The organism is Kordiimonas sp. UBA4487 (assembly GCF_002389025.1).
Taxonomy (GTDB): domain Bacteria; phylum Pseudomonadota; class Alphaproteobacteria; order Sphingomonadales; family Kordiimonadaceae; genus Kordiimonas; species Kordiimonas lacus.
Genome location: NZ_DGNR01000013.1, coordinates 396,770 through 508,936 on the forward strand (window position 1 = coordinate 396,770; position 112,167 = coordinate 508,936).

The 112,167-nt window shown below is 57.3% G+C and carries 111 protein-coding genes (2 of these 111 only partly in view); 47 read left to right on the forward strand and 64 right to left on the reverse strand.

What is annotated here, in order from left to right:
• From B3Z17_RS13505 to pabB, 4 genes are all read right to left on the reverse strand, one after another.
• Positions 1–128 carry the beginning of a MotA/TolQ/ExbB proton channel family protein gene (locus B3Z17_RS13505; RefSeq protein WP_286830283.1) on the reverse strand. Its footprint begins 1,237 nt before the window's first position, so the window shows 128 of its 1,365 coding nt (coding positions 1–128); the start codon lies at positions 126–128; the stop codon falls past the left edge of the window.
• Positions 129–142: 14 nt separating this feature from the next.
• Complete coding sequence (locus tag B3Z17_RS13510) at positions 143–901, reverse strand: DUF3450 domain-containing protein (RefSeq protein WP_286830284.1); 759 nt, start codon at positions 899–901, stop codon at positions 143–145.
• A gap of 644 nt (positions 902–1,545) precedes the next feature.
• A complete protein-coding gene (locus tag B3Z17_RS13515; RefSeq protein WP_068301858.1) occupies positions 1,546–1,752 on the reverse strand; it encodes a hypothetical protein in 207 nt (68 codons plus the stop codon).
• A 244-nt stretch (positions 1,753–1,996) separates the two neighbouring features.
• Positions 1,997–3,826, reverse strand: coding sequence for an aminodeoxychorismate synthase component I (pabB, locus tag B3Z17_RS13520; RefSeq protein WP_286830285.1), 1,830 nt, complete (start codon positions 3,824–3,826; stop codon positions 1,997–1,999).
• 186 nt (positions 3,827–4,012) lie between these two features.
• On the opposite strand from pabB, the gene B3Z17_RS13525 reads away from it, so the two are divergent.
• The gene (locus B3Z17_RS13525) at positions 4,013–6,373 is read left to right on the forward strand and encodes a hypothetical protein (protein ID WP_286830286.1); all 2,361 of its coding nucleotides are present in this window, start codon (positions 4,013–4,015) and stop codon (positions 6,371–6,373) included.
• Between the two features lie 96 nt (positions 6,374–6,469).
• The gene (locus B3Z17_RS13530; RefSeq protein ID WP_286830287.1) at positions 6,470–7,114 is read left to right on the forward strand and encodes a LysE family translocator; all 645 of its coding nucleotides are present in this window, start codon (positions 6,470–6,472) and stop codon (positions 7,112–7,114) included.
• A gap of 50 nt (positions 7,115–7,164) precedes the next feature.
• Here B3Z17_RS13530 and B3Z17_RS13535 read toward each other — a convergent pair whose 3' ends face one another.
• Positions 7,165–7,554 carry an MAPEG family protein gene (locus B3Z17_RS13535; protein ID WP_068301868.1) on the reverse strand — a complete coding sequence of 130 codons (390 nt, stop codon included), beginning with the start codon at positions 7,552–7,554 and terminating at the stop codon, positions 7,165–7,167.
• Between the two features lie 106 nt (positions 7,555–7,660).
• On the opposite strand from B3Z17_RS13535, the gene B3Z17_RS13540 reads away from it, so the two are divergent.
• The gene (locus B3Z17_RS13540; RefSeq protein WP_286830288.1) at positions 7,661–8,209 is read left to right on the forward strand and encodes a hypothetical protein; all 549 of its coding nucleotides are present in this window, start codon (positions 7,661–7,663) and stop codon (positions 8,207–8,209) included.
• 81 nt (positions 8,210–8,290) lie between these two features.
• Here the strand turns inward: B3Z17_RS13540 and B3Z17_RS13545 are convergent, their stop codons facing one another.
• From B3Z17_RS13545 to B3Z17_RS13560, 4 genes are all read right to left on the reverse strand, one after another.
• The gene (locus tag B3Z17_RS13545; RefSeq protein WP_068301875.1) at positions 8,291–8,470 is read right to left on the reverse strand and encodes a hypothetical protein; all 180 of its coding nucleotides are present in this window, start codon (positions 8,468–8,470) and stop codon (positions 8,291–8,293) included.
• A gap of 124 nt (positions 8,471–8,594) precedes the next feature.
• On the reverse strand, positions 8,595–9,731 hold the full coding sequence (locus B3Z17_RS13550; protein WP_349680331.1) for an acyl-CoA dehydrogenase family protein: 1,137 nt from the start codon (positions 9,729–9,731) through the stop codon (positions 8,595–8,597).
• A 272-nt stretch (positions 9,732–10,003) separates the two neighbouring features.
• Positions 10,004–10,420 carry a hypothetical protein gene (locus tag B3Z17_RS13555; protein WP_068301883.1) on the reverse strand — a complete coding sequence of 139 codons (417 nt, stop codon included), beginning with the start codon at positions 10,418–10,420 and terminating at the stop codon, positions 10,004–10,006.
• A 104-nt stretch (positions 10,421–10,524) separates the two neighbouring features.
• Positions 10,525–11,304, reverse strand: a complete 780-nt coding sequence (locus tag B3Z17_RS13560; protein ID WP_286830291.1) for a hypothetical protein — start codon at positions 11,302–11,304, stop codon at positions 10,525–10,527.
• Positions 11,305–11,548: 244 nt separating this feature from the next.
• Here B3Z17_RS13560 and B3Z17_RS13565 point away from each other — a divergent pair, with 244 nt between their 5' ends.
• Positions 11,549–12,034: a hypothetical protein gene (locus B3Z17_RS13565; RefSeq protein WP_139167487.1), complete on the forward strand. Its 486-nt coding sequence runs from the start codon at positions 11,549–11,551 to the stop codon at positions 12,032–12,034.
• Positions 12,035–12,066: 32 nt separating this feature from the next.
• On the opposite strand, the gene B3Z17_RS13570 is transcribed toward B3Z17_RS13565, so the two are convergent.
• The 3 genes from B3Z17_RS13570 to B3Z17_RS13580 form a co-directional block, all read right to left on the reverse strand.
• Positions 12,067–12,594: a hypothetical protein gene (locus B3Z17_RS13570; protein WP_068301891.1), complete on the reverse strand. Its 528-nt coding sequence runs from the start codon at positions 12,592–12,594 to the stop codon at positions 12,067–12,069.
• Between the two features lie 22 nt (positions 12,595–12,616).
• Complete coding sequence (locus tag B3Z17_RS13575) at positions 12,617–12,916, reverse strand: SCP2 sterol-binding domain-containing protein (RefSeq protein WP_286830293.1); 300 nt, start codon at positions 12,914–12,916, stop codon at positions 12,617–12,619.
• 73 nt (positions 12,917–12,989) lie between these two features.
• The gene (locus B3Z17_RS13580) at positions 12,990–13,715 is read right to left on the reverse strand and encodes an AsmA family protein (protein WP_286830294.1); all 726 of its coding nucleotides are present in this window, start codon (positions 13,713–13,715) and stop codon (positions 12,990–12,992) included.
• Positions 13,716–13,888: 173 nt separating this feature from the next.
• Here B3Z17_RS13580 and B3Z17_RS13585 point away from each other — a divergent pair, with 173 nt between their 5' ends.
• Complete coding sequence (locus tag B3Z17_RS13585) at positions 13,889–15,397, forward strand: EAL domain-containing protein (RefSeq protein ID WP_286830295.1); 1,509 nt, start codon at positions 13,889–13,891, stop codon at positions 15,395–15,397.
• 67 nt (positions 15,398–15,464) lie between these two features.
• Positions 15,465–16,352 carry a TIGR01459 family HAD-type hydrolase gene (locus B3Z17_RS13590; protein WP_286830296.1) on the forward strand — a complete coding sequence of 296 codons (888 nt, stop codon included), beginning with the start codon at positions 15,465–15,467 and terminating at the stop codon, positions 16,350–16,352.
• A gap of 70 nt (positions 16,353–16,422) precedes the next feature.
• Here B3Z17_RS13590 and B3Z17_RS13595 read toward each other — a convergent pair whose 3' ends face one another.
• Positions 16,423–17,379: a protein phosphatase CheZ gene (locus tag B3Z17_RS13595; RefSeq protein WP_068301910.1), complete on the reverse strand. Its 957-nt coding sequence runs from the start codon at positions 17,377–17,379 to the stop codon at positions 16,423–16,425.
• Positions 17,379–17,765 carry a response regulator gene (locus tag B3Z17_RS13600; RefSeq protein WP_068143631.1) on the reverse strand — a complete coding sequence of 129 codons (387 nt, stop codon included), beginning with the start codon at positions 17,763–17,765 and terminating at the stop codon, positions 17,379–17,381. The genes B3Z17_RS13595 and B3Z17_RS13600 overlap by 1 nt, the downstream gene beginning before the upstream one ends.
• Before the next feature lie 262 nt (positions 17,766–18,027).
• Here B3Z17_RS13600 and B3Z17_RS13605 point away from each other — a divergent pair, with 262 nt between their 5' ends.
• From B3Z17_RS13605 to B3Z17_RS13640, 8 genes are all read left to right on the forward strand, one after another.
• Positions 18,028–18,450, forward strand: coding sequence for a MaoC family dehydratase (locus B3Z17_RS13605; RefSeq protein WP_286830298.1), 423 nt, complete (start codon positions 18,028–18,030; stop codon positions 18,448–18,450).
• 54 nt (positions 18,451–18,504) lie between these two features.
• Positions 18,505–19,533: a bifunctional riboflavin kinase/FAD synthetase gene (locus B3Z17_RS13610; protein WP_286830299.1), complete on the forward strand. Its 1,029-nt coding sequence runs from the start codon at positions 18,505–18,507 to the stop codon at positions 19,531–19,533.
• A gap of 39 nt (positions 19,534–19,572) precedes the next feature.
• Positions 19,573–20,295, forward strand: coding sequence for a TerC family protein (locus B3Z17_RS13615; RefSeq protein ID WP_068301919.1), 723 nt, complete (start codon positions 19,573–19,575; stop codon positions 20,293–20,295).
• A gap of 254 nt (positions 20,296–20,549) precedes the next feature.
• Positions 20,550–21,056, forward strand: a complete 507-nt coding sequence (locus B3Z17_RS13620; protein ID WP_286830301.1) for a hypothetical protein — start codon at positions 20,550–20,552, stop codon at positions 21,054–21,056.
• Between the two features lie 111 nt (positions 21,057–21,167).
• Entirely contained in the window at positions 21,168–21,701 is a 534-nt protein-coding gene (locus B3Z17_RS13625) for a response regulator (RefSeq protein WP_068301928.1), read from the forward strand.
• 225 nt (positions 21,702–21,926) lie between these two features.
• The gene (gene ileS / locus B3Z17_RS13630; protein WP_286830303.1) at positions 21,927–24,764 is read left to right on the forward strand and encodes an isoleucine--tRNA ligase; all 2,838 of its coding nucleotides are present in this window, start codon (positions 21,927–21,929) and stop codon (positions 24,762–24,764) included.
• An 8-nt stretch (positions 24,765–24,772) separates the two neighbouring features.
• Positions 24,773–25,306, forward strand: coding sequence for a signal peptidase II (lspA, locus tag B3Z17_RS13635; protein ID WP_286830305.1), 534 nt, complete (start codon positions 24,773–24,775; stop codon positions 25,304–25,306).
• Positions 25,303–25,728, forward strand: coding sequence for a DUF3035 domain-containing protein (locus B3Z17_RS13640; RefSeq protein WP_068301934.1), 426 nt, complete (start codon positions 25,303–25,305; stop codon positions 25,726–25,728). Before lspA ends, B3Z17_RS13640 begins: the two co-directional genes overlap by 4 nt.
• Before the next feature lie 75 nt (positions 25,729–25,803).
• Here B3Z17_RS13640 and B3Z17_RS13645 read toward each other — a convergent pair whose 3' ends face one another.
• Complete coding sequence (locus B3Z17_RS13645) at positions 25,804–26,340, reverse strand: SRPBCC family protein (RefSeq protein ID WP_286830306.1); 537 nt, start codon at positions 26,338–26,340, stop codon at positions 25,804–25,806.
• Positions 26,333–26,689: an ArsR/SmtB family transcription factor gene (locus tag B3Z17_RS13650; RefSeq protein WP_286830308.1), complete on the reverse strand. Its 357-nt coding sequence runs from the start codon at positions 26,687–26,689 to the stop codon at positions 26,333–26,335. The genes B3Z17_RS13645 and B3Z17_RS13650 overlap by 8 nt, the downstream gene beginning before the upstream one ends.
• 202 nt (positions 26,690–26,891) lie before the next feature.
• Between B3Z17_RS13650 and B3Z17_RS13655 the strand changes: the two genes are divergently transcribed.
• From B3Z17_RS13655 to mutL, 3 genes are all read left to right on the forward strand, one after another.
• The gene (locus B3Z17_RS13655; RefSeq protein ID WP_139167492.1) at positions 26,892–27,254 is read left to right on the forward strand and encodes a hypothetical protein; all 363 of its coding nucleotides are present in this window, start codon (positions 26,892–26,894) and stop codon (positions 27,252–27,254) included.
• 5 nt (positions 27,255–27,259) lie between these two features.
• Positions 27,260–27,691, forward strand: coding sequence for a hypothetical protein (locus B3Z17_RS13660; RefSeq protein WP_286830310.1), 432 nt, complete (start codon positions 27,260–27,262; stop codon positions 27,689–27,691).
• Between the two features lie 81 nt (positions 27,692–27,772).
• Positions 27,773–29,692 (forward strand): DNA mismatch repair endonuclease MutL, encoded by a 1,920-nt coding sequence (mutL, locus tag B3Z17_RS13665; protein ID WP_286830311.1) that lies wholly within the window; start codon positions 27,773–27,775, stop codon positions 29,690–29,692.
• Here mutL and B3Z17_RS13670 read toward each other — a convergent pair.
• The 6 genes from B3Z17_RS13670 to B3Z17_RS13695 all read right to left on the reverse strand — a co-directional run bounded on the left by B3Z17_RS13670 (position 29,689) and on the right by B3Z17_RS13695 (position 36,278).
• Complete coding sequence (locus tag B3Z17_RS13670; RefSeq protein ID WP_286830313.1) at positions 29,689–30,123, reverse strand: hypothetical protein; 435 nt, start codon at positions 30,121–30,123, stop codon at positions 29,689–29,691. The genes mutL and B3Z17_RS13670 overlap by 4 nt on opposite strands.
• A 96-nt stretch (positions 30,124–30,219) precedes the next feature.
• On the reverse strand, positions 30,220–31,338 hold the full coding sequence (locus B3Z17_RS13675) for a DUF2891 domain-containing protein (protein WP_286830314.1): 1,119 nt from the start codon (positions 31,336–31,338) through the stop codon (positions 30,220–30,222).
• 114 nt (positions 31,339–31,452) lie between these two features.
• A complete protein-coding gene (locus B3Z17_RS13680; RefSeq protein ID WP_286830315.1) occupies positions 31,453–32,094 on the reverse strand; it encodes a phage tail protein in 642 nt (213 codons plus the stop codon).
• Between the two features lie 206 nt (positions 32,095–32,300).
• Positions 32,301–34,688, reverse strand: a complete 2,388-nt coding sequence (locus tag B3Z17_RS13685) for a patatin-like protein (protein ID WP_286830317.1) — start codon at positions 34,686–34,688, stop codon at positions 32,301–32,303.
• 139 nt (positions 34,689–34,827) lie between these two features.
• On the reverse strand, positions 34,828–35,493 hold the full coding sequence (locus B3Z17_RS13690; protein ID WP_286830318.1) for a phage tail protein: 666 nt from the start codon (positions 35,491–35,493) through the stop codon (positions 34,828–34,830).
• 71 nt (positions 35,494–35,564) lie between these two features.
• Positions 35,565–36,278, reverse strand: a complete 714-nt coding sequence (locus B3Z17_RS13695; RefSeq protein ID WP_286830319.1) for a phage tail protein — start codon at positions 36,276–36,278, stop codon at positions 35,565–35,567.
• Between the two features lie 266 nt (positions 36,279–36,544).
• Between B3Z17_RS13695 and B3Z17_RS13700 the strand changes: the two genes are divergently transcribed.
• Positions 36,545–37,555 carry a hypothetical protein gene (locus B3Z17_RS13700; RefSeq protein WP_286830320.1) on the forward strand — a complete coding sequence of 337 codons (1,011 nt, stop codon included), beginning with the start codon at positions 36,545–36,547 and terminating at the stop codon, positions 37,553–37,555.
• A gap of 73 nt (positions 37,556–37,628) precedes the next feature.
• Here B3Z17_RS13700 and B3Z17_RS13705 read toward each other — a convergent pair whose 3' ends face one another.
• The 3 genes from B3Z17_RS13705 to B3Z17_RS13715 all read right to left on the reverse strand — a co-directional run bounded on the left by B3Z17_RS13705 (position 37,629) and on the right by B3Z17_RS13715 (position 42,987).
• The gene (locus B3Z17_RS13705; RefSeq protein ID WP_286830322.1) at positions 37,629–40,649 is read right to left on the reverse strand and encodes a TonB-dependent receptor; all 3,021 of its coding nucleotides are present in this window, start codon (positions 40,647–40,649) and stop codon (positions 37,629–37,631) included.
• A gap of 656 nt (positions 40,650–41,305) precedes the next feature.
• On the reverse strand, positions 41,306–41,857 hold the full coding sequence (rsmD, locus tag B3Z17_RS13710; protein ID WP_286830324.1) for a 16S rRNA (guanine(966)-N(2))-methyltransferase RsmD: 552 nt from the start codon (positions 41,855–41,857) through the stop codon (positions 41,306–41,308).
• On the reverse strand, positions 41,854–42,987 hold the full coding sequence (locus B3Z17_RS13715; RefSeq protein WP_286830325.1) for a pseudouridine synthase: 1,134 nt from the start codon (positions 42,985–42,987) through the stop codon (positions 41,854–41,856). Before B3Z17_RS13715 ends, rsmD begins: the two co-directional genes overlap by 4 nt.
• Before the next feature lie 99 nt (positions 42,988–43,086).
• On the opposite strand from B3Z17_RS13715, the gene B3Z17_RS13720 reads away from it, so the two are divergent.
• Genes B3Z17_RS13720 through B3Z17_RS13730 form a run of 3 tightly spaced genes read left to right on the forward strand, consistent with a single transcriptional unit; the run spans position 43,087 to position 45,358 of the window.
• Positions 43,087–43,539: a nucleoside deaminase gene (locus tag B3Z17_RS13720; protein WP_286830326.1), complete on the forward strand. Its 453-nt coding sequence runs from the start codon at positions 43,087–43,089 to the stop codon at positions 43,537–43,539.
• Between the two features lie 9 nt (positions 43,540–43,548).
• Positions 43,549–44,886 carry a mechanosensitive ion channel family protein gene (locus B3Z17_RS13725; protein ID WP_068301982.1) on the forward strand — a complete coding sequence of 446 codons (1,338 nt, stop codon included), beginning with the start codon at positions 43,549–43,551 and terminating at the stop codon, positions 44,884–44,886.
• 43 nt (positions 44,887–44,929) lie between these two features.
• A complete protein-coding gene (locus B3Z17_RS13730) occupies positions 44,930–45,358 on the forward strand; it encodes a hypothetical protein (protein WP_286830327.1) in 429 nt (142 codons plus the stop codon).
• On the opposite strand, the gene B3Z17_RS13735 is transcribed toward B3Z17_RS13730, so the two are convergent.
• From B3Z17_RS13735 to B3Z17_RS13750, 4 genes are all read right to left on the reverse strand, one after another.
• Positions 45,355–46,212: a D-amino-acid transaminase gene (locus B3Z17_RS13735; RefSeq protein WP_286830328.1), complete on the reverse strand. Its 858-nt coding sequence runs from the start codon at positions 46,210–46,212 to the stop codon at positions 45,355–45,357. The genes B3Z17_RS13730 and B3Z17_RS13735 overlap by 4 nt on opposite strands.
• Positions 46,213–46,215: 3 nt before the next feature.
• Positions 46,216–47,451: an MFS transporter gene (locus tag B3Z17_RS13740; protein WP_286830330.1), complete on the reverse strand. Its 1,236-nt coding sequence runs from the start codon at positions 47,449–47,451 to the stop codon at positions 46,216–46,218.
• Between the two features lie 79 nt (positions 47,452–47,530).
• A complete protein-coding gene (locus tag B3Z17_RS13745; protein ID WP_068301993.1) occupies positions 47,531–48,457 on the reverse strand; it encodes an alpha/beta fold hydrolase in 927 nt (308 codons plus the stop codon).
• A gap of 47 nt (positions 48,458–48,504) precedes the next feature.
• A complete protein-coding gene (locus B3Z17_RS13750; RefSeq protein WP_068301996.1) occupies positions 48,505–48,795 on the reverse strand; it encodes an HNH endonuclease signature motif containing protein in 291 nt (96 codons plus the stop codon).
• 141 nt (positions 48,796–48,936) lie between these two features.
• Here B3Z17_RS13750 and B3Z17_RS13755 point away from each other — a divergent pair, with 141 nt between their 5' ends.
• Entirely contained in the window at positions 48,937–51,561 is a 2,625-nt protein-coding gene (locus B3Z17_RS13755) for a M14 family zinc carboxypeptidase (RefSeq protein ID WP_286830331.1), read from the forward strand.
• 48 nt (positions 51,562–51,609) lie between these two features.
• Here B3Z17_RS13755 and B3Z17_RS13760 read toward each other — a convergent pair whose 3' ends face one another.
• Entirely contained in the window at positions 51,610–52,446 is an 837-nt protein-coding gene (locus B3Z17_RS13760) for a LytTR family DNA-binding domain-containing protein (protein ID WP_286830332.1), read from the reverse strand.
• Positions 52,447–52,832: 386 nt separating this feature from the next.
• On the opposite strand from B3Z17_RS13760, the gene B3Z17_RS13765 reads away from it, so the two are divergent.
• Complete coding sequence (locus B3Z17_RS13765; RefSeq protein WP_286830333.1) at positions 52,833–53,567, forward strand: MipA/OmpV family protein; 735 nt, start codon at positions 52,833–52,835, stop codon at positions 53,565–53,567.
• Between the two features lie 3 nt (positions 53,568–53,570).
• On the opposite strand, the gene B3Z17_RS13770 is transcribed toward B3Z17_RS13765, so the two are convergent.
• The 9 genes from B3Z17_RS13770 to cysG form a co-directional block, all read right to left on the reverse strand.
• A complete protein-coding gene (locus B3Z17_RS13770; protein WP_286830334.1) occupies positions 53,571–54,233 on the reverse strand; it encodes a hypothetical protein in 663 nt (220 codons plus the stop codon).
• 97 nt (positions 54,234–54,330) lie between these two features.
• Complete coding sequence (locus B3Z17_RS13775; protein WP_068302010.1) at positions 54,331–55,071, reverse strand: GGDEF domain-containing protein; 741 nt, start codon at positions 55,069–55,071, stop codon at positions 54,331–54,333.
• 67 nt (positions 55,072–55,138) lie between these two features.
• On the reverse strand, positions 55,139–55,903 hold the full coding sequence (locus B3Z17_RS13780; RefSeq protein WP_286830336.1) for a hypothetical protein: 765 nt from the start codon (positions 55,901–55,903) through the stop codon (positions 55,139–55,141).
• A gap of 5 nt (positions 55,904–55,908) precedes the next feature.
• Positions 55,909–56,832: a transcriptional regulator GcvA gene (gene gcvA, locus B3Z17_RS13785; RefSeq protein WP_286830337.1), complete on the reverse strand. Its 924-nt coding sequence runs from the start codon at positions 56,830–56,832 to the stop codon at positions 55,909–55,911.
• Between the two features lie 120 nt (positions 56,833–56,952).
• The gene (locus tag B3Z17_RS13790) at positions 56,953–57,705 is read right to left on the reverse strand and encodes a phosphoadenylyl-sulfate reductase (RefSeq protein ID WP_286830338.1); all 753 of its coding nucleotides are present in this window, start codon (positions 57,703–57,705) and stop codon (positions 56,953–56,955) included.
• Positions 57,702–58,211 carry a DUF934 domain-containing protein gene (locus B3Z17_RS13795; protein WP_286830340.1) on the reverse strand — a complete coding sequence of 170 codons (510 nt, stop codon included), beginning with the start codon at positions 58,209–58,211 and terminating at the stop codon, positions 57,702–57,704. Before B3Z17_RS13795 ends, B3Z17_RS13790 begins: the two co-directional genes overlap by 4 nt.
• Positions 58,198–59,853: a nitrite/sulfite reductase gene (locus B3Z17_RS13800; RefSeq protein WP_286830342.1), complete on the reverse strand. Its 1,656-nt coding sequence runs from the start codon at positions 59,851–59,853 to the stop codon at positions 58,198–58,200. Before B3Z17_RS13800 ends, B3Z17_RS13795 begins: the two co-directional genes overlap by 14 nt.
• A gap of 12 nt (positions 59,854–59,865) precedes the next feature.
• Positions 59,866–60,198 carry a DUF2849 domain-containing protein gene (locus tag B3Z17_RS13805; protein WP_068302024.1) on the reverse strand — a complete coding sequence of 111 codons (333 nt, stop codon included), beginning with the start codon at positions 60,196–60,198 and terminating at the stop codon, positions 59,866–59,868.
• Positions 60,199–60,214: 16 nt separating this feature from the next.
• Entirely contained in the window at positions 60,215–61,630 is a 1,416-nt protein-coding gene (cysG, locus tag B3Z17_RS13810; protein ID WP_286830344.1) for a siroheme synthase CysG, read from the reverse strand.
• A 472-nt stretch (positions 61,631–62,102) separates the two neighbouring features.
• Here cysG and B3Z17_RS13815 point away from each other — a divergent pair, with 472 nt between their 5' ends.
• The 3 genes from B3Z17_RS13815 to B3Z17_RS13825 all read left to right on the forward strand — a co-directional run bounded on the left by B3Z17_RS13815 (position 62,103) and on the right by B3Z17_RS13825 (position 64,330).
• On the forward strand, positions 62,103–62,792 hold the full coding sequence (locus tag B3Z17_RS13815) for a hypothetical protein (protein WP_286830345.1): 690 nt from the start codon (positions 62,103–62,105) through the stop codon (positions 62,790–62,792).
• Between the two features lie 66 nt (positions 62,793–62,858).
• Positions 62,859–63,566, forward strand: coding sequence for a uracil-DNA glycosylase (gene ung / locus B3Z17_RS13820; protein WP_286830346.1), 708 nt, complete (start codon positions 62,859–62,861; stop codon positions 63,564–63,566).
• Positions 63,567–63,604: 38 nt separating this feature from the next.
• Entirely contained in the window at positions 63,605–64,330 is a 726-nt protein-coding gene (locus B3Z17_RS13825; RefSeq protein WP_286830347.1) for a sterol desaturase family protein, read from the forward strand.
• Here the strand turns inward: B3Z17_RS13825 and B3Z17_RS13830 are convergent.
• From B3Z17_RS13830 to B3Z17_RS13845, 4 genes are all read right to left on the reverse strand, one after another.
• Positions 64,327–65,205, reverse strand: coding sequence for a sterol desaturase family protein (locus tag B3Z17_RS13830; RefSeq protein ID WP_286830349.1), 879 nt, complete (start codon positions 65,203–65,205; stop codon positions 64,327–64,329). The genes B3Z17_RS13825 and B3Z17_RS13830 overlap by 4 nt on opposite strands.
• 62 nt (positions 65,206–65,267) lie before the next feature.
• A complete protein-coding gene (locus tag B3Z17_RS13835; protein ID WP_068302036.1) occupies positions 65,268–65,591 on the reverse strand; it encodes an ArsR/SmtB family transcription factor in 324 nt (107 codons plus the stop codon).
• A gap of 74 nt (positions 65,592–65,665) precedes the next feature.
• Complete coding sequence (locus B3Z17_RS13840) at positions 65,666–66,421, reverse strand: DUF998 domain-containing protein (RefSeq protein WP_286830351.1); 756 nt, start codon at positions 66,419–66,421, stop codon at positions 65,666–65,668.
• A gap of 101 nt (positions 66,422–66,522) precedes the next feature.
• Positions 66,523–67,920, reverse strand: coding sequence for a M20/M25/M40 family metallo-hydrolase (locus B3Z17_RS13845; protein ID WP_286830353.1), 1,398 nt, complete (start codon positions 67,918–67,920; stop codon positions 66,523–66,525).
• Positions 67,921–68,112: 192 nt separating this feature from the next.
• On the opposite strand from B3Z17_RS13845, the gene B3Z17_RS13850 reads away from it, so the two are divergent.
• Positions 68,113–68,775, forward strand: a complete 663-nt coding sequence (locus B3Z17_RS13850; RefSeq protein WP_286830354.1) for a Fe2+-dependent dioxygenase — start codon at positions 68,113–68,115, stop codon at positions 68,773–68,775.
• 3 nt (positions 68,776–68,778) lie between these two features.
• Here the strand turns inward: B3Z17_RS13850 and B3Z17_RS13855 are convergent, their stop codons facing one another.
• The 3 genes from B3Z17_RS13855 to gloB all read right to left on the reverse strand — a co-directional run bounded on the left by B3Z17_RS13855 (position 68,779) and on the right by gloB (position 72,860).
• Positions 68,779–69,828: a hypothetical protein gene (locus B3Z17_RS13855; protein ID WP_286830355.1), complete on the reverse strand. Its 1,050-nt coding sequence runs from the start codon at positions 69,826–69,828 to the stop codon at positions 68,779–68,781.
• A 143-nt stretch (positions 69,829–69,971) separates the two neighbouring features.
• Complete coding sequence (locus B3Z17_RS13860) at positions 69,972–72,062, reverse strand: prolyl oligopeptidase family serine peptidase (protein ID WP_286830356.1); 2,091 nt, start codon at positions 72,060–72,062, stop codon at positions 69,972–69,974.
• Positions 72,063–72,092: 30 nt separating this feature from the next.
• A complete protein-coding gene (gene gloB, locus B3Z17_RS13865) occupies positions 72,093–72,860 on the reverse strand; it encodes a hydroxyacylglutathione hydrolase (RefSeq protein ID WP_286830357.1) in 768 nt (255 codons plus the stop codon).
• Positions 72,861–72,994: 134 nt separating this feature from the next.
• Between gloB and B3Z17_RS13870 the strand changes: the two genes are divergently transcribed.
• A complete protein-coding gene (locus B3Z17_RS13870) occupies positions 72,995–74,716 on the forward strand; it encodes an N-acyl-D-amino-acid deacylase family protein (protein ID WP_286830358.1) in 1,722 nt (573 codons plus the stop codon).
• Between the two features lie 8 nt (positions 74,717–74,724).
• Here the strand turns inward: B3Z17_RS13870 and B3Z17_RS13875 are convergent, their stop codons facing one another.
• The 3 genes from B3Z17_RS13875 to B3Z17_RS13885 are packed head-to-tail and all read right to left on the reverse strand — an operon-like array spanning position 74,725 to position 77,819.
• The gene (locus B3Z17_RS13875; protein ID WP_286830359.1) at positions 74,725–75,489 is read right to left on the reverse strand and encodes a hypothetical protein; all 765 of its coding nucleotides are present in this window, start codon (positions 75,487–75,489) and stop codon (positions 74,725–74,727) included.
• On the reverse strand, positions 75,486–76,871 hold the full coding sequence (locus B3Z17_RS13880) for an FAD-binding oxidoreductase (RefSeq protein ID WP_068302070.1): 1,386 nt from the start codon (positions 76,869–76,871) through the stop codon (positions 75,486–75,488). Before B3Z17_RS13880 ends, B3Z17_RS13875 begins: the two co-directional genes overlap by 4 nt.
• A 60-nt stretch (positions 76,872–76,931) precedes the next feature.
• A complete protein-coding gene (locus tag B3Z17_RS13885) occupies positions 76,932–77,819 on the reverse strand; it encodes a LysR family transcriptional regulator (RefSeq protein WP_286830360.1) in 888 nt (295 codons plus the stop codon).
• A 113-nt stretch (positions 77,820–77,932) separates the two neighbouring features.
• Here B3Z17_RS13885 and B3Z17_RS13890 point away from each other — a divergent pair, with 113 nt between their 5' ends.
• The gene (locus B3Z17_RS13890) at positions 77,933–78,508 is read left to right on the forward strand and encodes a cytochrome P460 family protein (protein WP_286830361.1); all 576 of its coding nucleotides are present in this window, start codon (positions 77,933–77,935) and stop codon (positions 78,506–78,508) included.
• A gap of 54 nt (positions 78,509–78,562) precedes the next feature.
• On the opposite strand, the gene B3Z17_RS13895 is transcribed toward B3Z17_RS13890, so the two are convergent.
• From B3Z17_RS13895 to folE, 4 genes are all read right to left on the reverse strand, one after another.
• Entirely contained in the window at positions 78,563–79,399 is an 837-nt protein-coding gene (locus tag B3Z17_RS13895; RefSeq protein ID WP_286830362.1) for a trypsin-like serine peptidase, read from the reverse strand.
• Positions 79,392–79,814, reverse strand: coding sequence for a phosphoribosyl-AMP cyclohydrolase (hisI, locus tag B3Z17_RS13900; protein WP_068302085.1), 423 nt, complete (start codon positions 79,812–79,814; stop codon positions 79,392–79,394). The genes B3Z17_RS13895 and hisI overlap by 8 nt, the downstream gene beginning before the upstream one ends.
• Before the next feature lie 74 nt (positions 79,815–79,888).
• Positions 79,889–82,132: a calcium-binding protein gene (locus tag B3Z17_RS13905; RefSeq protein WP_286830363.1), complete on the reverse strand. Its 2,244-nt coding sequence runs from the start codon at positions 82,130–82,132 to the stop codon at positions 79,889–79,891.
• 162 nt (positions 82,133–82,294) lie between these two features.
• Positions 82,295–82,957: a GTP cyclohydrolase I FolE gene (gene folE, locus B3Z17_RS13910; protein WP_286830364.1), complete on the reverse strand. Its 663-nt coding sequence runs from the start codon at positions 82,955–82,957 to the stop codon at positions 82,295–82,297.
• Positions 82,958–83,173: 216 nt separating this feature from the next.
• Here folE and B3Z17_RS13915 point away from each other — a divergent pair, with 216 nt between their 5' ends.
• The 4 genes from B3Z17_RS13915 (at position 83,174) to B3Z17_RS13930 (ending at position 87,085) form a co-directional block, all read left to right on the forward strand.
• On the forward strand, positions 83,174–83,602 hold the full coding sequence (locus tag B3Z17_RS13915; RefSeq protein WP_286830365.1) for an iron-sulfur cluster assembly scaffold protein: 429 nt from the start codon (positions 83,174–83,176) through the stop codon (positions 83,600–83,602).
• 392 nt (positions 83,603–83,994) lie between these two features.
• Positions 83,995–85,050, forward strand: coding sequence for a serine hydrolase domain-containing protein (locus tag B3Z17_RS13920; RefSeq protein WP_286830367.1), 1,056 nt, complete (start codon positions 83,995–83,997; stop codon positions 85,048–85,050).
• A 79-nt stretch (positions 85,051–85,129) separates the two neighbouring features.
• Entirely contained in the window at positions 85,130–86,626 is a 1,497-nt protein-coding gene (locus B3Z17_RS13925) for an FMN-binding glutamate synthase family protein (RefSeq protein ID WP_286830369.1), read from the forward strand.
• A 9-nt stretch (positions 86,627–86,635) separates the two neighbouring features.
• Positions 86,636–87,085, forward strand: a complete 450-nt coding sequence (locus B3Z17_RS13930) for an ABA4-like family protein (protein WP_286830371.1) — start codon at positions 86,636–86,638, stop codon at positions 87,083–87,085.
• Here B3Z17_RS13930 and B3Z17_RS13935 read toward each other — a convergent pair.
• The 3 genes from B3Z17_RS13935 to B3Z17_RS13945 form a co-directional block, all read right to left on the reverse strand.
• Positions 87,072–88,472, reverse strand: a complete 1,401-nt coding sequence (locus B3Z17_RS13935) for a protein adenylyltransferase SelO family protein (protein ID WP_286830372.1) — start codon at positions 88,470–88,472, stop codon at positions 87,072–87,074. The genes B3Z17_RS13930 and B3Z17_RS13935 overlap by 14 nt on opposite strands.
• Complete coding sequence (locus tag B3Z17_RS13940; protein WP_286830373.1) at positions 88,472–89,071, reverse strand: nitroreductase family protein; 600 nt, start codon at positions 89,069–89,071, stop codon at positions 88,472–88,474. The genes B3Z17_RS13935 and B3Z17_RS13940 overlap by 1 nt, the downstream gene beginning before the upstream one ends.
• Positions 89,072–89,141: 70 nt before the next feature.
• Complete coding sequence (locus B3Z17_RS13945; protein WP_286830374.1) at positions 89,142–89,663, reverse strand: GNAT family N-acetyltransferase; 522 nt, start codon at positions 89,661–89,663, stop codon at positions 89,142–89,144.
• A 104-nt stretch (positions 89,664–89,767) separates the two neighbouring features.
• On the opposite strand from B3Z17_RS13945, the gene B3Z17_RS13950 reads away from it, so the two are divergent.
• From B3Z17_RS13950 to B3Z17_RS13970, 5 genes are all read left to right on the forward strand, one after another.
• Positions 89,768–91,045: a PQQ-dependent sugar dehydrogenase gene (locus B3Z17_RS13950; protein ID WP_286830376.1), complete on the forward strand. Its 1,278-nt coding sequence runs from the start codon at positions 89,768–89,770 to the stop codon at positions 91,043–91,045.
• Entirely contained in the window at positions 91,032–91,427 is a 396-nt protein-coding gene (locus B3Z17_RS13955) for a c-type cytochrome (protein WP_286830377.1), read from the forward strand. The genes B3Z17_RS13950 and B3Z17_RS13955 overlap by 14 nt, the downstream gene beginning before the upstream one ends.
• Complete coding sequence (locus tag B3Z17_RS13960; RefSeq protein WP_286830378.1) at positions 91,372–93,438, forward strand: TonB-dependent receptor; 2,067 nt, start codon at positions 91,372–91,374, stop codon at positions 93,436–93,438. Before B3Z17_RS13955 ends, B3Z17_RS13960 begins: the two co-directional genes overlap by 56 nt.
• A 9-nt stretch (positions 93,439–93,447) precedes the next feature.
• Positions 93,448–93,771 (forward strand): hypothetical protein, encoded by a 324-nt coding sequence (locus tag B3Z17_RS13965; RefSeq protein ID WP_286830379.1) that lies wholly within the window; start codon positions 93,448–93,450, stop codon positions 93,769–93,771.
• Positions 93,772–93,871: 100 nt separating this feature from the next.
• Positions 93,872–94,132, forward strand: coding sequence for a hypothetical protein (locus B3Z17_RS13970; RefSeq protein WP_286830381.1), 261 nt, complete (start codon positions 93,872–93,874; stop codon positions 94,130–94,132).
• A gap of 57 nt (positions 94,133–94,189) precedes the next feature.
• On the opposite strand, the gene B3Z17_RS13975 is transcribed toward B3Z17_RS13970, so the two are convergent.
• A complete protein-coding gene (locus B3Z17_RS13975) occupies positions 94,190–94,786 on the reverse strand; it encodes a methyltransferase family protein (protein WP_286830382.1) in 597 nt (198 codons plus the stop codon).
• Positions 94,787–94,938: 152 nt separating this feature from the next.
• Between B3Z17_RS13975 and B3Z17_RS13980 the strand changes: the two genes are divergently transcribed.
• On the forward strand, positions 94,939–96,102 hold the full coding sequence (locus B3Z17_RS13980; RefSeq protein ID WP_286830384.1) for an alpha/beta hydrolase-fold protein: 1,164 nt from the start codon (positions 94,939–94,941) through the stop codon (positions 96,100–96,102).
• Here the strand turns inward: B3Z17_RS13980 and B3Z17_RS13985 are convergent.
• A complete protein-coding gene (locus B3Z17_RS13985; protein ID WP_286830386.1) occupies positions 96,099–97,352 on the reverse strand; it encodes a serine hydrolase domain-containing protein in 1,254 nt (417 codons plus the stop codon). The two genes, B3Z17_RS13980 and B3Z17_RS13985, sit on opposite strands and share 4 nt — an antisense overlap.
• 113 nt (positions 97,353–97,465) lie before the next feature.
• Positions 97,466–98,389: a fatty acid desaturase family protein gene (locus B3Z17_RS13990; RefSeq protein ID WP_286830387.1), complete on the reverse strand. Its 924-nt coding sequence runs from the start codon at positions 98,387–98,389 to the stop codon at positions 97,466–97,468.
• 316 nt (positions 98,390–98,705) lie between these two features.
• On the opposite strand from B3Z17_RS13990, the gene B3Z17_RS13995 reads away from it, so the two are divergent.
• From B3Z17_RS13995 to B3Z17_RS14010, 4 genes are all read left to right on the forward strand, one after another.
• The gene (locus B3Z17_RS13995; RefSeq protein ID WP_286830388.1) at positions 98,706–100,457 is read left to right on the forward strand and encodes an alpha/beta hydrolase family protein; all 1,752 of its coding nucleotides are present in this window, start codon (positions 98,706–98,708) and stop codon (positions 100,455–100,457) included.
• Positions 100,458–100,575: 118 nt separating this feature from the next.
• Positions 100,576–101,394, forward strand: coding sequence for a hypothetical protein (locus tag B3Z17_RS14000; RefSeq protein WP_286830389.1), 819 nt, complete (start codon positions 100,576–100,578; stop codon positions 101,392–101,394).
• A 189-nt stretch (positions 101,395–101,583) separates the two neighbouring features.
• The gene (locus tag B3Z17_RS14005; RefSeq protein WP_068302155.1) at positions 101,584–103,134 is read left to right on the forward strand and encodes a peptide MFS transporter; all 1,551 of its coding nucleotides are present in this window, start codon (positions 101,584–101,586) and stop codon (positions 103,132–103,134) included.
• Between the two features lie 79 nt (positions 103,135–103,213).
• Positions 103,214–103,933: a hypothetical protein gene (locus B3Z17_RS14010; RefSeq protein WP_068302158.1), complete on the forward strand. Its 720-nt coding sequence runs from the start codon at positions 103,214–103,216 to the stop codon at positions 103,931–103,933.
• A gap of 4 nt (positions 103,934–103,937) precedes the next feature.
• On the opposite strand, the gene B3Z17_RS14015 is transcribed toward B3Z17_RS14010, so the two are convergent.
• The 3 genes from B3Z17_RS14015 to B3Z17_RS14025 all read right to left on the reverse strand — a co-directional run bounded on the left by B3Z17_RS14015 (position 103,938) and on the right by B3Z17_RS14025 (position 106,173).
• On the reverse strand, positions 103,938–104,753 hold the full coding sequence (locus tag B3Z17_RS14015; protein ID WP_068302160.1) for a substrate-binding periplasmic protein: 816 nt from the start codon (positions 104,751–104,753) through the stop codon (positions 103,938–103,940).
• 68 nt (positions 104,754–104,821) lie between these two features.
• Positions 104,822–105,640: a substrate-binding periplasmic protein gene (locus tag B3Z17_RS14020; protein ID WP_286830391.1), complete on the reverse strand. Its 819-nt coding sequence runs from the start codon at positions 105,638–105,640 to the stop codon at positions 104,822–104,824.
• Positions 105,641–105,726: 86 nt separating this feature from the next.
• Positions 105,727–106,173 (reverse strand): MarR family winged helix-turn-helix transcriptional regulator, encoded by a 447-nt coding sequence (locus B3Z17_RS14025; protein ID WP_286830393.1) that lies wholly within the window; start codon positions 106,171–106,173, stop codon positions 105,727–105,729.
• A 128-nt stretch (positions 106,174–106,301) separates the two neighbouring features.
• Between B3Z17_RS14025 and B3Z17_RS14030 the strand changes: the two genes are divergently transcribed.
• A complete protein-coding gene (locus tag B3Z17_RS14030) occupies positions 106,302–106,751 on the forward strand; it encodes a VOC family protein (RefSeq protein ID WP_286830395.1) in 450 nt (149 codons plus the stop codon).
• A gap of 16 nt (positions 106,752–106,767) precedes the next feature.
• Here B3Z17_RS14030 and B3Z17_RS14035 read toward each other — a convergent pair whose 3' ends face one another.
• Positions 106,768–107,502, reverse strand: coding sequence for a hypothetical protein (locus B3Z17_RS14035; RefSeq protein WP_286830396.1), 735 nt, complete (start codon positions 107,500–107,502; stop codon positions 106,768–106,770).
• Positions 107,503–107,592: 90 nt separating this feature from the next.
• Complete coding sequence (locus B3Z17_RS14040) at positions 107,593–108,294, reverse strand: hypothetical protein (RefSeq protein WP_286830397.1); 702 nt, start codon at positions 108,292–108,294, stop codon at positions 107,593–107,595.
• Positions 108,295–108,505: 211 nt separating this feature from the next.
• On the opposite strand from B3Z17_RS14040, the gene B3Z17_RS14045 reads away from it, so the two are divergent.
• The 3 genes from B3Z17_RS14045 to B3Z17_RS14055 all read left to right on the forward strand — a co-directional run.
• Entirely contained in the window at positions 108,506–109,939 is a 1,434-nt protein-coding gene (locus B3Z17_RS14045; protein ID WP_286830398.1) for an amidohydrolase, read from the forward strand.
• Entirely contained in the window at positions 109,936–111,201 is a 1,266-nt protein-coding gene (locus B3Z17_RS14050; RefSeq protein WP_286830400.1) for an amidohydrolase family protein, read from the forward strand. Before B3Z17_RS14045 ends, B3Z17_RS14050 begins: the two co-directional genes overlap by 4 nt.
• Positions 111,202–111,268: 67 nt before the next feature.
• On the forward strand, positions 111,269–112,167 hold the 5' portion of the coding sequence (locus tag B3Z17_RS14055; protein ID WP_286830402.1) for a serine hydrolase domain-containing protein. Its footprint extends 154 nt past the window's final position; the window shows 899 of its 1,053 coding nt (coding positions 1–899); the start codon lies at positions 111,269–111,271; the stop codon falls past the right edge of the window.

The window sequence follows — 112,167 nt, forward strand, 5'->3', positions numbered from 1 at the left end:
TGCTGAGTTTCAGTAGCACGGCCTTCTTTAACTTTGCTCAGAAGGCTGTTCAGGTCTGCGGTTTGAGCTTGTGCAGCGGCTGTGAAGCCAAGCACGAGAACTGCAGCAGAGGTCAGAAGTCTTTTCATTGTTATTACTCCCCTTACTGAGCCGGTGCTTTGACAGGCAGTGTCAGCACGTCAATTGGCATCTGGCTGCGAGCCATACGGATGAGTTGCTTAACCGGCGTGCCGAATTCGTCACCCAGCTGTACCCAGGACCGGCTGTTCTGGTCCCAAGTCGCGGTCTCTTTACCGTCTTTAGTCTGGTAGTAGAACGCAACACGACCCACGCGAACGAAGTTCACGCTGCGGCCATCTTCGAGGGTGTCCTCGTAAGCGTTGATCGAACGACCGTACTGAACCTCAGCCTTGTAGGCTTCGAGGATCACGCGGAAGCGCTCAGGATCGCTTACGTTCGGGTCGTCAATCACGTCAGTCAGGTTCGCGAGACGCTCACGGCGCTCGTCGATCTGGAACGGAATATCGAGTTCCACAAACTCAGACAGATCTTTGATCATGTCTTCCATCAGCGGAATCACTTGACGCTTGATTTCGTCAATCTGCCCGATGGAGCGTTTGATTTTCTCGATTTCTTCTTCCTGCTTGGTGATCACCCGGCGCTGTTGAGCGTTGTACGCCCGCAGACCAGCGTTGGTCTTCAGAACCGTTTTGAACTCCGTGTAAAGTTTGGAAGTAGCGTCGGCTGTTTTATCAATAGTAGCCTGGGACGCTTGTGCGATTTTAGTGGCCTGGTTTACCTCGTCTACGATCGACTTCAGGCGTGCATCTTGTGCGTTAGCAGCAGTTGCACCCAGAAGGATCGAGGCAACCGCAGCCGTCGAGACAGCTATACGTTTCACTTTAGCCTTATCCATTTTCTGCCCACATGGGTTTTAACAAAGCTACAGAACTCCCCGTGGAACAGGGCATCCTGCAGCGGATTAAACCTTGCAAAGATGAGGTGCCCGAAGGCCCCAAACCTTTACCCTTTCAAAAATTGGGAGCAAGCCGACAGCTATGCATAGTCCCGGACCCAAGAGCCCGTTCAGTCACAGAGTCGTTTCAAAAGGCTTTCCCGTACCTCTCCCAATTGTGCCGACCACCTCACGGATTTGCTCCGCTTTTTATCTCTTTGTCTCGCCGCCTATATTCCGACCTCGGGGAGGCAGGAGGACGATTTATTATGATTTTCCCCGCCCCCAGAAACTTGCGTCTCTGAAAGTGGAGATGAGACGGGCGGTCCGGCTCGGAGCCTATCATCCAAGAATCTTCTGTGATTCCAAGCAAAAATTTCACTTTTCGTATCAGAATCACGTCAAGCATATAATTTTACTGCGTCCAATCCGTTGGCTGAGTAGACAAAATTAGTATGTAATAATATAACTGATGGCATGCAAAGTCAATTGTTTAGCACGGATGTGTGCCGGTGATAGACGGTGGGATGGGAACAATCAGACTTTGGTCGGTATTGGCAAGAACACACCAAACCATGGTTTAGAATGCATCAGGAACGGGCGGTGTTTTTCTGCTGCAATTCCATCAGGGCCGCCACGACGCCGTGCCACTGATTCTCGGTAGATACCTGAATTGCATGTTCAATTCCCATATGGCTGGACAGACGATTGGCCAACATCCGACTGTCGTCGGAAATGTGACCGGTGTCGAATTCGCCTGCGCTGCCCTGGGGGGTAACACATGAAGATGAACGCATACTGCACACCCTTTACTAACTACATACCTCTCGCTGCCGACTGGCGCCGACAGGAAATATAGTAGAGGCCAGTTCTAAAAATCGGGTTAACAGGTGCTGACGATTTGACCCAAAGCGTGGGCAATTTAATTCCGAAAAAGGGCTCATTTTTCTGCCCCAGCGCGCGCAAAACAATCTCCGGACGAGGGTGATTCGGTAGCAGCCCATGCCAAATAGCCGGAAATTCGTGGTGACTCGCAGTGGCTTAGAGCACTTCAGGCACAAGAGTGACCCGCCGCAAGCCCCGCACACTGTTGCCGATATAGAGTTCGTCCGCCGCCATCAGGTCCGCGCGGCGAATCACTGCTTCCGAAATCTTTGGGCTATGGCCTGAAAGCAGAGCCTGCCGAAACGTCCCGGCCAGCAGCCCGCACGTCTGCGCGGGGGTCAGCCACTGGCCGTCCCTGACGATGAAGACAGTGCTGATGGCGCCTTCCGTCAGCTCATCGCGCTCGTTGAAGAACAGGATGTCCTCAAAGCCGGCCTTGAAGGCGCGGGCGAAAGCGCCGTCATAGAGCGTGCGGTTGGTGGTCTTGTGGAACAGGAACACATCGTCTGATCGCGCCCGGTCCTTGGCCAGGCACACACGCCCGGTCCCGGCCTGGGGCACCAGGGTTGTGCTGGTAACGGTCACGGCGCCGGATTGACCGAGCAGCAGCCGCACCCGGCGCGGCGTGTCCATGGGCAGAAAGGCCTCGCGGTGCGCGTCCAGCATGGCCATGACCGCCTCGCGGTCGAACGCAAAGTCGAAATAACCGGCGCTGGCCTCAAGCCGCGCCAGGTGCGCGTCCAAGAGGTCAAAGCTGCAGTCCGTGTCCAGCCTCATGGTCTCGATCAGCGAAAAGTCTTTGGCGTTTTTGGCTTCTGTCTTTGTGAAGCGCGCCTTCAGCAGGCATTCCTGATATTCACCGGCCGGGTCGCTGTCTGCCACCACGCCGCTGCCCACACTTAACCGGCCATGGCCGTCCGGCCCGAAAGCCAGCGTGCGAATCGGCACATTGAGGGACCAGTCCATCTGGCCGTCACTGCCCGGACTGAAGTGGCCGATGGCGCCGCAGTAGACACCCCGGGGTGCCGCTTCGAGTTCAGCGATAACTTCCATTGCCCGCACCTTGGGCGCGCCGGTGACCGACCCGCAGGGGAACAGCGCCGCCAAGAGCGCAGACGGCGTCAGCGCCGTGTCCGCTTCTGCCTCGATGGTGGAGGTCATCTGCCACAGCGTGGGGTAGCGCTCGGTCTCAAACAGGCCCGTCACCTTAACGCTGCCGGGGCGGCTGATGCGGCTGAGGTCATTCCTGATCAGGTCAACGATCATCAGGTTCTCGGCGCGGGATTTCTCGTCAGCCTTCAACTCAGTCGCCACCGTCTGATCATCCGCAGGTGTCAGCCCCCGGGGCGCGGTGCCTTTCATGGGCTTGCCGGTGAGCCTGTCGCCCTGGCGCCTGACGAACAGTTCGGGCGACAGCGACAGCACCTTATGGCCACCATGTTCCGCGCCGGTGTCGATATAGGCACCAAAAGGCACCGGCTGGCTGGCGCGCAGGCGTTCATACAGCGCCAGCGCATCGCCCTCAAGTCGGCAGGGCAGCGGGAAGGTATGGTTGATCTGATAAACGTCGCCAGCTTCGATATAGGCGTGAACCTGCGCGAGTGCCGCCAGATAGTCTGCTTCGGAGACCGGCGAATCGCCGATCTCCAATGTGGCCATATGCTGGTTGCCGCGCCGGGCATTGAAGAAAGCCTCACGTGCCTCACCGGGTGTCAGCTCTGTGCGTGTCCGGGTGGCCATCATCCAGATCAGCGGCTCATCCGCGCGCGCGGTCATCTGCGGCTTCAGCCGCGGCTCAAAGTGCGCAGCGCATTCATACGCTATCCAGCCCGCCAGATGCAGGCCGTCCGCGAGCGCCGCGTCCATGGCGGCCAGCGCTGCGCCCACCTCATCCAGGGTCTCGGCCACAATCACGCGCTCAGGATCACAGAACAACAATGACCGTCCCGCCCGGTGCGCCGGGCGGCTGTCGTCAAGGAGCACCATCGGTGCATTTCTGAAATCACTTACTGGCATAGGGGCAAAGGGCGCGCTGGCCTGCCTTCCGTTATTTAGTTACTATTGAAACTGTCGGGCTGGCGGATTAGAACCAGTTCCCAAAATCCGGGTCCTTATGAGACAGACCCACCGGCGCGTCAATATGGCGTGCTTTATAATAAAAGGGAAACCCTGATGCCCCTAACCAAACCCGAAGCCACCGACGTGCGCCCCATCGTTGACCCTGCTGAGCTTGAGACCATCACGGATCTCTATGACCGGGTGCAGTGGCTGTCGTCCTGGACCATCCATCACGCCAACAATATCCGCGAAAGCCGCGACGGCCTGAAGGTAGGCGGTCACCAGGCCTCAAGTGCGTCGCTCGCGGCCATCATGTGCGCGCTTTATTTTGGTGTGCTGCGGCCCGAGGATCGGGTGGCGGTCAAGCCGCACGCCAGCCCGGTGTTCCATGCCATCCAGTATCTGTTCGGCAAGCAGACGCGCGACCAGCTTGAGCGTTTCCGCGCGCTCGGCGGTGCCCAAAGCTACCCAAGCCGCACCAAGGATATCGACGATGTGGATTTCTCCACCGGGTCCGTCGGGCTTGGCGTTGCCATGACGGCCTTCGCCTCCATGGTGCAGGACCATCTGATCGACCGCGGCATTGTGAGTGCCGACAAGGCCGGCCGCATGATCGCCCTGATGGGCGACGCGGAGCTGGACGAAGGCAATATCTATGAAGCGCTGATCGAAGGCTACAAGCATAACCTGAGGAACTGCTGGTGGGTGATCGACTATAACCGCCAGAGCCTCGATTCGATCACGTCCGACCGCATGTTCACCCGCTTCACCGACATCTTCGAGACCACGGGCTGGAAGGTGATCAACATCAAATACGGCAAGAAGCAGCAGGCGGCGTTTAAGAAGCCGGGCGGGATTGCACTCCGCGACTGGATCGATGCCTGCCCCAACACGCTCTATAGCGCGCTGACCTACAAGGGCGGGGCTGCTTGGCGCGATCGCCTGATGGCGGATATCGGGTCGAAACGCGGGGTGAAGAAGCTCTTGGACGGCTATTCGGACGACGCGCTGCAGACGCTGATGACCAACCTGGGCGGCCACGATATTGAGCTTCTTCTGGAGACCTTCCGCTCCATCGACAGCGATCAGCCGCACTGTTTCATCTGCTATACGGTCAAAGGGTACGGCCTGCCGTTCCAGGGCCACAAGGACAACCATTCGGGCCTGATGAACCCATCCCAGATGGCTGAACTGCAGGCGCAAATGGGCGTGCCCGAGGGGCGCGAGTGGGAACCGTTTGCCGGCATGGAAGACAAGGCCGCGCATCTTGAGAACTTCCTGAAGAAGGTTCCTTTCAACCAGCCAGCCACCCGCCGTCATGACGCACCGACCCTGAAGCTTGAGGATGCGCTCGAGCCCGGTACGGGCAAACAGTCGACCCAGGTGGCTTTCGGCAAGATCATGAATGCGCTCGGGAAGGGCACCAGTCCGCTGGCGGACCGCATCATCACCACCAGCCCGGACGTGACGGTGTCCACCAATCTGGGCGGTTGGGTGAACCAGCGCGGTATCTACAGCCGTGACCTGATGGAAGATGTCTTCAAGGCTGAAAAGGTAGTCAGCCCACAAATCTGGCAAGGCCACGGCAAGGGCCAGCATATGGAGCTGGGGATCGCTGAGAACAATCTGTTCCTTGCGCTCGCGGCCATGGGCCTTTCCGGCAGCCTGTTCGGCGAACGCCTGATTCCCGTGGGTACGCTGTATGACCCCTTCATCAACCGCGGTTTGGATGCGCTCAATTACGCCTGTTACCAGGACGCCCGCTTCATGCTGGTGGCGACACCAAGCGGATTGACGCTCGCACCCGAAGGCGGTGCGCACCAGTCGATCCATACGCCGGTCATCGGTATGGCGCAGGACAAGCTTGTCTATTTCGAGCCCGCCTATACGGACGAGCTGGCGGCCATCATGGCCTGGGGCTTTGACTATATGCAGCAGCCGGACGGCAGCTCGATCTATCTGCGCCTGTCGACCCGCGCACTGGCGCAGCCCGAGCGGGACGGCGATGCCTGGCAGGCCGACCTGCTGAAGGGCGCCTATTGGGAACACACCCCGGAAGAGGGCGCTGAGCTGGCCATCATCTATACCGGCGCCGTGGCGCCTGAGGCGAACGCCGCCCTCCAGGAAATTCTGGAGGACGTGCCGGGTGCGGGGCTTATGGCTGTGCCGTCGCCCGACCTTCTGCACAAGGACTGGTCGGAAAGCGTGCGTTCGCTGGGCCGGGACGGTGTGCGGCGGGAAAGCCATATTGGCCGCCTGCTTTCTGGCCTGTCCCCCAATGCCGGGATTGTCACCGTCATCGACGGTGCGCCCACCACCCTCAGCTGGATCGGCGGCGTGAAGGGGCACCGCACCATGCCGTTGGGGGTCGATGAATTCGGCCAGTCGGGCGATATTGATGACCTGTACGACCGCTACCGCATCGGCACGGACGCCATTCTGGATGCCTGCGCATCTGTCTTCACCGCGCGGTAACGGCTTCCAAAATTGGCCCTATCAAAAATCCAGAAACCGGTCCTCCCTTCAGGGCCGGTTTTATGGTTGGCTGTGGCAAACTGACGGAGATTTGCCATGCCCGGGTTCGACAGCCTGATACCCTTTTTCATCGCCACCGCAATCTTTGCCTTCATGCCGGGACCGGCGATCCTTTATACCGCCGCGCAAACGGTGGCGCGGGGGCGCAAGGCTGGCTTTATGGCGGCGCTGGGGATTCACCTGGGCTGTTATATCCATGTGATCGCGGCGGCCCTTGGCCTGTCGGCCATCTTCACCCATGTACCGCTGGCTTACACGGCGGTGAAGCTCGCGGGCGCGGCCTATCTGGTGTGGCTCGGGGTCAAGATGGTCCGGCAGAAGCTGGCGCCTGCGGACACCGCCCATGACCAGGAGATGATCGGCCAGACCAAGTCTGCCCAAAGGGCCTTCTTTGAAAGCATGACCGTGGAAATTCTGAATCCCAAGGTGGCCATCTTCTTCATCGCGTTCCTGCCGCAGTTTGTGGATGCGCACGGAGCGTGGCCTGTATGGGCCCAATTCATGGCGCTGGGGGCATTTGTGAATATCTGTTTTTCAAGCGCGGATGTGATGGTGATCTTCGCCGCCGACCGGGTGGCCAAGGGCATGAAGGGTATTGGGCGGAAACTGGATTTGCCGAACAAGGTGGCGGGTCTTGCGCTTATCGGCCTTGGCGCGCGGCTTGCGCTGGCCGACGATTAGGACGGATAAGGGAAGCGGCATACATCCACGCCGCTTCCCTCGAATTTTGGTCAGATAACGCCGTAGCCGTTCAAAAGGCCGGCGATGCTGGCAATCAAAATCACCAGCCAGCTGAACACCGTGCCCCAGAAGCGGAACGGGTTGCGGCCTTCGAATTTGCCGAACGTCAGGCCGTGCATAAAGCGCCCAAGCACAAAGAAGGCAGCCAGCACGATCAGGAAAATCGGGTTCACGCCCCGGTATTCCAGCAACCCGATCAAGATCATGCCAAAAGGTGCATATTCTGTCAGGTTGGCGTGCGCCCGGATGGCGTTTGCCAACTGCTCGTCACCGCCATCGCCGATAGAAACCTTGGCGCGCCCTCTGTTTTTTGCAACGTTATATGATAAGTAGAAAAGAAGCAGGCCCAAAAAGCTTGCGGAAATCAATGTAATGGTCATAAGCCCTCCCCGATTGATATAGGGGAAGGTGGTGCTTGTGGGCACCAAGGTCAAGTAGGGATTAAAAGTGGCACGGCAGGTAAAAGATCGATTCAGGGACTGGAATTTGCTGCATAAATCGGTGGTGGCATTGATTGCAGCTTTCTTCGTCAGTGTTGTCTACAGGGCCGTCATTGTGATCGACGCCGGGTTCGAGATGGACCAGGAAATGGTGATGCCATATGCCGCTGAAGCCATCTGGCCGTGGATTTATCCACCCGAGCGCCGCACCGACTGGCAGGCCTGGCAGATTGATTATGCGCCTTATGTGGGCAAGCCAGACCAAGCAGAATCGACCCGCCTGGTGCGGTGGAAGCAAGGTTTCAAGCATTGGCATGCTATTGAGCGTACGACTGAAGTGGTGCAGCAGCGTCTCTATGCCACCGTGCAGGAATCAGACAAGGACGTGCGCTGGTTCCGGGTTGAGCTGATCCCCGAAGGCCCTTGCAGCACCCGCGTGCGCCTGCACGACGTGGCGCGCCCGAAAAAATATGAAGAACGCTTCTGGTTTTTCACCCGCCGCAAAGACGAACAGGATCGGCTCGACAAATCGCTTGAAGCCCTGGACCGCTGGGTTGGCGAAACAGCAGGCGCGTGCGAGGTCTCCGCAGACTGATCCGGCCTGGGGTGGCCTGCGAGGCAGGCACTCAAATTGTTCTGGATCGACCGCCGGTTTGTGCGGTCAGGTGGGGCAGGGTCAGGCGTCGCTGACTTCAAAGTCCGTGAATTCCCACTCGTCGATATTTTCCATCTCGGCCAGGAACAGGTTCTCTGCGGCTACCACTGCTTCCTCTTCGGACGCGGCCTCAACATCAGTAACCCAATAGAAGGTACCATGTGGAAGTGCTGCTTTCAGGGTAACGGTGCGACGAGCCATAGGGGTGTCCTTAATTCTGCTTGTTTGGTGCTTTCTGGAAACATCTCACAAGCGCCGGTCTAGCATGAAGCAAAAGCCCCTGCAATCACCCCGATGGCTATTTTCGCCTTTTTGAAGAATCGTCCTAGAGGGATCGCCCGATCAGTTCCTTCATGATCTCAGATGTGCCGCCATAGATGCGCTGAACGCGGCTGTCGGTATAATGGTGGGCGATCTCATATTCGGCCATGAAACCATAACCGCCATGAAGTTGCACGCAGGTGTCCACCACGCGGCCCTGCATCTCGGTGGTCCACAGTTTGGACATGGCGCCGCCCACAGCGTCCAGCTCGCCTTTCACATGGCGTGCCAGGCACTGGTCAATGAAGGCCCAGCCCACATCGATTTCGGTTTTCATTTCCGCCAGTTTGAAACGGGTGTTCTGGAATTTGGCAATCGGCCGCCCGAACGCGTGGCGCTCGTTGACATAGTCCAGCGTGATATCGAATGCCCGCTGGGCCCCTGCCATGGCAATCACGCCAATCGACAGGCGTTCCTGCGGCAGCTGCTGCATCAGATACATGAAGCCAGCACCCTCAGCCCCGATCAGGTTGGTGGCGGGCACGCGCACCTCGTCAAAGAACAGCTCAGACGTGTCGGACGAATGCTGGCCGATTTTCTCAAGGTTGCGGCCGCGGCGGAAGCCCTCGCGGTCCGCTTCCACAACCACAAGGCTTACGCCCTTGGCGCCTTCCTTGGGGTCGGTCTTGCAGGCGACGATAACGAAGTCGCAATTCTGGCCGTTTGAAATGAAGGTCTTCTGGCCATTGACCACATAATGGTTGCCGTCCAGCTTTGCCGTGGTCTTGATGCCCTGCAGGTCTGATCCCGTGCCCGGTTCGGTCATGGCAATGGCGCCGACCATTTCGCCCGTGGCCATCTTCGGCAGGATACGTTCCTTCAGGTCGTCAGACCCATAGTGGAACAGGTAGGGGGCCACGATGTCTGAATGCACCGCCAGCGCGGCACCACCGGCTCGGTTATAGACCTGTTCCTCGTTGATCACGCAGTTGAAGCGGTAATCGCCGCCCACGCCGCCGTATTCCTCGGGCATCTGCGGGCACAGGATGCCGGCTTCACCGGCCTTGTTCCAGAACTCGCGCGGGACCTGCCCGGCCTTCGACCAGTCCTCGGTATAGGGCACGGCCTCGGCTTCAAAGAATTTGCGGACGGCGTCCCGGAAAATATGGTGCTCTTCATCGTAAACTGCGCGGCGGGCCAGCATATGGCTTCCTTCCCTTTTGTTCCCTCTGGAACATGAAGATGGGGCGGTGGCAGGAGGGAGTCAAATAAAATGGACGCAGCAGTCTATTAAATGCAGTTGTTTGTGGGAAAGTACCCACTGACGGGTAATGCCCGTCAATATCGGTAGGAAATGGCGCGGCATAATCGGCGTACAAAAAAAAGGGACCGTCCGGTCCCTTCCTGCGTCTCTGGGTTTTGGGCCCTATGGGTGTGCCCCCCGAGTGCCCTTTTACCCGGTCTGTGCCCTTTTTAACCCGCTTGTGCCCGGCGGTAGGACCGGATCGCTTCGTTCATGCGGATCTGAAGTTGGCGGCGGCGCTCATGTACGGCGGCCAGGTCTTCGTCCCAGCGTGCCTGCTGGTCTTTGGTCAGATACGGCATGATTTTGGCGGCCCGCTGGTCCATGCAGGTCAGATATTCGTCTACCTTTTTGGAGTATTCCAGGATGGCGTCGCGGCTGTCGCGAATCTGGTCAGCATCGGCAACGGCCCCATTGGGCACAGGCGGTTCGTCCATCGGTGGCTCACCGCAATCTGCAGCAAAAACAGAAGTGCTTACAAGCACATAGCCGGCGAGTACTAGAGACAGGGTTTTCATCATCAGTTCGTTATCCTTACCAGTCAGAGACCGCATCATACAAAGTTTGGCGCCGAGGGCAATTGCCATAAAGGCTTATGCCAGATCAGCTTGGCCAAATTGCGGCGGTTGGCTTGGTCGTGCTCAAGGAAAGGGCCGGCACCGGGCCAGCCCTTCACTTTGCCTGGGGTGCCTTAGTCGGCCTTCTTGGCCGCGGCTTTTTTCTTCGGCGCAGCTTTCTTGGCGGCAGGCTTTTTCTTCGGTGCAGCCTTCTTGGCAGGCTTTTCTTCCGCTTGGGCTTCACCGCCAGACAGGTCGATCGGCTCGGGCGCTACATCGTTAGCCGCCGCTGATTCCGGTGCTGGGGTGCCGGTTTGCTGCGCCGCCGCTGCTGCCTGCTGGGCTTCCATTGCCTGCCTGCGAGCTTCGTCTTCCGCTTTGGCGTGCTCAGGGAACAACTGGCGGTACACCGCGTTCACGCGGCCACCAACGTCCGACAGCGCTTTTGCAACAGCCTGCAGGTTATAGCCCACACCGCGGTAGTAGAAGGTGTGCGTGTTCGGGTTATAGGCGCGGTAGATACACTCTTCCGGTGTGTTGCCGTCGCCAAGCTGGGCAGGGTCACCGACAAAATCAAAGACGACCTGGCGGCCCTTGGTGTTGGCGATCCATTCTTCAACCTTCTCGTCGGCGCGTTCCCACAGCTCTGCCAGACGGCGATCATTCAGTGGATGCTTCTCCGGCAGTTGCAGCACTTTCCTGAGGGCCTCACCACGACCGCGTGCACGGGCGCGGGTCGGCCACAGTAGCGACGAGATCTGGCTCGATGGCATCAAAACCATCTGGCCGCCATAAAGGACGCCGTTGGCTGCCTTGTTGACTACTGCCTGGTTGAAAAGGTCGAACGAGGCCTGCGCGTGCAGGCACTGGTTCCGGAGTTCGTGAATGTAAATGGCAAGCGTATTATTATCCATATCAACTATTCGCTTTATTCTTGAGTTCGTTCGCAGCTGTCTCTCCACACCTCCTCCCAGATGGTGCGCCTGAATTCCCTATTCAAGCCGGAGACTGCCCCCTATGGCCTGAGCGATAGCACAAGCGATCCCCCAAATACCAGCACGGAATCACGCCTTTCGGCGGAAGACATACGCTTGTGTCATTGCCAGAACACAGGGAAGGCGGTAAACTGCCAATGGGTGAAACTAGTTGGGTGCAAAAATGGCAGATGCTGCTTTTGCTGCAGGCTCGCAAGGCGCGAGCCCCGTTTCTCGTGCGGAACGTCCTTCCGCGCGCCCCAGCGGCTCGTCTTCAGCCCAATCTGCCGACTTCAGCCGAAGTCTGAACCAAGGTCAGGGCGAATCGGGTAGTTCGTCACTACGCTTGTTCCCGGGCCAAGGCGCAAATGCGGCTCAGCCTGGTCGTGGCCTTCTGGGGAACGGCGTGTCGTTCCTGCTGGCCCAGACCCGGACGCAGGAAGCCAGCGCACCGCTACCGCCAGTTTCCAATTTCGAGCGCGCCAAGAACCGCTATCTGGAGACCCAGTCCAAGATCAAGGACACGATCGCAGCCAACAGCATCCTGCGCGGCGAGGCGGACGTTGCTGCCGACGCAGAAGAAGCCTCAGCTCAGTCCCAGATATACGATGATGACGTCGAAGAAGCCCAGCCTGGCCGTGTGCAGTATGGTTCCGGCAGCCTGATCTAGGCTTTCCAGCGCAAGATTTGTTTCATATTGGATTAGGACGCAAGGCGCGATGTGAGGATCGTGAGCCAGCGGGTTACCCGCTTTTCATGCTCGCCCGGTTTGCTGTCGCCAATCGGCTTGCGGCTATAGATAACAAGGCTGCTTGAATAGCCATCGATATCCAGAATACGAACTGTCAGAACCGCAGGGATGCTTTCACCCGGGAGACGCTCCAGAAAATCAAACTGGTTGTTGACCGGATCGAAGCTGTAGGTCCGAATGGTGGGCATATTGTCCACATAGTCGGCCAAAGCCAGTCTAAGCGTGCCGGCATCAACTTCAAAGCGGGCAGCAGGGCCGTTGGTTGTCGCAGCTTTGCAGAGAGTGCCCGGGCACAAAAGGTACCCGGTCTCATCCCCGTCGAAAGGCAGTGTTTCAAATTCCACCGTTTCGAGCGTGCCGCTCTCATCACCGAAAAGACTATCGCCCCCGCCGATCTGGACCATGAAATAGACTGCCAGTCCGATGACAATGACGAAAAGGCAGAGACCGATAGCGAGGGAGCGAAATTTTTCCAGCATGATAACCTATTTGACCAGTTGCTTAACCCAGGATCGAGCCAAGCTGCATGGCAAGGCTCATGTCGCCTTCTACACGCAATTTACCAGTCATGAAAGCCATCTGTGGATTAAGGTTTCCTTCTGCGATCTGAACGAAGTTATCCATCGTGACTTTAACAGTGCAGTCAGCTTCGGAGTCTTCGTTGTCGACCACGCTAGGCGAAGCCTTGCCGTCGATGCGCACAACGCCGTCGTCGCCAAAATCAAACTTGATGATAGCAGCCAGTGGGGAATGCGAGCCAACGCGGCCGCGGATTTCTTCGGTGATTTTTTCCAGTGACATAATGTCCTCCCTTACAACTGATTGTGAATATTGGACTTATCAGTCCAGAAATCAATCAGTTATTTTGTTCAATTCAATTCTGGTCGTCTTTTTTCTTCTTCAGCTTGCCTACGAGGCTCGACAGGCCTTCTTCCAATTTGCCTTCAGCGCCAGAGGCAATATCCTTCAGTTTGTCAGATGCGCCAGCCTTGATCAGCGCTTGGGTGATTTGTGGCTGCAGCACCGCCATGATGTGCCGTGCGATTTCAGCCGGGGCCAGGCCTTTTTCGTCTGTTCCAAGATCGGTGATGTTGAAATCAGCCAGCTGGATGGTCTGGTCCACTTTGATGGAGCCTTCATTCTTTACGGCCACCTGCGCACCGCGGATTTGCATGCTTTTGATTGTCAGGGTGATGTTGGACGGGGCGGTTTCTTCCGAAGGACCAACATTCTGTTGCAGCCTTTCAAAGTTTGTTTTGCCGTCGATACGTCGGGCATCCAGCATCGGAGCATCAATCACAATGCTGTCGATAATAATATGATCCGACATCAGTGTGCTGGGCCGCAGTTTCATGTCAAAACTGCCAACGCTTGCAATCTTGCCCTCGCCATATCCTTGCGGTTGGCCAATCTCAAGCCCCTTGATGGCAACCTTGCCAGAGAAGGGCGACAAGGACACGCTTTCAACAGTCACCGGCACCTTCAAAGTTTCCGGTCCACCGGTCTCCACGCCTACTTTGACAATATTGTCGAGTTGGACGTATGCCACACCCATACCGATGAGTATGATGACTACCAACCCAAGAAACAGTTTTTTCATTGTCGTGCCTCCGTCCCGTTTTGATCCGACTTGCCAGTATGATGGCACTGTTTTACGGCCTTGTTAAGGCATAAGACAGCAAGATCATTTGAACAAAAGTCTTAACGAATCCCGTCAGTTATGCCAGCATGGCCGTAAGGCTTGGCAAGTTGACCAAAAAGGGTGGTGATTTCATGGCAGTGCTGACGCAGGTGCTCCTTCTGGTATCTTATATGATCCTTGGTCTGGCGGTGATGATCATTCCGCCGCGCTTGTTTGACATGCCCGAGCAGCTGGCACAGCTGCTGGGGGTGGTTGTTTTCTTCGGCGCCTGGCAAATCCAGAACCTGTTCACCGTGAAGCGGATTGAGAAAGAAACCGCAGCGCGCGTCGCAGTGCTTGAAGATGTCACGACCATCTTGCGTGGCGACCTGGAGCGTACGCGCCGCAAGACGGAACAGGGCGACGAAAAGAGCATCGAGGTTGTTGGTGAGCTGAAGGTGTTGCACACCCTGCTGACCCAGTTGACGAAGCGCGAAGGTGAGCTGGAAGCCAAGGGTATCAAGGTGGCCAAGCCCGCGAAACGTGGCGGCAAGGCTGGAATCATCGAACCTACAGACGAAGATGCCATGGCACTTAGCGCCGATCATGTGCCGGAAAAGCCTGCTGAACAGCCAGAGGCCAAGTCAACGAAGGCAGCCAAAGCAGAGCCAGGAAGCGATGCAGATGGCGATGCCAACGATGACGGTGACATGGAGCTTGATGAAATCGAGTTGACGCCGGAAGAGGCTGCCATGGCGGTGGTGGATGAAGGCGACGGCACGGAGCCCTTGCCACAGGACGAGGATGGTGATGAGGATGAGGGTGCGGAGCCTGGCTCGGCTGTGTCCCGCGCTGCTGGCGCGAGCCCGAAGGCACCTGTGCGTGGCAAGAAGGCACAAATCCGCCTGATCAAGCGCGAAGACCAGCTTCTGTCTGTGATCCGCAGTTCGCTGGCGGAAAACCGGGTGGACCTCTATCTGCAACCGATCGTCACGCTGCCATCCAGGCGGTCTGTGCACTATGAATGTTTCTCCCGCGTACGGGATGAAGAAGGCCGTATTATCCTGCCCCGCCAATATATGCGGGTAGCGGAAAACAAAGGCCTGATCGGCACTATCGATAACCTGTTGTTGTTCCGCCTGATCCAACTGGTACGCCGGCTTGGCAAGCGTCGTCCGAAGGTACGCTTCTTCATCAACATGTCGCGCCATTCCATGGAAGACGAGGAATTTTTCCCGCAGTTTATCGACTTTATGTCTGCCAACTCTGAATTCCGTGACCGATTGGTGTTTGAGATCAGCCAGGAAGACTATTACCTGCTGCCGGGCGAAGTGAAGGAGCGCCTACTGGCGCTTGGGCGCAAGGGGTTCGGATTCTCCATGGATCTTGTGAAGGATTTCAACAAGGACTTTACCTATCTGGGCGAAAACAAGTTCCAGTTTATCAAGTCCGACCTGAAGGATCTGATGATTGCGCACCCGGAAGAGGGCGACGTGGAAGCGATCAAGTCTTTCCTCCGTCGCAACGGTATGCAGCTTGTCGCCAGCCGGGTCGAGAGCGAAGATGATGTCCTGATGGCGCTTGAATCCAAGGTAGAATATGCACAGGGGTATCTCTTTGGCGAGCCAACGTCGGCTGCAAACCTGAGCAGCGAATTTTAATCTGTAGCGAGTAAGCCGCTGCGGGCGTCCGCCCCGGGCTCAAACTCCAAACTCTGGAGACTGTTTCATGCCGAATTCATCCGGCACCAGCGTACATATGGCCGTTGGACTTAGGGAAGTGATAGACGAAACCGACCTCGTGATATGCGACTTGTGGGGCGTGATGCACGACGGGTTACGCCTGCATGCGGACGCCGTTGAGGCCATTCAGCGCGCGCGTGAGGCGGGGGTGCGGACAGTGTTCCTGTCAAACGCACCGCGTCCTCGAACCCATGTGCGCGATCATTTGATGGAGATGGGACTGCCTACATCCCTGACCGATTTTGTCGTCACATCCGGTGGTCTGGCCCGAGACGAAGTGCGCGAGCGCTTTACGGACGCCCGGCTTTATCACGTGGGCCCGGAGGGAGACCGTAACACGGTGGAAGGCCTGCCGGTCACGGATGTGGACCACCCGGATGAGGCTGACATCATCCTGGCGACAGACCTCGATTTTCAGGATGTGGAGGCCCACGGTCCGTGGCTCAGGGCTGCGGCCGAGCGTGGCGTGCCATTCCTGTGCGCCAATCCGGACAGAATTGTCCATGTGGGCGAACGGCTTTACCCTTGCGCGGGGGCAGTGGCTGACCTGTATGCATCCATGGGCGGTGACGTGCACTGGTTCGGCAAGCCGACGCCCCAGGCGCTTCAGTCCTGCCTCAAGGAAGTCGGGATGGATTGTAGCACGCCGGGCTCCCGTGTCCTGATGGTGGGAGACAGCCTGCAGACGGATATGGCAGGCGCGAGCGCGGCCGGTTACCGCGGCCTGTTCATTACCGGCGGCATTCACCGCGACGAAGCGCCCCTTCTGGACCAGGCAGCGAACAAGGCTCGCGTACCGGTGCATAGTTTCCGCAAGATATTCGGCGAGGAAAAAGCGGTGCCGCACGCGGTGATGCAAGCCTTGAAATGGTAACGTAACCCAAAGAAAAACCGGGCCGCAGAATGCACCTGGGCCCGGATTCCATTTTATCTGGTAATCTAATCTAGCCGAACAAGGCGTCGATATCGTCCTGGCTGACCTCTTCGCCTTCAGGAAGGTCGATTTCTTCCTCTTTGGCTGGTTCAGCTTTCTTTTCGGCCTTTTTCTTTTCTTCCTCAGCCTTCTTCGCCTCTTCCGCCTTCTTCTTGGCCTCTTTGGCCTCCACGTCAGCTACTGGATCGAAGTCTTCCTCGAACATGTTGTCGAGTTCCTTGGGCGAAACGGCTTTTGGCGGCTCGACCTTGGGCTCGGGTTTTGGTTCAGGTTTTGGCTGTGGAGCAGGCGCAGGAGCCGCTTCCGCTTTTGGCTCAGCCGCAGCACCGCCACCCAACAGGGCGTCGACCTCAGATTGGTCAATACCTTCGCCTTGAAGGGCAGGGCCGGAAAGCAGCGATTTGTCTTCCGGTATCGGGCCAGCAGCTTCTTTGGCTTCTTCGATATCCTGATCGGTAACACCCAGAAGGTCGCGCAGCTCCATTACACGTGTCTCGATGTGGGCTAAAGTCTCCACAACTTTCGAGATGCGCTGGCCTGTGATGTCCTGGAAGGAACAGGCTTCGAAGATGCGCATCACAGCATCCTGGCTGGTGGCGACATAATTGTCTTTGTCGTCCGGGTCCAGGCCCATGATTTCCTCAGCCGCCTCCATGATGGTGTTGGTGGCTTCTTCGGTTTGTTGGACGATGGCATCTAGCTCAAGCCCAGCCCGTGGAATGCGCGCACTTTCCAGGTCACCCGGCTGCAGGGAAGCAATTTCCTTGCGGGCATTGGAGATATAGTCGCTCAGGGACCGGCATTCCCGGTAGATAGACGTGTCGATGGACTTGAAGAACACGGACATGGTGCCGATCAGCACTTCAGTGACCGAAGCTACATCGGTCAGGGACAATTGCGTCGTATCTTGCTTCCGTAAGCTGTCGACTAGCAGTTGAATCTGCTTCGGAAGCTCTGGGGTTGTCATTAAAAGTCTCCGAGAACCGCGACTAGTTTGGTCTTCAGTGTCGCCGCGTTGAATGGCTTAACAATATAGTTGTTAACGCCTGCCTTCTTGGCGGCAATCACGTTATCTGTCTTGGATTCTGCCGTCACCATAATGAACGGTGTGTTCTTGATTACATTGTCGGCGCGAACCTCTTTCAGGAATTCGTAACCGGTCATCGGTTCCATGTTCCAGTCAGAGATGATCAGGCCATACTGTTTAGCCCGTGCTTTCTCAAGCGCCATTGCCCCATCCGTGGCTTCGTCAACATTGTTGAAGCCAAGTTGCTTCAGAAGGTTGCGGACAATCCGCAGCATTGTCTTGTAGTCGTCGACGATAAGGATCGGCATACCCATATCAACGGCCATGATAATTCCTCAATATTATTGATTACGCACCTTCAGTGCCAACCTGACACCGCTAAATTCCCTATTCAGGACACTAGCCCTGATAGCATGAAGAATTGGTTAACCCATCGGTGCACAAGTTTCAAACACTAACTCATTCTTTTGAAACCATATTATTGCGCCGGGCTCCGGCAATCAGCAAGAAAGAGTGGACAAAAACTAATGAAATCCGCCATTTAGGACCATATTCTGCCACCGTTGCATACCCAGAGGACAGGAAAAAATGGTTCAACAGCTTTTTTTTGAAGATATGAGTATCGGCCAAAGTGACTCGATCACCCGAACGATAACAGCGGAAATGATTGAAGCATTTGCGGAAATTTCGGGCGATGTGAACCCGCTGCACCTGGATGCCGAATATGCAGCAACCACGCGCTTCGGTGAGCGGATCGCCCATGGGGCCCTGACCGCAAGTTTTATCTCCGCCGTTTTGGGGACCAGGCTGCCAGGCATTGGTGCCGTGTTCATGCACCAAAGCACAAAATTCCTTGCACCGGTCAGGATTGGTGACACCGTGGTGGCGACCGCCGAAGTCACGGGCATGGAAAAGAACCGGGTGTCCTATGAAACCAAATGTATGGTAGGGGACAAAATAGTGGTGGCGGGCGACGCATTGGTGTATGTCCCGAGCCGACCAAACGCATAAATTTCGAGCTCCTGTAGATGCAGGGGCTAGGTAGCAACAGGAATGGGTCAATCCATGCGCCTACTGCGGCACATCAATGAAGTCAGCGCTGAGCACCGCGGCAATGTGGTTGCGCTCGGTAACTTTGACGGGTTTCATCGTGGCCACCAGGTGGTGATTGGCGAGGCTGGCAGGCTGGCACGCCAGATGAAGCAGGGCCTGACAGTCGTGGTGACCGAGCCGCATCCCGTTAGCTTCTTCGCACCCAAGGCGCCGCCATTTCGCCTGACACCGTTTCGCGAACGGGCCCAGCTTCTGGAACAGTTCGGCATTGACCAGCTTCTGGTGCTGCCGTTCGATAAGTCTCTTGCTGGCATGCAGGCTCAGGATTTCGTAACGGAGATTCTTCTGAAGGGCCTGGATACCAAGCATGTGTTTGTGGGCTATGACTACCGTTTTGGCAAAGGCCGGGGCGGTGGGACCGATGTGCTTGCGTGGATGGGCGAAATGGAAGGCTTCGGCCTGAGCGTTATCAAGCCTGTAACCGTGGGGCTAGAGGGCTATGCTGGTGAAGTCTACAGCTCCACGCTTGTAAGACAGGCCCTGCAGGCGGGCGAGGCCCGCAAGGCCGCGGCCCTTCTGGGGCACTGGTGGTCGATCAATGGCCGGGTGACCAAAGGCGATCAGCGCGGTCGTACCATCGGGTTTCCAACGGCCAACGTGGAACTGGGTGAAAGCCTGCAGCCCAAGCTGGGTGTTTATGCAGTTCGCGTTCATATTGAAGGTGACGACCGGGTGATCCAGGGCGTTGCCAACGTCGGCAACAGGCCAACCTTCGACAAGCGCGATGTCCTCCTTGAAGTGCATCTGTTTGATTTCGATGAAGATCTTTACGACAAGCATCTGCGGGTAGAGCTTGTAGCGTTCCTGCGGGCCGAACAGAAGTTTGACGGCATTGATGCGCTCAAGAACCAGATTCACCGGGACAGTCGGGTGGCGAGAATTGTTCTGGCGGAGCCGGAAAACGCGCGCGACCGGCTTGAACCGCCGACGCTTGATCGTTATCTCAAGCTCTTTCCTGAACCACATATCCGGGCGCGCTAAAGCCGCTCGGATACACATTCAAGTCTCGCGGGGGGCACAATGGAACTTCTTATGGATTACCATGTCTGGGTCAGCTTTCTGACCCTGACAACGCTTGAGATCATCCTTGGCATCGATAACGTCGTTTTCATTGCGCTTTTGGTCGGGCACCTACCCGAAGGGCAGCGCAAGCGCGCCCGTATGATTGGCCTGACCTTGGCCCTTGTGATGCGCATTCTGCTGCTGTTGGGCGTTGCCTGGATCATCAGCCTGCAAACCCCTTGGTTGACGGTGTTCGGGCAGGCCTTTTCCGGCAAGGATATGCTGATGCTCCTTGGCGGTGGCTTCCTGCTTTATAAGGGGACCAACAGCATCCATGATGAAGTGACCGGTGACTATAAGGAAGAGATCAAGGCGGTCACTGGCGGCATGGCAGCCGTTATCCTGCAGGTTGTTTTTATCGACATTATATTTAGTTTCGACTCCGTAATGACTGCGGTGGGTATGACCAAAGTTATTCCGGTCATTGTTGCTGCCATGACCGTGGCAATGCTGGTGATGATGTTCTCAAGCGGCTATATCGCAAGCATCATTGAGCGGTTCCCGACACTCAAGATTCTCGCGCTCAGCTTCATCATGCTGATTGGTGTGTTCCTTGTGGCGGAAGGCCTCGGGTTCCATGTGCCGAAGGGGTACATTTATTTTGCCATGGCCTTCTCCCTTGGCGTGGAAACCCTTAACTTGTTGAGGCGCCGCAGAAAGGCTGCAAGGCAACAGGGCTGACGCCCCGAAAGTCACGAATAAAATGCAAGCCCGGCGCCACACAGGAGCCGGGCTTTTTTTACGCCGGTTTGGTGTAGCGCTGGCCCACCCCCGTTTCTGCCAAAGGAGTCCACGGCATAACAATTTCTTGGGTGTCTTCGAAGCGCTGGCATGATTAACGCACCTTTAATGAACGCGTCCTAGGCTAGGCTTGCAATCATTATGGAGATGATCCGATTAGTGGACCGGGTGAAATTCTGGCAAACCTTCATGTAATGTTGGCGCTTGGCAATGATCAGGCGTCATCGAGCCTCAAGGATATGATGCTCAGGCAGCGGATTGGCGTGGTGACGCCGGTGAATAACCGCGATGCCGTCGAGATGATGCTGGATCATACATACAATATGCTGGTCATTGATGAGCACTTTCCTGATCTGGGCGGTATCGATTTCTGCCGCTTCATCAGATTGACCAGCAGTCCGATGGCGGTTGCCCCAATTATCTTTGGCATTCATGAGCCCGACCAGAAAAAGGTAATGGCTGCACGGGATGCGGGCGCCACCAAGATCGCGGTGATGCCATTTTCCTTCACTACCCTGATGAAATCCATTGAAGCCGCTGCGACCGACACACGGTCTATTGTCCAGCATACAAGCTACAATGGTCCCGACCGACGTACACGGACGGCGCCTGTGCCGGGTGGTGTTGACCGGCGCAGGACAGAGCCCACCATTATAGACCGAGCGACCCAGTTGAGCATTCTCAGGGGCGAGAATAGCTGACCGGTGCCTACCACACCCTTCGTGAAAATTTGAAGCGATGCTTGAGTTAGGCGCGTGCGTCTTATATGACGAATTGCACTAACCATGTTTATTGTTTGGGGAGGGCCGCGCGTGAAGCTGGGCGAGAAATCCGATCTTCGAGTGTTGATCGCCATGGCCAACGGTCAGGCCGCCGTGGGTGCACGTGCCGTTTTCAAAGAACAGGGCGCCGCTGTTTTCCAGATTGCTGAAAACAATCGCGACGCAATGGAAAAGATGAACGTGGAACAGTTCAACCTCTTGCTGGTTGAAGACACCTTCCCCGATATTGGCGGCATCGATTTTTGCCGCTTTATTCGCATGATGAATGCGCCAATCTCGGTTGCCCCCATCATCTACGCGATGAAAGACCCAGACCGGGAAAGCGTGAATCAGGCTCGGAACGCGGGTGTGACCAAGATGGTGGTGATGCCCTTTACCACGGCCAGCCTAATTAAGAATCTGGACGATATTCTCCTCAGGCCGAAGCCCTTCATTCGCGTGACAGGCTACTATGGCCCCGACCGCCGCGTAGGTGGTGGCGACTATTCCGGGCCGGAGCGCCGCAAGAAGCAACAAGGCGTTTTCGCGGTTGCGAACCAGAAAAAGGTCTTCAAAGGGCTCTGATAGCCTGCCTTTCCGCTCGACACCCGGGGTCAAGATTGATAAAAGTGCCGCCATGCAAATCCACAGTAAATATGGCTGGCCTGTCGCTGGCATCATTATTCGAATTACTGGCCCGGCGCTAATAGACTAGCGACCGGGGTTTCAAGTTTACACATTTTCCAGAATTCCTTTGGGTGCAACGCAATTTTGAAGCGGCCCCAGTTATCAAGAGCGAGACAAACAGTCATGTCTGCCGACAATAGTGAAAAGCGCGATTACCGCGATACCGTCTTCCTGCCGAAAACCGATTTCCCCATGCGCGCAGGCCTGCCCCAGCGCGAGCCAGAGTTCCTGAAGCGCTGGGAAAAGGATGCCATCTATAAAACCTTGCGCGAGGACGCCAAGGGCCGCGACAAGTTCGTGCTGCATGATGGCCCTCCGTATGCCAATGGCAACATCCACATCGGCCATGCGATGAACAAGATCCTGAAGGATGTGATCGTCAAGTCGCAGCAGATGCAGGGCAAAGATGCGCCTTACGTGCCTGGCTGGGATTGCCATGGTCTGCCGATCGAATGGAAGATCGAGGAAAAATACCGCAAGAAGAAGAAAAACAAGGACGATGTTGACCCGGTTGAATTCCGCAAGGAATGCCGCGCCTTTGCTGATGAGTGGATCGGCGTACAGCGCGAGGAATTCAAGCGCCTTGGCATCTTCGGTGACTGGGAAAAGCCGTACCTGACGATGGATTATGCGGCCGAGGCCCAGATCGTTGAGGAACTGCTGAAGTTCTCGACAAGCGGTGCGCTTTACCGCGGTTCCAAGCCTGTGATGTGGTCCCCTGTTGAGAAGACGGCACTCGCAGAGGCTGAGGTTGAGTATCACGACCACACGAGCGTGCAGATCGATGTGTCCTTCCCGTTTGTCAAAGTCCCGCATGAAGACCTTGAGGGCGCCCGCGTGGTAATCTGGACCACCACCCCGTGGACCATTCCCGCCAACCGCGCCGTCTGCTATGGCCCTGACATCGATTATATCGTGATTGAGGTAACCGAAGCTGGCGAAGGCGCCCAGGTTGCTGAAGGCGACCGCCTGGTTGTGGCCGAAGCACTGGTGCTTGAGTTCGTAAAGCGGGCACGGATTGAGAATTATCTGGTGATCAGCCACCTGAAGGGCAAAGCCCTTGAAGGCGGTGCGCTGGCGCACCCTTGGCGCGGTCAGGGCTATGACTTTGATGTGCCGATGCTGCCGGGCGACCATGTCACCACCGAGGCTGGTACCGGATTCGTGCACACGGCCCCCGGCCATGGTGACGACGACTATCAGGTCGCTCATGTGAAGTTTGGCATTGAAGTGCCGTACACGGTTGATGAAAGCGGTTGCTACTATGAGCATGTGCCGCTGGTAGCTGGCGAGCATGTTTATAAGGTGGCTGACAAGGTCTGTGAGCTGCTGACGGATGCCAGTGCACTTGCCAGCAAAGGCCACCTGACCCACAGCTATCCGCACAGCTGGCGCTCCAAAGCGCCGCTCATTTTCCGCAACACGCCGCAGTGGTTCATCTCCATGGAGAAAACCGGCCTGCGCGGCAAGGCGCTCAAGGGCATTGACGATACCAACTGGTACCCGGCGGTATCGGAAAACCGTATCCGCGCGATGGTTGCTGACCGCCCCGATTGGGTAATCTCTCGCCAGCGCGCCTGGGGCGTGCCGATCACCGTGTTTGTACACAAGAAAACCGGTGAGTTGCTGCAGGACGCTGACGTCAATGCCCGCATCGTGGCTGCGGTCAAGGACGGTGGTGCAGATGCATGGGTGGCGATCCCGGCGCAGGACTTCCTGGGCGACAAATATGACGCTGAGGACTACGAGCAGGTTCACGACATTCTCGACGTATGGTTCGATAGTGGCTGTACCCACGCATTTGTTTGCGAAGCGCGCGACGATTTGCAGTCCCCTGCGGACCTCTACCTTGAAGGGTCTGACCAGCACCGCGGCTGGTTCCAGTCAAGCCTTCTGGAAAGCTGCGGTACGCGTGGTGTTGCACCTTACAAGAATGTGCTGACGCACGGTTTCACCATGGACGGTGAAGGCCGCAAGATGTCCAAGTCCTTGGGCAACACTGTGGCGCCGCAAAAGATCATCCAGCAGTATGGTGCCGATATCCTGCGCCTGTGGGTGACGTCTGTGAACTATATGGAAGATGTGCGCATCGGTGACCAGATCATCCAGGGCCAGGTTGATGCATATCGGAAAATCCGCAACACCATGCGGTACCTACTGGGTAACCTTGCGGGCTTCACGGACGAAGAGCGTCTGCCAGCCGCCGAAATGCCGGAACTGGAGCGCTATATCCTGCACCGCCTGGCGGACCTGGATACGCTGATCCGGGAAAAGGCGAACACGTTCGACTATAACCCGATCTTCCAGGCGCTTTACCAGTTCTGCATTGTTGAGCTGTCGAGCTTCTACTTCGATATCCGGAAAGATTCGCTCTACTGTGACGCTGAAGGCAGCAACCGCCGCCGCGCTGTCCGTACGGTGCTTGATGAAGTGTTCAACCGCCTGACCACATGGTTCGCGCCGATCCTGGCCTTCACGGCCGAGGAAGTGTGGCTGTCCCGCTTTGGCAATGACGCTGAAAGCGTTCACCGTCAGGCCTGGCCCGAGACGCCTGCGGACTGGAAAAACGACGCGCTCGCGGAAAAATGGACCATGATCCGCCGCCTGCGCCGCGTTGTGACCGGCGCGCTGGAGCTGGACCGCCGTGAAAAACGTATTGGCGCCAGCCTGCAGGCTGATGTGGCCATCTATGTGGCTGACCACGCTTATGTCGACGCGCTGGGTGGCCTTGATGTGGCAGAGCTGATGATCACCTCTTCAGCCCGCCTCATCGAAGACGCGGCACCAGAAGGCGCCTTCACCCTTGATGACGTCAAGGGCGTGGCTGTGGTGACTGCGGCGGCAAGCGGTGACAAATGTGAGCGCTGCTGGGTGGTGTCTGAGGAAGTCTCAGCCCACGGTGAACTGTGTAACCGCTGTGCGGACGCTGTCACCGGGCTTGACGTCCAGGCTGCGGGGTAATCGGCCTGATGGCGGGTCCATATTTTCGGAAAGGGCTTTTGGGGGCCGCGGGTTTGCTCGCGGCCGACCAGCTCTCGAAATGGTGGATTCTCGAAGGCCTCAAGCTGCGGGAAAAAGGCAGCGTTGAATTGCTGCCTTTCCTGAATTTTTCCATGGTCTGGAATCGTGGTATCTCGATGGGCATTCCGCTTGGCGAATCCCTCGGCAAATGGGGCATCATCGTCCTGACCGGGCTAATCAGTCTGTGGGTTGCCAAATGGTTGTTTGATACTGCCAGGAAAATGGAAGTCTGGGGGCTTGCGTTGATCCTTGGTGGGGCTGTCGGCAACATCATTGACCGCTTCCTGCACGGCGCGGTGGTGGACTTTGTGCACCTGCATGCAGGGGGCTATAGCTTCTATGTTTTCAACGTGGCTGACGCAGCAATCACCATTGGTGTGGTGCTTCTGCTCATTGATGGCTTGCGGCCAGCGGCGAAAGGCCCTAAAAATGCCCAAAAGGTCGGCGACGGTACGGCCGACCACAAAGGAGAGAGTTCATGAATCTCAAGTCTGTTTTGTTTATCGGTGCGGCTGCCCTGACGCTTGCTGCTTGCGGTGGCGGTAAGAACAGCCCCGACGAGTTTGAAGTTGTCAGCCGGGCGCCACTTGTAGTGCCACCGGAAGCAAACCTTGCGCCGCCACGTCCGGGTGAGCCAAACGCTCAAACCATTGACGCCAGCGGTCAGGCTTATGAAGCATTGTTCCCGGGCAAGAAGTTCAAGCGGTCAGAGCCCAAGAGCGACGCTGAGCGCGACCTGCTCTCGCGCGTTGGCCCAAGCGAGCCGGACGTGCGCTCCAACGTTGGCCAGAAGGATTTGGCTGTGGTGAAGAAGACGCTTCTCCTTGCCGACATCCTGGACGCTGATGAGCGCGAATTCCGCACTGACAATGTCTCCGTTCGCCGGGTGTCTTCCGGCAGCTAAACCGGAACCATCTAGAATTGGAAAAGGCCGCAGGCAGGATTGCCGCGGCCTTTCTTGTTTTCAGTGGTGCTGCGTTCAGATGCGCTTTTCATATTCCGCTTCAAGCGGCAGGAAGATGCTCCAGAACGGCTTGGGTGTTTCGCCCTTGAGGACAGCGATCATGATATCTACATGGCCGTGCCAGCCGCCACACACGCCGATTGTCGTCTCGCGGTCCGGCAGTTTGCGGTGGGTGATCACAAGCTTGGTCATATCGCCCATGGCTGTCAGCTCAAACGTCACTTCCGAATCCGGGGCTTCACCCTCTGCCCAGGTGTAGGCCAACAGGCGGGGTGGCTCGATTGCGGTGATGTGACCGATCATTTTCGTGATACCGCAGTGCTTTTTGTATTTATCCGGGATTTCGATGGTCTCTGGGTGGGGTGACAGGGTGCGGTGGTCGAACACATGCTCCACCACGCCGCCGACACGAAGGTCCATATCCCCTGTTGCCAGCCATTTGCCGCGCTTGTCGCTTTCGGTCAGGTAGGCCCAAACCTGCTCGATCGAGGCGGGTAGCATGCGTTCCAGCCTGGCAGTACCGGGTTCCAGTAGCGTTGCGAATTCAGTCATTTTCCGTCCTTTCAGGCTTGTGTTTATCTGCCACCAGTGCGGCTTCAAGCGCGTCCAGCCTGCCTGCCCAGAATTTCTGGTATCGTTCGGTCCAGGCGTGTGCCTCGCGCAGTGCCGCGGCGTCCAACCGGCAGATGTGGCTGCGGCCCCGAATTTCGCGAGTTACCAACCCGGCGGCCTCCAGCTTCTTTACGTGCTTTGAGGCCGCTGCGAGCGACATGGCGTAGGGTGCGGCAAGATCACTGACCGTGTGGTCGCCCGTGGCGAGGGTGGCGAGCATGCCGCGCCGCGTGGGGTCCGCAAGCGCAGCGAATGTGGCGTCGAGCCGATCTGATAAATATTCAACCATATGGTTTAGTATCTTGGGCGAAGATAATTGTCAACCATTTGGTTGAATATATAATCAAAATATTGCTGCCGATTGGCACACCGGTTGCTTATGAGATCTTTGCCGGTTGCGTTACGAGGACAGTGATATGGACATCGCAAAAACAGACACCAGTACGCAACATCTTGAATCTTTTGGAAGAACTGAAACCCAGGCGGGGGTCATGGACTCAGTTTCTCATTTTCGTGCGCTGTTGGAGCAGTTCGACGGGACAGGTGAGACGCGCATTATTGCCCATCAGCGGAACGGTATTGCCGAGTTGGGCGTGGTTGGATGGGCAATGCGTGCCCTGGAACTAGATAGCTATATCACCGCCAAGAAGGCGCTGATGGATGAAGAGGGTCTGACGGTTCTGGATCTTCGAGACATGAAAGCGTCCGAACGCGCCGTTTTTGAGGCCCGGGTTTTCAACAGCATGCACCAAAGGGACGATATGGCCCAGGCTGTGAAAGCCTATGAGGAAATGGAGCTGGAACGGAAAAAGCAGAATTTCTACCGCGTGGTAACCATCCCGGACCCGGAGTAGGTCGCGTGAAAATTACGCCATCTTTGCCAAACGTGTCAGCGCTTGAGGCCCCGGGCGGCACACAACCACATTCACCAGATGAAAGTGCGGAAGCGGCCTTCAGCCAGTATCTGCAGGCCTTTGACGTGGCAGGCAAAGCGCGGGTCAAAGCTGACATGACCGAAAAGTCTGAACAGTTTGATGCTATGGCATGGATGCTGCGGGTACGGCAATTGGGGCTATATACCAAAGCACGCCATGACCTGATGGCGGAAAGAAACCTGGATCATCATGACTTTGATGCCATGAGCGACGAGGAGCGTGTTAGTTTCGAATCACAGGTCTATAGCCGGGTACGCGATCAGCTGGTTCTGCGCATGAAAGACCGCCACAGATGCCCGTGCGATGAAGAAGAAATCAGGCTTTACCGAGCCGCACCCTTCCTGATTTCAGGCTAGATTTCGTCCTCCATCGCGAAGGGTGACAATTTGCACGCGGCGGCACTTCCATGGCCCAGAAAACCCTGATAGGGTCGCGCCATGACAAGCCAGAACAGACATGATCTTCCAACACAAGCGGGCATTATTCACCTGCTATCGGAACGTACCATCAACCGCATCGCGGCGGGTGAGGTGGTCGAGCGTCCGGCCAGCGCCGTCAAGGAACTGGTGGAAAACTCGGTTGACGCCGGGGCCACCCGCATTGATGTGGTGATGCGCGATGGCGGCAAGGCCTTGATTCAGGTGGTGGATGACGGCCGCGGCATGGACGCGGATGAACTGTCGCTGGCGGTGGAACGCCACGCCACCTCGAAGCTCAAGGATGATGACCTGGTCAATATCGCCTCGCTCGGTTTCCGGGGGGAGGCGCTGGCGTCCATCGGGGCTGTGGCGCGCCTGACGGTGACATCAAAAGCCAAGGGCTCAGATGAAGCCTGGGCCGTGCGCGTGGAAGGCGGCCACAAGAATGCGGTTGAGCCCGCGGCACTCACCACCGGCACACGCATTGAAGTGCGCGACCTGTTCTATTCCACGCCTGCGCGGCTCAAGTTCATGAAAACGGCGCGCACCGAATACGGCCAAGCAGGCGATGTGATCAAACGGCTGGCAATGGCGCACCCGGATGTGGCCTTCACCCTGTCAGACGGGGACCGCACCACGTTTCGTGCCCCGCAGGTAACAAGCCTTACGGGCGATGTGCGGCTTGAACGCCTTGGGGCAATCCTGGGCAAGGAATTCCGCGAAAACGCGCTGGAGATTGACGCCGAACGCGAAGAGCTTCGGCTCACTGGTTTTGCAGGCCTGCCCACCTATTCGCGTGGTAATGCCCAACACCAGTATCTGTTCGTGAATGGCCGCCCGGTGAAAGACAAGCTGCTGAACGGCGCTGTGCGCGGCGCGTACCAGGACTATCTGGCGCGGGACCGCCACCCCATTCTGGCGCTGTTTCTGGATGTGCCCTCCAGCTTTGTGGACGTGAATGTGCACCCGGCCAAGGCAGAGGTGCGTTTCAAGGATGCCGGGCTGGTGCGGGGGCTGATTGTCTCGGCGCTCAGGCATGCGCTGGCGGCGGCGGGGCACCGGGCCTCAACCACCGTGGCGGGTGCGGCGCTTGGCGCCATGCGGCCCCATTCGGGGCTATCAAGCGCGCTCCCATACGGCAGGCTCCATGAACGCCCCACACTGCCCGCTGGCTTTAACGAAGTCGCGGAACAGATGTATAGCCCCTCCGCCGGTTCCTACGGTGAGATGCAGGAAAGCCAGCTTGCGTTTGACCGGTCTGGCGATATGGCTGCGCCGTCCGCCCGCCCCATTGATGAACAGGCGCCTTACGGCACTGGCGCACCCGCGGCTGACATGCCGCAATCCGCGCCGCAGGAATTCCCGCTCGGCACCGCGCGCGGGCAGGTGCACGCCACCTATATCGTCAGCCAGACAGCCGACGGCATCGTGATTGTCGATCAGCACGCAGCCCACGAACGGCTGGTGTATGAACGCATGAAAAAACAGATCGCCGCCACCGGCGTGGCGCGGCAAAGCCTGCTGCTGCCGGAAGTAGTGGAACTGGAGGACGGCCCCGCAGAGCGGCTGCTCAAACGCGTGGATGAGCTTGAGGCTCTTGGCCTTGTGATCGAGCCCTTCGGTGAAGGCGCCGTGGTGGTGCGCGAAGTGCCCGCCATGCTGGGCAAGCTGGACGTGCCGGGCCTTGTGCGTGATCTGGCCGATGAGCTGACAGACCTTGATGAAGCGCTAAGCTTGAAGGAAAGCCTTGAAGAGGTGTGCGGCACCATGGCCTGCCACGGCAGCGTGCGCGCGGGCCGCCGATTGACGGTGGACGAGATGAACGCGCTGCTCAGGGAAATGGAAGCCACCCCGCACAGCGGCCAGTGCAACCATGGCCGCCCAACCTACGTAGAGCTGAAGCTCAGCGATATCGAGAAACTGTTCGGGCGGCGTTAGCTCATATAGCGCCCGATGTTTTGATATTCTGTATTGAACTTGAAGGTGGTGATGAGCCACTTACCGGATTGCTCATACAAGAAGAATGAGTAAGTCACCGGCAGGCCCTCGTAATAGACAATATAGACATGGTGTTCGAGCCGTTCAGCAATGCCTTCAGTGAACATCATTTCATATCCCTGATATTTCCCAAAGTTCCTGCTCCACCCTTCCAACTGACCGATGGTGCTGTGAATTTGAGCTCCCATCATTTCAAGTACCTTCGGTGCCATCAGGTCGCTAACAGCTTCTGTTGTTTTGCCTTCTTCGAGAAGGCTAAAAAATGTCGCAATAGTGCCTTGCGGTGTATCTGAAGGCTCTGCAGCCTTGGTTGGCATTGTTGTTAAACTCAAGCTCGCAACAATAGCCAATACCGAAAAAATGAGCTTCATGATTGTTTCCCCCATGGATGATAGTGTTCTGGAAGACATTACTTTCCTGACCCCTAACGTCAAGGACATAGGACCCGTTCGGCAATGCAATTAGGATTAAATCCCCCGCTTTGTCTCCAGATAGGTCGCGAAGCTGGCGAGCCAGTGGCTGCCGGCATAATGCTCGTCGCTGACGGCTTTCACACCGACATCCTTATGCACTGCGGCGGCGGCCAGGATGGCGGCCCTGCGCGGGTCGCCCTCGGGCAGGGCCGAGGCAATGCCTTCCAGCGCCCAGGCACGGGAAAGGTTCACGCCGTCCAGATGCACAAGCTTGCCGTCTGTGGCGTCCTTGACAATGGCGGGCTCAAGCCAGTCGGCCTTGCCGTTCCTTGGGATGCGCGGCAGGAAGCGGCCCAGCCATACGGCGAAGTCGGCTTCACTTATCACCCGGCGCATCAGGTCTGCTTCCATCAGGCAGGGGGAAAGGAAATCCTCGCCCGACGGTTCATAGCCGATCGGGCAGCTGGTATCGCCTTCAAAGAAATCCAGCGTGCGTTCAGCCAGCAGGGCTTCGAACGCGCCGTCGCCCACCGTGCGGGCGTAATCCAGCATCAGGCCGAAGGCGAAGGCGCTTTGGTTGTGGGTGCCAAGACGCACGGGGTAGGCCAGCTTTGGCAGCCAGTCTGTCATTTTGGTGACGATGGCTTCTTCAAGCGGGCGCAGGGTTTCGCGCCACTGTTGGTGCACAGGGTGTGTGCTTTCTTCCAGTTCCGCCACCAGTTGCAGGAACCAGGCGATGCCGTAAGGGCGTTCGAATGATTTGCGGCCTTCGGCAGTATAATATGCCACCTCGGCCTTGATGTTCTCTGGGGTGAAGCTTTCCGCCAGCGCGCCTTCAGCGATGTCGGCGAACGGGCTATCGGGGTCCAGCTTCATCAAGCGCACCAGCAGCCAGTGGCCGTGCACGCTGGAGTGCCAGTCAAAACAGCCATAGAAGGCGGGGGTCAGCTCACGCGGGGCGCCCACATCGGCGTCTGAATTCAGGACATGGCTGATCTTGTTCGGATACTCGCGGTGAATACAGCTGAGCGCCATATGGGCGAAGCGGTCTGTCACCACGCCGTCGCGTGGGGCCGGCAGCGTGCGGCCCTCTGTGGCTGTGCCCTGATTGTTCCCGCTATCGCAGGCTGCGAGTGCGAGCGCGACCGATAGCGCCAGTGCTGACTTTTTCACCGAGTTCCTCCCCGTGGATTGCTTTCCCAACCCATAATATCATAGCGGGTGCGATGCCACGGTGAAAGGGGCAGGTTGGCCCGGCCAGCATTTGACCGGGCCCGACCCTGATCATTAATGGGGTGGAAAGTTCCCTGTCGTTATCACGCAGTAATTAATCGTTAGCTGCGGATCGACCGAGAAAATATTTGTGCTTTTGCCTGTGCTTTCAACGGTTACGGGGATCTTGTCCGTAAACTGCTGTGTGCCTTGTTCGGTGTCGGCTGCAGCCGGTGCCACCTCCAGGCGTATGGCGGTGCCCTTATCCGGGTTGGTTTTTACCTCGCCATCAAGTCCGATGTAGGCCTCGTGCGTATGCCGGATAAGCGAATCATTGTTGCGGTGGACATATTCAGATCCCCTGAATTTGCCGACAGGTAATTCAGCATAACCGCCAGTGAGGGCAGCAGGCTGGTTCATCTTGCCCGCGCCAACAGGCACGCGGCCCTGCAGGTCAGGCAGGTTGAAGTTGGTTCGGCCATCGCCCCCATAGGTGGTCCCCAGAACCGCATATAGCTCTTCGTTCCCAGAGATGCTCATTTCCTGGCCATGGGCCAATGCAGTGCCTTCGGGGCAATAGTTTGCTGCAGTGATGCAGATGTCACCGATAAAGGCATAGGCAGGGTTGCAGCCCGCCTGGGCCTCGTCAGTGGTGAACAGGCTGGCGGCAGTGCCAAGGGCCGCGCAGGCCGCAAGGTGGGTGATTTTAAGTGTCATTGTTGGTCTCCGAGCTGGGGTGATGAGGGACGCGTGCGCGCCCATATATGCAACTCAGGACAAGGGGCAGCACCGCCCCCCAAAAGCGGCACTGTGCAGGGATACTATGGTCCGAAGTAACAACTGAAAAGAGTATATTTATAATCAGTACTGTTTCAGGTTGTGTGTTGGCGCATGGATGGTGGGGAAGGATTGAGCTGTGAATGTCAGGCGCTGAAGCGTTCCTTGAGGCCCTTGATCAGGGCCTTGCTTTCTTCCATGTGGGCTTCTTCGGTCTCCAAGATGGTCATGAACAACCGCTTCTTGAAGCCTTCAAGGTCATAGTCCGCCGGCAGCGGATCGTCGCCTGCGGCATCCAGCATGAAGTCCACCAGCCGGCTGGCGGCGTGCAGACGGCCCCAGATATAGTCGTTTTCCCGTGCTTTGCGGCTGAAGAAAGCACCGAAGTTATAGAGCTGGGTCCCGAGAAGCGGTTGCTGGTCGTGGGCATCCTGCATGTTTTCGCAGTCCAGCGGGCTGATACGGGCTACACGGATTTCATCCACCTCCAACAGGTCGGCGCCCTGGCTCATGGGCAGCATCAAGACGTCATAGAAGGCATAGCCCACATAGGCGCGGAACAGGGTGAGCCTGAGCGCATTTTGCGGCAGAACAGACAGGGCCAGCGCAAAGGTTTCGTCCTGCTCATAATCCAGGTCCTCGAGTTCCATGGCAGAGGCTATGGAATCCAGGAAAGCCGTGATCGCCATGTCGTCGATGGGTTGAGTAACCAGCCGCTCGAAAATGGCTTCGTCAAAATGCTCTGGCGCCCAACGGGTGCGGTAGCTTTCCAGCATGGTGTATATCTGGCGTTTGATCTTCTTGACCGGCTCGACCAGATGGCCCTGGTTGTCCTGCTGCATGAAGCGGTTCAGTTTCATGATCACGAACCTGAGCCGCCTGATGCGGTAATCCACGTCCAGTTCCCGCAGGCGCCGCACATGGTGTTGTTGGCCCTGTTCCGGGACAATATCAACCACACCGCCTTCAGGGCAAAGCATGCCCTTGCGTTCAGCCCACTGCCTGAGTGCTTCGAACATGTCGGATTCAGAGAGCTTCACACCGCGCATGGCTGCGCCTTCAACCATCAACTGGGCGATCCGTTCAACCATGCGCACGGTTTTGGACTGCATGTAACTGGAGTAGCTGAAGCCTGTGTGTTTGTGTGCTTCCTCGTGTGCCCGCTCCCGCCAGCTGGCCAGCATGGCGGTATCCACCTTGTGTTCCCGGTCAAGGTTCAACACCTTGTCCACCAGCCGGTTCACTTGTGCCTCGGCCGACTGCAGCGTGGCCTCAAACCGGCGGGCATTCTTGTTTTGCTTGTCGATGGCGCGCAGGTCTTCGTAGATCGGTTCACGGCGCGGTATTTCCGCCAGCGCCGAGAGGATGGTGCGGAAGAAGCCCGGCAATTCCTTGTGCCGCTGGCCTTCAAGCAGCGTCTCCGGGTCATCCGGCAGCGGGTCCACATAGATGATGCGGCGGTCTACCTCGCGGTGGGCCGGGCGCTCGTATACCGCGCTGATGGCAGCGCCAAACGGCTTGTTGTTGGTCACCCCGCCATCAATGAAGGACATATCGTACAGCGTAGCCTTGTCGCTTATGAGGGCAGGAAAATTCTTCGTCAGGAAGATGTCCCGCGCGGGCCAGGCTTGCCGCCTGGCCGTCAGCCTGTCTTCCAGATCCTTGAATCTGAGCGGCGGGAAAGCGCCGGGGAAGCTGGATGTCGCACGAGCCGCAAACCCGAGGCCTGGTATGTTGTCGTCTCCAAAGTCGCTCACTGTTGTGCCGGTGGCAGCCTGGCGAAACCCGAAATTCAGGGTTACGCTATGCTGGTGCTCCAACACTTCCTTGGGGTCATGCAGTTTGATGCGCCGCGGCTGGCCGAAGAAGTTGGTCAGGCTGACAAACAGGTCCAGCTTGTGCCCGGGCGGCATCAGTGTGTGCCCGCTTTCGGCGTGGCCCATGTTTTCGCAGGCGTTGAGCATCCAGGTCAGCATATGGGTGCCGGAAAAGGGCGGCTGGAACCAGCGCGAGCGCACAAAGCGGAACAGCTTACGTTTCGTTTCCTGATCTGGTGCATGATCGCCGAAAGCGCGCCTGCCAAAGAGCCAGATGAAGGGATAGAACCACAGCTTGCTGGTGCGGTCGGCGATGGTGTCTTCTTCCATCAGCTCTTCAATGTCTGCCAGGTTGAGCCACATGGTCCTGAGTGGGTCGAAATCCAGGTCATGAGCCAGCGCGCGGGCAAGGAAAATGCCGTTGATGCCGCCTGCTGATGCGCCGGATACCACATCAACGATCACCCTGAGTTCCAGCTTTTGCCCCAAGGCCTGGAATAGCTCGAAATAAAGGCTTTCTGTGTCTGTACGGTAAGGGCGCTTCGGGGCGGCCTGATCAAAGGTGGCCGCCGCGCGCTCGATGCGGTCCGAAACACCGTGATAGGCCTTGGACGCACGCACGAGCTTCAGGACTTCGCTGGAGATGCCGTTCATATAGATGGCAAGCGAAGCCCCGCCATAACACACCAACGCCAGCCTGAGTTCCTTTTCGCGCATGTCCGCCTAATCCTTCGTGCGCGGCAAGTGCCCCGCAACCCTATGGATAGTTTGCGTTTTTTTGCGCGAAACGCAAATAGTTGTTTGGCCGGGCCATGGGGGCCCGACCTGGATTGGCTGCTGCTTTAAGGAACGACAGCTAATCGCGTGGCGGGAACTTGCCGCTGGTGACAATGCAGAAACGCATGCCAAGCCCCGGGTCCAGCACGGGCATGGGGCTGCCGTTTCCAGTGTCGCCAATACTTACGGTGCCGCCGGTAGGGGCGCCGCCGTGCCGGTGGCGGGTTGGTGTGATAACAGCCTCTTCGCTGCTATCAACATTGTTGGGCTGTTTCCCCTGGTGGCCGGTTGCTGCGGTGCCCTCTCCTGCCTCAATGGCTGTTGCACTGTGTGTTGGAGTGAAGGTTGCCTCATGGTTGTGAGGGGCCAGGTTAGCAACCGACTGCATGACAGTTTCGGTGCCACGTTGTGTGCCCAAGGATACGGGGCTCAAATCGCGTCCAGTCCCGATGCCGACCGGGACCCGGCCACGCAAGTCAGGCAGGTTGAAGTTTGTGTGTCCATCGCCGCCATATGCATTCCCGATTATGGCGAACAACGCTGTGTTTTGTGACACTAGCATGCTGCTGCCGTCTGCTTCCAACGTGCCGCTTGGGCAGAAGCTGGCTGCGGTCAGGCAAACTGAGCCAGTATAGGAATCAGGCGAGCAACTGGCTTCGGCTGCGCCGGAGACGCCAAGGGCAGAAAGCCCGAGCATAAGGCCGCCCAGGCGCGCGCGGTGGATTTTGCTGGAAAGTGTTATCATGGGTAACCCCCTTGTTGTTTGGCCGGACGGTCAGTGGTCCGGCCTACTGTGGCCAATAGCAGGCTTGGTCTTTATTCAGGGCGTGCCGGATATTGTCCGTTGGTGACAATGCAATAGCGCAATCCCAGCTGCGGGTTGACGACGCTGATCGGCTGGCCATCACCGGTGGATGCAACCGCCACAGTGCCACCAGTGTTGGTGCCGCCCGAGACGCCAGCCAGGGGAACGGTAGCCGGGCTTGGGCCCGAAAACAGGTTCACGCTATCGGCAGGGGCCGCGCCGGTGTTTGGTTCAGCCAGCATGTTTTTTTCGGTTACCTTGCCGGTGATGGCTTCCTGCGCAGCAACTTCAACATGCACGGGGTCGCTGGCATTGGCAGTGAAAGTGGCCGTGTGCGTGTGGACAGGCATTTGCGAGACCGTTTGTATGACGCTCTCCTGGCCCCGTGTCTGTCCCAATGTGACATTGTTCAGGCCTGGTCCTTGCCCGATGCCAACGGGCACGCGCCCACGCAGGTCCGGCAGAGCAAAGTAAGTGGATCCGTTGCCGCCAAAGGATGTGCCGAGGAGGCTGTAGAGGGCAGGATAGTTCACGATTTGTAGCATTGCTCCGTCTGCCTCCAGGGTTCCTTCAGGGCAGTAGCTCGTGGCCATCAGGCAGATCTGGCCTGTATAGTCGTTGTCGTTGCATTCCGCTTCGGCGACATTGCTGACAGCCAGTGCCGAAAGCCCCAGTAAGGCGGCGCGAGCCCCTCGTGTGAGACTCTTGTTTCGAGGTTTGTTCATGATTAGCTCCCTTATTCCTTAGCTTTACCTTGGTCAGGTCATTGTTTGTTGCATCTGTGAACGCTTTCCGTGATGTTTCTATAGATTGTATTTATCGGCAAATAGTTTCCGCAAAAGTTGTATTTTGATGGTTGTATAGCTGGGATTGACCGGGCTTTTGGGTGCTGTGTTCCTGTAAACCTAAGATTATAAAGGGCTTTATGCGGTGACGCCGGGGGTGTGCTGCGCTAGGTTGGCATCAGCGCAAACATGGTGGAGCTATAGGCGTGACAGAATTGAATGTAGCCAACCCCAACTGGTGGCCTCACAGGTTTGATCCCGCCCGTGGCCACGTGCATTTTATCCGTGCCACGCGGGAAGATCACCGTAAGGCTGTGTTTCTGACGGATGAGTACTTGGCGGACGCGGCCAATCCGCAAGCAGTTGGTTTGGCAGCGGCCGCTGCAGCTGGTGGGCAAGCCCCGCTGCATTTCATTTTTCATTCGGCCTATTGCTGTTCCACTCTGTTGGCCCGCGCCTTTGACCTGCCGGGCACCTCAATGGGACTGAAGGAGCCGCAAATTCTGAATGACCTTTCAGGCTGGCGTATGCGGGGGGCGCAGCCCCAGGAACTGGCGAGTGTCATGGCAGGCGTGCTGGCGACCCTTGCGCGACCGTTCGGGGCTGGCGAAGCCCTTGTCGTGAAGCCGTCCAATCTGGTGAATGGCTTGGCGGGGCTGATATTGCATGTACGGCCTAACGCCAAGGCCGTTTTCCTGCATGCTCCCCTGCGGGACTTCCTGGGCTCTATCGCCCGTAAGGGCATGTTTGGGCGCCTGTGGGTGCGGGAGTTGATGGTCAAGCAGATGCGCGAAGGGCTGATTGATCTTGGCCTTGAAGGCGAAGATTATCTGCAGCTGACCGACTTACAGGCTGCAGCTGTTGGCTGGTTGGCCCAGCACGCTTTGTTTGCGCAGATCGTGCAGAAGTTTGGTGCGTCAAGGGTTCGGACGCTGGATAGCATACGGCTGATGGCAGCGCCCGGGGACGCGATGGCTGCCCTGGTCACTCATTTCGGCCTCGCGGTTGAAGGCCCTGTGCTGGAAGACCTCGTTAATGGTCCTGTATTTCTGCAGCATTCCAAAAATGATGAAGCGTTTGATGCGGATGCCCGTGACGCGGCAAGGCGCGAGGGCGAGAAGCTACATGCTGACGAAATTGAGAAGGTACATACCTGGGCTGAAGCCGTGGCCCAAAATGCTGGCATAAGTGTGGCTTTGCCTGCGCCCCTCATTTGATCAATTTTTACTTCGCGGCAAAGAAAAAGGCGGGCCAAAAGCCCGCCTTTCGTTTTTGCTCTGTGCGTCAACCTTAGAAGGTGATGCGTGCCTGGATGCTGAAGCGGCGACCCAGGGTGTCGAACGTCGACGGGTAGGTGTTACCGCTGTTGAAGCCTGTGGAGCCGATGAAGGAACCAGTCAGTGGTGGTTCTTTATCGAACAGGTTGGATACGGTACCGGTGAGGGTCACGTTTTCCAGAACGCGGTAGCGAACCGACATGTCGAAGAGGTTGTACGCAGGCGTCTCGCCAAACGTGGACTCTTTCGTCAGACCTTCAGGAACACCAGTGAATGTTGGGTCGTTTGGATCACCCAGGAATTCATACTGGTTGCTGCTGATGTGGCGCCAGTTCAGGGACACGTCGAACTTCTCGAACGACAGCGTATTCCGCCAGTTGAAGCTGAACTCAGGCTGGATCGAAGCACAGTTCGCGCTGTAGAGGCCTACACACTCACGGTCGAGCGAGACGCCGGTAACAGCCTGGAACGTGGAGCTGTTGGTCCAGTTACCAGATACGCGGGTGTCCCACTGCATGTCGTCGGTGATCGCCATACCGTAAGATACGGAGAAGTCGATACCGTCTGTAGCAAGGTTACCGTTGTTGGATGTGAACAGGTCCAGACCGGAAACAACTGCGCTGTCACCAGAGAGGCCGCCGTCAATTGGCGAACGGCCAATAGCAGAACAAGCTGGGTTGTCAGTGCTTGGGTTGTTGAAACAAGCGTCGATCACATCGTTTGGAGCCGGCGCGTTGATCGCGTCGTCAACTTTGATGTTGTAATAGTCTGCAGTGATCGTCAGGCCTGGGACGGCTTCAGGCTGCAGAATAATACCGATCGTCCAGCTGTCGGAGCTTTCTGGTTTCAGATCCAGGTTACCACCGAAGGTACCGTTGGCCTGACCAGCTGCTGGCTGTGGAATGAAGCCGATAGCACCGGCAGGAGCACCCTGAGCGATACATACGTCGCGCAGTGCGCCAGTTGGAACGTTGCCGTTGTTCACGCCATTGTCGTTCACGCTTGCACATGGATCACTTTGCAGGTTGGTCAAGCCAGTGTTCTGCGGAGCAAACAGCTCAGTGATGTTTGGTGCCCGAACCGCACGAGCGAACGTACCACGGATGGTAACATCGTCAATCGGCGTCCAGCTCAGGCCCAGCTTCCAAGTTGTCGTGTCATACTTAGGGCTGGTTTCGTCATCCACAGTGTAGTTGGAGTAACGGATACCTGCTTCAAGCGTCAGCTCTTTTGCGAAATCGGCATCTTGCACGACTGGCAGAAGAACCTCAGCAACGGCTTCGTAAACGCTGTAGCCGCCGTAGGTGTTTGGTTGCGCACCACCGGCACCGCCAAGGTCACCGGACTGCGACAGCAGATCGGATTCGATGGATGCGGAATAGGAGCGCCACTCGCCGCCTACTGCGTAGTTGAGGCCATCAGAAGCCCATGGAGTTGTGAAGTCCATTTCACCGGACAAGGAGCCGACAACCTGGCCCATGTCAAACTTGGTGGAGATGTTACTTTCACCGCCAGCAAGGAAGGCATTCATTTCTTCAGTGATGGAACCAGTTGGGCCGAAATAGTCAGCTGGCACACAGCCATTTGACGTGTCGTTACAGCCGTTCGGGCCAGCAAGCAGGGCTTGGCGGAAGCGAGACTTCATCCAGTAGCCCTTCTGAACCTGAGTTTGGTCACCCTGACCGTAGGATGCATACACATCCCAGTTCATGCTGTCACCAATCTCACCGCGCAGACCAGCTTGGTAATCGAACCAAGTGGAGTTGAAGTCACTGATCCGTGGGCCGCCTTCTACGTTACGACGACGCAGCTGGGTGTTGACTTCACGGTAGTTTGGATCGCTGTCATCAACAGCTGCACCGGCGGCGTCACACTCAGCCTGAGTGTAAAGCGGCGTGTAAACGCCAGCTGCCGGGTCAGTATCGAACGCACAGAATGCGTTACGCTGAGCATCAGACAGGAACGGGTGGTTCAGGGAAACAGTTACCGCGTCACCGAATGCGCCAGATGGAGCAATGATGGTGCTTACGGTCTGCTTGGAGAAGATCGCACGCGTGTAGACTTCTACGTTGTCCGAAATCTGATAGTTCGCGGAAGCGTAAATGTTGTAACGATCAAACGGTGTCTGGAACGTGTTGAACGGCGCGTAGTTGAACGGTGTGAACGCAGCTGCGAACGTACGGTCGTCCTGAACGCCACCCAGAGGCAGGTTTGAATTGTCTGCACCAGTTGGGTTCACGTTACCAAAACGGGTGTTGAACGGGCCGAGGCCAGAACCACCAGCTGTACCGTCCCAGTAGAAGAGCGTGTCTTTGGAGAAGTCACGATCACCTTGGAATACAGCGTCTGATTTCTGGTAGCCTACGCTCAGGATCGCGTTGCCGCGACCATCGTCGAGGTTTGTGCCAACAGTGATTTCATAACGCTTGGTATCGCCGTCACCTTTTTCAGTGGTGCCATACGCCACGTTTGCTTCAACGCCGTGGAAATTTTTCTTGGTGATGAAGTTCGTCACACCGCCAACAGCATCAGCGCCGTAGGTGGTGCTTGCGCCGCCGGTCAGGACGTCAACACGGTCAACGATCGCGAGCGGGATGTTGTTCAGGTCGGTACGACCCTGAAGCTCGGATGGCGAAAGGCGACGACCGTCCAGCAGAACGACGTTACGGTTGGAGCCGATGCCGCGCAGGTTCACATAGGAGAAACCGCCGTTGCCGTTGTTCACTTGGGCACCGATGGAAGGTACCATGCCTGGAATTTCACGCAGAAGTTCTTCGGCAACGCCTGCTTGCTGGTAATCCATCTCGTCTGTGGAGACAACAGATACCGGCGCAGAGCGCGTGAGGTTAGGGTTCCGGATAAGGGAACCAGTTACAACGATTTCTTCAAGGTTGACATCGTCTGTATCGGCGTCGGCATCCTGCGCATAAACAGTGCCTGCACCCATTGTCATCAGCGCAAGCGCTGTGGCGGTGCCGCCAAGAAGTTTGGATCGCGCCCCCTTCAGGCGATCCGGGCCAAATGTAGTTGCCATGAGTTTTCCTCCTCTGTGAAATGGCGAACCAAGTTCGAGGTCGGCTGTTCTTACGGACAGCGCGACATACGGAGAAAAGACCCTCTTGTTGGATTTGTTTCAAATGAAATGAAGTGTTTTACTTTAGAAAAATCCCTTAAAAATCAAACTAGTAACAAAATAATCACATTGATATTTAGATTATATTAGTAGTTTATTTCAAAGGTTTATTGAGTTGTTAAATTAATACACAAAGTATACTTATCTATACTTTGGTTTGGTTCCCGGGGAACGTATCTCAAATAGGTTTATGGCTATATGACAACCAGACGATTCAAGCCCCTCCCAAAAAAGATGCAAATTCATCAAAAAAACATGATTCGACGGGTTTTGAGGCTAAGCGCTGCCGGTGGCAAAGGCATATAGGAAGGGCTTGGAAGGGGTAAGCAGAGGCAGTTGGGGTGCGTGAGGATGGCGCATCCACCCCGGATGGGGGTCGCGGAGCAGATGCGCCGGAGAATGTGTTGCCTTGGCAAGCCGTTACAATTTCGGACACGACAGGGTAAAAGCCCACTTTGGCAAACAAACGGCTAAATGGACATGTGTTGGCCTCCAGCCGCTTGCATGCCTGTTACGGCGGATGTTCGCGACACCCTTCGCGAAAATTGTGGCGAAAGCTATTTCCTGAGCAGAAACAGGATGCGTTGCTGACCTTGGCTGCGGTCGTCGACGACATTGAGCGCATCCGGAATGTCGATTGGCTCGTCAGCGGCTTGCTCGCATACAATTACGCCGTCTTCCGAAAGCCATCCTTGGGCCAGTATGGAGTCCAGTGTCGGGCGTACAAGACCTTGCCGGTAGGGTGGGTCCATAAAAATAAAATCACATGGGGCGTTTGCGGGCGGTAGATTGGTGGCGTTTTTTGCTAGGATAGTAGCCTGGTCGCTAACACCAAGTGTTCCAATGTTCGCATTGATGCAAGCGACGGAGGGGCGCGCTTGTTCGACAAAGGTAACCCTGGCCGCGCCCCGTGAGAGGGCTTCAAGCCCTAGCGCACCGGTGCCGGCAAATATGTCTGCGACCACTGCGTCTGTCATGTCAGGGTAGCGGCCGTGCATCAGCATGGAAAACAGGCGTTCGCGCATGCGGTCGGTTGTCGGGCGTACATCGCGCCCTTTGGGCACATCAAGGCGTCGCCCGCGGAACCGGCCCGCGACAATACGGGTCATTTTTTAGGTCCCCGTGTTGGGTGCCCCTTTGCCCGAGGGCCTTTGCCGCTGGGGCGTGCGGCCCCGCCGGGTTTGCCGGTTGACCGTCCTGTTGGCTTGCCGCCAAATTTTCCTTCAGGCTTGCCCTCGGGCCTTCCTGCCGATCTTGCGGTAGGTTTTCCCGCAGGCTTACCCTTGATATTGCCTTCTGGCTTGCCATCCCGTTCCCCGCGCGGCTTTCGCATGCCCGGCTTGGGGGCGTCGGCGTCTGCGATGCGGCTTTGGCGCCGCCGCTTGGCGCCAGGCTTTGGCCTGTCGTCCTTTTTCGCTTTGGCCCATTTGCTCGGGTCATGCTTTTTGATAGGCGCCGCAACACTGCCGGTGGCTTCGTTGAAAAAGGCAGACAGGGCATCGCGCAGCTGCTTGTCCGGTACCGTGGCCACGCCTTCAAGAGGCAGGTTGCCAAGGGCGAAGGGACCATAATGGGTGCGGATCAGGCGGTTAACTTCAAGGCCCAGATGTTCCAGCACCTTCCGCACTTCCCGGTTCTTGCCCTCGCGGATGGCAACGGTGATCCAGGCATTGGCACCAGCCTGGCGCTCAAGCTTGGCTTCAACGGCACCGTAATGGATGCCATCGATTGTCACGCCGTCGGCCAGTTTGGCTAATGCTTTCTCGTCTACCCGGCCGTAGGCACGAACGCGGTAGCGGCGCACAAGGGCGGTGGACGGCAATTCCATCCAGCGGGCCAGTTCGCCGTCGTTGGTCAGCAGCAGCAGGCCTTCTGTGTTCATATCCAGTCGGCCAATTGCAATCACACGGCCAACATGGTTCGGCAGATTGTCGAACACCGTTTGGCGGCCCATCGGGTCTTTGTGGGTTGTCAGCGTGCCGCGGCGCTTGTGCATGCGCCAGATTTTGGTTTCGCGCACATCGCCTACCGGTTCGCCGTCCACGGTGATGCCTTGAAGGGTCGATACCAGTACGGCTGGGGTTTCAAGCTTCTTGCCGTCAAGCCAGATACGGCCTTCGGCAATCATGCGCTCCACGTCCCGGCGTGAACCGATGCCCGCGCGTGCCAGCACTTTGGCGATGCGTTCGGCGGGCAGGCCTGTGGCCGGTGTGTCCTGTATTTTTTCGTCGTTGCTCATGGCGCGCACAATAGGCGCGAAGCGTGTTCCGCGCAACTGAATAGCGCCCCGGTTATCATGGGCTTGACCTTTTGTTGCCTGCGCCCGATTGTGGCAGCCATGATTGATACATTCCCGCATATGCACCGGGCGCTTGAAGAAGCCCGCAAGGCCGCTGACCGCGGTGAAGTGCCTATTGGCGCGGTGGTGGTGGGGCCCGATGGAAAGGTCTTGGCTGCGGCCGGGAACGACGTAGTGGGCCCCAAGGACCCAACAGGGCACGCGGAACTGATCGCTATTCGGCAGGCGGCCAAGGTATTGGGGTCAGAGCGACTTGAAGGATGCGATCTGTATGTCACGCTTGAGCCCTGCGCCATGTGCGCCCAGGCCATCGCCTTCGCGCGCATTCGCAGGCTCTATTATGGGGCGGACGATGAAAAGGGCGGTGGCATCACCGTCGGCGCCCGAATTTTCAGCCAGAAAACCACACACCACAAACCGGAAATCTATGGCGGAATTCTGGAGCGGGACAGCGCTCAATTGCTTAGAGACTTTTTTAAAACAAGGCGTTAAACTCCCGCTATGGGAGAAGAACTCAAGGCACAGATCATCGCGTTACTGAGCGACGGCTGGGTATGGGCAAAGACTAATGTGCTCGAACCTGTCCGCCTGCTTGAGCTCGCTATCATCATTGTTTCAGTCCTGTTGTCGCGCTTCGCGTCAAGCCGTATTCATGGCGGGTTGATGAAAGCCTTCGGCGAGCACAAGTGGATGCTTCGGATCGAAGCCCGGCTCCAGCCAATCCTGTCCACGGCCCTTGCGATCATGCTGCTCTGGACCGCGATCCTGGTCATGAGCCCTTGGGTGCCATCACCTTATTTGCTGTCGATTGCGACAAGCCTGTTCTCGGCCTGGCTGGTAATCCGCCTGGCCGTCAGCCTGATTGAAAACCGTGAGCTTGCACGGCTTGTCGCAGGTATTGCTTGGGCGGTCGCAGCGCTCAATATCGTCGGGCTTCTGAGCCCGATCATGATCGTACTGGACGAGGCCCACCTGCCGCTTGGCGAGTCGTCCATCAGTGTGCTGGATATCATTCAGGGTGTCTTTACCTTTGCTGTGGTTCTCTGGGTGGCGCTGGCGCTCTCTGCGCTGCTTGAGAAGCAGGTGAGAGGCCTCTCGAGCGTGCCGCCGAGCGCGCGGGTGCTGATGACCAAGTCAGGCAAGATCCTCTTGGTATCGCTGGCCTTCCTGATTTCCCTGAATGCCACGGGCATTGACCTGACCGCCCTTGCGGTCTTCGGTGGTGCCCTTGGTGTGGGTATCGGTTTTGGTCTGCAGAAGGTCGTCGGTAACTTTATCTCGGGCATCATTCTGTTGATGGACAGATCGATCAAGCCCGGTGACGTGATTGAAACACAGGGTACCTACGGCACCATCAACCGCCTGGCCGCCCGCTATACCAGCGTCATTACCCGTGACGGCACGGAATTTCTGATTCCGAATGAGGATATGATCACCCAGCCGGTGGTCAACTGGTCGCACAGCCACCGGCTTGTGCGTCGGCGTGTACCGGTGCAGGTGTCCTATGATAGCGACATCAGGAAGGCGATGGAGCTGATGGTTGAAGCCGCGGGCAAGGAACAGCGTGTCCTCAACAACCCCGCGCCCAGAACCTTGGTTAAAGGCTTCGGTGCAGACGGGGTGGACCTTGAGCTCCGGATGTGGATAGAGGACCCTCAGCATGGTGTATCCAACATCGCGAGCGACGTGATGCTGCATATCTGGGACCTGTTCCACGAAAATGATATCGAATTTCCGTTCCCGCAACGTGTGGTACACTTGCGGCACGATGAAGGCCATACAGTCCGTCAGGACAGCCTTGAAAGCTTTGGGGGCAAAGAAAACAAGGGTGCGGAGTAACGACAGAAGAGGATAAGCGATCCAACAGTTAGGGGAGGGACCGATGAACGTTGGAAAATTTATCCTGAATATCGTTGTTGCGTTTATTGCTTACGGCATTCTCTACACAGCCGGAGAAGCCATTTTTGCTGATCAGTTTGCTGCTGGGATGGCCATGATGCATCCACAGGAAGCCATTATGGTGCCCGTATTGGGCTATCATCTGGTGCAGACCATTGTCGTGGTCTGGCTGTTCGGCAAGGCCGTTGGCTCAGGTGACCTTAAGGCAGGCGCCATGTTTGGCTTCATGATCGGGCTATACCTGCTGGCGACCGATAACAACTGGTTCACCATGCTCAAGGATTTCCCGCAAGACGCACGGTTGCCGATTGACATACTCCATCTGGTGAATGGCACGATCGTTGGTGCACTGCTGGCCTTCATGTGGGGTAAGGGCTGGGGTGCCGGCTCGTCAGATGCGGCGGCAGATTAAGCGTCCATAAAGGCCTTGTAGGCTTCAACCAACCGTTTGGCGACGGGCCCAGGGGTGCCGTCGCCAATTTTCTGTCCGTCCAGGCTTACGATTGGCATCGCGCAGCTGGTGCTTGACGTCAGGAACATTTCAGCAGCCCCTTTGGCTTCCTCAAGCGTAAATGCGCGTTCTTCCACCTTCATCTGCAGATCCCTGGCAACCTTCATGACGCTCGCACGGGTAATGCCGGGCAGGATGTTATCGTCCGTTGACCGGGTTACAAGCGTTCCGTCCTTTGTGACCATCCAGATGTTGGTGCTGCTGCCTTCGGTTACATAGCCGTCCCTATCAACCATGATAGCCTCAAAGGCGCCTGCTTCGCGGGCGGCCTGCTTGGCCAGAATGTTGGGCAGAAGCGATGTGGATTTCACATCGCAGCGACCCCATCGGATGTCCGGCTGGCTCGAGCCTGCAACCCCTTGGGTCATGGCCCGATCCATCACTGCGTCAAAGTTCAGGCGCTTGGCAGTTACCACCATGGCAGGCCAGGGTGTTTGTGCCGGGAAAGGGTGATCGCGCGGTGCAACACCGCGAGTGATCTGCAGATATAGAAATCCGTCCTTGATGCGGTTCCGGCGCACCACTTCCTTCAGGACAAGCCGCATGGGCCCACGGTCCATGGGGGCCATCATCTGCAGTTCGCCCAAAGACCGCCACAGCCGGTCCAGGTGAGGCTCCAGATCAATCAATTTGCCGCGCCGTACGGATACGCCTTCATAGACACCATCGGCAAACTGGTAGCCGCGATCATCAATATGTACACAGGCTTCCGACATGGGCACATAGGCGCCGTTCACATAGGCAATGCGGGACATGGGTTACTCCTGACCGATCACGGGGGCTTGTTCTTCGCCATTATCCTCAAGAGGTTTGATGGCGAGAATGAGAATAACCGCCGGGAGAATTATGGCAACCACCATGATGGTCAGTGCTGTTAGTCCCATCAGAATAAAAGGTGCGACCAGCGCGGTGCCAACGGCGGCTATGCCCGTGGTGGCCAGAATGATAATGGCAGAAGCACGCTCATCGTCGCCGTGGCTGGCTGTCAGCGCGCGCACAAAGCCCGCACCACCCCGGATGCCTAGGCCCGTATTCAAGACCCAGAAGAGGGCCGAAAGGTGCATCGGGTCATTGACGCCAAAGAGCGCATAGCCAAGCAGCAGCAAGGTTCCCAGAAGGGACAGGCAGGTACCGGCAGTGATGACGGCTTCGGTGCCCCAGCGTTTAACAAGGTTGCCAGCAAGGTTGGCCGATACGATGAAGCAGCTGACGCCAATGAATTGCATCAGGATAAAGTCTTCAATGGTGCCGCCCATGGTCTGGATGATTACAGCAGGGGCAGAGAAGACGAAGGTTAGCAGTGCGCCCAAAATCAACGCGTGGCTAAGCCCATAGCGCAGGAACGTGGGGTTGGCGACAACCTTCAGGTAGCTGGAGGGTGCGTCGCCTTGCTTACGACCAATGTGGGGCAGGAGAGACGGCACAACAAACACAAGCAGGCAGATGGCAAGGCACAGGATGCCGGTGAGGTTGAATGACATTTGCCAGCCATAAGCTTTATGCAGCCAGGCACCGGCGATGGGCGCCAGTCCTGGCACGAGGGCCTCAATGCTGCCCATGGCGCCAATCGCGCGTACAGCCCCGAGTTCAGAGAACAAGCCCCGGATAAGGCCAGGCGCCAGCACGGCAGACCCGCTGGCAGCTGCGCCCTGAAGCAGGCGAAGGCCAATCAGCGCCCAGATGTCGTCGACCAGCGCTGAGGCAAGAGAGACGAGCGCAAAGGCGGCGAGGGAGGCAATGAACAGGCGGCGCCGGCCAAAATGGCTGGCAAGTGAACCAAACAGCAGAAGCCCGACCGTAGACCCGGCGACGTAGGCGGCCAGCACCATCTGTGCCGTGGCCTGGGTGGTGCCAAAAATTTGTGGCATGAACGGCACCGACGGCAGAACAAGGTCAATCCCCGCCAGGCCCAGGGTGGTGCCGGCGACAATTGTCAGGAAGGCCAGGATAGCCCTGGTGGGTGGATGGTCTTGCTGCTGTGGATTCACTGTCATTGCCCTTCTCCTTCGCGCCATTGTTGGCGTCGTTGGGCAAGGCTTATATCAGCAATTTAAATATAAAGAAATCTTTATATTACTTTACCCAGGCAGAATGCTTTAGCGGGGACGGCTGAACATAGCCATTCTTCACAATGCAGTCCTGGAACTGGTGAACCAGTTCAACGATCGTCTCAGGTGCTTCGATCTGCGGAAAATGGCCAATGCCAGGCAGACGAACCACTTTCATGCCGATTTCACGCTCAATGCCGTCAGCCGCGTGGGCGCCCGATACCGGGTCCGCCAGCCCATTGATCAACATCATGGGCGCGATGGTTTGCTTGAGGGCACCGACCCACCGGTTGGCGTGTTCCAGGCGTTCATGCATATAGCGGATGCGGCGGGCAAAGGCGCCGCGACCGTTCACACCCAGCATGGCGGGCCAGAATTCTTCAAGCAATGCACCAGAAGGCCGCGTGTTCGGGCCGAACACGTCTGCAAAGCCTGTCAGGAACTTCTTCTTGCTTGCGGACCGCGCGATCAGTGGCCCAGCCTTGCCAGCCAAAAGAGTCTGGACAGTACGCGGCCGGTGCAGATGTGGCAGCATACCACCATTCAGGAACAGCACGCTTTTGATGCGGAAGGAAAGCTTCCCTTCATTCTGGCGTGCCAGCAGTTCCTGGGTGACTGTGTCGCCGACATCGTGCGCCAGGATATGGGCTTCGCCAGCTTCGCGGTGGGCCATCAGGGCCTCAAGCATGTCTGCTTGATCCATGATAGAACACGTCTTTTTCCGGCTGTTCAGCGACCGGCCGTAATCCAGCAGGTCTGGAACGATCATGTGGAAGTCTTTGATCAGGTCCCTGGCGACCCACGCCCAGTCCCAACTGCATGTGGGGAAGCCGTGCAAAGTCAGCAGCACTTCACCGCTACCGCCACGCTGGTAGTAAACATGGTGATCCTGCCACTCGAAATACTTGCCGCACTTGCTCCATTTTTCGAGCGTCATTGGCGCGTGTTGCATGTTTCCATCCAGCCCATTTATCTTTATCGCTGGCGGGGACATACCCTCTAACGGCGCCTTTTGCCACCTTTTGGTCTCGTCTTGCGGTAAAAATCGGCGGGTTTGCCCTTCAGCCACTGGATAAACAGGCTGATTTCCTCCGATTGCCGCAGAGCCTCAATGGTTGAGAAGCGTCGTGCCAGCTCTTTCTCGTTAAATAGGGCGTGAATCTTGCGGTGGCAAATCGGATGCAGCGGAATGGTGTCCCGTCCGCCCTGGCTTTTCGGAATTAGGTGATGCATTTCAACGGCTTGGCCGAATGGGCGATCACATAACGGACATGTGTTTTTCTCTTCCATTGCTCTATATGTATACCGAGTGAGAGATTTATAAAGCCCGCATGGGGGGCATGGCGCTGCACTATAATTCGCGGCATGGCTGGATGTCAGCCAGCGTGTTGCGTATGATGCGCCAAAGCAAATGTAAAACAGGGGACAGGGATGATCAGGAAATTCGTCAGCCGTTTGGCCAGCACCAGCATGCGCGCCGGTTTGGGTGTGATTCTTCTCGCCGGCAGCGCTTTTGCCGAGCCGCTCGACTATTATCTTGTGACCGGCACGGATTATGACCAGGCGGTGCTGAAGCCGGCGGAAGTGTTTGGCCACGATATTGGCGATCAGCCGATTCGTCACGACCTTATGGTTTCCTATATCCACGAGCTCGCGGCCGCCAGCCCACGCATGATGGTGGAGACAATCGGCTACAGCCACGAACGCCGCCCGATCCTGTTCATTACAGTTTCCAGCCCTGAAAACCTGGCACGGCTTGACGATATTCGCGCGAACCATCTGCTCAGAAGCAATCCGGAAACCGCAGACCAGGCATCGGACGACCTGCCGGTTGTTACCTGGCTGAATTATGGGGTGCACGGCGCCGAAGCAAGCGGCATGGACGCGGCAGTTCCCGCGCTTTACCACCTGGCGGCGGCCCGCGGCGACAAGATTGGTGAGACGCTGAAGAACAGCGTGATCCTTATCACGGCCATTTTCAACCCGGACGGTCACGCCCGCCGCGGCGCATGGGTTACCCAGTATGGCTCTGAAGTACGGGCGACAGACCCTGAGCATGAAGTGCATAATCAGGTTTGGCCGGGTGCCCGTACGAACCACTATTGGTTCGACCTCAATCGCCAGTGGCTGTTGCAGACCCAGCCCGAAAGCCGGGCGTGGCTAGAACAGTGGCACAAATGGAAACCTCAGGTGTCGGCTGATTTCCACGAGATGGGCCCGAACAGCACTTATTATTTCCACCCAGGCGTGCCAACACGCAAATACCCGCTGATTCCTGCCAAGGGACGCGAGCTTCTGGTGGAAATAGCCGGCTATCACCAGAAATCGCTCGATCAGGAAAAGTCTCTCTATTTCTCTGAAGAAGGGTTCGATAACTATTATATCGGCAAGGGGTCAACCTATCCGCAGGTCAATGGGTCTCTGGGAATCCTGTTTGAAGCCGGTGCCCAGATGGGTATCGCGCGCGAAAGCGACCAGGGCATCAAGACCTATGCGAAAAATATCCGCAATCATTTCCTGACCAGCCTTTCGACCATAGACGGCGCTGCGGCCATGCGCACCAAACTGCATGCTTACCAGCGCGAGTTCTATGAAACTGCCATGGCGGCTGCGAAAGATGATGATGTAACAGGCTATGTTTTCCGCGCACCGGAAGACCCGATGCGTGTTGTCAAATTCCTGGCGCTTCTGAAGCGGCATGACGTGACGGCTTATAAGCTGTCAGCTAGCCTGCGCGCGGGTGGCAAGACGTTTGGCGAAGACAGCTTCGTGGTTCCGATGAACCAAACCCAATACCGGATGGCCAAGGCGCTCTTTAACCGCATCACCGAATTTCCGGACAAGGTTTTCTATGATGTATCAGGGTGGACGCTGCCGCTGGCTTATGGTCTTGACTATGCACCAGTGGAAGCAAGCCTGCGCGGTAAACTCGCGGATGTTCCTTCGGATGTGGCCATGCTGAAGCCAAGCTTCCCGTCAGACATTGCACCCTATGCCTATGTCTTCCATTGGTCTGATTATTACGCACCACGCGCGGTGGCCCGGCTGTTGGAAGCCGGTGTGATGGCGCGCGTGTCGAAAGAGCCAATCCGCCTGCAGACTGCAGGTGGCGTCGTATCTTTTGATCGGGGCGCCATCATTGTCCAGCGTGACCTGCAGACCATGCCGATCGAGGAAATGCATGCGCTACTTAAGGAGGTTGGCGCAGAGAATTATCTTCAAATCCACGCAGCTACATCCGGCCACACGCTGGACGCGGGCGCGGACCTTGGTGGGCGGAATTCTGTCGCGGACCTCAAGGCGGTAAAACCGCTTCTGGTGGTGGGCGGCAAGATGTCATCCTATGACGCGGGTGAGGTATGGCACCTTCTGGATCACCGGATGAATATGCCGGTGACGCTGGTGCGCCAGGACCGGCTGAAGGGTGTCGATATGCGCCGCTATACCCATCTTATCCTTGTGGGTGGCCGTGGTGATGTGCTGCCAAAAGACATGGCCTCAGACCTGAAGGCCTGGGTGAAGGCGGGCGGTACCATCGTTGCATCCCGCCAGGGGGCTGACTGGGCGGCCAAATATATCACGGGGAAAGACAAGAAAGCCGACAAGAAGGATGACGCAACGCCGGAACGCCTTGCCTACGCTGACAAAGGCCAGAAGGACGCCGAGCATGTGATTGGCGGCGCGCTATTTGAAAGCGATCTGGATATCACGCATCCGATGGGCTTTGGTCTGGTTCGGCGCATGGTGGCGTCGAACAAGAATACCAGCACGAAGCTGCCTGTGCCGAAGGACCCCTATGCCCAGGTGGCTGTCTATTCAGATAGCCCGCTGCTGTCAGGTTACGCGTCAGACCGTCGGATCGGTGAACTCAAGGGCACGCCCATGATGACCGCTGAGCGCTTGGGGGATGGGGCTGTTATCCTGTTTGCTGATAACCCGAATTTCCGGGCGACCTATCTGGCAACGGAAAAGCTTTTCCTGAATGCGCTGTTTTTCTCAACAGCTTTCGACCGCTCCTATGCGGATGAGGCCGATGAGCAGGCTGTCGAGGAATAAAGGATAGGTTTTGACCTGGAGAAGGGGCTGCTTTCGCGGCCCCTTTTTCTATAGGTAACCAGCCTCCCTTAGGCTGCCTTCAAATGTTTTTGAAACCGGCACTGTCATGCCGCCCTTGAGGTGGATCAGATGTCGGCGACCGTCTTTCCTGACGCTCTCAATCATGTCCAGCGCGACCCACCAGGACCGATGTACTTGCAAGCCGCCAAAGCCTTCCAGTTCGGCCACGGCATCCTTCAGTCGCATGCGAACCAGCGTATCGCCTTTGTCTGTGTAGGCCCGAATATAGTGGTCTTCCATCTGCAGACACAGCAGGCCTTGTCCAAGCGGGGCGGGAAGGCGGCGCAGGAACAGATACCCTGGCGGCGGGCCTTTCTGTTCGGGGGCGGGCTTTGGGCGGGTGATATGCACGACCATGCTGATCGCGGCGTTCGCCATGAAGGTGATGATCGAAACCTGGAAATACCAGATGATGAGATCCCAGGCGCTCAGGTCCTCATGGGTCAGGAACTTGATATAATAGTCGACCGTCGGTCCCGCTCCGGTATGCCTGACAGAATGATAATAGATGTCGATGGCGACGACCATTAGGTAAACGGGCGCCGAGAGGGCCATGGCATAGGCTGCCAGAAGCAACCCCGGCGATTTGGTGTACTTCATGATCCTCGGAAAGCTGAAACGCGCAACAGGCCCTGTAAGCACGGAGCCCAACAGCAAAAGGCTGACCCAATAAAGGACACGCCACAGACCTGACGGCATATCAGACGTGTCATAGGGCGCGATGAAAGCCAGAATCAGGCCGCAAGCGCCCATCATCGTGGTCTTTTGCAATTCTATTTTGGGGACCTTGGTGCCCCAAAAGGCGAAAAGCTCATCCTGCGTCACGTCTGTTGCCTCATACCTGTCGCTTCCCTAATGCGACGGCATCATAGCCGGGTCGAAAATGAGCGCAAGCGGCACGACTTGCAGCGGCGGGTAATTTCACGACGCGCGAATGCACAGGTTGGCCAGGTGCAGCAAATTCATGATCTGAATTGGCAATTTCGCGTAACAGGTTTTGACGGCTCTCGCCTGCATAAACAAGGTAGCGTTGTTGTTCGGGAGGCGCAGGCCATGAAACACAAAGCTTACTATCTGGTATTGGCCCTTGTGGGGTTGTGTGCGTTGATAGGGTTATGCCTTGTGGGATTGGCGCGTGTCATCTGAAGCGGGCACATGGATGACAAAAAAAGGAAGTCACGATGATGAAAGCGAGATTGTTTGGAGTTGGAATGGCTGGTGCCGTGCTGGCCTGCACGGGTGCAAGCGCCCAGGAAGGCGGTCCGCCGAAATGGTCAGTTGGCGGCATTGGGCTTTATAGCACCAGCCCGTTCGCCCTTGAGGATGGTGAATTCAACGCCTTCCCCTATATTGCCTACAGGGGCGACCGCTTCTTCATTGAGGGTACGGAGCTGGGCTTCCACCTGCTGAAGCCGGCAGAAGATGCAGATGCGGGCTTTTCCCTGGATGTGATCGGGTCGGCGCGGATGTTGCCGGGCTCCAGCCGTAACAAGGTCACTGCGGACCTTGGCCTCAGGGCAAGCCTTTCGGGCTCCTTTGGTACACTGTCGGCCACAGGCCTGCATGACGCAACGGACACTTCTAGTGGCATGGAGCTGAAGGCGGGTTACAGCTACACCTTCACGTCAGACAAGCTGTTCGTCACACCAAGTGTGGGTGTTAGCTGGCAAAATGAAGACCTGACCAATTACCTTTGGGGCACCACAGCCGAGCAGCAAGCCAAGATGATTGAAAAGGATCGGGATGTGATCCTGCCGGTGTTCCAGCCAAATACCAAAGCGCTGAATTTTGAGGCCGGTGTCACAGCGGTGTATCAGTTGAGCGACAGCGTGAACATGATCGCATTCTCAAACGCCACCTTTCTGGACAAGGATATCAGCATCAGTCCAGCTATCGACAAGCGCTATATGCTGACGTTCGGGCTAGGGGTTGCCTATAACTTCTAGGAGTCAGGCGTTGGTGGCGTCGGGCAGTTTGCCAAATGAGGGCTTGCTGGGCTGTTCGGGCAGCTCGGCAGGCTTGTCTGATACGCCGTAGACGCCAAGCAGCTCAATCTTGGCGCTAGCGATAGCGGTGTCGAACCGATGCGCTTCGGCTTCTGTTTCAAATCTGAAAACAATGCCAAGGCAGCGATGCTGCTTGGCGCCAGGCTCCAGCCAGACATCGATGATGTTGCTGACCTTGTCGGTCAGATTAAGAGGGTTAGCAGTCTTTAAACCCACGCGCGCGACATAAACCCCCTTGTCCCTGTTGCTGATAGTGGCGGACAGGAAGCGCCGGTATGGTTTGTTATCGAAATCCAAGCTGAAAGCGCAAGCGCTGGCTTCATCATGTGTGCGGATGTCGGAAAAGCGAACAGGTGCACTTTGAGCGACGGCATAGCCGTTTGTGCAATGCCCCATGATCTGGCGGTCGCTACGGCCCTTTTCCATTTTCAGCCCGGCGGCACGGCATTCCTGCCATCCGGTTAAAGTGCCTTTCATTCCATCGGGGGTGTAGAACCGGTTGACCGCCTGTGTTTCTGGTATTGCAAGCGGCATCAAGGCCTCTGCAATACTGACACCGATGATCAATGTTAAAATGAAAAGGCCCTGAATGATGGCTTTGGTCATGGCTTGTTCCCCCAAGGTAATGGTTATTTACTTAGTGTAAAAATGTAAACAAAGGTTGAATGGGGAATGCATGTGCAGTTTTGGAGATCCGGATGTTTTAGGCAGTGAAGGCCCGGTCACGACCGGAGCGTTTGGCTTGGTACATGGCTTCGTCTGCGCGTTCCGAGATAGATTTGGCGTCTTCATCAGGCTTCAGCATAACGACGCCGAGCGACATTGTTGTTGTGATCTTTCTTTCGTCATCAATGGATATAGACAGGTCATGGATAACGTCCAAAAGCCGTTCCGCAAGCTGTGCGGCTTGGTCGAGCGACGTTTGAGGCAGAAGAATTGCAAACTCTTCACCCCCGATACGGGCAAAAAGCTCGTTCTGGCGCAGGGCTGACGCGACAGATTCTGTCACAGCAACAAGGACCAGGTCTCCGGCGGCGTGGCCATAGGTGTCGTTGACCTTTTTGAAATGGTCCAGATCGAAAAAGATGAGCGACAAAGGTGTTTCGTGACGGCGGGCGTTAATCACTTCGGCGTCCAACCGGTCGCGGAAGTGCCTGAGATTATAAAGTCCTGTCAGGGAATCCCGGAGCGAGCGCTGTCGCATCAGGCCTTCCTGTTTTCCCACATAGAAACCGAAGGCGCTGAATACCAGCATCGTGCCAAACAGCATATACAGATAGAGCGGTAGATTTGCTGGGATGTCTGTCTGTAGGTCAACACCGCGGAATATTTGAATGACTGCCCAACCAAGTGGGGCGCCACTGCCCATGATCATGCCCTGCAGCGTCCGCCTGAAGATCACCCGGCGTGCTGTGCGACTTGAAAGTGCATGCCGGTAATGCATGGTGCTTCCCTTCGGTTTCCCATTTCCCTCGGACGCTTTTAGCGCGGTCCAGTTGTGATACCAACCTTTAGTTTTCAGGTCTGAGCGGTACGGCAATCACGCCCGGCATCGTGAGGTGCCGTTGCATATCGCCGTCCTGGATCATGTCCTTCAGCGCTTTTGTCAGGGCAGGGATCTTGTCGGCGTGGCGGGGCTGCAGCAAATGGTAAAAGGGTTCGGTAGCCCAGCGCTTGCTCGTCAGCCGGTCAGCGCTGTCGCCGAACGCGTCGATGATGTTGGGTTCATGGGCGCTGCTGGTGGCATACACATGGATGCGGCCATGTTCCAGAAGTGCCTTTACCTGGCTGCCGCCAGAGATGGCAAAGGGCCTACCGCCCATCAGGGGAATATGGGTTTCAAGCCACCTGAAACCGGCGCGGTAGCCGACGGTCAGACCGTTGAGGTCGGCTGGGTCGCCCGAGAAACCAGTGTCCTTGAGCCAGATCATGCGGGCTTCAAGGCCGAAGACGGCCTGGGGTACGATCTGCTGCTCAAGGCCGCGCGTGGCGATATATTCGGAGGGGCGGAACCAGTCGCCGTCCAGTTCGCCATTCGCCATTAATTGCTCAATGCGTTTGGGAGTCATGGCTATGGAGATGGCGCACAACCCGGCGCGCTTGTACAGATCGGTAATGAGCTGCTCGTAAGCGGGATAGTGAGGGCCAAGTGTCTCATCTGCGCCAAGTTTGAGGCAGTTTTCAGAGGCGCTATCGGATGGTGGTACATTCGCCTGGGCAAAAGCAGCGCCGCCGAGCACATAAAGGGCAATCAGGCAGCACAGCATTTGTTTCATGGGGCCTACTCTTCTTCCGCAGGGGCCTTGTTGCCGGTCTCGCTACGCAGCCAGTCGATGAAGTCCTGAACGCGTTCGTTCTTCAGCTTGTCTTCCGGGCAGACAATATAGTGCGCGAAGTTAATCGGTACGGCTTCGCCAAACGGCTTGATGAGCCGCCCAGCCTTCAGGTCCTCTTCTGCAATGGCGGAGCGCGCCAGCACCACGCCGCGCCCTGCAACCGCAGCTTCAATTGCCAGTGCGTGGTTGTTGAAGTGCAGCGCCGGCATGCCGTCGGGCATCTCGATTCCTGCAGCTTTCATCCACATGGTCCAGGTAGGGACGCTGTCGTCCTCCGCCGTGCTGTCATCATGGATCAGCGTGTGGCTGAGGATATCGCTTGGCGTCGTGGCCACGCTCTTGCCTTCAAAGAGGCTGGGCGAACACACTGGGAAAACCGTTTCGCGCAGGATTTCCTCTTCATAGAGGCTGGTATAGTTGCCCAGGCCATAACGGATGGCGATATCGACATCCTCTGCCTTGAAGTCGGTGATCTGCATGGTGGCGGAGATTTTCACGATCGCATCCGGGCGCCGCTCATAATAGCTCGCGAGCCTCGGCACCAGCCACTTGCTGGCGAAGGATGGCGACACACTGACCTTCAACACATTGGAGGTTTTCGATTCCGTCAGGATATCGACAGCCTCTTCCATGCGCTCAAACCCCTCCTTGAGGGGGGCGAGCGACAATTGCGCGGCCTCTGTTAGGACAAGTGACCGGTTGGTGCGACGAAACAGTTCTACCCCCAGGAAATCCTCAAGCGAGCGGATCTGCTGGCTGATGGCTGCAGGCGTCACCGACAGATCATCGGCGGCGAGCTTGAAGCTCATATGACGGGCGGCAGCATCGAAAGCACGGAGGGCATTCAAAGGTAACAGCGAGCGCTTCATAAACAAACCTGCGTTAGAAAAACTTAATCACCGCATCATAGGCACTTGTGACACAAGAGCAAAGATTTTCTTGATGAATTGGGGATTTTTTTGACCGGAAATCTGGACTTTCCGGTCAGGTTAACCCTTGGATAGAATGCGGCTGTTCTCAGCCAAGCTTAAGTGAATGCCACATTCGGTTTTGGCCTGGCCACGCCAGCGTCCCGCGCGTTCGTCCTCGCCGTCTGATACGCGGTCAGTACAAGGCATGCAGCCGATGGACGCGAAGCCTTCAGACACCAGCGGGTGGTCTGGCAGGTCCACGCGCTCCTTATAGTCAAGCACATCATCCTTGGTCCAGAACGCCAGTGGATTCACTTTCACGCGTCCGTCAGATGCCTCGAAATGTGGCAGCAGGCTGCGAACGCCCCCCTGGTAACGCTTGCGGCCAGAGCCCCAGCCCTCGAAGCCCTCCAGCACGCGCGCCATGGGCGCCACCTTGCGGATATAGCAGCATTTATTCGGGTTCTGGTTCCAGAGGGCACCTTTCGGGTCCTCCCGCTGCGTGTCATTCACGTCAGGTGAGATGGAGCGCACGTCGGTGAGGCCCAGCAGGTCAATCAACTGATCCCGGTAGCGCTTGGTTTCGCCAAACAGCTTGCCAGTGTCCAGGAACAATACCGGGATGTCTTTCGACACCTGGGACGCAATATGCAACAGCACAGCCGATTCCGCCCCGAAGGAAGACACCAGCGCGAAGCGGCGGCCGAAATATTTGAGCGCTCCGTCGATCACCTCTTCCGGCTCCACGTTGGCGTAGCGCGCGTCAAGATAATCCACTGCCGTGAGCGGATCAAAAAAATCAGCAGTCTTCAAGGCGGGGGCAGCGGTCACGATGCTTTCCTCTCCTGGTTTTTACCGTGGCGGGCATGCGCGAGCGAAACCTGGCCGGTATAGTCTGTCTGGTAGAAGGTATCGAAACGCTTAAGGGCAGCCTTGAAGGCGGCCTCGCGTGCGTCACTCACCTCGACCGTGTCAAAGCCTGCGCGCAGCAGGAACAGGGCCTGATCCGGGATCACTGGGCCGGTGGCGCGGATTTCGCCCTTGAAGCCCAGATCCTTCCGAAGCCGCACAGCAAGGGAAAAGCCGCGGCCATCGCCGAATGCCGGGAAGTCGATCACGACAAAGGCCAGCTTGTTCATCAGTGGCGCGAGGTCGGTATAGTTGGTGTCTGTGGCCAGCACCGCACCGACCGGGCCTGCGAGCTTGAAGAAGTCGTCGCCTTCGTCCCGTAGGCGTGAGAGCGGTACAGCAACAGTCGCACCCTCTGCCGGGGTCTGGTCTTCAGCGAGAACAGTGAAGTCCCCTGCCTGGATGCCTGTCAGATTAACGAGTGCCATAAACAGCCTCCTTGAATACGTCTGGGCCCACCCGGCGGTATGTTGCCAGGAATTCTTCGCCGTCGGTGCGTTCGCCAAGATAAACAGCGACCACTTTTTCAATGGCGTCGATGATGCCATTCTCGTCAAAACCCGGGCCGAGGATCGCGGCTTTGGATGCGTCTTCTGCGCCCGAACCGCCCAACAGCAGCTGATAGTTTTCCTCGCCCTTGCGGTCCACACCCAGGATGCCGATATGGCCTGCGTGGTGGTGTCCGCAGCTGTTGATGCAGCCGGAGATCTTGATCTTCAGTGGGCCGATATCCTGCAGCCGCTTGAAGTCGTCGAAACGCTTGCCGAGTTCCTGCGCCAGCGGGATCGACCGCGCGTTCGCGAGCGAGCAATAGTCCAGCCCAGGGCAGGCGATCATGTCGGTCAAGAGGCCCGCGTTCGGGATGCCCAGGCCAGCTTCATCAAGGTCTGTCCAGATGGCTGGCAGGTCTTTCTTCGCCACATGCGGCAGGATCAGATTCTGCTCGTGGCTGATCCGTAGCTCACCCTGGCTATATTCGTCAGCCAGTGCTGCGACCAGTTCCATCTGCTCGGCCGTGGCATCACCCGGAATGCCGCCGTGCGGCTTCAGGCTGATCGTCACATTCACGTGGCCAGGCACCTTGTGCTGGTTGGTGTTGTTCTTGAGCCATGCGCCGAAGATGAAGTTCTTCTTCGCCAGCTCATCAACGGCGGGAACATTGTCTTCGAGCACCTGAAGCGGTGGCGGCGCGAAGAAGGCCTTGATGCGAGCTGCCTCTTCTGCCGGGAAGTCGATCGGCAGGTCTTTGATCTTCTGCCACTCTTCTTCCGTCTGGCGGGCATATTCGTCTGCCCCGAGAGCGTCCACGAGGATTTTGATCCGCGCCTTGTATTTATTGTCGCGGCGGCCTTGCTCGTTATAAACGCGCAGGATGGCTTCCAAGTAACTCAGAAGATCTTTCTCTGGCAGGAAGTCGCGGATGGTTTTCGCGATTACCGGCGTCCGGCCCATGCCGCCGCCCACAAGAACTTCGAAGCCTACTTCACCTGCGTCGTTCTTTTTCACCACCAGGCCAATGTCGTGCCATTTCACGGCAGCGCGGTCGATGTCCGCACCCGTGATGGCAATCTTGAACTTCCGCGGTAGGAATGAGAATTCCGGGTGGAAGCTGGACCACTGGCGGATCAGTTCGGCATAAGGGCGTGGATCAGCGATCTCGTCGGCGGTCGCGCCCGCGAACTGGTCGGTCGTCACGTTGCGGATACAGTTGCCGGATGTCTGGATGGCGTGCATTTCCACGTCAGCCAGTTCCTGCAGGATGTCCGGTGTGTCAGACAGCTTCGGCCAGTTATACTGGATGTTCTGGCGTGTGGTGAAATGGCCATAGCCTTTGTCATATTTGCGCGCGATATGCGCCAGCGTCCGCATCTGGTCGGCCGAAAGCGTGCCGTAGGGCACGGCAACGCGCAGCATATAGGCATGCAGTTGCAGGTACAGGCCGTTCATCAGGCGCAGCGGGCGGAACTCTTCTTCCGTCAGTTCGCCTTTCACGCGGCGCTCAACCTGGTCGCGGAACTCCGCAACGCGGGAGTTCACAAGGGCATGATCATATTTATCGTAAGCATACATGTCTGATCGTCCTTAAAGGTCGGTTTGTTCCCATGCCGGCGAAACCTGGTAACCCAGATCCGGGCGCACACTTGGGCCCTTTGCCTGCATGGCGAATTTCATATGAGCGGGGAACGGTTTACCGTCGCGCTCTGTGGCGTCGATCACCTCGATCGACAGCACGTAATTTTCGTCTGCGGATTTTTGCGCCAGCACTTCAAGTGCTTCGACGCCAGCCTCATCAGCGGCGACAGCGGCGTCGCCTGCAACGGCGGACCAAGTGCCGTCGGCTTTCATGAATACCACGCGACCGTCCAGAAGGCGGTTCGCGACAATCATCTGTGGCCCTTTGATTTTTCTAGCCATCGTTAACTCCTGACAGTTACGCGGTTGCCTGCAGGCGACCGGATTCTTTTGCGGCCCAGGCAAGATCAGCGGCGTTCGAGACCACATCACCGATCAGCAGCAGTGCTGGGCTTTTCACATCATTTTTGGCAACAACTTCAGGCAGCGTTTCAAGCGTGCCGTAGAAGCGGCGTTCGTTGGCGCGGGTGCCATTTTCAACCACAGCCACAGGGGTGGATGCCTTGACGCCTTCACCAATCAGGCCTGCCGAAATCTTTGGTGCCCCTTTCACACCCATGTAGATCGCCAGTGTCTGACCGTCGCCTGCGAGGCGCGCCCAATCCTTGTAAGCGCCGTCCTTCAGGTGGCCGGTGACAAGAGTGATAGAGCTTGCATGCGCGCGGTCTGTCAGCGGGATCTGGGTGGTGGCGGCGATGCCTTGAAAGGCGCTGATGCCGGGCACCACCTCAACATGAATGTCGTGGGCGCGAAGCGCGTCCAGTTCTTCACCAGCACGGGCAAACAGCAGCGGGTCGCCGCCCTTCAGGCGCACAACGCGGCGGCCCTTGAGGGCCTCTTCAACAATCACGCGGTTGATGCCGTCCTGGCCGATGCCGTGGTCGCCTTCGCGCTTGCCAACGAAGATCAGGTCTGCGTCGCGGCGCGCGAGCGCCAACACGTCACGGCTCACCAGCCGGTCATAAACGATTACGTCTGCCTGCTGCAGCGCGCGGTGCGCTTTGATGGTCAGCAGATCCGGGTCACCGGGGCCTGCGCCAACAAGCTGCACCTGGCCGGTGGTCGCACCCACGCGGTGGCTTTTCGCGGCCTCAAGCACCAGGCGCTCTACCTCATCCTGGTCAAGGTCGGCATAGGTGCTGGCGTTATCATAGAGGCGATCATAAAATAGTCTGCGGCGGGTTCCGTCAGGGATGATGGTTTTGACGCGAGCCCGGACAGCGCCCGCCGCAGCAGCAAGCACGCCAAGAGAAGGGGGCAGGAGTTTCTCAAGGCTGCTACGGAGGCGGCGCACGAATACAGGCGCGTCACCCCCGGAAGAGAAAGCCACCTGCAGCGGCCCGCGGGCGAACTGAGCTGGCGTGGTGAAATTCGATTTGGCTGGCTTGTCGATCACATTGACCGGCAGATTGCGGGTGTTCGCGAGCCGAAGGATACGCTCTTCTGTGATCTCGTCATCGGCGCCGATATAAACAAGCGTTTTGCCCCGGAGGTCATCTTCCGTGAACGGACGATCGTGAACCAGCAGGTCGCGGCCTGTGTCTTCAGGCAACAACCCGGCTTCCCTGAGCGCGTCCGTCGCACCTGGGGCAATCACACTGATGCGGGCTGCGGTTGGCGTGAACAGGCCAACCTTCGCCATTGCCGCCGATGTGGCGCCAACGATCAGGATGTGATGCTTTTCAGCGGTCAAAAAAACAGGGATGCTCGACATGGCCCTATACTCCTCGCGTCAATCTTGCACCCTTCAACTTCAAATCCTGCCAGGGGTTGAAAGGTGCTTCTTCAGTGGTTTCATACATAGGCGCAGCTGCCCAGCGAAACAAACGAGAAGAATTTAGGGGTATCAGTAGAAAATTTATACTCAAATAATGGTGATATTGCGCTTGATAAAAAATTAAATTCTAATTTTTGAGTTATATGGAAACGCTCGGTTTGAGAATTTTGGTTCAGTAGAATATACGGCGAAGGAAATGCACAGGAATGAAATACCAGTGTTTAGACGATTTTTGCTCAGGTAATCTAAAGTCACTCTTGTGGGTCGGCTTTTGTGGAAATATTTTCGCCGCTGATTCCGGTGGGGCCAGGTGAAATAGCCTGTCTCCAGCGTCAAAACAACAAGTTCCCAATTGGCAAGGGAGCGGAATTCTGGCAGCTTTTCCTGCGGGGAAAAGGGGAGACAAATCATGGGGTCCAGTCAGACTGGTCGTCGTTTTTATGTGGGGATGGGCCTTGCCCTGATCCTGCTATCCATTCTTGGTTTCACACCGTTCATGTATGCACGTTTCGCTAGTGGCGGGACAATGAGCATGGCGCTGGTGGCCCACGGCATCAGCTTCTTCGCCTGGCTCGCGCTATTTACCTATCAGGCGTCACTTGTGCGGGCGAAAAACCTCAAGAAACATATGAAGCTTGGGCAGGCCAGTGTGGGGCTGGCGTTGATCATGTTGGCCTCCGGCGTTGTGGTGACGGGCGAGGTGTTCGCCCGCGGTGACGCCAGTGCAACACCGTTTTCGCCTGAGCAATTCATTATGCTTCCGCTGATGGATATCACCATCTTCGTGGTCTATTACACGCTGGCGATCATGAACCGGAAGGTGCCCGAAACGCACAAACGGCTGATGCTTTTGGTCGGCATCATGATGATGGACCCGGCAACCGGACGGCTTGGGTTTACGCTTGGGTTCCCGCCCATTGGCATGCTGTTCCATTTTGGCCTGATCGCGGCCATGTGTATCTATGACCGGCGGACACTGGGGCAAGTTCACAAGGTTTCCTGGGTCGCGCTTGCCGTCCTGACGGCCCGCTACGCTGCCTTCTTTATCATCGGGCCAACCGAGGCGTGGGCGGCGTTCACCCACTGGCTGCTGGGATAGGTAATCTCCCTGTTCCCTTGATCGGGGCCAATGTGTATGAAGGGCATCTGATCAGGGGAACACAGTATGCATATCCATGAAGCCAGCTGGCAAAAAGCGCTCGGCACCGAATTTGACAAAGACTATATGCGGGCGCTTGCGGCCTTCCTGCAATCGGAAAAGGCTGCAGGGAAAACCATTTATCCGGCTGAGGAAAACATCTTTCACGCGCTTGAGGTGACGCCGATTGACGCGGTAAAGGTAGTGATCATCGGGCAGGACCCGTATCACGGCCCCGGTCAGGCGCATGGGCTCAGCTTCTCGGTGCAGCCGGGGGTGGATGTGCCGCCAAGCTTACGGAACATGTACAAGGAACTTGAAGAAGACCTGGGAGTCACACATCCGGGGCACGGCTTTCTGGAAGGCTGGGCCAGACAGGGTGTGTTGATGCTGAATGCCGTCCTGACGGTGGAGGCCGCGAACGCCGGCGCCCACCAGAACAAGGGTTGGGAAAAGTTCACCGACCGGGTGATCCAGGTATTGAACGAGGCCCATGACGGAATCGTTTTCATTCTGTGGGGCGGCTATGCCCAGAAGAAGGGCGCCGGGATCGACAAGGATCGGCATCTGGTGCTTGAAGGCCCGCACCCGTCACCACTGTCGGCCTATCGCGGCTTCTTCGGCTGCGGGCATTTTTCCAAAGCGAATGACTATCTGACGGCGCAGGGCAAGGCGCCAATCAACTGGCAGCTAGCCCCCATCACCACACCGGGAGAGCAATTGGGATTGCTCTAGCGTACGTGGCTGCTTAGAATTGGCCAGCGGGGGATGGGATGGAACTGGCAGGTTACTTTATTATTTTCGTCACTTTTGTTGTGGTTTTCACCTTTGAGGTGATCGCTCCGGCTTCGGGCAACGACTGCGATAAGCGCTGGCAGATATATGCGGGGGCAATCAGCGGCTTTCAAATCGTTGTGGCATTGGCTGCGGGGTATTTATTTAGTGACTGGTTCGCTGCGAACGCGGTTTTTCATTTAGACCCCGGAATACCTGTTGTTGTAGCAGCTTTTCTGGTGTTTCTCGCTGCCAGCCTAATTGCCTACTGGTGGCACCGCGCTACACACAGGTATGACCTGTTGTGGCGCGTGTTTCACCAGCTTCACCATAGCCCGGCAAGGATTGAGGCCCTGACGGCTTTTTATGTGCACCCATTTGACGGGTTTGCGGCAAATGTTCTTAATGTCGGCGTTGCATTCTGGTTGTTTGGTGCCGGTGTGGATGTGGCGGCAGCAGCGCTTCTAATCGCTGCGCTCTATAATATCTATATCCATTCGGACACGCGGTCCCCAGAATGGGTCGGCTACTTTGTCCAGCGTCCAGAAATGCACCGGGTGCATCATCAGGCCGGTCATCACGCACAAAACTATGGTCTTCCGATCTGGGATCTCATGTTCGGTACTTTTGTAAACCCGAAAAAGAACCAATTCGCCTGTGGGTTTGACAAAAGCAAAGAGCTTCGAATCCGAGATATGCTTCTCCTCAAGGACGTTGATGGCTAAGAGATTCTGTCTGCCGCTGTGGTAAGCGGCGCTTCCATCATCTTGGCTTCTGCTGTGCCGATGTCGCTTCCGGGCCGGTCGGATTTCACGAACGGCCACCATAATTGGCTTTGCCAGCTATCGAGATCTTCCTTGATGGTGCCATAGTAGGCGGGGCGCTTGTCCTTGTGAAACTCGACCGTACGCAACAGCACATCCCAGACCGACAGCAATTGGCCATAGTTGCCAAAGGGCACACCGCCTTCGCCAAGACCGTGATGGCCCCGGTGCAGCCCCGGGCTGTTGATCAGATATTCGCTCCAGTGATACAGCCGCCCGATGACGGGGAGCCGGTATAGTTTCTGGTCAAAATCCAGTCCGTTATGCAGCCAGACATTATGGGCGCCAACGATCGCAGCATTCAAAAGGAATGCCTCGCCAAGGCCCAGATAGACCATGAAAGCGCCCCACCAGGCGCCGGGTTGGAATGTCAGCCACAGCCAGTTTTCCCGGAAGATAATGGAAACATTATAGGTCGGGCTGGTGTGGTGGGTCCGGTGCCAGGGCCACAGCCGGGGCCACTCATGGGCGGCCCGGTGATAGGAATAATGCAGGAAATCATCCGGCAGGGCGACGAGAAGGAAAGCGGCCCAAAAGGGTAGGCCGGTAAGGGCACCATGATAGTCGGGCAGCACCATGCTGCCAATGAAGGCAACTGCCAGAACAATGCCGGGATTGATCAGCATGGTGAATTGGCCGATGCTGATGATATCGATCAACCAGTCATCGCGTCGGCGTTTCAGTCTGCCATAAAGCCCGGTGAACAACTCGGCCAATCCAAAAAGCAACATGAACCCCACAACGGCATAGAGGGGAAGCTGTTCATTGATCTCCATAGCGGTCTATCCTTTTTAATGCATATATGCACATTAATGCACTTATATGGGTAAAAAAAGTGTCAGCAGCAGTCCAGTGCCATACAGCGTTTAATGGTTTGGGTGATGGCTTCGAACCGTTCGATAAACTGATCACCCTGAATGGTGTAAATGCGGTGGCGCCCGTCTTTTCGCATGCTGACAACCTTGGCTTCTTCCAAAATCGACAGATGGCGCGATATCACGCTGCGGTCCTGCGGCAGGTCTTTCGCGATGGTGTGGATGTCTGCTTCACGCACCATGATAAGCTTCTTCAAAATCTCAATGCGCACGGGCTCAGCCAGTGCCTTGAAGAAGGTCGAATCCATCTGTTCGAACAGGGTGTTGACTTCAGTTTCTGCGTTCATGACATTTTATGTGCATATTTATGCACGTAATGTCAAGGGGAGGATGATTGCCTTTTGCGCGCAGATGAGCCGGGTCAGCCGGCTGGTTCTGCTTCAGCTTCTTCTTCCTCATAGGGCATGTCTTTGAGGATGGCTTCGCCCTTGACGTACCAGGAGAGCCCGAACGCCCAGACCGAGATTGTCTCCAGCCAGAACGTGGGGCTGTAGGCCTCGATCGCGGCGATCTGTTCGGTGCTGAGAATATATTTCCCCAGGATCAGATACACAGCGCCCAGCCCGATCATGGACAGCATGGTCCAGCCGCACAGGCGGTAGATCTTGTTGCGGCGGCGCTTCTGCAGGGTCGGTTCCGCATCAGAGGATTTGGTGAAAAGGCACAGACAGAAGTAGGCCAGTATCAGGAAGAAGAGAAGCGAGAAGAACCAGTGCAGATAGCTTGAGATGCCGAAAGGGATGCCGGCCAACACGTCTTTGGTTTCAAGCGTGGGGAAGATGGCAGTGCCCGCTGCCGCCACTGCGGCGATATTGCCTGCTGCATTGTCGGAAATATAATACCAGGGTCGCCTGGCGGCCTGTTCGGGTGTGTCTTTATAACCCTGGTAGGCATAGAGAAAAATGGCTTCGGCGCACAAGACGCCAACGAACACATCGCCCATGGGCGAATGATAATATTGGCTGATCGACAGGCGCATGATATCGCCACCAAGGTTGGCCATGTCCCCGAAGAGAATGCTGCCCACAACCAGGATGATGGGGAACAAAAGCCCCAGCCGGCCTATGGCCCGCCGCATGCTCATATAATGTAGGATTAATCCGTCAGAGTTCGCCATGGAAACCTCCCCGTTTCATGTGTCGAAGCACTCTGAACGAAGAGTATAATACACGGAATGCAGGCAACCGCCAATCGGGCGATTGCCTGTGTCGCAAAACGCTATCCTGCGATTTCTGTTAGCAGAATGTGCCAGTGCTCCAGCGCGTCATAGAAGGCCTTGACGGGAAGGCGCTCATTCAGGCCGTGGGCATAGACGTCGCTGCCCTTCATGAAGATGCCTGATACGCCGTAGCTGTCCATGCCGGCCGCGCGGAAATGCATGCCGTCGGTGCCACCTGATTCCATATAGGGCACGATTTCAACACCGGGATGCAGGGCATGAACGGCCTTGGTCAGTGGGCCGATTACATCGTCTCGCAGCTGTGAAGCCGGGCTTTCTGTCGGCTCATAGATGACTGTCCAGTTGATGGCCGGGTTGCCTACGACCTCCTTCAGGGTGTTGAGAGTGTTATCGACACCAGCGCCGGGGAAAATCCGGCAGTTCACAGTCGCCGTGGCCGTCTGGGGCAGGGCGTTTTCTGCATGTCCGGCTTTCAGCATCGTTGCCACACATGTGGTGCCCGTGGTGCCGACATACTCGGGGTAGGACCGCAGGGTTTTGACCGCCCAAGCATCATTGGGGTTCTTGGCGAACTTCGCCATGGCTTTTCCCAGATCCCCTTCAGCCTGATCGGCAGACTTGCGAAAAAAAGTGCGGGTCAATTCACTGGAACTCACCGGGAACTGGTACGCCTGAATCTTCTTCAGGGCATCGGCGAGGTCATAGATCGCGTTGTCGCTGCGGGGCCGGCTTGAATGGCCGCCTGGATTGGTGACGGTCATCTCGAAAGTGACATAGGTTTTCTCGGCCGCCTGCATATTGTAGCTCAGTACGCTGCCGTCCTCCGCCAGCGCCCCGCCGCCCGCGTCGGCTATCAGCACAAATTCTGCATCTGTCAGGTCGCGGAAGTCATTAGCCAGTGCCTTGGTTGTCACCATGCCGGATTCCTCATCGCCCGAGAAAGCGATGATCAGGTCGCGGGTGGGGACAAAACCTTCAGCCTTCAGGCGCAGGAAAGTGCTGGTGAGAGACGTGATGCCCATCTTGTTGTCAGCGGTGCCGCGGCCAAAGAAATAGCCATCCTCTTCAATAAGGGTGAAGGGGTCGCGTTCCCAATCTTCCGGGTGGGCATCCACTACATCCATATGTGCGGACAGCAGGATCGGCTTCTTTCCGGACGAGCCATCGCCGCGGTAGCGTACGATCAGCGCTGCGGTTTCGCCCATGTCCTTGATGTGGATGTCCGCTTCATCAAAGCCTGCGGCCTTGAATTCGGCAGCCAGATAGTTGGCCAGCTTTGGCACGTTGCCAAAGCCTTCGGCTGTGCGCATGGAAATGGCGGTACGGTATATTTCCAGTGCCTTCTGTTCATGCGCGGTGGGCGCATCCTGGCTGGCGTGGGCCTGTGATGCCAGAAGCGTTGCCGCAAGGGCAACTGCTGTCAGTGTCAGTTTCATTTTGGGCGTCCCTCTTTTATCCTCACTCAAAAAGAACCTAGCTCAACAAGCGTTCAGGAACACCATAGAAATTCTGGGACTGAGTATAAGTTGTTTGCCTGGCTGAATGCACTCCCATGCGACTTTCGTCCAATTGAATGCCAGAGTCCGGCATGCTAGGCCTTGCCTGTTCAGCAAGTCGGAGAGCATCCCATGTTTCACATTATTGATCCCCTGCTGTTGCCAGAGGAAGTGGCGCGCCTGCAGCAGTTGGCCTCAACGATCAAGTTTGAAGATGGGCGGCACAGCAATCCGGGCTTCTCGAAGAAGAACAATCTTCAGCCGGATCATTCAGATGAAGGCTACAAGGAAGCCGCAAATATCGTTCAGACCGGCTTGTCGAGGAATGAGTATTTTCGCGACTATTGCATTCCCAAGTCCATGGCTATTCCGATGCTGACGAAATATCAACTTGGCATGAATTACGGCGAGCACATCGATAACGCGACACTGCCCTATCGCCCCGCCATCCGGTCAGACATCAGCTGCACGGTATTTGTGTCAGACCCGGAAAGTTATGAAGGCGGCGAGCTGAATGTGCGTCTGGGGGACAAAAACCTGCAGATCAAGGGCAAGGCCGGCTCAGCGGTCATTTACCCCAGCACCACCTACCATCAGGTTCTGCCTGTGACGAAGGGGGAACGCATTGTGTCCATCACCTTCATTGAGAGCATGGTGCGCAGTCTGGAACAGCGCGAGATTCTGGTGGAACTAACCGAGTTCCTGCACGCGAACGCCGCCAAGGTGGGATCAGACGAGCAGATGCGCCTTGAATATGTACGCCAGAACCTGACCCGCATGTGGAGCGGTACCTAGCCTTCAGCTGGCATAACCAAAAGCCCGGAGCGCATTTGCCGCAAGGTCATGCGTGCGCGCAAAACTAACCAGCCAATTCATGCCCTTGGCGATCTCGCTGCGGTTTTCCGCGCGGGACGCCGCCAGACGGTCGCGCCGGTCGGTCGCGGAAAAGGCATAGTCCGTGGCTTTCGAATAGCGCCCCAGCACGGGGTTTGCGAGGGCTGTCGCGATAGTCTGTTCACCGGCTGGGTGGCCAAAATGTTGACTCAGCGCGATCAGTGTTTCGGCGGGGTCTTTCAGGTAGCGGTCAAAATCCACACGCAGCATGCTTTCGCCTGCCACGTCGGCTGCCTGCTGCATGTTGGTCATTTCTGCCAGATATGTCATGGCGGCCAGCTCGCCCGGCGAAAGGGATGAAAGCGGCGCAAGATCGGTTCCTGTGGCCTCCATGAGGGAGACCATCCGCGGCTTGGCACCACCCGCGAGATCGGTGATGTAAGCCTGGGCGCCCAGTACCGTGGCCAGATACACCTCAGGTGCCATCGACAGGCACACCGCTCGGTCTTTTGGAAAATGCGCCAGCCATGGCGCAGCCATTATGCTGCAGAAGCTGGTGGCCTTAATGACGCTGGTACTTGTCGCATCGGGCGTGCGGGCCCAAAGCGCACGCAGGGCCGCCATGTCTTCCAGAAGCATTGCCTCGTTTTTCTGGGTCCAGGGGGCAGTCCGGTCCGTCCAGGACATGGCCAGATCCCTGAAGGGCAGCGGTTCGCGCAGGCAAAACAGGCCGTTCAGAAGCCCCAGAGCCCGGGAAATGAGCGTTGAGCCGCAGTGCCCGATGTGGAAAATCAGACCAAGAGGCGATGCGTTGCTGGCCAAGGCTTCTGCCCTTACCTGATCCCAATCCTGCCAGCTGCCCTGCATGCCGGGGCGGATGGCGCGTTGGTCCAGGAAAGCGGCATCCTGGTAAAAGGCCGGGTCAGCGCCAAGCAAATACACCTGATCGGCTCCCCAGTTCACCTGAAATGGGTATTGATTGGGGCTGTCCATCAGGTTGGAAAAATCCTGCATCGCCATCCTTGGGGCCATCGCTTGTTGCGGGGATGTGTTCAGGCGGCAGGATAGGGGGGGAGTGGCGAGACCACAATATGATGTTGGTTTACTGGTTCCGCAAAAGCGAGAGGCGATGATGTCGCCTCCCGCCATGTTTGTTGTCAGTCCATCAGCTTCTTCAGGACATAAACCGTCTGCAGGGCGTCAGTGAAGGCCTTCTGCTTCAGGTTCGCGGCGGCTGAGTGGCCACCTTCCGTGTTCTCATAGTAGATCACCGGCTTGCCCATCGACAGCATCTTCGCGGCCATCTTGCGGGCGTGTCCTGGGTGCACGCGGTCATCCTTGGTGGAGGTGTAGAAGAACACTTCCGGATAGTCCTTGTTGGCATCCAGGTTCTGATAAGGCGAATACTTCAGGATATAGTCACGCTCTTCCGGGATGTCTGGATTGCCATATTCACCCATCCAGCTCGCGCCCGCCAGAAGCGTGTGGAAGCGCATCATGTCCAGAAGCGGCACCGCACAGATTACCGCGTTCCAGAGGTCAGGGCGCTGGGTGGTCATGACACCCATCAGCAGGCCACCATTCGAGCCGCCGCGAATGCCCAGATGCTCTGGGCTGGTGAGGCCCGAGCTGATCAGGTCTTCGCCCACGGCGATAAAGTCATCATAGGCCAACTGGCGATTTTCCTTTAGCGCTGCCTGGTGCCATCCGGGGCCATACTCTCCACCACCGCGAATATTGGCAACGGCGTAAGCGCCGCCTTCTTCAACCCACAGTTTGCTGAAGCCGGACAAATAGCCAGGCGTCAGTGAAATCTCAAACCCGCCATAACCATAGAGGACCGTCGGCGTCTTGCCGTCCATCTTGGTGTCTTTGTGGCGGATCAGGAAGTAAGGCACGCTGGTGCCGTCTGCGCTTGTTGCGAACTTCTGTTCAGTCACCAGGTTGGAGGTGTCGAAGCGTGTCGGCAGGCTGGTGATTTCTTCAGGGGCCATGCCACGTTCAACAACGTAAAGCGTATCGGGTTGCAGGAAACTCTCGAAGTTGACAAAGGCTGCGTCTGTCCAGTCATCCGCGCTTACCACGCTCAGGCTGCCGTTTTCAGGCATGCCTATGTCAGCTACCTGCCAGCCAGAAGCATCCGGGCGTGCAGCTTTCAGGTTGCCAGTCACATCGTCAAGGACGGGGATGAAAATCCGGTCACGGCCGATGGTTACATCATCAATCGAACTGCCTTCACCGGTCTCAAGAATTACCTGCAGGCTCAACTCAGGCCTGCCGGCGATGGCATCAACCACTTTGATGGACACGAGTGAGCCGGGTTTGATCTCTTTGGCGCCAAGAGTCCATGCCTTGCGCATCTTCAGGATAATCATATCCGCAAAGAAGCCTTTGAAGGAGATTGCTTTCGGCAATGCCAGCTTGCGCATTTCAGCTTCTTCGCCCTCACCATCCATGATGTGGATCACTTCGGTGAAAAAGTCCGGAGCCTGCACAACACCAACATAGGTGCCGTCGGGGCGGTGGCTGGCGAACGGGAAGCTGCCCACGTCCTTGCGGTCGCCTTCATGCATCAGCTTGGCCATGGAAAGCGGTTCGTTGCGCTTCCAAAGCTTGATCTGGTTGGCATAACCGGAATCGGTCATGGTACCGTCGCCGAAATCGGTGCCAATCAGCACTGTGTTGGCGTCCACCCAAACCACTTCCTGCTTGGCTTCTTCAGTCTCGAACCCGCCATCGACGAAGCGTTTGGTGAAGGCATCAAATTCGCGCACCACAACGGCATCACCGCCGCCGCGGCTCAGTTCAATCAGGCAGCGACCAAAATCGGGTGCCAGGCATTTCCGCCCCTTATAGACCCAGTTTTCGCCTTCTTCTTCGGCCAGCTTGTCGAAATCCAGGACATCGACCCACTTGGGATCACCCGATTTGTAGGATTTCAGGCTGGTGCGGCGCCACAGGCCGCGGACGTTTGTCTCGTCCTGCCAGAAATTGTGCACCGCACCGCCGGTGAGGCGGCCATAAGCGATCTTGTCCTTGGCGTTATAGTCCTTGAGCGCGCGGTCGCGCAGGGCGTCAAAGCGCGGGTCTTTTTCCAGCAGTCCGAGCGAATGGTCATTCCGCTCATGCACCCACTCAAGCGCCTTGTCGCCTTCAACTTCCTCTAGCCACAGGAACGGATCATCCTCCGCGCCCACAGCTGCCGTGATGGCTGCAGCCATAACCACTCCTACTGTCACTGATTTCATTGTGTCCCCCTTGGACGTTTCTTGTTGTATCTAGAAATTATCTTTCCGCGCCCGCACTTCTGCGAATACTTTCGGCAGCGGTGCGCCAATCATGTCCACCGTTTCCTGGATGTTTTCGCTCATGGGGCGCAGGAACGGGTTCGTGGCTTTCTCCAAGCCAATGGTGGTCGGGATGGTGGGCGTGCCAGCGGCGCGAAGCTTTTCCACGTCAGCCATGCGGGCCTTCAGGTCGGTGTTTTCAGGCTCGACCGTCAGGGCAAACTTGCCGTTGGCCATGGTGTATTCATGGGCGCAGTAAACGCGGGTCTCGTCCGGCAGCCTGAGGAACTTTGACAGCGACTGCCACATCTGGTCTGGCGTGCCTTCAAACAGGCGTCCGCAGCCCATGGCGAACAGTGTGTCACCACAAAAAAGGGCATCATCGTCCTTGAAATGATAGGCAATGTGACCGCTGGTGTGGCCCGGCACGTCATAGACGTCCGCCGCCACGTCGCCCAGGTGGGCTTCGTCGCCTTCCGCCACGGCCACATCAAGGCCGGGTATGCGCTCGCGCTCAGCGGCGGGGCCAATGATTTTCAGCCCATAATAGCGTTCCTTCAGCGCCAGGTTCGCGCCTGTATGATCCCAGTGATGGTGGGTGTTCAGGATATGTGTCAGCGTCCAGCCGCGTTTCTCAAGCTCCGTGACCACCTCGTCTTCGACGGCCGGGTCAACAACCGCCGTATCGCCCGACTTGGGCTCATGGATCAGATAGACATAATTGTCATTCAGGACTGGTATTTGAACGATCTCAAGCATGTGTCACTCCCACTTCGGGCGACACTATAACTGTGCTGAGCGCACCTTGCCACTGAGAAACTGCAGTGTTGCCTTGCGCCCGTCTGCGTCCCGGCCATAGAGTGCCATTTGGTCACATCACATCTGGGGGCACCATGGCTATCACGCGCATCACATTCCTGAAGCTTCTTGCGGCATCGGCTTTTCTTCTGCTTGCCGGGTGTGGCGACACAGAAAAACAGCCTGACCAGTATGATGTCCTGATTAAGGGTGGCACGGTCTATGACGGCACAGGCGCCCGGGGGCGCCTTGCAGATGTTGGCGTGCGGGCGGACAGGATTGTCGCGGTCGGTGACCTGTCAGGTGCGGAAGCGGCCACCGTGATTGATGCGTCCGGTAAGGCCGTCGCGCCCGGATTTATCAACATGCTGTCCTGGGCAACAGACAGCCTGATCCTTGACGGGCGCGGGCTGTCGGACACGGTGCAGGGTGTAACGCTTGAAGTGTTTGGCGAAGGTTGGTCCATGGGGCCGCTGGCGGAGCACACGAAAGCAGACTACCAGAAGAAAATCAGTGCCACGCCTCAGCCGTATGAAGTGACCTGGACAGGTTTTGGCGAATATCTGGAGATGCTGGAAAGCAAAGGCATTTCCCCCAACGTGGCGTCCTACGTGGGGGCCACCACCGTGCGCATCAACCATGTGGGCTACGCCAACCGGGCGCCGACGGAGGCAGAGCTTGAAGCCATGAAGGCCGAGGTGGCAACCGCCATGGAGGAAGGCGCCATGGGATTGGGCACGTCGCTGATCTACGCGCCGGCCTTTTACGCTAAAACCGATGAACTGATCGCGCTCGCAAGCGTCGCGGGCCAGTATGGCGGGCGCTACATCTCCCATATGCGCAGTGAGGGCAGCCAGATCATGGCCTCGCTGGAGGAACTGATTACCATTGCCCGCGAAGCGGACCTGCCCGCAGAGATTTATCACCTGAAAGCGGCGGGCAAGGATAACTGGGGCAAGCTGGATGATGTGATTGCGCGCGTTGAAGCCGTTCGGGCTGAGGGCCTGGACATCAGTGCCGATATGTATAGCTACACGGCAGGTGCCACGGGCCTTGACGCTGCCATGCCGCCCTGGGTGCAGGAAGGCACCCATGAAGAGTGGGCCGAGCGGTTGAAGGACCCGGACATCCGCAAGCGGCTACAGGTGGAAATGACAACCCCATCTGACGACTGGGAGAACCTGATGCTGGCGGCAGGCCCAGAAGGCGTGCTGCTGCCCTATTTCCAGAACCCGGAGCTGAAGAAATATACCGGTATGCGTCTTTCAGAAGTGGCCGAGGCCATGGGGAAAACGCCCGAAGAGGCCGCGATGGACCTGGTGATTGCAGACGGCACGCGCGTCAGCGCCATCTACTTCCTGATGAGTGAAGACAATGTGAAAAAGAAAATCCGTCAGCCCTGGGTGGCTTTCGGGTCTGATGCCGAAGCGGTTGACCCTGCTGTTGCCAAGGAATTTGGCGGCAAGCACCCGCGCACCTACGGCAACGTGGCACGCCTCCTGGGCCATTATGTGCGCGACGAGAAGGTGATCCCGCTCCATGAAGCCATCTTCCGCCTGACCGGACTACCTGCGGCACGGCTGAAGTTGCGCGACAGGGGGCATGTCCTCGAAGGCGCCTATGCGGATATCGTGGTGTTTGATCCGGCGACCATTGCGGATCACTCAACTTTCAATGATCCTCACCAGCTTTCAACGGGCGTCAGCGATGTGTTTGTCAATGGGGTGCAGGTGATCAAGGCCGGCGAGCATACCGGCGCAACCCCAGGACGGGTTGTGCGCGGGCCCGGGTGGACCGGGTGGGTTGAGGGCCAGTAGGCAGGCCGTCAGACGTTCAGAAGCCACGCGCCAACCTTCAGGCGCACATCTAGATCGGCGGCTACCTCGCCAGGCGGGGCGATGGGCCAGTCCCACATCTCAATCGGATCCCCGGGTAGCAGGTGGGGGTCGACTGTCTGGATAACATGCGGCGCGGTGCCCGTGATTTCCACACGCTCATAGTCGGTAATCAGCAGGACCGGGCAATCCATGGCCAGAAGCGCTCGTACATGCGCTTTCTGGATTGCAGTTGTAATTTTTTCTTCCTGCTCGCCAACTGGGGGGCTCGCGGCAAAGGCCAGCGGCAGCTGGCTGAGCACGTTACAGCTGACGGCCATGCCGTGGCCCACCAGCGGCAGGGGGGCCATATCGGGCGGGCTGATGGCGGTGTTTTTGTCGCCCAGCCAGAATTCCTGCAGCATGCCGGTGAGGTCGGCGCGCTCAAATTCCACATTGCCAAAGGGCTTGATGGCGCGGCGCGCCTGACGGGTTTCAACCGCATCCATCAGAAGCGCCCCGGCCGGGTGATCATTCAGCGCTGCCAGAGGCACATCAAGACACAGTCCCGCGCCCATCAGCAGGATCGGTTCTTTCGGGTCTGCCTGATAAAGGTGGGCGGTGATGCATTCCTTGGTGTGCTGCAGATGGTCTGCCCAGAAGGCCTTCTGCCGACGGTGACGGCCCAGGATGCCTGCTATTTCGCGCACGAGGCCGCCTTCGCGGGCCCCAGGCACCGCACGGACGGTCAGTACTGTGAAAAATTCCTCGATCATGATCCGTTTTCCATGCCCGGCAGCAATTTGCCCGGGTTCATGATGCCGACCGGGTCCAGCGCGGCCTTGATCTGGCGCATCAGATGGACAGCCGGGCCCTTTTCCTTTTCCAGATATTTCATTTTACCAAGGCCGATGCCGTGCTCGCCGGTGCAGGTGCCGCCCATTTCAATGGCGCGGGTCACCATGCGGTCGTGCAGGTCATCCAGCGCCCGCATTTCACCCAGATTGTTCGGGTCCGCCAGTAGAATGGTGTGGAAATTGCCGTCGCCCACATGCCCCAGCATGGTGCCCACGATGGGACTTTCATCCATGTCGCGGCGGGTCTCGCGCATACAGTCCCCAAGGCGCGAAATGGGCACACACACATCTGTTGTCACCACATGCTTGCCAGGCTCCATGGCGCGGGTGGCATAATATAGCTGGTGCCGGGCGTGCCACAGCTTGTTGATGTCCTCCTGTTTTTCCGCGAACTCAATGTCTGACCCGCCCATATCCGCGGCAAGATCGCTGAAAGCTGCGATGTCTGCATCGACGGCGGCGGCGCTGCCGTGGAACTCGAGGAACAGGGTGGGAGCTTCCTGGTGTTTCAAGCCCGAATAGGCGTTCACGGCTTTGATCGACAGCTCGTCCAGAAGCTCAATGCGCGCCACCGGCAGGCCCATCTGAATCGTGGTGATAACGGTGTCGATCGCAGCGCCAAGGTCAGGGAAGCGGCACACGCCCGCCATCAGCTTTTCCGGCCTGCCATAAACCTTGAGGCTCATTTCCGTGACCACCCCAAGGGTGCCTTCTGACCCGGTGAACAGGTGCGTCAGGTCATAGCCAGCGGCCGACTTGCGTGCGCGGTTTCCGGTTTCAATGATTTCGCCGGTTGCTGTGACCACCTCAAGCGACAGAAGCTGTTCGCGCATGGTGCCGTACCTGACAGCATTGGTGCCCGACGCGCGCGTGCCCACCATGCCCCCAAGCGTACAGTCCGCGCCCGGATCAACCGGGAAGAACAGGCCCCTGTCACGCAGGTATGCATTCAGTGACTGCCGCGTGACACCGGCCTGCACGCGTACGTCAAGGTCGGCCTCATTCACGGCCAGCACCCGGTTCATCAGGCTCAGGTCAATGGTCAGGCCGCCATGGGGCGCCGTGACATGGCCTTCAAGCGAGGTGCCGGCGCCAAACGGGATCACCGGCATGCGGTGGCGTGCGCAGATGCGCACGGCGTCGGCCACGTCTTCCGTGGTCGCGGCATAGAGGACCGCGTCAGGCATCATCACGGCGTGCGAGCTTTCGTCCGCGCCATGCTGTTCGCGGTCGGCAGTCGAAAGATTGATCTTTGTGCCAAACCGCGCCGTAAGATCCGAAATGGCCAAGTCTTTGTTCATAGGGCTATTTTACAGAAGATTGCAGGATTGGCGAGTGCAGATTGAAGGGGTGCTGGTTGATCAAGGGGCGGGGTCAAAGGGATGCTCTGTCAGGAAATCCACGAAGGCTTGAAAAGCGGGGCTCTTCTCGCGATCAGATACATAAACCAGTTGGACCTTCCTTTTCAGGTCTGGGTCGCATACCGGCCGCAAAACCACGCCTTTCTGGGTTGCCGAGTTTTCTGGCATGATGCAAACGCCGTTTTCGCTGGTGAGCATGGCCTGTATCCAGTCTTCCCGTTCGCTTGAATAGACAATCTGCAGCGGTAGGTGGTTGGCTTCGGCAAAGTCCAGGAACTGAGGCCTGTACTCGCAGTGTAGCCGATCCAGGTATGGTTCCAGCACGGCCTCCCGCATCGGGATCTTTTCCATGTTGGCGAACCGGTGAGTTTCAGAGCACGCAACCATTATTTGCTCGTCATGCAGTTTTATACTTCCCAGGCGTGGGTGTGACAGTAATTCTTCGGCGGCATACAGGCCGCAATCCGCTCTGTTTTCCAGCAGGATTTCGGCAACTTCGATTTGACGTGCGTCTGTCAGGATCAATTTGATCCCGGGATATTTCTGTTTGAACGCCTGGAAGATGGGAGCATAGCGTTGTGGGCCAATGCTGCACATAACCGCGACATGAAGAATCGTGTCATCCAGGTTGAGGGATCGCTGAACCGCAAGAACTGTTTCTTCCATGTTGGCTTGCAGCTTTAGAAACTTGTTGCGCAATAATTTGCCGACAGTGGTCAATCTGTTTGAGCGACCTTCCCTCAGCAAGAGGTCTGCGCCCACTTCCTCTTCAAGTTTCTTGATTGCCTTTGTCAGGGCAGGTTGCGAGACATTGCATTGCTTCGCTGCCTGAGTGAAGTTGAGGGTCTCTGACACAGAGAGGAAATAACGAATTTGATAGAGCTCCATAGACGCACTCCATGCATAACCATTGGTTATTAAACCTATATAAAACTAATATTATATCTATCAAAGTTCCTCGGCTAGTCTTCTCAGGTAAATTCTATGTGTGGAGATTAGAGATGCGTTCCAGGATTTGGCTCAGTGCGACTGCAGCCGTAATGGCCAGCAGTGTTTCATATTCTTTCAGTGATGCGGCGGGACCGATGACTGTCGGCCCGTGGGAAACAACTGTCGGCCCGAATGGTGAAATTCAGGTGCCTGATACCGATTTTCGGAAGAACTGGACGGCGCTCGGTACGTGGGCTCTTTCGGAAGAAGACGAAGGCGTGACCGAACAGCATGTGGTATATGCACCGCCAATGTCCGTTGCTGCATACCGCAAGACAGGGAAATTCCCGGACGGGACGGTTATCGTCAAGGAGCTGTTCAAGACAAAGTCTGATTATATGACAACGGGCTATGCCAACTGGCAGACTGACGTCGCAGGCTGGTTTGTCATGGTGAAGGACGACAAAGGACGGTTCCCGGCAAATGACTTGTGGGGCGACGGCTGGGGGTGGGCCTATTTTGATGCCGACGACCGGGATCATCCAACGACAAAAAGTTACAAGGAAGAATGCGTGCCATGCCATGAACCGGCTAAGGCAACAGACTGGCTTTATGTGCAAGGCTATCCTGTTCTCAAGGGGGACTAGCCTCCCCTGGTGGGCGCCATGGGTGTATCGGTAGTGTTGGTCCCCAAAAAAGCCTTAATGGCTTTCCTCACGAGCAGCTTGTAGTCTGTCCCGAAATGCAAGCGCTGATACACCCATCGTGCCACGCGTGCGGCCGACTTGGGTTGAGGCTGTCTGGATGCCGACAATCACATAGCCACCCGCTACTTCCTGAAGGATGGGGCCGCCGCTGTCGCCTTCGATGGCGAGACAATCGGTTACCAGCACGCGGCTACCGTATAGGGCAGTCTGAATGTTGCAGTTTTCTTCAATTGACAGGATGTGGGCACGGTCGCGCGGGTACCCGGCAGCAAGGATTTCCGTCGTCGCCAGAAGGGGACCTGTGTGCGTGCTGCCCTCGCGGAAGTTTTCGTGCAGTTCCAGAAAGCCCTCTGTCTCGCCAATCGGGTCCTCCAGCGTCAGGAGCGCCCAGTCAAAAGGCAGATTCTTGTGCTCCGCGCCCAGACGCCCGTCAAACCCCTTGGGGACAAAGTATCTCTCAACCCGGGAATGGGCCCGGTATTCGCTTTTGCTGTAGCCCGATACGAAATGCACGATCGCCGGCACCACCATGGTGTTGCCAGCCTTGGAGAACAGACAGTGGGCAGCGGTGAGCACCAGCCGCTTACCGATAAGCGCCCCGCTGCAGTGCGCCCGCCCGCCAATGTTGACGCGCCCGATAGCCCGCCAGGGAAGGTTGCTGCTATCTACCACTCGGCGGCGGAAGCTGGTGACCACATCTTCGGGTACGCGGCCTTCAACGGCCCGCATCCGATTCAGGCGCTCCTCGGGCGTCATGGTCGAGTCCTGTTGCTGCGCGGTGGCCGGCAGGGCAATAAGCGTCAACGCAAGGATAAGGAATATTCTAATCATCAGTCTTCAGGCGTGGCGGGGCGCTGGCGCTCACAGGTGTGCCCACGCTGATGCTGCGGTAAAAACAGCTGGGGTGTCCCACGTGGCAGCATTTCCCGCCTTTCTGCTCCACCACCAGCCACAGGGCGTCCTGGTCGCAGTCGGTGCGGAAATCCTTCACCACCTGGAATTCACCAGAGGTCGCGCCCTTGTGCCAAAGCTCGGACCGCGAGCGGCTGTAATAGTGCGCTTCGCCAGTTTCGATTGTGCGCTCGATGGCTTCGGCGTTCATCCAGGCCTGCATCAGGACTGCCCCCGTGCTCGCGCAGGTGGTGACGACGGGAATGAGGCCCCGGTCATCAAACTTGGGGGCGAATGCGTCACCCGTTTCAACGGCCTTGCGGTCGGCCCGCTCTGCAAACTGGATTTTGGTCATGCGTAAGCTCTCAAACAACAAAGCGGCATGATCGCCCGATCACACCGCTTCATCAAGACTTTCTGTCCGTTAGCTTAGAAGATAAAGGAAATATCAGCGATATTCTCAATCGTCAGCCCCGCAATCAGCACGCTGTCCCCGCCGCCTAGGTCAATCAGCAGGCCCTCCGCCGTTTCTTCAGCGACGGTTTGTACGCTTGCGGCATCTGTGAAGTCGGTACTGGTGCCAGATAGATCCAGGGTGTCGTCCGCAAGGCTGAATCCTTCAACTCGGTCGTCATCGCTGCCATTTACAAAAACCAGCAGGTCTGCGCCGTCACCGGGGCGCAGGATATCATCGCCAGCACCGCCGTTCAGGGTATCGTCGCCGGCGCCCCCATAGAGGGTGTCATTGCCCGTGCCGGCATCGACGTTATCTGCACCGGTGCCGCCATAAAGTTCATCAGCCCCATTGTCGCCTGAGACGACATCATTACCGTTGCCTGCGAAAATCACGTCATTTCCGGTGCCGCCACTGAGAGTGTCGTCACCGGTTTTCCCCGCATAGAGGGTATCATTGCCTTCCTCACCCATAATGCGGTCATCGTCTTGTCCGCCACCAAGTTGATCACCTTTGCTGCCGCCATAGATCACGTCATTCCCGTCGCCGGACCAAATCTGGTTGCTGTGACTGTCTGCGGTACTGTTCTGTGCGGCCCCATATGCAGTATCATTTCCAGTTCCGCCGAAAATAATATCGCGGCCGTTCCCACCGGTCAGGACGTCATTTCCAGCACCGCCGCCGAGAGTGTCGCTCCCATCACCGCCGTTGAACCGGTCACTGCCTTCATCGCCGGCACCTGCCCAAATCTGGTCATCACCATCACCGCCTTGGGCTGTGTCTGCGCCGGTGCCACCTACCAGTGTGTCGTCTCCGGTGCCGCCGTATAGCTTGTCGTTTGCATCATCCCCATACAAGCGGTCGTTACCGACCTCTCCGTACAAACGGTCTGCGTCCGTGCCGCCACGCAGAAGGTCGTCGCCGCTTCCGGCCTGCAGAAGGTCGGCACCTTCATCGCCTGTCAGCGTATCACTGCCGTCGCCATATACGGTGATGGTGTCGTCCCCGGATTGGCCATGTGCGGCGCCAATGACATTGATATAGACAGTGTCGTTGCCTTCTCCAGCAAAAACAGTGGCGTTGGCGCCATTCATGGAGATCCAGTCGTCCTGCTCGTCGCCATAAACAGTTGTATTGTTGCCAATGGCTGTGATGCTGTCCTCACCGGAGCCACCATAGACGATGTTTTCTTCAGTGCCGCTTTCCGTATCGATAACGTCATTACCTCTCCCGCCATAAGCCGCTGAATGGCTTGATAGCAAGACCAGCGTATCGTTACCGGCGGCACCCTGAAGCGTGTCGCCGTTTCTGGTTGATGTAATTCTGTCGCGAAAATTGCTGCCGATAAAGACTTCAAAGCCTGACGTGACATCCCCTTCAGCACCGCCGCCGGCGCTTGCCGTGGAGAGGGATGTAAGCACTATGCCCTCATCCGCACCCATATAGCTCAGGGTGTCTTCTCCATAACCGCCGACCAGGGTGTCTGACCCGGGTCCACCCAGGATCAAATCGTTCCCGTCGTTGCCTTCAATACGGTCATCACCACTGTTGCCTCTCAGCGTGTCGTTACCGTTCCTTCCCTGAATGAAGTCATTGCCGCGATTGCCTGAAATGATGTCGTCGCCGTCGAGGCCATCTATATTGTCGTCGTTAACTGAGCCTACGATTATGTCGTCTTCATCTGTTGTTGCTGAGTTTCTTTCCACGTATCCCAGAAGGGCTGGGGTCACGAGGGACGCGTCAAACTGCCTTATCAACAGAGTGTTGCCATTTGGTGCCGTGATCAGCACGTCGCTGCCCTGTTGGGTAACCGTAAGCTGGGAGAAACTATAATTGGAGTCTGAGATGTCGATCAGATCTTCGGTATGGTTAAAATCAGCGAGAACAACATTCCATTCTTGGTTGCTGAAGTAAAACAAGTCAGCATCAGCACCACCGTCAAGTGTATGGGAGCCTGCGGCCTGGAGCGTATCGTCGCCACTATTGCCGAGCAAAAGGCTGCCATCCCCTTGTTCGACCATCAGGGCATCCTGGCCGGTACCACCGACAAGGAGATTGTTGTTGCCCGGGGTTAGGAACCGGTCATCACCATCTTCTCCGTATAAGATGTTATTGTCGCCCGAGCCATAAAACTGGTCGTCGCCATCGCCGCCGAATACAGTATCATCGCCGTTTGAGTGAAGTGTATCGTTGCCGGAGGTACCGTTCACTCTGCCCATTTGTTTTCCCCCAAAAAAAGAAAGGCTTTCGATCATCGATTGTCGAACACTTAGGGTGCGCCAGTGGCCCGGTCAATATCTATTGTTGTAATTGTTACACCCATAGATAAAAAAGGCGCCAACAAACGTTGACGCCTTCAGCGATTTGGATTGATCCAGCCTTTACCCGCGCACCAGATCCCAGAAGCGTCGTTCCTGATCGGTTTCGCGGAACACACCGCGGAATTGGCGGGTGATGGTGTAAACATCCGAATGCTTCACGCCGCGGCAGGACATGCAGCTGTGCGTGGCGTCGACCACCACGGCAACACCCTTGGGCTTCAGGTATTTCTCGATCGCGTCGGCGATCTGGGCTGTCATGGTTTCCTGCGTCTGCAGGCGTTTGCCGTAAGCCTCGACGATCCGCGCCAGCTTGGAAATGCCAACCACAGAGCCGTTCGGCATATAGGCCACGTGGGCTGTTCCCAGCACAGGCACCATATGGTGCTCACAGTGGCTTTCCACCTTGATGCCGCGCAGCACGACCATGTCGTCATAGCCTGCGACTTCCTCGAACGTACGCGACAGAATTTCTGCCGGGTCGTCTTCATAGCCTTTGAAGAATTCCTTGTAGGCCTTGGTGACGCGCTTAGGCGTGTCCAGCAGGCCTTCACGGGTCGGGTCGTCGCCCGCCCAGCGGATCAACGTGCGCACGGCCTCTTCAGCCTCGGCGCGGCTTGGCTTGATAACACGTGGGGTAGTTCCTGCGCCTGCGTCCCCACGGGCGTCATCAGGGATTACCTTCAGTTCAGAGCCAGTGTCGGCCCTTTCAAGTACGGCATCCATCTAAAATTCCTTTCTGTGGATGATGGCCAACCTCTCGTCTTACGGGTCGGCTATGGAATCGGTTTCCGGCTTTTTGGCCACGGGAAACACCGATTGATATGGTCAGGATTAACCAGAATTCAAGGCAAACGCAAGATTTCTGCGGCACAAGCCAAATCCTTCTTGGCAATCCGTGTTTCCCGTCTTACGTAGGGACGGAACTTCTGGATCAGGAAAATGACCGAACTTTACAACACCGATATCCTGCGCTGGACCACGCGTATCCCGCACACCGAGCGGCTTCAGGTGGCGGACGCCACGGTCACAAAGACCAGCCGCATCTGCGGCAGCCGCATCAGCGCGGATGCACGTGTTCAAAATGGCGTGATCACCGGGTTCGGACAGGAAGTGAAGGCCTGTGCGCTCGGTCAGGCCACGGCCGCCATTGTCGGCCAGCATGTGATTGGGCTGAGTGAAGACGAGCTCACGGATATCGCCGCGCGCTTCCGCCATATGGTCAAGACCGGCGAGGCGGATTTCCCGGCCAAGTGGGCAGACCTCGCGCTCCTGGCCCCCGTGTGGGAGCACCCAGGCCGCCACGGCAGCGTGATGCTGCCCTTTGAGGTATTAGAGGGCTTGTTCGCTGACGTGGATCATAAGGCATGACCCTCCAGCAACGTTTCAACATGCAGCGTCGATGTATTGACGCAGTCCTACCTGTGCTGTTGTTGACCTATTTTGTGGGCGTAGTGATTAGCGGTGCGTCTTTCAGTTCTGGCGCGTTTTTAATGCTCATGGGGGCATCTTTGGCTTGGCTATTGGCTGGGCACCCACTTGCCAAAAGGACCTTGAAGTGTCCTGCCTGTCGCACTCCTGTTCTTATTCGAGAATCCAAAGTTCATGGCAGGACGATCATTGAGAGCATGGCCTTGGACGCTTGCCACAAGTGCGGGCAATCCTTCGTCGACTAATCTCCCGCGACTAGATCCAATTCGATCTAACTATCGACAAAATCCTGCGGTCTACTATGGTTGGCGCCAATCATGGGAGAGCGGATGATGATGCGACAGTTCCTTTCAGGGCTGATAGCGGTGCTGGGGTTTGCAAGTGCGGCCTTGGCAAACAACGGCACGATGGACGAAATGACAGCCGCCATCAGCCGAGGCGACTATAAGGACATCACCAGCGTCCTGGTGCTGAAGGACGGCAAGATTGTCTATGAGCGCTATTTCGGGCAGGGTGGTCCGCAGTATCTCAATAACACCCGGTCCGCGACCAAAAGCATCACCAGCATGGCGGTGGGTGCCGCGATCGAGCAGGGCGGATTTTCGAGCGTGGATGACAAGGTCATGCCGTTCTTCCGGGTTTATGACCCCATCAAACACCTGAACGACACCAAGAAGGATATCCGCCTCAAGGACCTGCTGACCATGTCGTCGGCGCTTGACTGCAACGACAATGACCAGACGACCCCGGGATACGAGGACAAGATGCACCAGGAGCAGGACTGGACCCGCTTCGTGCTGGACCTGCCCACCATGCCGGGGTGGTCCCGCGATGCCTCTGGCCTTGGGCCGTTCCGTTACTGCACAGCGGGGTCCTTCCTGGCCGGACAGGCGATTGAGATGGCCGTGGGCCAGAGCCTGGATGATTTCATCGATGCCGCACTTTTCACACCGCTCGGGATAACCAGGTACGAATGGTACCGCTCGCCCATGGGCGAAGAACAGGCCGGTGGCGGGCTTGAACTGACAAGCCGGGACCTGATGAAGTTTGGCCAGCTTGCGCTGCAGAACGGGGTCTGGAACGGACGCCGCCTGCTGCCCGAAGGCTGGATCACGGAAAGCACAACAGCGCACCGTAAGGTCAGCGACGTGCAAAGCTATGGCTATCACTGGTGGATTGGCGATTTCTTTTCCGCCACCACAGGCCTTGTACACAAAGGCTATTACATGGCGGGCAACGGCGGCAGCAAAGTCGCAGCGTTCGAGGACATGGACATGGTGGTGGTGATCACGGCTGAGCGCTATAATACGCCGGACATGCACCAACAATCGAATGACCTGCTGCAGGGCTATATCCTGCCTGCCTTTGAGTTGGGGGCAGTGCACTAACAGGCCTATTGCGGCTTTACTGGAACACACGCCTGTGCGAGCCTTAAGGACAAGGATCATCTGGTAAAGGGGGCAGGGGATGGACACGATTTTGGCGTATCTTCCCATTATCTTGCAATATCTGGCGCTGATGTTCGTGCTGGCGGTGGGCCTGGGCGTTCTGTGGGTTATTGCCGCCTATTTTCGCGACAAGAGCCAACATGAAAGTGCCCTCAGACGCAACTATCCGGTCATTGCCCGCTTCCGATATCTGTTTGAACATCTGGGTGAATTCTTTCGCCAGTATTTCTTTGCCATGGACCGGGAGGAAATGCCCTTCAACCGGGCCGAGCGGTCCTGGGTTTACCGCGCCGCAAAAGATGTGGATTCAACAGTGGCCTTCGGCAGCACGCGGGACCTCAAGCCCGCAGGCACCGTTTTCTTCGCCAACTGTGCATTCCCGGCGATGGATGAAGAGGACGCCGAGCCCACGCCCGTCACCATCGGGCCGGGCGCGAGGGAGCCCTATACCACCAGTTCGATCTTCAATATTTCCGGCATGAGCTTCGGCGCCCTTTCCGTCCCCGCCTTACGCGCCCTGTCGATGGGCGCCAAGAAGGCGGGCATCTGGCTGAACACCGGCGAAGGGGGGCTGAGCCCCTATCACCTTGAAGGCGGGTGCGACATCATCTTCCAGATCGGTACGGCCAAGTTCGGTGTCAGGAAACCTGAGGGTGGTTTTGACGAGGACAGGCTGAAGGCAGTCGCGGCGCACGAACAGGTCAAGATGTTCGAGATCAAGCTTAGCCAGGGCGCCAAGCCCGGCAAGGGCGGCATCCTGCCCGGGGTGAAGGTGACCGAAGAAATCGCTGCCATTCGCAGCATTCCTGTGGGCAAAAGCGCCATCAGCCCCAACCGGCACGAAGAGATGCGCAACGTGGGAGATGTCCTTGATATGGTCGCCTACGTGCGCGAGACAACGGGTAAGCCGACAGGGCTCAAGCTGGTGGTCGGGGACGAGGAATTCTTTGGTGAATTGTTCGCCGAGGTGAACAAGCGCGGGGCCGAAAGCGCGCCTGATTTCATCACTCTTGATGGCGGTGACGGCGGCACGGGTGCCGCCCCCATGAGCCTGATTGACAATATGGGCATGCCTTTGCGTGAAAGCCTGCCGCTTCTGGTGGACAGTCTGATGCGCGCGAGCCTCAGGGACCGCATTCGCGTGATCGCATCCGGCAAGCTTATCAACCCGTCAGAGGTAGCGTGGGCCTTCTGCGTCGGGGCCGATTTCGTCAATAGCGCGCGCGGCTTCATGTTTTCGCTCGGGTGTATTCAGGCGCTTCAGTGCAACAAGAACACCTGCCCCACGGGGGTTACGACCCACGACAAGCGGCTGCAGCGCGGTCTGGTGCCGGAAACCAAGGCCGACCGGGTGGCCAATTATGCCGAAAATATGAAGAAGGAAATCCGCATCATCGCCCACAGTTGCGGCGTGGCGGAACCGCGGGCACTCAGGCGCAAGCACGCGCGCATCATCATGCGGCCCGGCCAGAGCAAATCCATGGCCGAGCTGTGGCCGGATGTGACAGAAGGATAGAGGGCAGCTATGGACTATGAACTGATATACAAGATCATCAACATTGGGGTGTTGCCTGCCTGGCTGCTGCTGGCGCTTGCACCCCGTGCCCGTGTGACAACCGCCCTTGTGCACAGCGGCATCTACCCGCTGGCCTACGGCATGCTCTACACCGTTCTTCTGGTGTGGGCCATGGTCTTTGGTGCAGGGGCCGAGGGCGGCAACATGAGCACAGCGGCCGGGGTCTCCGTAATATTCAGCCATCCACATGGCGTCTTGCTTGGGTGGACACACTATCTGGTGTTTGACCTATTTATTGGTGCCTGGATTGTGCGCGACGGGGCGCGGCAAGGCATGGCCCACTGGAAGCTGGTGCCAATCCTGTTCTTGTCGCTGATGTTCGGCCCCGTGGGGTTGATGCTCTATTTCCTTTTGCGGAAAATCTCGACCTCAGCCGGACTGTCTTCTAGCGAGGGTTAAGCGCCTCGCCCATCGCCCGGATGGCGTCGATTTTCTGGTTGAGCGGAGCCCAGTCGTCGCGGTCGGCGATGTGGGACCAGATGTCTTCCACTTCATCAATGAGCATGGTGCAGGGGGCATCGCCCTCAAAATAGGGGTGCTTGAGTGCGTCCGGGCGGGCCGGGTCATAGCCCTTGAGCGCGTCACATAGCTCGCCAAAGCCCTTGTAACGCTCGGCCTCTGGGCTCGCCATGGCGCGACTTTCACTGGCGCCACCTCCGAACCAATCAAAGAAGAAGCGCTCGTAAGGGAACTGCTCCTTCAGCATGAAATTGTTGATGAGCGTGAGGAGAGCATCGTCCACCTTGTCGCCCTTGGGCTTGATCCCGAGCCGCGCCAGGAGCTTTTCCCTGAGCGCCGCCAGATAGATGCTGGGGAAGGGAGCGAGTGTGTCCTTCAGCGCCTGTTCCTCACAGATGTCCGCCAGCGCGCCTCCGAGCTGGTAGATGTTCCAGTGCAGCGCATCGGGCTGGCGGCCAAAGGCGTAAAGCCCGGTTTCATCAAAATAGGCAGCTGTGAACTGCAGGTCCATCCTGGGCAGGAAGCGCCAGGGGCCAAAATCGAATATCTCGCCAGTGATGTTGATATTGTCTGTGTTCAAGACCCCGTGCACAAAACCCGCGGCCATCAGGTCGGCGGCCTGTACGGCCACCCGTTCCATCACAAGGCCCAGGAATTTGAGCGCCCGGTCAGCGGCACTGCCTTTCATTTCGGTATCGAAATAATATTTCAGGCAATAGTCGACCAGCTTTTCCAGCTTTTCCGTATCGGTGAAATAGGCATGGCGCTGGAAGGTGCCAATGCGGATGTTGCCGTGGGTCAGCCGCACCATGACGGCGGAGCGCGTGGGCGAGGGCTCATCCCCGCGCATCAGGCTTTCGCCGGTTTCGATGATGGAGAAGGTCTTGGATGTGTATGCCCCCAGGGCCTCAAGCATTTCGGAGGCCATAATCTCGCGCACACCGCCCTTCAGCGTCAGCCGCCCGTCGCCGGACCGGCTGTATGGTGTGGTGCCACTGCCTTTGGTGCCAAAGTCCATCAGGCGGTCTGCGTCGTCGCGCATCTGGGCGAACAGGAAACCGCGACCGTCACCGATATCGGGATTATAGACTTGGAACTGGTGGCCGTGATAGCGCTGTGCCAAAGGCTCCGGCAGGTTATCCGCGAGCGGCTCAAACCGGCCGAAATGCTTTACCCAGTCATCATCCGACAGATGATCCAGCCCCACGGTTTTTGCAGCCCTGTCGTTCCTGTAACGAAGGATCGTTTTTGGGAAATCGGCGGCCTGGACCGGGTCGGCAAAGCCGTCGCCAAGGGTTTGAAACGCGGGTTCTGGATGGTAGGTCATCAGGCTTCTTTGCTTTCGGGGAAACTCCAGGTGATGTGGTCATTGATATCTGGGCGCGGCCGTTCGCTTGGGTCGCGATCCTGGTTGCCGAAAAACAGGAAGCCGGCAATTTTTTCATTTTCGCCCAGTCCCAGGCCGTCTGAGACCGTCTTGCTATAAGCGGCCCATCCAGTCAGCCACTGGCTTGCATAGCCAAGGGCGGTGGCCGCCACCAGCATGTTCTGGCACGCCGCCCCGATCGAGAGTTCTTGCTCCATCACCGGGATTTTATGGTCTGGGTTGATGCACATGATGGCCACCACCAGCACGGGCCCCTGGCTGGCATAACCCTTCATTTTTTCGGCAACCTTGGGGTCGCGCTCATCTTCAATCACCAGGCCTTCGGCGATCAGGTCGCCGAGTTTTTCGCGGTCGGCCCCGGTCAGCACCAGAAAGCGCCAGGGGTTGAGCTTGCCGTGGTCGGGCACGCGCATGCCTGCGGCCAGAATTTTCTCCATCGCCGACCGGTCTGGGCCCGGGCCCACCATATCCTTCGCCTTCACGCTGCGGCGGTTCATCAGAAGATCATAGGTGGCATCATTGGGCGTGTTGAAGGGCATAAGCTCGCTTTCGGTCTATCGTTTCTTTGCATCCGGATATCGGGGTTAAGATAGCGTGTGTCAATGGCCGCTAGCCATCTTCCGGGTCAAGGTGCTTATAGAAAATGGTGGTGTTGCCGAAGGTGCCGTCTGCTTCCACAGTGTATTGGGGCACAGTGCCCACCCGGCTGTAGCCCATGCGGGCATAGAGGCCTTCTGCGATGTCACCGGTGGCAGTGTCCAGCATCAGCAGGGTGCGGCCTTTCTCAAGCGCCAGCGCTTCAAGGGCAATCATCAGGTTGCGCCCCACACCAATGCCGCGGGCATCCGGGTGAACCATCAGCTTCTGCACCTCTGCCCTATGCAGGCCGTTCGCTTTCATGCAAGGTTCCAGTTGAACAGCACCGATCACCTTGTTGCCGGCAAGGGCCACCAGCATCCAGAGCTGGCCAGTCTTCAGCGCTGCGTTCACGTCATGCCAGTAGGCTTCGGCCTCAGCCTCGTCAAGCGGTGCATGGAAGCCGATGGACGCCCCATTTGCCACTGTACGTACCAGCATGTCGACAAAGGCGGGCAAATGGTCCGTCAGGTTGGCAATTTGTTCGATCTTCATCTGAAACCCCAGGATTGTCGTAACAAGGTGCGATCACCTTCTTGTTTGTTTTCAACATCATACGCTTGCGCTATAGCTACTTGCAATCAAGGCCGGAGGAAAAAATGAAAAAGATACTTGCCACAGCAACTCTGATCGCAGCGCTCGCGGCACCTGCCCATGCCCAGGTGGCAGGCGTGGATGCGGCAGCGCCGTTTGATGCAGAAACCGGCATTCGCGTGCCCGCAGGCTTCAAAAGCACGGTGTTTGCCGATGAGGTTGGCCGCGCCCGCCATATGGCGGTGTCCGAGAGCGGCTGGGTATATGTGGCCCTGCGTCGTGCGGTTGATGGTTTCGGCGCGGTGGCGCTGAAGGACACCGATGGCGACGGCAAGGCTGATGTGCGCGAGCTGTTCGCCGAAGGTGTGACAGGCACCGGCATGGGTATCGATGGTGGCAAGCTTTACTATGGCACCAATACCTCGATCCTGCGCTGGGACCTGCCTGCGGAAGGCGCGCCGGCAGGTGAAGCCGAGGTCGTGGTTTCAGGCATGGAAGACCGCAGCCAGCATTCCGACAAACCGTTCACTTTCGACGGCAGTGGCCACATCTATGTGAATGTCGGGGCGCCTTCGAACGCCTGTATGGAAAAGATGCGGACCAAGGGCTCGCCTGGCATGGACCCATGCCCGATCCTGGAGGATTTCGGTGGTATCTGGCGCTTTGACCTGTCGAAAACTGGCCAGACCCAGGCGGACGGTGTGCGCTATGCCACAGGCGTCAGGAACGCCATGGCGCTCGATTGGAACATGGTCGTAGACAGCCTCTATCTGGCGCAGCATGGCCGCGACCAGCTGCAAAGCTTCTTCCCGGACCTTTATGACGCAGAGGCCAGCGCAGAGCTGCCCGCCGAGGAATTCCACCGGGTGCTGGAAGGCGCCAATATCGGCTGGCCATATGGCTATGTTGACCAGAACGTGGATGGCCGCGTGCTGATGCCCGAATATGGCGGTGACGGCAAACAGACGACTGACCGCGGCCAGATGCCGCTGATCGCCTTCCCAGGCCACTGGGCGCCAAACGACTTGATCTTTGTTAAGGGCGGCGGTTTGCCGATGGGCTATAAGAATGGGGCGCTGATTGCCTTCCACGGCAGCTGGAACCGCGCGCCCATGCCGCAGGCGGGCTACCGGGTGGTGTTCGTGCCGATGGACGAGGCAGGCAATGTGGCGGGTGACTGGGTTACCTTCGCAGACGGCTTCCCTAGCATTGAGGTGGTCAAAAGCCCGCGCGATGCCAAGCACCGGCCAACGGGTCTGGCCGAAGGGCCGGACGGCGCTATCTATATTTCCAGCCTGATGTCAGGCGGACGCATTTATCGGGTGACGTATGAAGGCAAGTAACATTGGACTGATCGCGGCGATACTGGTATCCGGTGCCGCCTTTGGGGCAGATGCCCGTGAAGCCAAAGGCAAGGCGCTTTATGAAGAACATTGTGCCGCATGCCACCAGTTTGATGGCGGCGGCGTGCCCATGATGCAGCCGGAACTGATTGACAAGCCGCGTGCCAATGGCCCTATTGGCGGCGTGATTGACATGATCCTGTTCGGCAGCGCCGCGATGAAGCCGACGGACGAGGATTATTCCAACGAGATGCCGGCTTTCGGGCATCTCTCAGACAAAGAAATTGCCCTGATTGCCACTTATGTACGCACGCACTTCAATAATAATGGCGGCTACGTCACTTCTGACGATGTCCGCGACCGCCGCCCAGCAAGCGACTGATTCCTGCCAATCGTGCGAAGAGTTTGTCTATCCTGATCTGATCAAGGTGACAGCGCACAGGCTGTTGCCCAGCAGCAATCGGGGGCAGGCCTCCCGGTTACTGGATATTGATGAAGCTGTGGACGTTCGTCTGGACGAAACACTCCGTGCCGTGCCGGGCGTTGGGCTGTTCCGCCGGGCAAATAGCCTGACCGCACACCCGACAACACAGGGCATGTCGATGCGGGCTGTGGGCGCAAATGCGGCAGGCCGGGTGCTTGTTACCTTGGACGGTGTGCCCCAGAACGACCCGTTCGGCGGCTGGATTTACTGGTCGTCCTATGGTTCGTCCCTAGTTTCAGAGGTCGAAGTCCTGAAAGGTGGTAGCGCCGGTGCGTATGGTGCGCAGGCCCTGACTGGCGCCATCGACCTCAGGTCCCGAACAGCGGAACAGAATTCGGCCCGCACAAAGGTCAGCTACGGGGGAGACAATCAGTTTGACCTGTCTGCATGGGGGAGCGTGGCATTTGACACCTCTGTCCTGACCCTGTCCGCAGGCCACTTCAAAACCGATGGCGACTATTTATTGGCAGAAGACCAGCGCGGCCAAGTTGATGTCCTTGCGGCCAGTGAAGCCACCATGATGTCACTGGCGTACGATCAGCAGCTTGGTGACGTTGAAAGTCGGTTTGCCCTGCGTGCCTATGATGAGGAGCGGGTGAATGGTCTGTCGCTCGCAACTAATGAAACGCGGGCCTTTGATGTTTCGCTTCAGCTTTCCGGTACCCTGCCAGGGCTGACCCAATGGGAGCTGGTCACCTATTACCGCACTCGCGATTTCGCCAATGTGTTCGCGTCCGCCCGCGATGACCGCACGACCGAACGCGCGGTGTTGGACCAATTCGATGTGCCCGCCTGGGGCGCGGGCGTTTTGGCGCGCGTGCAGTTTGACGGGATTGAACTGGGCATGGACGGTCGCCGCATGAGCGGCGAGACCAACGAACGCTTCCGCAACCTGGGCGCAGGCTTCACCCGCCAGCGCCGGGCGGGCGGCGACCAATGGACGCTGGGTTTCTACGGCGAATACAGCCATGACGCTGACTGGGGCGCGCTCTCCGCCACGCTCAGGTACGACCGCTGGCGGACCTACGGTGGCGTGCGCGATGAGTTTAACATCGAAGACGGCTTCCCGGGCTTCGCCTCGCCTGACCGGTCTGACCTTGTGCCCAACCGAAAGGGCGGCGAATGGACCGGGCGCGTGGGCTTTGAGCGCTCACTCACTGGGGCCATAGACCTGCGGGCGGCAGCCTACAAAACCTGGCGCCTGCCGACGCTGAATGAATATTACCGCCCGTTCCGGGTGGTCAATGACATCACCGAGGCCAACCCGAACCTGACGCCGGAAACGCTCTATGGCCTTGAGGGCGGCTTTGACTATGAACCGCTGAACACCGTGAAGCTCAGCGCCACCTATTACCGCAACTGGCTGCGTGACGGCGTCGGTAACGTGACCATCGGTTTTGGCCCGGGCTTTTTCCCACTGGGTGGCTTTGTGCCCGAAGGTGGGGTCCTGAGGCAGCGGGCGAATGTGGACGAAAGCATCACGGACGGCATTGAGCTGGACGCCCGGCTTGACTGGAACACGCACTGGACGCTGAGTGCCAGTTACCTTTATGCCCGCGCGCGCATCACCAAATTCGACGCCATGCCTGACCTTGTCGGCAAGCGTCCGGTTCAGGCACCGCGGCACAGCGCCACCGTGCGCGCGGCCTATGACGGCGACGATTGGGACATGAATATCGAAGGCCGCTATGCGGGTGGCCAGTATGATGACGACCTCAATAACCGCCGTCTGGATGCCATATTCACCATCAATGCTGGCGCACGCTATCAGCTCTCTGAGCGATTCACCCTGACGGCGCAGGCGGAAAATCTGTTTGACGCCAAGGTGGTGTCGGCAGTAACTGCTGATGGGCTTGAGACGCTGGCGCAAAGGCGCTTCTGGCGTGTCGGGCTTGACGCCAGTTTTTAGGGGGGCACAGTGGCAACACCGGTTTTTCATCTTCTCTTGTGCCGCAAGGGCGACAAGCTGCCGCCCTATGTGATCCAGCTTGCCAAAGGCTATAACGCAAAGCTTTATATCGCCAACAATGAAAAGCACGTGCGCCAGATGCTGCGGGAGCATCCCATCAGTATGGTGCTGATTGGCAGCGGCCTGTCGGCAGAAATGCGTGGCGCCATGGTGCAGGCGATTGCCTCGATCCGCAGTGACCTGTCGATCCATATCAACGGCGATGTAACCGGTGGGCTTTCCTTCCCGCAGTTCATGGAAAAGACCCTCTCGGCCTACCTGCCAAAGCATTGATTTCTTGCTTTCGTGTGAACTTCTGCTACTAGAAAAAACATAAAGAAAAGCGGGTCAACGAGCCCGCAGTTTACGACAACGACAGTTTGAGGAAAAAATCATGAAAGCAATCAACGCTATTATTATGTCTGCCGCCTGCCTGACGCTGGGCGCCTGCGCCATCTCCATTGAGGGGGAAAAGGGCTATCACGACTATGACGGCCATGACAGCGTGACCGTAACGCTGCCGAACGGGGACCGTGACCGTTTCTCCTGCCCGGATGGGACATCGAGCTTTGTCATCAACAAGAAAGACGAAGGCAAGGGCATGGTTTATGGCTGCCGCACGAACGGCACGCCAATGCCGACCGTCGAAGACTGATCATCGACCGTAATAAAAAGTGTTGAAAAGCCGGGCAATGCTCGGCTTTTTTGTGGGCTAGAGCCAGCGGCGCACGCGTGCCTTGTAGGCGTCGAACGCCTCACCGAATTCCCTGGCCAGGAAGTCTTCCTCGGCGCGGATGATCAGGCTTATGAAAATCCAGCTCAGCACAAGGCTGGCGATGGTTACAGGGCCCGGGGCGACAACCACGCTGCCCAGCAAAAACAGCATGATGCCCACATAAATCGGGTTGCGGGAGAATTGGTAAAGCCCGCCGGTGATCAGGGGTTGGTCCTCTTCCAGCTCTTCTGGCAGGCCGATGCGCCAGCTGCGGCCCATGTCCATCTGGCTGATCATGGCAATCAGGATTCCGATTGCCATCAGCAGAACACCCCAATGGGCATAGGCAAAGGGTTGCACCATCAGCCTGTCGTCCAGAGACGGCCAGAAGGGTCGGGCAATCATATAAAGGTTCAGCACCAGGGCAACGACGCCTGCACCGGCTTCAACCGGGTTGCGTTTGCGGCCCAACACCGCCAGCACGCTGACACCCGCTGTGTGGCGCAGATACAGAATGCGGCCAAAGCCCCAGATAAGCGCCAGCCCAATCAGGACCAGTGGGCCGAATAGGTTGATGGTGGTGATGCTTGGCATGATATCTCTCCGCTGCCGGAATTCCTTGATTCGTGCCAAGCATAAAGGTTGGAGCCACTACAAGCTCAAGCAATTATTCTCGCCGCGTGAGCTGTATTGTTCAATCTATGATTTTGTTATAGCGTAGCGGGTGGATTGAACCGGGGGAAATCATGAAACCATTTGCTGTATTGTTGTTGGCGGTCTTTGCTGCTGTAACGCCTGTTTGTGCCGAAGATATTACGATCGGGCAGTCCTTCACCTTCCAGTCAGACATTCTGGACGAAGAGCAGTCTTACGGGGTCGCATTGCCGGTCGGCTACACACCCGATCAGGCCTACCCGGTAATCTATGTGCTTGATGGCTGGGAACTTCAGTTTCAGGCCGTGACCGGTATAGCCCGCGCCCAGAACATGATGGCCTCGGTAATCCCAGGTGCGATCATTGTGGCACTGCCAAGCAATGACCGGATCAGGGACTATCTTGTCTCTGCCAACGATACCAATGGTGAGGGCGAGCCAAAGCCTTGGCTGGCGGTTGCTGGTGGCGGCGAGCGCTATCTTCAGGTGCTGCGGCAGGAAATATTTCCCCGCATCGAAGCTGCTTACAACACCAAGCCATATAGGGTTTTGATCGGCCATTCGGCGGGGAGTTCCCTTGGCCTGTATGATCTGATGAGTGGTACAAGCAGCTTCAACGCCTATCTGATGATTGACCCGCCTGTTACCATGCAGCGGCACTATCTGCTGGAACTGTCCCAAACAATGGCAGATATTGAGGCGCCGAACCGGACGCTTTACGTGTCGTATGTGCCGCACGATGACGGAAAACATATTGCCGCAGTGCGGGAGATGCTGGGTAATATTGAGGCACGCGCCCCGGGCGATTTCCGGGTAGCCGGTCAGTTGTTTGAAAAGGAAACCCACCAGTCTGTGCAGCTTGAAAGCTATGTTTATGGGCTTCGCACCATTTTCAAAGGATACGCGCCGCCGCCTATTGAAGATGCCGCAAAGGACCCAATGGTACTAGTGAAGCATTATGCGGACTATTCAGCCAAGCTAGGTGTGGAGTTCCTGCCAGACCAAGCCTATACCAACATCGTTGCCTATAATGCGCTGAATTATTATCAGTGGCCAGAAAACGCGCGACAGCTTTTCCAGATGAATGTTGATAACTTCCCCACGTCCAGCTGGGTGTGGAGCGGTATGGGGGATTATTATGCAGGCGTCGGTGAAGCCGATCAGGCAACCAAGGCCTTTGAGAAGGCCTTGGCGCTGGAAGCTGGCAATTCCTATGCCGCACAGCGGCTGAAGGAGGTGCGGGCGGCGTCCCGCTAATCCTGTTCGCTCACAGCCTCTTCCGCAGGCATTTCCCGTGCGCCGATGTCAGCCGAAATTGCCTGGAAAGCCGTGAGAATCATGTCTTTCTGCAGCTTGTTGGCCGGATCGTTATAGCCTTTGTTTGCGCTGGTTTTGGCAATCACCACCCCGGTTGTCGGGTCCACATAGATGAACTGGTGATAGATGCCGGATGCCGTGAAATCGCCGTGGGGGTTCGACGGTGTCCACCACTGGTAGCCGTAACCATACGGTGTTTCTGAACCTGGGTTGTCAAAGCCGGCCTCCAGGTGCGGGGCTTCGGGGGTGACTGATGCCTTCACCCAGTCGGCGGGCACGATCTGTTTGTCGCCCCAGCGTCCTTCATGAAGATACAGCCTGCCCATGCGTGCCATGTCGCGCAAGCTTGCCTGCAGGCCACCCATGGCCACCTCCATGCCTTCGCCGTCGATCAGGAAATAGGCATCGTGCTCCATGCCGATGGGTTTCCAGATTTTCTCTTCCAGAAGCTGGGTGATGGTCTGGCCGGTGACGCGCTTGAGCACCATGCCCAGCACGTGCGTATTGACGCTGACATAGTCATTGTATGTGCCGGGCTGGCGGTCGCGCGGCAGGCTGGCGGCAAATTCGTCCAGACTGCCACCGGTGCCGATGGCCATGGACATCCTGTTCACGTCGGATGTCAGGTCGCCATAGTCTTCCGTGAAACGGATACCGGTGGACATGGTGAGTACGTGCCTGAGCGTGGTGCCGTCATAGCCCGTGTCTTTGAGTTCTGGCAGATATTTGGTGACCGGGTCATCGATGCTGTCGATCAGGCCATCATTGATGGCGATACCGAATAAGGCAGAGATGAAGCTTTTGGTGACAGAAAACTGGATGTGCCGGTCGTCTTCCTTTTCGCCCTGGTAATATTCCTCGAACAGGATGGTATCGTCTTTTGCAATCAGAAGCCCGGTGGTGCCGGTTTCCACCATCAGGTCCTTGATCGACCGTTCTTCGCCATCATAGACATAAGTGTCGGTGATGGGCTGTGTGTCGTATGCGAAGGCTGACGGCGTGCCCGAGGCATGCACCGTGGTGGTGGTGAAGAATTCTTTGGTATTGCGGTAATTCTCTGTGATGTGTTCGACATCATAATAGCTGGCCATGCGGTAGAAGGCCTGGCCCTTGTTGACCGCATAATAGCCAAGCGGCAACAGAATGATGATAACCACGGCCCAGAAACCGCGCTTTTTGAAAATGGACATTTTCCCTCCCCAGGAAACATTATGAATAAATACTGATATTTTTATCAGTTATACCCGAGGCGCACTCAAAAACCGCCTCGAAAATATTTAGGCGGTGTGACATCGGGTGCGGATCAGGCCGAGGCGTTCAGCTTGATGATATCCCAGTAGCCGGTGCGGATTTCCATCTCATTGCCGAAACCGCGTTTGAGCATCAGCTTGTGGACGTCCCGGAGGCGCCAGCAGGGCACGAACGGCAGCATATGATGCTCGATATGATAATTGACGAAATAGGGCGCGAAGGTCAGGCGCTCCCATGGCCGCGCGATGGTGGTGCGGCTGTTCTTCAGCGGGTTCTCAAGGTCTTCCATGGTGGCGTGTTCGGCAATATTTCGCACACGCAGGAACAATTGCTGGGTGGTGGCCATTGGCAGCAGCCAGCACAGCAGGAACAGGTCCATCCGGCCTGCGAGGGCAAAACCGGTAACGGTGGCTGCATAGAAGACAATCGGCCCGGTATAGAAAGCTTTCAGTCTTTCCAGGCGCCCCGCGCGGTCACCCCAGATGTAGCGGAAGATGCCGATCTGGGTGCGCAGGAATACGATGCCTGTGAGGTCCCGTAATATCTTGCGGGCCATGCTGCCTTTCGATACCGGGAAGGGCGTGTAGAGGTAATTTTCCGGGTCGGCGTCCGTGCGGGTGAAGCGGTGGTGCGCCATATGGCGCTTCCGGTAGGTGTTCATGTTGAGAACCATGGGCCATGCGGCCAGCGCCTGCGTCAGGCGTTCATTCAGCCAGCGCGTTTTGAACAGCATGCCGTGGCTGCCTTCATGCATCAGGATGGCCAACCCCAGCTGGCGGCTGCCGACAATGATCAGGCACAGAAGGAAGGTAGCGGGGTTCGGAAACAGAGCGAACAGCGTGATGCTGCCGATGATCAGCCCCCAGCAGTGGGCCAGAAGATAGAATCCCATCAGGTCAGACCGCTGTCTGAGCTGGTGCGATTCTTCCTTCGTCAGGATATCTGACGGTTTGATGCTGTTCCACTGTGTCGACATGCTGTCCCCCCGAACGGCCATACTTAAATTTAATGGCTATCATTATACATTATGGCGGTCTGGTTCGCGAGTCATAAAAGCTATGGCCCGATCGGATCTCATATCAAGAGGGTTCCTGCCAGCTTGTGATTTGAACGGAAGACCTATTTGAGCGTTAAGATTTGCATGCTAGCCTGTATCTATGTACGACCGTGTTAGCCGTTTGATATCGTTGCTCCTTCTTGCCCTGATGTTGCCTTTGCCCGCGGCATTGGCAGTGGGAGAGGCCACGCTGCTCAAGCAGTTGTCACAGCCGCCTTTCCTGGCGGCGGTTTCCATGTCGCGGGATGGGCATTTTCTGTCCGGCCTTCGCCGTAACGAGGATGTGTCTGAACTGGTTGTCTGGTACGCAGACGCCGGCCTGAATGAAGCCGAGGTGCTGCCTTATGCGTTTGAAGATCTCAGCTGGATGGCCTGGGTTGGCGGCGGGCGGTTGCTTCTTTCCCTGAATGAACACGGGCTGGTGCTTTATGACGCGCACCTCAGGCGGCTGCGCCCTCTGATTGACGGTGAAGGACCGCGTCCGGGTGATCTGCCTCCGGTGCTATTGAGTTCCCTGCCGGAAGACCCGCGCCGCATCCTGCTGCAGTGGGAGGACCCGGGCGTGCCGGGGTATCCGGCTGTGTTTAGGGTGGATGCAGTCTCAGGCGCGAGCGAGAAGATCATTGGTGGCTGGAAGCCGGTGATCCGCTGGTGGGCGTCGCCGCAGGGAGAGATTATCCTGGGGGAAGGCTTTGTGGCGCGGCGGCACCGCCTGTTTGCGCCGCGTGCTGACGGCAGCTGGGACATGATCCGCGACCGGGACTATTTCGATGATGATGCACTGGCTGTGCTGGCGGTGGAAACCGGCGGGGCAACAGCACTGGTGCTGTCCTCGCACGACAGCGATACCCGCGCTTTGTGGCGAATGGATGCGAGAAGCGGCGATTTCATGAAGAGGCTGGCCGGCCATGACCGGTATGACATTGTGGCCGCCATTCTGGACCCGGAGACCAACCTGGCGGTGGGCGCCACATACGAAGAGGACGGGATTGAGGACATGGTGTGGGCGGCCACGCATCAGGACCGCATAAAGGATATGGCGGCGCGTGCCGGTGTTGCCAACCTGTCGCTGGTTGCAGCCAGCGTGGATGGCAGGCGGCAGCTTTATCGGGCGCGGCTTAAGCATGCGCCGTCCCGCTATTTCCTCTATGACGCGGAAGTCGATTTGCTGAACCCGCTGCCGTATGACCCTGCGGAAGATGCCTTGCCGACACCTGAGACCAAAGGCGTGTGGATCGACCTGCCCAGAGGCAAGGGCCAGATGCACGCGCTCTTGAGCCGCGCGCACACGGGCCGCGCGGTGGTGCTGGTGCATGGCGGGCCGGTCAAGCGGGTGACTGACAGCTATAACCCCTTTGTCAGCTGGCTGACGGCAAACGGATACAGTGTGTTGCAGCCAAACTTCCGTGGCTCCAGTGGCTTCGGCGAACGGTGGCGCCGCGCGGGCTATGCCGAATGGGGCCACGACATGCAGGATGACGTGCGCACAGCAACGGAATGGTTGGTTGACCAGAACATCGCGCGTAAGGGTGAGATTTGTGTGGTGGGCGGGTCCTATGGCGGCTACGCGGCGCTGATGTCATCGATCAAGGATGACGACCTGATCGGCTGCGCGGTCAGTCTGAACGGTGTGACATCGATCGAGCTTCTGATCCGCCACCTTGAGGAAGGTCGTTTCCATATGCTGACGACTCCGCGTATTCAGGGCCGTCTGTCGAAATGGGCACTCAGGCGGCGGTCACCTGTCAACCGGGCCGACCTGGTCCGGGTGCCGGTGTTGCTGCTGCATTCAACCAACGATATGAATGTTCGTTTCGAGCACGGGCAATTGATGCACACGGTGCTGACCCGGCTTGAGAAAGTGCATAAATTCATCGTTCTTGAGGGCGCGGAACATCAGTTGAAGCGGGCGGCAGACAAGCGTATCTATTACCAGAGCACACTGAATTTCCTCGATGCCCATATTGGGCCGGGCAGCCAGCGATAACGATATGGCAAGCTTGCCGCTTGGTGCGGTTGGCGGCTAGAGTAGGGATGGTTTTCAGAAATGGGGCATTGCCCCTCAAGTTTGGATTACAGAAGGCGTGACAAGGTTGGCGAAACAAGTGGGTCGGTTGAAGCAGTATTTGACGCTGCCGTGTCTTGCTTTCCTGCTTTCCCTGGGCGCCTTGGCCAGCGATGCCAATGAAGCAAAGGACAGTGGTGAGAATCGCCCCATGAAGGTGATCATGCCACTTTGGGGTCCCAGCATTCAGGCTGACGGCACCGGCATGTTCGTGGATCTTTTCCGGTTTGTGCTGAAGGGCCATGAGCACAGGTATGAGATCGAATATGTCAGCTATGACAAAGCCTTGCGGCTTTTGCTCTATAGCGATGTCGACTGTGCTTACCCGGTCAGCAAACCGACCATTCTGGTTTCCATGAAGCATGTTGACGCGGCGCAGCTCATCCAGTCGCAACCGGTGCTGGTGTCGAAAACCTACGTTTTTTCCCGGCCGGGCGAACCGGTTTTCAGTACCATGGAAGCGCTTAAGGGCAAGCTTCTGATCCAGATCAGGGGTGAGAATTATAATCATAATTTCACCACCGTCCGTGCCCGTTTCTGGAATGTAGATTCGGAGCCTGAAAAGGTGCGCGTCCTTCTTGGGGGGCGGGGCGACGCCATGCTGGGCAGCATGCCGGACATTCTGATTACATTTGCGGAAATGGGTGTGGAAATCCCGCCTTACGACCCGGATTTTTCAGTGCTGGACTATGACAACGCCATGACCTGCCGCAATTCTGCTGAAGCTGCCGCGCTGGTGGATCTGTTCAATCGGCGGATTCGTGAGACCGTCGAGGATGGCAGCCTCAGGGCTCACGCTGTCGACAACGGCGTGCCTGAGTTGGTGGTGGATGCATTCCTGCCAACGCTGTCACGCTGACATTCCCATTCGCCGGCCAGACACATCCATAGAAAAATGGCTTATTTGAGCCGATTTTGCTTCCCGCCTACCCCGATTTGTGGTTTGTAATGTCGATGCTTTCCAGCAAGAGAAAGCTCAGAACCTAACAATGGGGAGCGGCCGCATGAGCAACAATCAGCGGCCCAAGAGAATATAAAAGGGGTAGAAATGTCCGACACAGTTGTATCGACCGAAGGGTCGCAGCAGAGGGAGTTTATGGGCCATCCAGTTGGCTTGACTGTCTGCTTCCTGACCGAAATGTGGGAGCGCTTTTCCTATTATGGCATGCGCACCATTTTGGTCCTTTATCTAATCAAATACCATCTATTCACCAACGAAAAAGCCAGCATGATCTACGGCGCGTACGCGGGCCTCGTGTACATGATGCCGATTATCGGTGGCTATATGGCTGACCGTTACCTCGGAAGTCGAAAAGCGGTTACGTACGGTGCAATTCTTTTGGTGCTTGGGCACGGGCTGATGGGTTTCCACGGGCCGCAGGCATACATGGAAGGCGAAACCATTGTTCGGGATGAGTTCTACCTCAGCCTGTTCTTCCTGTCGCTTGCGCTGATCATTACGGGTGTTGGCTTCCTGAAGGCCAATATCTCCACCATTGTGGGCGCTCTGTATGGCCCGAACGATCCTCGCCGGGACGGTGGTTTCACTATTTTCTACATGGGTATTAACGTTGGTTCCGTTCTTTCAACCATCATCGTAGGCTATGTAGGCGAAACCTATGGCTGGAGCTATGGCTTCATGCTGGCGGGTATTGGTATGCTCTTCGGCCTTCTGGTGTTCCTGTGGGGGCAGAAGCTGCTGGATGGTCGTGCTGATCCGCCAAACGCGCCAGAACTGAAAGAGTCTGCCGTTGGCCCGATCAACAAGGAAAATGCCATTTACCTGTTTGGTATTGCGCTGGTTGGCGTGTCTTGGTTCATGATGCAATACCAGGATCTGGTGGGTCAGTTGCTTGGTGTTTCCGGCCTCGTTATGTTGGCGGTGATACTGGTTTACGGCTTCACCAAATGTACCAAGGTTGAAGGTCAGCGTCTGGCTGTGGCCTGCTTCCTGATCGCAGTACAAAGCGTGTTCTGGGCGCTGTTTGAACAGCAGGCGGCAAGCCTGACCGTTCTGGCAGACGAGCAGTTTAACCGCGACATCCTGGGTATTTTTGAAGTCAAGGCATCACAGGTTCAGTCCATGAACCCACTCTTTATTGTGATCTTTGCGCCAGTTTTTGCCTGGATGTGGGTGAAGCTGGCCAATAAAGGCTGGGAGCCATCCACGCCCGCCAAGTTTGCGATTGCAATGCTGCTGATTGGTCTTGGCTATATTGTCTTCTCTTGGGGCATGAGCCTTGATGACGGTAACAGCAAGAGCTTTATCTGGTTGGTGCTGATTTACCTCTCACTGACTCTTGCAGAGTTGTGCCTGAGCCCCGTTGGCTTGTCGATGGTGACCAAGCTTAGCGTCAGTCGCATCGTGGGCATGGTGATGGGAACCTGGTTCCTGTTTACTGCCTTGGGCAACTATGTTGCTGGCTGGATCAGCTCCCTGACAGGTAGCGGAGCCCACGGTGGCAGTGATGGTGCCGTGCTAGACGTTATTGCGACCATGGAGGTATATACCAACATTGGTTTGATCAGCATGGGCGTGGGTGTCTTCATCCTGTTGCTGACGCCGATCCTGCGCAAAGGCATGCACGGCGTTCACTAGACGCCTGTATGAGCGAATATCTGACGGGGCCTGCGGGCCCCGTTTGCGTTTTTATGAAACCCGGTGTATCTGATCTGCCATGACAGACTTTCACAGCCAGAAATTTGTAATCGTGACCATGGCGCGGACGGGGTCGAATGCGCTTGTGAATGCGCTGACCCGGCATCCGGGCATCCACTGCGATTATGAAATTTTCCATCCAGACCAGATTTTTACGGATGGCGTTTTCCCTGGTCCCACCGAAGTGCGGGACAATGACATTCCGGGCTTCCTGCCAAAGGTAATGGCCTGGAATGCTGAGCGGTACCCGGAAAAGAAGGTCTATGGGTTCAAGCTGTTCACCGACCATTCGCCAGTGATCATGGACCAGATACTTGATGACCCGTCCTGGAAGAAAATCATCCTGCGCCGCAGCAACACGCTGGATCAGTATCTGTCCCTTGAAATTGCAAAACAGTCCGGCGCCTGGAGTTCTGACTATGCCAAAAAAGGTCACGTCAAAATAGATCTGGACCGAGACGCTTTCCTGACTTTCCATGATGACGTTACGGGCGTGTTTGACAGTATCATTAGGAAGCTTGAGCAGTCCGGTCAGGATTTCCTGACGCTTGACTATAGCGATGTGGCCCATGAGAATTTCAAACCGGTTTTCGATTTTCTCGGGCTTGCGGACGCGTCATCAGCCACCCCGCACCTCAGCAAGCAGAATCCGAAGCGGACAGCAAGCAAGGTAAACCACCCCCTGTCGCTGTGGTGGTGGCTGCTACGCCAGGGCCTTGGCAGGTTCTGGGTCTATTAGGCCGTTACTGCATTGGCATGAATGTCAGCTGTTCCGGCGGCACGTATTTGTGCAGGATCGCCGTATATTCCTCCGTCCCTTGAAAGGCTGCAATGGCCTCGTCAATCGCTTCCAGTGTTGTCCGCGGCACCGTCAGCTTTGAAAAGATGAAATGGATATAGTCATCATTCAGCGTCACGGGATGCACCGCGACCTGATCCAGCGCATTCATGCCTTTCAGGATGTGCAGGCCGTTGAACAGGTCATTGAACACGACATCCACCCGGTCCTTGACAAGCCAGGTGAACAGCACTTCATATTCGGGCGTCTGAAGCATATGTTTGCGCAGTTTTGGGTCAGCTTTATAGAGGGCGGCAAATTCGTCGCCGTACCAGCTTCCCAGCAACACGCCAATCCTGTGCTTGCCTGAAACCACGTCGGCAACAGACATCACTTTGCTTTTTTCCAACTCGTCGCGGCGCATGAACATCACCATGGTTTCGCGCCGATAGGGCCGGCTGAACCAGGCATATTGCTCGCGCTCACTCAGGCGGGAGGCGCCCAGCGATCCGTCGATAGTCCCGAATTTGATGGCCAGCAAGGTGCGCTTCCACGGCATTACCTTCAGCTCGAATTCACAACCGGCAGCGCCAAAGGTGGCGCGCATCAGCTCAATATCCAGGCCGGTGGGCGTGCCGTTCTCATCCCGATAGTGGTAGGGCTGCCAGTCAAAGAAGGCGATAGTCAGTTTCTTGGTGCATCCCGCACCTTCGGCAGATGCAGGAAGAGAGAGGCTAAGAAGAATACTCACAACAAGGAACAGTGCAGCATGTTTGGTCATGGCTTTTCCCCGAAGTAAGGGAAAATCATAACATATTCCGCATGAATTAGCGAAGAAAGTTGGATGGCCTAAGGGGTAGGGGCCGTAAACTTTTGCAGCAATCCTACAGGCAGGTAGCGTTCGGTAATCCTGTCGATTGTGCCGTCTTTCTTTAAGGTGGTAATCGCCTGGCTGATGGCATTGATTTCCGCCTCGGTCCGCGTCTTGCGGCTAAGCAGGATGTGCACGTCATTGACATGCACGGCGAAGGGCAGCAGCTGGACACTGCCACTGCCGATGGTACGCTCGGCCACATAGCGGCCGCCGGCAATGTCGTTGACGGCGACATCAATCAGCCCGGCTTCAAGTGCCCTGAACAGGATTTCGAAATCTTCAAAGGTTTTTACTCTGGCTTTGAAGGCGGCATTGGAGGCGCGGGCCTCCTCAAACGCCGGTCCGTACCAGCCACCCAAAACCACGCCGATCCTGAGCGGGGAGGACGCGAGATCATCAAAGGTCCGGGGGCGCCTGTCCTCGGCCAATGAAGCGCTGACGAATGCGGCAATGACCTCATTGCGAATAGGCACGGAATAATAGCCGAACATAGCCCTTTCTTCGGTGTAGGATACGGTGGGCATGCCGTCGAGTACCCCAAGCTCCACATCCCTGAGGGCTCGCTTGAAGGGCATCCTGAGGATGTGAAGTTTGCACCCTGCCTTGCTGAAAATTGCAGCCATCAGCTCAATGTCCAGGCCAGACGCGAACCTGTCGCCTTCCCAGATGGTGTAAGGGGGCCATTCGATCGCGCCAAGGGTGATGGTATTGTGGCAAACTTCAGCATGTGCCGGGCGACCAAAAGCGGTCAGCCACACCATCATCACAGCGGTGATTAAAGCGCGACAGGTCAATCCTGATCTCCTCTCGTCACGCAGTGTGACCCTGAGGGGCTTAAAGATGTGTGAACGACCTGATCATAAACCGACCTGGCAGGGCATTAGGACAGGGACACCAGTCCGGACCGCAGCTGATCCGGGTTGCAGCCACCAAGACGTTCTTCCGCGGCTTCGTGCGTTGCTTCCCATATCGGATAGGCCTGTGCCAACAAGGTGCGCCCGGCGTCGGTCAGCGACAGGCGGCGGCCACGCCGGTCGTCGGGGTCAACATCGACATTGATCAGCTCCCGCCGTTGCAGCGGCTTCAGGTTTGCGGTCAATGTGGTTCGGTCCATCGCAAGAAGTTCGGCTACCGCGCCAATCTTTGGGCCGTCTGGCCTGTTGACCGACATCAGGATGGAAAACTGCCCACTGGTGAGCCCCAGGGGACGGAGCGCATCGTCGAACATGCGTGCTACCGCGCGCGCTGCGCGCTGCAGATGCATGCACAAGCAATGGTCGCGTACATGGTGGGTCACCTCAAGGGGCAAAAAATCTTTCTTTGACATGCATGGATTATGTTGATATCAACACGAAAGTCAATATGTTGATATCAACATAAATGATTATATTCAAGATCAAGGCGCGGCGCCACAGGGCCGGGTCACGACAGTTAAGAGACTATAGGAGCATAAGAATGAAGGTAAATCCGTACCTTAATTTCGACGGCACATGCCGCGAAGCCTTTGAATTTTACAAGGATGTCCTGGGGGGCGAGATCGTGATGATCACCACATACGGTGACATGCCGCCGCCGGAAGAGGGCTCGGAAATGGAAGAGAATTGTGGTGGTATGCCGATTGCCGGCGACGTGGCAGACCGGCTGGCCCATGTGCGGCTGGTGTTTGGCGATGGCGCTGTGCTGATGGGGTCCGATTGCCCGCCCGGCATGGCCAGCCAGGAACGCAGCACCAGTGTGGCCTTGCAGGTAACGTCTGCTGCGGAAGGGGAGCGCATTTTCAACGCCCTTGCGGAGGGCGGTAATGTGTTCATGCTCTATGCCCAAACCTTCTGGGCTGAGCGGTTCGGAATGGCTGTCGACCGTTTCGGGGTGCCTTGGATGGTTAACTTCGAAAACCAGTCTTAACGACAGCACGCCCGGCCTAGTGCCGGGCACGCTCTGCGATGGCGGCCCATTTTTTCTGGCTTTTCCGATAATAGCTGGTGCCGCGGCGCAGGCGGGCTGCCACCTCGTCAAATATTTGACTGGCGGCGTCGGGCTGTCCTGACGCCTTCAGCAGCAGGCCATAGCGCACACGCGCTTCCTCACCGGTGGCATAGCCGATGAGGTTTTCATATGACCCAAGCGCCGCTTCGACCTGGCCTGATTCCGCGAGCCCGCGTGAATACAGCAGATGCCCGTCCTGGCTGTTGAAACCCGGGTTCTTTTCCTGCAGCAGGTCCAGAATGGTGACAGTCTCGTCGGGATGGCCCTGTTCAAACCTGATCTTTGCCTGCCGGATCAGAATATGGGGGTCATGCTTGTGGGCGCCCATGAGGCATGTGTCCACATGGGGGGCGGCCTCGTCCCACTTTTCCATGGCCATCAGGGCATCCGCAAGGCGCAAGCGGTTTTCTGTGCTCTCCACCATATCGAAGGCATGATGGGCTTCTCGAAGTTCCCTTTGCGGATCGAGGATTTTCACGGCGCCCTTTTTCAGGTTGCCGGCGGTGCGTGTGTTGCCGGCGTCAGGCAGTACCTGGGTGATCAGATAGATGGCGCAGCCGATACCCGGCGCGATAATGATCAGCCAGATCCAATATTTATCCCGTCCGGTTTTGACCACATGATAGGCGCAGATCAGTTGCGCGAGAACTGTCAGAACAATGATTGGCACATGAACCCCCTGCATGCTCACCTGTTTGGCCAAAAGGTACCGGCCTCGGTGATGGCAGGCAAGGATTTAGTGTGATATTTACCGCATGGGTCAGGGCAGCATCAGGATTCGGTCGAACCGGTAAACATAAATCTTGCCGCGGTCGTTGATGTCCACCCGCCAGAACAGGCTTTCGCCCGCCGACGTGCGCCAGTCTTTCAAGGTGAAATCCATCGGGTGTGGCCCGGTTTCTTCGTCGACGACAAGATGGAAGCCGATCATCCGCTTGCTGCGCTGGCTGAAGAAATAGCGCAGCCGGGCGCCTGCAGGTGTGGTGCCGCTGACGGTAAAGGCAAGTTCGTCAGCGAATTCTTCAAGGGTTACTTCTGGGTCGATGGTTTTGAATTCGGCTGCCGGGAACAGGGCCCGCCTGTGAAACTGGTGGCCGTGCACGAAAGCGGCCATCGCCGGCGAGAGGGTGCGGCGTTCGCTGCCCTCGCTTTCGAACCAGATGGTGCCGTCTGTATCGCCGTATGTAACCGTACCGTCCTCGCCTACCATGGTGAAGCGGGCATCCCCGCCCACGGGCGTGCTGATGCGGCTGTTGACAACAGTGTCATAGGTGCGGCCCTCCACGCTGACACGGGCGTGGGCTTCAATGCGCCCGACATCCTTGGTGTCGCCCTTCCAGCCGATGGCCTGGGCCGCTTCCTGGAACAAGGCCTCCGGGGTTGGCAGGTCGGCGGGCTGGGCCCATGCGTGTGCCGGGATCATGGCCAGGAAAAAGCAGATCAAAAGTGGGCGAATGGGCATGCCAAATTTCCTCAGTGTCAGAGAATCGCAACCTACCACAGCGCGTGTTGGTAAAACAGCGCCGGGTTGCAGCTTCGGTTCATCTCACCTATGGCACGGCTCGTCGATCTCAACGAAAGTTGAAGCGCTTTTTGATGACTCGGATTATTCGCCTTGATACGCTCCCGCGACACGCCGCCAGGGGATAGGGCGGTAACAGGGAGAAACAATCATGAAAAAAGCAATGACGCGGCCCGCATGGCTGCGATCAGGGCTCGCCATCACTGCCATGGGGCTTGCGCTTGCAGCCTGCCAGCCAGGCGAAGAACAGGGCGAGTTTGTCGAGATCAACAAAGACCCATTTCCAAGCAGCTACACCCCGCTGGCCAGCAAACCCACGTTGATCACCAACGTGACCATCCTGGATGGTAAAGGCGGCCGAATTGACGGCGGTTCGATCCTGCTGGAAGGCGGCGATATCAAGGCGGTTGGCCAGAACCTTGAGGCGCCTGAAGGCGCTGAAGTGATCGACGGCACAGGCCGCTGGGTCACGCCTGGTATCATCGACACCCACAGCCACCTGGGCGTATACCCAAGCCCCGGCGTGCGGTCGCATTCTGACGGCAACGAAGTGGGTGAGCCGGTCACCGCTGACGCATGGGTTGAGCATTCCAATTGGCCGCAGGACCCCGGCTATATCCGGGCTGCCGCTGGCGGCATCACCGCGCTTCAACTGCTGCCTGGCTCCGCGAACCTTGTGGGCGGCCGGTCGGTGACGCTCAAGAACGTGCCGGGCCGCGTGGCGCAGGACATGAAATTCCCGGGCGCTCCTTACGGCATGAAGATGGCGTGTGGCGAAAACCCGAAACGCGTTTACGGCGAAGGCAAGAACAGCCCTGAATTCCGCCCACACACCCGCATGGGTAACGTGGCCGGTTACCGCGCTGCCTGGGCTGAAGCGCAGGATTACCAGCGCGCGTGGGACAAATACGAGCGCGACTATAAAGCGGGCAAGGATGTGCTGCCGCCCAAGCGCGATTTGAACCTCGAAACGCTCGCAGGCGTATTGAACGGTGAAATTCTTGTGCACATGCACTGCTACCGCGCCGACGACATGGGCACCATGCTCGACGTGATGAAGGAATTTAACTACAAGATCTCCAGTTTCCACCACGCGGTGGAAAGCTACAAGATCGCTGACAAGCTTGCGGAAGACGGCGTGTGTTCCAGCATGTGGGCCGACTGGTGGGGCTTCAAGATGGAAGCCTATGACGGTATCCGTGAAAATATTCCGTTCGTTCACAAGGCCGGTGCCTGTGCCATCGTTCATTCCGATAGTGACAGCGGCATTCAGCGCCTGAACCAGGAAGCTGCCAAAGCCCTGGCCGATGGCCGCCGTGTGGGTGTTGATATCTCGAAGGCGGAAGCATGGCAGTGGCTGTCGCTGAACCCGGCGAAATCGCTGGGCATCGACGATAAAACCGGCACGCTTGAAGTGGGCAAGGACGCAGACGTGGTTCTGTGGTCCGGCGACCCGTTCAGTGTCTACACCAAAGCTGACATGACGTTCGTTGACGGTGCTGTCACCTTTGACCGTCATGATCCTTCCCGCCAGCCGGTGATGGATTTCGAGCTTGGCCAACCTGGTGAAGGAGACGTGAAATGAGCATGATCAAATCGCTTATGGGCGCCTCCCTGGTGGCCCTGATGACAGCTGGCGTGAATGCTGAAGACATCGCCATCACGGGCGGTACAGCCTTCACAGACGGCGGCAGCGGCAAGGTGGAAAACGCGACAGTCTTGATCCATGACGGCAAGATCCAGTCCGTGACGTCTGGCGGCGACGTGCCGGCGGGCTACCGCGCGGTGGACGCTTCGGGCAAGTGGGTCACGGTCGGCTTCATGGTATCCGGCAGCAACCTGGGCCTTCAGGATGTGCCGCTTTCCGGTAACCTTAACGATGCGCGTGCGTCAGACCATAAGAACGGCATGGGCCTTGAGGTCAAATATGCCTTCAACCCGGCTTCCACCCTGATCCCGATCACCCGTATCGAAGGCGTAACCCGTGCGGTGACGGGTTTCTCTGCGTCCAAAGACATGTGGCGGGGCCAAAGCGCCGTGGTGGCGCTGGCGGGCGAGGATATGATCGTTGCCGACCATGTCTCACTTTCCATCGATATGGATGAAAGCGCGGCCCGGTCGAACGGCGGCAGCCGCGCAGCCCTGTGGGACAGCGTGATCACCACCCTTGAAGGCGCGCGCCCGAACGGCGATGACGACAAGGACGATGACGACAAGAAGGACAAGAAGCCGAAGTATGACAGCGGCAAGATTGCCCTTGAGCGCGTCATGACCGGCGAGGTGCCGCTTCTGGTGGAAGTCGAGCGCAAGGCCGACATCCTGAATGTTATCGAGCTGAAGAAGCGGTTCGGCATCAATGTGGTGATCACCGCAGGCGCCGAAGCCTGGATGGTGGCGGATGAGCTGGCCGCAGCCGGCATTCCAGTGGTGATGGACCCAAGCCGCAACCTGCCGGAAGACTTCGACACGCTGGGGAACACCAGCGCGGCAGCGGGCCGTTTGCATGCGGCGGGCGTGAAGGTGGCCTTTATGGCGCCGGACACGCACAACAGCCGCCTCGTGGTCCAGAACGCAGGCATCGCGGTTGCCATGGGTATGCCGTGGGAAGCAGCCGTGGATGCCATCAGCAAGAACCCGGCCGAGATTTTCGGCGTGGCTTCAAGCTACGGCACTATGGAAGCCGGCAAGGACGCTGACGTGGTTGTCTGGAACGGTGACCCGCTGGAGCTGATGACCAGCGCCGACGCGGTGTTCATTCGCGGCGAACAGGTCGCCCTTGAAAGCCGCCAGACCAAGCTCAGGGACCGCTACAAGGACCTCACGCGGTCGCCTGCCTACAACAAGTAGGCAGATGATAGAATTTGAAAGCCGGGGTCTTGCCCCGGCTTTTTCATAAGAACATCAGGAGGCGAGGATGCGAGGATTGTTCGTTGGTGCCCTGCTGGCGGCTGTTGCTGCCACCACGGTCGGGGCGGGAGATTTGGCTGACCAGTTTACTGCCACGGCAGGTGACGGCGTGAGCGCTTCCTTCTTTGTTTTGGACAATAATGGCGGCACGATAGACCTTGCCGGCGACAAGCTTGACCACACCACCCCAGTGCGGATTGCCAGTGTCACCAAAACCTTCGTGGCAGCCACGGCGCTCAGGCTTGTGGAAGAAGGCAAGCTGGATATCACCCAGCCAATCAACCACTATATTGATGCGCGCTTCGATGAGCTTTTGACGTCTGATGGCTATGACACTTCAGCCATCAGGGTGAAGCATCTCCTGAGCCACACCGGCGGCCTGGTGGATCATACCCACGGCAAGCCCTTCTTCGATACGCTCCTGGCGGATCCCACGCACCACTGGACGAGGGAAGAGCAGGTGAAAGGCGCCGTTGACTGGCTTGATCCGCTCGGGGAACCGGGCGAGAAATTCAGCTATTCAGATACCGGCTATGTGCTCCTTGGTCATATTATCGAGAAGCAATCCGGCCTGTCGCTGGCCGCGGCTGTGCGCAGCTATCTGGCGCTCGACAGCTTTGATCTCAAGAACACCTATTGGGAACTGGTTGAGGTGAACACGGGCGCCGAAGCGCGCCGGGCGCACCAGTATTTCCAGGGCATGGACACGCACGGCTGGAGTGCGACGCTCGACCATTATGGCGGCGGTGGCCTTGTGTCGACCACCGAGGATATGGCGACCTTCTTCTCTGCGCTGTTCGGCGGTGACGTGTTCAAGAAGGAAGGCACTCTGGACCTGATGCTCTCACAAGAGGGCCTGCCAGATGCGAGCCCTTACCGGCTTGGCATCTTTGTGTATGAAGTTGA

Coding starts and splice junctions, on each gene's coding strand:
- B3Z17_RS13555 (WP_068301883.1), bottom strand. CDS start 10,420: ATGGCAATTGCCCTCGGCGCCAAACTTTGTATGATGCGGTCTCTGACT.
- lspA (WP_286830305.1), top strand. CDS start 24,773: ATGGCGGGTCCATATTTTCGGAAAGGGCTTTTGGGGGCCGCGGGTTTG.
- B3Z17_RS13595 (WP_068301910.1), bottom strand. CDS start 17,379: ATGACAACCCCAGAGCTTCCGAAGCAGATTCAACTGCTAGTCGACAGC.
- B3Z17_RS13995 (WP_286830388.1), top strand. CDS start 98,706: ATGTCGCGGGATGGGCATTTTCTGTCCGGCCTTCGCCGTAACGAGGAT.
- B3Z17_RS14030 (WP_286830395.1), top strand. CDS start 106,302: ATGAAGGTAAATCCGTACCTTAATTTCGACGGCACATGCCGCGAAGCC.
- B3Z17_RS13985 (WP_286830386.1), bottom strand. CDS start 97,352: ATGTCCATTTTCAAAAAGCGCGGTTTCTGGGCCGTGGTTATCATCATT.
- B3Z17_RS13835 (WP_068302036.1), bottom strand. CDS start 65,591: ATGAACGCAGAAACTGAAGTCAACACCCTGTTCGAACAGATGGATTCG.
- B3Z17_RS13860 (WP_286830356.1), bottom strand. CDS start 72,062: ATGAAATCAGTGACAGTAGGAGTGGTTATGGCTGCAGCCATCACGGCA.
- B3Z17_RS13590 (WP_286830296.1), top strand. CDS start 15,465: ATGCCGAATTCATCCGGCACCAGCGTACATATGGCCGTTGGACTTAGG.
- B3Z17_RS13895 (WP_286830362.1), bottom strand. CDS start 79,399: ATGATTAGAATATTCCTTATCCTTGCGTTGACGCTTATTGCCCTGCCG.
- B3Z17_RS13735 (WP_286830328.1), bottom strand. CDS start 46,212: ATGTCCCGCATTGCCTATGTGAACGGCGCCTATGTGCCCATGTCGGAA.
- B3Z17_RS13980 (WP_286830384.1), top strand. CDS start 94,939: ATGAAACCATTTGCTGTATTGTTGTTGGCGGTCTTTGCTGCTGTAACG.
- B3Z17_RS13950 (WP_286830376.1), top strand. CDS start 89,768: ATGAAAAAGATACTTGCCACAGCAACTCTGATCGCAGCGCTCGCGGCA.
- B3Z17_RS13565 (WP_139167487.1), top strand. CDS start 11,549: ATGGCAGATGCTGCTTTTGCTGCAGGCTCGCAAGGCGCGAGCCCCGTT.
- B3Z17_RS13775 (WP_068302010.1), bottom strand. CDS start 55,071: ATGCATTACCGGCATGCACTTTCAAGTCGCACAGCACGCCGGGTGATC.
- B3Z17_RS13940 (WP_286830373.1), bottom strand. CDS start 89,071: ATGCCCTTCAACACGCCCAATGATGCCACCTATGATCTTCTGATGAAC.
- pabB (WP_286830285.1), bottom strand. CDS start 3,826: ATGGTGCTCCTTGACGACAGCCGCCCGGCGCACCGGGCGGGACGGTCA.
- B3Z17_RS13960 (WP_286830378.1), top strand. CDS start 91,372: ATGGCGGCTACGTCACTTCTGACGATGTCCGCGACCGCCGCCCAGCAA.
- B3Z17_RS13695 (WP_286830319.1), bottom strand. CDS start 36,278: ATGAACAAACCTCGAAACAAGAGTCTCACACGAGGGGCTCGCGCCGCC.
- B3Z17_RS13755 (WP_286830331.1), top strand. CDS start 48,937: ATGATCAGGAAATTCGTCAGCCGTTTGGCCAGCACCAGCATGCGCGCC.
- B3Z17_RS13580 (WP_286830294.1), bottom strand. CDS start 13,715: ATGAAAAAACTGTTTCTTGGGTTGGTAGTCATCATACTCATCGGTATG.
- B3Z17_RS13715 (WP_286830325.1), bottom strand. CDS start 42,987: ATGAGCAACGACGAAAAAATACAGGACACACCGGCCACAGGCCTGCCC.
- B3Z17_RS13780 (WP_286830336.1), bottom strand. CDS start 55,903: ATGAAACAAATGCTGTGCTGCCTGATTGCCCTTTATGTGCTCGGCGGC.
- folE (WP_286830364.1), bottom strand. CDS start 82,957: ATGGATGCCGTACTTGAAAGGGCCGACACTGGCTCTGAACTGAAGGTA.
- B3Z17_RS13560 (WP_286830291.1), bottom strand. CDS start 11,304: ATGGATAATAATACGCTTGCCATTTACATTCACGAACTCCGGAACCAG.
- B3Z17_RS13830 (WP_286830349.1), bottom strand. CDS start 65,205: ATGGAGATCAATGAACAGCTTCCCCTCTATGCCGTTGTGGGGTTCATG.
- gcvA (WP_286830337.1), bottom strand. CDS start 56,832: ATGAAGCGCTCGCTGTTACCTTTGAATGCCCTCCGTGCTTTCGATGCT.
- B3Z17_RS13930 (WP_286830371.1), top strand. CDS start 86,636: ATGGACTATGAACTGATATACAAGATCATCAACATTGGGGTGTTGCCT.
- B3Z17_RS13690 (WP_286830318.1), bottom strand. CDS start 35,493: ATGATAACACTTTCCAGCAAAATCCACCGCGCGCGCCTGGGCGGCCTT.
- B3Z17_RS13880 (WP_068302070.1), bottom strand. CDS start 76,871: ATGAACAAAGACTTGGCCATTTCGGATCTTACGGCGCGGTTTGGCACA.
- B3Z17_RS13905 (WP_286830363.1), bottom strand. CDS start 82,132: ATGGGCAGAGTGAACGGTACCTCCGGCAACGATACACTTCACTCAAAC.
- B3Z17_RS13990 (WP_286830387.1), bottom strand. CDS start 98,389: ATGTCGACACAGTGGAACAGCATCAAACCGTCAGATATCCTGACGAAG.
- hisI (WP_068302085.1), bottom strand. CDS start 79,814: ATGACCAAAATCCAGTTTGCAGAGCGGGCCGACCGCAAGGCCGTTGAA.
- B3Z17_RS13640 (WP_068301934.1), top strand. CDS start 25,303: ATGAATCTCAAGTCTGTTTTGTTTATCGGTGCGGCTGCCCTGACGCTT.
- B3Z17_RS13845 (WP_286830353.1), bottom strand. CDS start 67,920: ATGAAACTGACACTGACAGCAGTTGCCCTTGCGGCAACGCTTCTGGCA.
- B3Z17_RS13530 (WP_286830287.1), top strand. CDS start 6,470: ATGCCCGGGTTCGACAGCCTGATACCCTTTTTCATCGCCACCGCAATC.
- B3Z17_RS13920 (WP_286830367.1), top strand. CDS start 83,995: ATGATGCGACAGTTCCTTTCAGGGCTGATAGCGGTGCTGGGGTTTGCA.
- B3Z17_RS13955 (WP_286830377.1), top strand. CDS start 91,032: ATGAAGGCAAGTAACATTGGACTGATCGCGGCGATACTGGTATCCGGT.
- B3Z17_RS13645 (WP_286830306.1), bottom strand. CDS start 26,340: ATGACTGAATTCGCAACGCTACTGGAACCCGGTACTGCCAGGCTGGAA.
- B3Z17_RS13575 (WP_286830293.1), bottom strand. CDS start 12,916: ATGTCACTGGAAAAAATCACCGAAGAAATCCGCGGCCGCGTTGGCTCG.
- B3Z17_RS13975 (WP_286830382.1), bottom strand. CDS start 94,786: ATGCCAAGCATCACCACCATCAACCTATTCGGCCCACTGGTCCTGATT.
- B3Z17_RS13685 (WP_286830317.1), bottom strand. CDS start 34,688: ATGCGCGAAAAGGAACTCAGGCTGGCGTTGGTGTGTTATGGCGGGGCT.
- B3Z17_RS13875 (WP_286830359.1), bottom strand. CDS start 75,489: ATGATCGAGGAATTTTTCACAGTACTGACCGTCCGTGCGGTGCCTGGG.
- B3Z17_RS13725 (WP_068301982.1), top strand. CDS start 43,549: ATGGGAGAAGAACTCAAGGCACAGATCATCGCGTTACTGAGCGACGGC.
- B3Z17_RS13680 (WP_286830315.1), bottom strand. CDS start 32,094: ATGACACTTAAAATCACCCACCTTGCGGCCTGCGCGGCCCTTGGCACT.
- B3Z17_RS13610 (WP_286830299.1), top strand. CDS start 18,505: ATGCGCCTACTGCGGCACATCAATGAAGTCAGCGCTGAGCACCGCGGC.
- B3Z17_RS14050 (WP_286830400.1), top strand. CDS start 109,936: ATGAGCATGATCAAATCGCTTATGGGCGCCTCCCTGGTGGCCCTGATG.
- rsmD (WP_286830324.1), bottom strand. CDS start 41,857: ATGACCCGTATTGTCGCGGGCCGGTTCCGCGGGCGACGCCTTGATGTG.
- B3Z17_RS13840 (WP_286830351.1), bottom strand. CDS start 66,421: ATGGCGAACTCTGACGGATTAATCCTACATTATATGAGCATGCGGCGG.
- B3Z17_RS13970 (WP_286830381.1), top strand. CDS start 93,872: ATGAAAGCAATCAACGCTATTATTATGTCTGCCGCCTGCCTGACGCTG.
- B3Z17_RS13525 (WP_286830286.1), top strand. CDS start 4,013: ATGCCCCTAACCAAACCCGAAGCCACCGACGTGCGCCCCATCGTTGAC.
- B3Z17_RS13655 (WP_139167492.1), top strand. CDS start 26,892: ATGGACTCAGTTTCTCATTTTCGTGCGCTGTTGGAGCAGTTCGACGGG.
- B3Z17_RS14045 (WP_286830398.1), top strand. CDS start 108,506: ATGAAAAAAGCAATGACGCGGCCCGCATGGCTGCGATCAGGGCTCGCC.
- B3Z17_RS13605 (WP_286830298.1), top strand. CDS start 18,028: ATGGTTCAACAGCTTTTTTTTGAAGATATGAGTATCGGCCAAAGTGAC.
- B3Z17_RS13885 (WP_286830360.1), bottom strand. CDS start 77,819: ATGGAGCTCTATCAAATTCGTTATTTCCTCTCTGTGTCAGAGACCCTC.
- cysG (WP_286830344.1), bottom strand. CDS start 61,630: ATGTCGAGCATCCCTGTTTTTTTGACCGCTGAAAAGCATCACATCCTG.
- B3Z17_RS13805 (WP_068302024.1), bottom strand. CDS start 60,198: ATGGCTAGAAAAATCAAAGGGCCACAGATGATTGTCGCGAACCGCCTT.
- B3Z17_RS14005 (WP_068302155.1), top strand. CDS start 101,584: ATGTCCGACACAGTTGTATCGACCGAAGGGTCGCAGCAGAGGGAGTTT.
- B3Z17_RS13740 (WP_286830330.1), bottom strand. CDS start 47,451: ATGACAGTGAATCCACAGCAGCAAGACCATCCACCCACCAGGGCTATC.
- mutL (WP_286830311.1), top strand. CDS start 27,773: ATGACAAGCCAGAACAGACATGATCTTCCAACACAAGCGGGCATTATT.
- B3Z17_RS13770 (WP_286830334.1), bottom strand. CDS start 54,233: ATGACCAAAGCCATCATTCAGGGCCTTTTCATTTTAACATTGATCATC.
- B3Z17_RS13620 (WP_286830301.1), top strand. CDS start 20,550: ATGTTGGCGCTTGGCAATGATCAGGCGTCATCGAGCCTCAAGGATATG.
- gloB (WP_286830357.1), bottom strand. CDS start 72,860: ATGCTTGAGATCGTTCAAATACCAGTCCTGAATGACAATTATGTCTAT.
- B3Z17_RS14010 (WP_068302158.1), top strand. CDS start 103,214: ATGACAGACTTTCACAGCCAGAAATTTGTAATCGTGACCATGGCGCGG.
- B3Z17_RS13935 (WP_286830372.1), bottom strand. CDS start 88,472: ATGACCTACCATCCAGAACCCGCGTTTCAAACCCTTGGCGACGGCTTT.
- B3Z17_RS13745 (WP_068301993.1), bottom strand. CDS start 48,457: ATGCAACACGCGCCAATGACGCTCGAAAAATGGAGCAAGTGCGGCAAG.
- B3Z17_RS13850 (WP_286830354.1), top strand. CDS start 68,113: ATGTTTCACATTATTGATCCCCTGCTGTTGCCAGAGGAAGTGGCGCGC.
- B3Z17_RS13730 (WP_286830327.1), top strand. CDS start 44,930: ATGAACGTTGGAAAATTTATCCTGAATATCGTTGTTGCGTTTATTGCT.
- B3Z17_RS13570 (WP_068301891.1), bottom strand. CDS start 12,594: ATGCTGGAAAAATTTCGCTCCCTCGCTATCGGTCTCTGCCTTTTCGTC.
- B3Z17_RS13945 (WP_286830374.1), bottom strand. CDS start 89,663: ATGAAGATCGAACAAATTGCCAACCTGACGGACCATTTGCCCGCCTTT.
- B3Z17_RS13750 (WP_068301996.1), bottom strand. CDS start 48,795: ATGGAAGAGAAAAACACATGTCCGTTATGTGATCGCCCATTCGGCCAA.
- B3Z17_RS13515 (WP_068301858.1), bottom strand. CDS start 1,752: ATGCGTTCATCTTCATGTGTTACCCCCCAGGGCAGCGCAGGCGAATTC.
- B3Z17_RS13795 (WP_286830340.1), bottom strand. CDS start 58,211: ATGGCACTCGTTAATCTGACAGGCATCCAGGCAGGGGACTTCACTGTT.
- B3Z17_RS13870 (WP_286830358.1), top strand. CDS start 72,995: ATGGCTATCACGCGCATCACATTCCTGAAGCTTCTTGCGGCATCGGCT.
- B3Z17_RS13670 (WP_286830313.1), bottom strand. CDS start 30,123: ATGAAGCTCATTTTTTCGGTATTGGCTATTGTTGCGAGCTTGAGTTTA.
- B3Z17_RS13915 (WP_286830365.1), top strand. CDS start 83,174: ATGACCGAACTTTACAACACCGATATCCTGCGCTGGACCACGCGTATC.
- B3Z17_RS13765 (WP_286830333.1), top strand. CDS start 52,833: ATGGCTGGTGCCGTGCTGGCCTGCACGGGTGCAAGCGCCCAGGAAGGC.
- B3Z17_RS13585 (WP_286830295.1), top strand. CDS start 13,889: ATGGCAGTGCTGACGCAGGTGCTCCTTCTGGTATCTTATATGATCCTT.
- B3Z17_RS13650 (WP_286830308.1), bottom strand. CDS start 26,689: ATGGTTGAATATTTATCAGATCGGCTCGACGCCACATTCGCTGCGCTT.
- ung (WP_286830346.1), top strand. CDS start 62,859: ATGCATATCCATGAAGCCAGCTGGCAAAAAGCGCTCGGCACCGAATTT.
- B3Z17_RS13925 (WP_286830369.1), top strand. CDS start 85,130: ATGGACACGATTTTGGCGTATCTTCCCATTATCTTGCAATATCTGGCG.
- B3Z17_RS14025 (WP_286830393.1), bottom strand. CDS start 106,173: ATGTCAAAGAAAGATTTTTTGCCCCTTGAGGTGACCCACCATGTACGC.
- B3Z17_RS13815 (WP_286830345.1), top strand. CDS start 62,103: ATGGGGTCCAGTCAGACTGGTCGTCGTTTTTATGTGGGGATGGGCCTT.
- B3Z17_RS13535 (WP_068301868.1), bottom strand. CDS start 7,554: ATGACCATTACATTGATTTCCGCAAGCTTTTTGGGCCTGCTTCTTTTC.
- B3Z17_RS13720 (WP_286830326.1), top strand. CDS start 43,087: ATGATTGATACATTCCCGCATATGCACCGGGCGCTTGAAGAAGCCCGC.
- B3Z17_RS13890 (WP_286830361.1), top strand. CDS start 77,933: ATGCGTTCCAGGATTTGGCTCAGTGCGACTGCAGCCGTAATGGCCAGC.
- B3Z17_RS13600 (WP_068143631.1), bottom strand. CDS start 17,765: ATGGCCGTTGATATGGGTATGCCGATCCTTATCGTCGACGACTACAAG.
- B3Z17_RS14040 (WP_286830397.1), bottom strand. CDS start 108,294: ATGCCCATTCGCCCACTTTTGATCTGCTTTTTCCTGGCCATGATCCCG.
- B3Z17_RS13825 (WP_286830347.1), top strand. CDS start 63,605: ATGGAACTGGCAGGTTACTTTATTATTTTCGTCACTTTTGTTGTGGTT.
- B3Z17_RS14015 (WP_068302160.1), bottom strand. CDS start 104,753: ATGACCAAACATGCTGCACTGTTCCTTGTTGTGAGTATTCTTCTTAGC.
- ileS (WP_286830303.1), top strand. CDS start 21,927: ATGTCTGCCGACAATAGTGAAAAGCGCGATTACCGCGATACCGTCTTC.
- B3Z17_RS13615 (WP_068301919.1), top strand. CDS start 19,573: ATGGAACTTCTTATGGATTACCATGTCTGGGTCAGCTTTCTGACCCTG.
- B3Z17_RS13855 (WP_286830355.1), bottom strand. CDS start 69,828: ATGCAGGATTTTTCCAACCTGATGGACAGCCCCAATCAATACCCATTT.
- B3Z17_RS13800 (WP_286830342.1), bottom strand. CDS start 59,853: ATGTATGCTTACGATAAATATGATCATGCCCTTGTGAACTCCCGCGTT.
- B3Z17_RS13705 (WP_286830322.1), bottom strand. CDS start 40,649: ATGGCAACTACATTTGGCCCGGATCGCCTGAAGGGGGCGCGATCCAAA.
- B3Z17_RS13545 (WP_068301875.1), bottom strand. CDS start 8,470: ATGGCTCGTCGCACCGTTACCCTGAAAGCAGCACTTCCACATGGTACC.